The organism is Bacillus sp. CGMCC 1.16607, from assembly GCF_042683745.1.
GTDB lineage: Bacteria > Bacillota > Bacilli > Bacillales > Cytobacillaceae > Pseudoneobacillus.
On the sequence record NZ_JBHUJX010000022.1, the window covers coordinates 57,672 to 169,281 of the forward strand.

At 36.0% G+C, this 111,610-nt stretch carries 118 protein-coding genes and 2 riboswitches (1 of these 120 running past the window's edge); of the genes, 79 read left to right on the forward strand and 39 right to left on the reverse strand.

Going from position 1 to position 111,610, the window contains the following annotated elements; all coding sequences use genetic code 11:
- The 7 genes from ACFSO7_RS15290 to ACFSO7_RS15320 form a co-directional block, all read left to right on the forward strand.
- A protein-coding gene (locus ACFSO7_RS15290; RefSeq protein WP_377878195.1) for an ABC transporter ATP-binding protein crosses the window boundary here: on the forward strand, positions 1-350 show its 3' end. The gene continues 424 nt to the left of window position 1, outside the view; 350 of the gene's 774 nt are visible here — the last part of the coding sequence; its start codon lies off the left edge, out of view; its stop codon occupies positions 348-350.
- The gene (locus ACFSO7_RS15295; RefSeq protein ID WP_377878196.1) at positions 347-2,869 is read left to right on the forward strand and encodes an FtsX-like permease family protein; all 2,523 of its coding nucleotides are present in this window, start codon (positions 347-349) and stop codon (positions 2,867-2,869) included. Before ACFSO7_RS15290 ends, ACFSO7_RS15295 begins: the two co-directional genes overlap by 4 nt.
- A 24-nt stretch (positions 2,870-2,893) precedes the next feature.
- Positions 2,894-3,307 (forward strand): GntR family transcriptional regulator, encoded by a 414-nt coding sequence (locus ACFSO7_RS15300; protein ID WP_377878197.1) that lies wholly within the window; start codon positions 2,894-2,896, stop codon positions 3,305-3,307.
- Entirely contained in the window at positions 3,291-4,208 is a 918-nt protein-coding gene (locus tag ACFSO7_RS15305; RefSeq protein WP_377878198.1) for an ABC transporter ATP-binding protein, read from the forward strand. Before ACFSO7_RS15300 ends, ACFSO7_RS15305 begins: the two co-directional genes overlap by 17 nt.
- Positions 4,186-5,199 carry a hypothetical protein gene (locus tag ACFSO7_RS15310; RefSeq protein WP_377878199.1) on the forward strand — a complete coding sequence of 338 codons (1,014 nt, stop codon included), beginning with the start codon at positions 4,186-4,188 and terminating at the stop codon, positions 5,197-5,199. The genes ACFSO7_RS15305 and ACFSO7_RS15310 overlap by 23 nt, the downstream gene beginning before the upstream one ends.
- A gap of 80 nt (positions 5,200-5,279) precedes the next feature.
- Positions 5,280-5,768: a Cys-tRNA(Pro) deacylase gene (ybaK, locus tag ACFSO7_RS15315; RefSeq protein ID WP_377878200.1), complete on the forward strand. Its 489-nt coding sequence runs from the start codon at positions 5,280-5,282 to the stop codon at positions 5,766-5,768.
- Between the two features lie 104 nt (positions 5,769-5,872).
- Complete coding sequence (locus ACFSO7_RS15320) at positions 5,873-6,289, forward strand: VOC family protein (RefSeq protein WP_377878201.1); 417 nt, start codon at positions 5,873-5,875, stop codon at positions 6,287-6,289.
- Between the two features lie 85 nt (positions 6,290-6,374).
- Here ACFSO7_RS15320 and ACFSO7_RS15325 read toward each other — a convergent pair whose 3' ends face one another.
- Complete coding sequence (locus ACFSO7_RS15325) at positions 6,375-7,640, reverse strand: GGDEF domain-containing protein (RefSeq protein WP_377878202.1); 1,266 nt, start codon at positions 7,638-7,640, stop codon at positions 6,375-6,377.
- Positions 7,641-7,777: 137 nt separating this feature from the next.
- On the reverse strand, positions 7,778-9,487 hold the full coding sequence (locus tag ACFSO7_RS15330) for a putative bifunctional diguanylate cyclase/phosphodiesterase (RefSeq protein ID WP_377878203.1): 1,710 nt from the start codon (positions 9,485-9,487) through the stop codon (positions 7,778-7,780).
- 243 nt (positions 9,488-9,730) lie between these two features.
- Between ACFSO7_RS15330 and ACFSO7_RS15335 the strand changes: the two genes are divergently transcribed.
- Positions 9,731-11,422: a methyl-accepting chemotaxis protein gene (locus ACFSO7_RS15335; RefSeq protein ID WP_377878204.1), complete on the forward strand. Its 1,692-nt coding sequence runs from the start codon at positions 9,731-9,733 to the stop codon at positions 11,420-11,422.
- A 53-nt stretch (positions 11,423-11,475) separates the two neighbouring features.
- Here ACFSO7_RS15335 and ACFSO7_RS15340 read toward each other — a convergent pair whose 3' ends face one another.
- Entirely contained in the window at positions 11,476-12,321 is an 846-nt protein-coding gene (locus ACFSO7_RS15340; protein ID WP_377878205.1) for a hypothetical protein, read from the reverse strand.
- A 203-nt stretch (positions 12,322-12,524) separates the two neighbouring features.
- Here ACFSO7_RS15340 and ACFSO7_RS15345 point away from each other — a divergent pair, with 203 nt between their 5' ends.
- The 3 genes from ACFSO7_RS15345 (at position 12,525) to ACFSO7_RS15355 (ending at position 18,521) form a co-directional block, all read left to right on the forward strand.
- A complete protein-coding gene (locus ACFSO7_RS15345) occupies positions 12,525-13,592 on the forward strand; it encodes a DUF2157 domain-containing protein (RefSeq protein ID WP_377878206.1) in 1,068 nt (355 codons plus the stop codon).
- The gene (locus ACFSO7_RS15350; protein ID WP_377878207.1) at positions 13,589-14,119 is read left to right on the forward strand and encodes a GDYXXLXY domain-containing protein; all 531 of its coding nucleotides are present in this window, start codon (positions 13,589-13,591) and stop codon (positions 14,117-14,119) included. The genes ACFSO7_RS15345 and ACFSO7_RS15350 overlap by 4 nt, the downstream gene beginning before the upstream one ends.
- 268 nt (positions 14,120-14,387) lie before the next feature.
- On the forward strand, positions 14,388-18,521 hold the full coding sequence (locus ACFSO7_RS15355; protein ID WP_377878208.1) for a 5'-nucleotidase C-terminal domain-containing protein: 4,134 nt from the start codon (positions 14,388-14,390) through the stop codon (positions 18,519-18,521).
- A gap of 122 nt (positions 18,522-18,643) precedes the next feature.
- Here the strand turns inward: ACFSO7_RS15355 and ACFSO7_RS15360 are convergent, their stop codons facing one another.
- Positions 18,644-19,432 (reverse strand): CPBP family intramembrane glutamic endopeptidase, encoded by a 789-nt coding sequence (locus tag ACFSO7_RS15360; protein ID WP_377878209.1) that lies wholly within the window; start codon positions 19,430-19,432, stop codon positions 18,644-18,646.
- Positions 19,433-19,604: 172 nt separating this feature from the next.
- Here ACFSO7_RS15360 and ACFSO7_RS15365 point away from each other — a divergent pair, with 172 nt between their 5' ends.
- The 4 genes from ACFSO7_RS15365 to ACFSO7_RS15380 all read left to right on the forward strand — a co-directional run bounded on the left by ACFSO7_RS15365 (position 19,605) and on the right by ACFSO7_RS15380 (position 23,541).
- On the forward strand, positions 19,605-20,798 hold the full coding sequence (locus ACFSO7_RS15365; RefSeq protein ID WP_377878210.1) for a sensor histidine kinase: 1,194 nt from the start codon (positions 19,605-19,607) through the stop codon (positions 20,796-20,798).
- Entirely contained in the window at positions 20,795-21,457 is a 663-nt protein-coding gene (locus ACFSO7_RS15370; RefSeq protein ID WP_377878211.1) for a response regulator transcription factor, read from the forward strand. The genes ACFSO7_RS15365 and ACFSO7_RS15370 overlap by 4 nt, the downstream gene beginning before the upstream one ends.
- Before the next feature lie 133 nt (positions 21,458-21,590).
- Entirely contained in the window at positions 21,591-23,084 is a 1,494-nt protein-coding gene (locus tag ACFSO7_RS15375; protein WP_377878212.1) for a serine hydrolase domain-containing protein, read from the forward strand.
- Between the two features lie 19 nt (positions 23,085-23,103).
- Positions 23,104-23,541: a hypothetical protein gene (locus tag ACFSO7_RS15380; protein ID WP_377878213.1), complete on the forward strand. Its 438-nt coding sequence runs from the start codon at positions 23,104-23,106 to the stop codon at positions 23,539-23,541.
- A 190-nt stretch (positions 23,542-23,731) separates the two neighbouring features.
- Here the strand turns inward: ACFSO7_RS15380 and ACFSO7_RS15385 are convergent, their stop codons facing one another.
- On the reverse strand, positions 23,732-24,172 hold the full coding sequence (locus tag ACFSO7_RS15385) for a hypothetical protein (RefSeq protein WP_377878214.1): 441 nt from the start codon (positions 24,170-24,172) through the stop codon (positions 23,732-23,734).
- Between the two features lie 11 nt (positions 24,173-24,183).
- Entirely contained in the window at positions 24,184-24,534 is a 351-nt protein-coding gene (locus ACFSO7_RS15390; protein ID WP_377878215.1) for an ASCH domain-containing protein, read from the reverse strand.
- A gap of 176 nt (positions 24,535-24,710) precedes the next feature.
- Here ACFSO7_RS15390 and ACFSO7_RS15395 point away from each other — a divergent pair, with 176 nt between their 5' ends.
- The 5 genes from ACFSO7_RS15395 (at position 24,711) to ACFSO7_RS15415 (ending at position 28,724) form a co-directional block, all read left to right on the forward strand.
- Positions 24,711-25,217, forward strand: coding sequence for an NUDIX hydrolase (locus ACFSO7_RS15395; protein ID WP_377878216.1), 507 nt, complete (start codon positions 24,711-24,713; stop codon positions 25,215-25,217).
- A 66-nt stretch (positions 25,218-25,283) separates the two neighbouring features.
- Complete coding sequence (locus ACFSO7_RS15400) at positions 25,284-25,997, forward strand: response regulator transcription factor (RefSeq protein WP_377878217.1); 714 nt, start codon at positions 25,284-25,286, stop codon at positions 25,995-25,997.
- Positions 25,987-27,000: a sensor histidine kinase gene (locus tag ACFSO7_RS15405; protein ID WP_377878218.1), complete on the forward strand. Its 1,014-nt coding sequence runs from the start codon at positions 25,987-25,989 to the stop codon at positions 26,998-27,000. Before ACFSO7_RS15400 ends, ACFSO7_RS15405 begins: the two co-directional genes overlap by 11 nt.
- 85 nt (positions 27,001-27,085) lie before the next feature.
- Positions 27,086-28,006 (forward strand): ABC transporter ATP-binding protein, encoded by a 921-nt coding sequence (locus tag ACFSO7_RS15410; protein WP_377878219.1) that lies wholly within the window; start codon positions 27,086-27,088, stop codon positions 28,004-28,006.
- The gene (locus ACFSO7_RS15415; RefSeq protein WP_377878220.1) at positions 27,999-28,724 is read left to right on the forward strand and encodes an ABC transporter permease; all 726 of its coding nucleotides are present in this window, start codon (positions 27,999-28,001) and stop codon (positions 28,722-28,724) included. The genes ACFSO7_RS15410 and ACFSO7_RS15415 overlap by 8 nt, the downstream gene beginning before the upstream one ends.
- Positions 28,725-28,765: 41 nt before the next feature.
- Here the strand turns inward: ACFSO7_RS15415 and ACFSO7_RS15420 are convergent, their stop codons facing one another.
- On the reverse strand, positions 28,766-28,990 hold the full coding sequence (locus tag ACFSO7_RS15420) for a hypothetical protein (protein ID WP_377878221.1): 225 nt from the start codon (positions 28,988-28,990) through the stop codon (positions 28,766-28,768).
- 53 nt (positions 28,991-29,043) lie between these two features.
- A complete protein-coding gene (gene pdxR, locus ACFSO7_RS15425) occupies positions 29,044-30,504 on the reverse strand; it encodes a MocR-like pyridoxine biosynthesis transcription factor PdxR (protein WP_377878222.1) in 1,461 nt (486 codons plus the stop codon).
- Between the two features lie 146 nt (positions 30,505-30,650).
- On the opposite strand from pdxR, the gene ACFSO7_RS15430 reads away from it, so the two are divergent.
- The gene (locus ACFSO7_RS15430; protein ID WP_377878223.1) at positions 30,651-31,580 is read left to right on the forward strand and encodes a GNAT family N-acetyltransferase; all 930 of its coding nucleotides are present in this window, start codon (positions 30,651-30,653) and stop codon (positions 31,578-31,580) included.
- A 136-nt stretch (positions 31,581-31,716) separates the two neighbouring features.
- Here ACFSO7_RS15430 and ACFSO7_RS15435 read toward each other — a convergent pair whose 3' ends face one another.
- The 3 genes from ACFSO7_RS15435 to ACFSO7_RS15445 all read right to left on the reverse strand — a co-directional run bounded on the left by ACFSO7_RS15435 (position 31,717) and on the right by ACFSO7_RS15445 (position 35,164).
- Positions 31,717-32,976 (reverse strand): MFS transporter, encoded by a 1,260-nt coding sequence (locus ACFSO7_RS15435; RefSeq protein ID WP_377878224.1) that lies wholly within the window; start codon positions 32,974-32,976, stop codon positions 31,717-31,719.
- Positions 32,977-33,117: 141 nt separating this feature from the next.
- A complete protein-coding gene (locus tag ACFSO7_RS15440) occupies positions 33,118-33,633 on the reverse strand; it encodes a hypothetical protein (RefSeq protein ID WP_377878225.1) in 516 nt (171 codons plus the stop codon).
- Between the two features lie 13 nt (positions 33,634-33,646).
- Entirely contained in the window at positions 33,647-35,164 is a 1,518-nt protein-coding gene (locus ACFSO7_RS15445) for an ATP-binding protein (RefSeq protein WP_377878226.1), read from the reverse strand.
- 255 nt (positions 35,165-35,419) lie between these two features.
- Here ACFSO7_RS15445 and ACFSO7_RS15450 point away from each other — a divergent pair, with 255 nt between their 5' ends.
- The 5 genes from ACFSO7_RS15450 (at position 35,420) to ACFSO7_RS15470 (ending at position 39,469) form a co-directional block, all read left to right on the forward strand.
- A complete protein-coding gene (locus ACFSO7_RS15450) occupies positions 35,420-36,370 on the forward strand; it encodes an ABC transporter permease (RefSeq protein WP_377878227.1) in 951 nt (316 codons plus the stop codon).
- A complete protein-coding gene (locus ACFSO7_RS15455) occupies positions 36,363-37,313 on the forward strand; it encodes an iron chelate uptake ABC transporter family permease subunit (protein WP_377878228.1) in 951 nt (316 codons plus the stop codon). The genes ACFSO7_RS15450 and ACFSO7_RS15455 overlap by 8 nt, the downstream gene beginning before the upstream one ends.
- On the forward strand, positions 37,310-38,071 hold the full coding sequence (locus ACFSO7_RS15460; protein ID WP_377878229.1) for an iron ABC transporter ATP-binding protein: 762 nt from the start codon (positions 37,310-37,312) through the stop codon (positions 38,069-38,071). The genes ACFSO7_RS15455 and ACFSO7_RS15460 overlap by 4 nt, the downstream gene beginning before the upstream one ends.
- A gap of 87 nt (positions 38,072-38,158) precedes the next feature.
- Positions 38,159-39,115, forward strand: coding sequence for a siderophore ABC transporter substrate-binding protein (locus ACFSO7_RS15465; protein ID WP_377878230.1), 957 nt, complete (start codon positions 38,159-38,161; stop codon positions 39,113-39,115).
- A gap of 48 nt (positions 39,116-39,163) precedes the next feature.
- The gene (locus ACFSO7_RS15470; protein WP_377878231.1) at positions 39,164-39,469 is read left to right on the forward strand and encodes an antibiotic biosynthesis monooxygenase family protein; all 306 of its coding nucleotides are present in this window, start codon (positions 39,164-39,166) and stop codon (positions 39,467-39,469) included.
- Positions 39,470-39,529: 60 nt separating this feature from the next.
- On the opposite strand, the gene ACFSO7_RS15475 is transcribed toward ACFSO7_RS15470, so the two are convergent.
- The 8 genes from ACFSO7_RS15475 to ACFSO7_RS15510 all read right to left on the reverse strand — a co-directional run bounded on the left by ACFSO7_RS15475 (position 39,530) and on the right by ACFSO7_RS15510 (position 48,171).
- Positions 39,530-41,725, reverse strand: coding sequence for a sensor domain-containing protein (locus ACFSO7_RS15475; protein ID WP_377878232.1), 2,196 nt, complete (start codon positions 41,723-41,725; stop codon positions 39,530-39,532).
- Positions 41,726-41,908: 183 nt separating this feature from the next.
- Complete coding sequence (locus tag ACFSO7_RS15480; RefSeq protein WP_377878233.1) at positions 41,909-42,067, reverse strand: hypothetical protein; 159 nt, start codon at positions 42,065-42,067, stop codon at positions 41,909-41,911.
- A complete protein-coding gene (locus ACFSO7_RS15485; RefSeq protein WP_377878234.1) occupies positions 42,068-43,318 on the reverse strand; it encodes a Ger(x)C family spore germination protein in 1,251 nt (416 codons plus the stop codon).
- On the reverse strand, positions 43,299-44,402 hold the full coding sequence (locus ACFSO7_RS15490; protein WP_377878235.1) for a GerAB/ArcD/ProY family transporter: 1,104 nt from the start codon (positions 44,400-44,402) through the stop codon (positions 43,299-43,301). Before ACFSO7_RS15490 ends, ACFSO7_RS15485 begins: the two co-directional genes overlap by 20 nt.
- Before the next feature lie 5 nt (positions 44,403-44,407).
- The gene (locus ACFSO7_RS15495; protein WP_377878236.1) at positions 44,408-45,949 is read right to left on the reverse strand and encodes a spore germination protein; all 1,542 of its coding nucleotides are present in this window, start codon (positions 45,947-45,949) and stop codon (positions 44,408-44,410) included.
- 143 nt (positions 45,950-46,092) lie between these two features.
- Entirely contained in the window at positions 46,093-46,803 is a 711-nt protein-coding gene (locus tag ACFSO7_RS15500; RefSeq protein ID WP_377878237.1) for a cytoplasmic protein, read from the reverse strand.
- Positions 46,804-46,819: 16 nt separating this feature from the next.
- Entirely contained in the window at positions 46,820-47,533 is a 714-nt protein-coding gene (locus ACFSO7_RS15505) for a polymer-forming cytoskeletal protein (protein WP_377878238.1), read from the reverse strand.
- A gap of 14 nt (positions 47,534-47,547) precedes the next feature.
- On the reverse strand, positions 47,548-48,171 hold the full coding sequence (locus tag ACFSO7_RS15510; protein WP_377878239.1) for a YhbD family protein: 624 nt from the start codon (positions 48,169-48,171) through the stop codon (positions 47,548-47,550).
- A gap of 638 nt (positions 48,172-48,809) precedes the next feature.
- On the opposite strand from ACFSO7_RS15510, the gene ACFSO7_RS15515 reads away from it, so the two are divergent.
- From ACFSO7_RS15515 to lepB, 7 genes are all read left to right on the forward strand, one after another.
- Positions 48,810-49,892 carry a sugar ABC transporter substrate-binding protein gene (locus ACFSO7_RS15515; protein WP_377878315.1) on the forward strand — a complete coding sequence of 361 codons (1,083 nt, stop codon included), beginning with the start codon at positions 48,810-48,812 and terminating at the stop codon, positions 49,890-49,892.
- Positions 49,893-50,093: 201 nt separating this feature from the next.
- The gene (locus ACFSO7_RS15520; RefSeq protein WP_377878316.1) at positions 50,094-51,578 is read left to right on the forward strand and encodes a sugar ABC transporter ATP-binding protein; all 1,485 of its coding nucleotides are present in this window, start codon (positions 50,094-50,096) and stop codon (positions 51,576-51,578) included.
- Positions 51,579-52,580: an ABC transporter permease gene (locus ACFSO7_RS15525; RefSeq protein WP_377878240.1), complete on the forward strand. Its 1,002-nt coding sequence runs from the start codon at positions 51,579-51,581 to the stop codon at positions 52,578-52,580.
- A 17-nt stretch (positions 52,581-52,597) separates the two neighbouring features.
- Positions 52,598-53,821: an S-methyl-5-thioribose kinase gene (mtnK, locus tag ACFSO7_RS15530; protein ID WP_377878241.1), complete on the forward strand. Its 1,224-nt coding sequence runs from the start codon at positions 52,598-52,600 to the stop codon at positions 53,819-53,821.
- Between the two features lie 13 nt (positions 53,822-53,834).
- A complete protein-coding gene (gene mtnA / locus ACFSO7_RS15535; RefSeq protein WP_377878242.1) occupies positions 53,835-54,905 on the forward strand; it encodes an S-methyl-5-thioribose-1-phosphate isomerase in 1,071 nt (356 codons plus the stop codon).
- Positions 54,906-55,025: 120 nt separating this feature from the next.
- Positions 55,026-55,700, forward strand: coding sequence for a GNAT family N-acetyltransferase (locus tag ACFSO7_RS15540; RefSeq protein ID WP_377878243.1), 675 nt, complete (start codon positions 55,026-55,028; stop codon positions 55,698-55,700).
- A gap of 82 nt (positions 55,701-55,782) precedes the next feature.
- Positions 55,783-56,313: a signal peptidase I gene (lepB, locus tag ACFSO7_RS15545; RefSeq protein WP_377878244.1), complete on the forward strand. Its 531-nt coding sequence runs from the start codon at positions 55,783-55,785 to the stop codon at positions 56,311-56,313.
- A 335-nt stretch (positions 56,314-56,648) separates the two neighbouring features.
- On the opposite strand, the gene ACFSO7_RS15550 is transcribed toward lepB, so the two are convergent.
- Positions 56,649-57,410, reverse strand: coding sequence for a DeoR/GlpR family DNA-binding transcription regulator (locus tag ACFSO7_RS15550; protein WP_377878245.1), 762 nt, complete (start codon positions 57,408-57,410; stop codon positions 56,649-56,651).
- Between the two features lie 276 nt (positions 57,411-57,686).
- Between ACFSO7_RS15550 and ACFSO7_RS15555 the strand changes: the two genes are divergently transcribed.
- The 14 genes from ACFSO7_RS15555 (at position 57,687) to ACFSO7_RS15620 (ending at position 66,469) form a co-directional block, all read left to right on the forward strand.
- Positions 57,687-58,487, forward strand: a complete 801-nt coding sequence (locus ACFSO7_RS15555) for a class II aldolase/adducin family protein (RefSeq protein ID WP_377878246.1) — start codon at positions 57,687-57,689, stop codon at positions 58,485-58,487.
- Positions 58,488-58,498: 11 nt separating this feature from the next.
- Positions 58,499-60,034: an aldehyde dehydrogenase family protein gene (locus tag ACFSO7_RS15560; RefSeq protein WP_377878247.1), complete on the forward strand. Its 1,536-nt coding sequence runs from the start codon at positions 58,499-58,501 to the stop codon at positions 60,032-60,034.
- A gap of 9 nt (positions 60,035-60,043) precedes the next feature.
- Positions 60,044-60,367 (forward strand): BMC domain-containing protein, encoded by a 324-nt coding sequence (locus ACFSO7_RS15565; RefSeq protein ID WP_377878248.1) that lies wholly within the window; start codon positions 60,044-60,046, stop codon positions 60,365-60,367.
- Positions 60,361-60,654 carry a BMC domain-containing protein gene (locus tag ACFSO7_RS15570; RefSeq protein ID WP_377878249.1) on the forward strand — a complete coding sequence of 98 codons (294 nt, stop codon included), beginning with the start codon at positions 60,361-60,363 and terminating at the stop codon, positions 60,652-60,654. The genes ACFSO7_RS15565 and ACFSO7_RS15570 overlap by 7 nt, the downstream gene beginning before the upstream one ends.
- Entirely contained in the window at positions 60,651-61,001 is a 351-nt protein-coding gene (locus ACFSO7_RS15575; RefSeq protein ID WP_377878250.1) for a BMC domain-containing protein, read from the forward strand. The genes ACFSO7_RS15570 and ACFSO7_RS15575 overlap by 4 nt, the downstream gene beginning before the upstream one ends.
- A gap of 15 nt (positions 61,002-61,016) precedes the next feature.
- Positions 61,017-61,292, forward strand: a complete 276-nt coding sequence (locus ACFSO7_RS15580) for a BMC domain-containing protein (protein ID WP_053476391.1) — start codon at positions 61,017-61,019, stop codon at positions 61,290-61,292.
- Positions 61,293-61,336: 44 nt separating this feature from the next.
- On the forward strand, positions 61,337-61,612 hold the full coding sequence (locus tag ACFSO7_RS15585) for a BMC domain-containing protein (protein ID WP_377878251.1): 276 nt from the start codon (positions 61,337-61,339) through the stop codon (positions 61,610-61,612).
- A 14-nt stretch (positions 61,613-61,626) separates the two neighbouring features.
- Positions 61,627-62,283 carry a phosphate propanoyltransferase gene (gene pduL / locus ACFSO7_RS15590; RefSeq protein ID WP_377878252.1) on the forward strand — a complete coding sequence of 219 codons (657 nt, stop codon included), beginning with the start codon at positions 61,627-61,629 and terminating at the stop codon, positions 62,281-62,283.
- A 14-nt stretch (positions 62,284-62,297) separates the two neighbouring features.
- Positions 62,298-62,555, forward strand: coding sequence for a EutN/CcmL family microcompartment protein (locus ACFSO7_RS15595; protein WP_377878253.1), 258 nt, complete (start codon positions 62,298-62,300; stop codon positions 62,553-62,555).
- Between the two features lie 16 nt (positions 62,556-62,571).
- On the forward strand, positions 62,572-63,903 hold the full coding sequence (locus tag ACFSO7_RS15600) for a CoA-disulfide reductase (protein WP_377878254.1): 1,332 nt from the start codon (positions 62,572-62,574) through the stop codon (positions 63,901-63,903).
- Between the two features lie 37 nt (positions 63,904-63,940).
- Entirely contained in the window at positions 63,941-64,774 is an 834-nt protein-coding gene (locus ACFSO7_RS15605; protein WP_377878255.1) for a CoA transferase subunit A, read from the forward strand.
- Positions 64,771-65,496 (forward strand): CoA-transferase subunit beta, encoded by a 726-nt coding sequence (locus ACFSO7_RS15610; RefSeq protein WP_377878256.1) that lies wholly within the window; start codon positions 64,771-64,773, stop codon positions 65,494-65,496. Before ACFSO7_RS15605 ends, ACFSO7_RS15610 begins: the two co-directional genes overlap by 4 nt.
- Positions 65,497-65,602: 106 nt before the next feature.
- A complete protein-coding gene (locus tag ACFSO7_RS15615) occupies positions 65,603-65,917 on the forward strand; it encodes a Clp protease N-terminal domain-containing protein (RefSeq protein WP_483861712.1) in 315 nt (104 codons plus the stop codon).
- Positions 65,918-66,025: 108 nt separating this feature from the next.
- A complete protein-coding gene (locus ACFSO7_RS15620; protein WP_377878258.1) occupies positions 66,026-66,469 on the forward strand; it encodes a GNAT family N-acetyltransferase in 444 nt (147 codons plus the stop codon).
- Between the two features lie 73 nt (positions 66,470-66,542).
- On the opposite strand, the gene ACFSO7_RS15625 is transcribed toward ACFSO7_RS15620, so the two are convergent.
- A complete protein-coding gene (locus ACFSO7_RS15625) occupies positions 66,543-67,052 on the reverse strand; it encodes a hypothetical protein (RefSeq protein ID WP_377878259.1) in 510 nt (169 codons plus the stop codon).
- On the reverse strand, positions 67,049-67,519 hold the full coding sequence (locus tag ACFSO7_RS15630; RefSeq protein ID WP_377878260.1) for a hypothetical protein: 471 nt from the start codon (positions 67,517-67,519) through the stop codon (positions 67,049-67,051). Before ACFSO7_RS15630 ends, ACFSO7_RS15625 begins: the two co-directional genes overlap by 4 nt.
- 550 nt (positions 67,520-68,069) lie before the next feature.
- On the opposite strand from ACFSO7_RS15630, the gene ACFSO7_RS15635 reads away from it, so the two are divergent.
- The 3 genes from ACFSO7_RS15635 to ACFSO7_RS15645 all read left to right on the forward strand — a co-directional run bounded on the left by ACFSO7_RS15635 (position 68,070) and on the right by ACFSO7_RS15645 (position 72,218).
- On the forward strand, positions 68,070-68,933 hold the full coding sequence (locus tag ACFSO7_RS15635) for an AraC family transcriptional regulator (RefSeq protein ID WP_377878261.1): 864 nt from the start codon (positions 68,070-68,072) through the stop codon (positions 68,931-68,933).
- 173 nt (positions 68,934-69,106) lie between these two features.
- Entirely contained in the window at positions 69,107-70,819 is a 1,713-nt protein-coding gene (locus ACFSO7_RS15640) for a methyl-accepting chemotaxis protein (RefSeq protein ID WP_377878262.1), read from the forward strand.
- Between the two features lie 175 nt (positions 70,820-70,994).
- Positions 70,995-72,218, forward strand: a complete 1,224-nt coding sequence (locus ACFSO7_RS15645; protein ID WP_377878263.1) for an MFS transporter — start codon at positions 70,995-70,997, stop codon at positions 72,216-72,218.
- A gap of 70 nt (positions 72,219-72,288) precedes the next feature.
- On the opposite strand, the gene ACFSO7_RS15650 is transcribed toward ACFSO7_RS15645, so the two are convergent.
- A complete protein-coding gene (locus ACFSO7_RS15650) occupies positions 72,289-72,783 on the reverse strand; it encodes an Lrp/AsnC family transcriptional regulator (protein WP_377878264.1) in 495 nt (164 codons plus the stop codon).
- 224 nt (positions 72,784-73,007) lie between these two features.
- On the opposite strand from ACFSO7_RS15650, the gene ACFSO7_RS15655 reads away from it, so the two are divergent.
- The gene (locus tag ACFSO7_RS15655; protein ID WP_377878265.1) at positions 73,008-73,949 is read left to right on the forward strand and encodes a DMT family transporter; all 942 of its coding nucleotides are present in this window, start codon (positions 73,008-73,010) and stop codon (positions 73,947-73,949) included.
- Between the two features lie 12 nt (positions 73,950-73,961).
- On the opposite strand, the gene ACFSO7_RS15660 is transcribed toward ACFSO7_RS15655, so the two are convergent.
- From ACFSO7_RS15660 to trhA, 3 genes are all read right to left on the reverse strand, one after another.
- Entirely contained in the window at positions 73,962-74,369 is a 408-nt protein-coding gene (locus tag ACFSO7_RS15660) for an SET domain-containing protein (protein ID WP_377878266.1), read from the reverse strand.
- A gap of 101 nt (positions 74,370-74,470) precedes the next feature.
- Entirely contained in the window at positions 74,471-74,923 is a 453-nt protein-coding gene (locus tag ACFSO7_RS15665) for an OsmC family protein (protein ID WP_377878267.1), read from the reverse strand.
- Positions 74,924-74,934: 11 nt separating this feature from the next.
- A complete protein-coding gene (gene trhA, locus ACFSO7_RS15670; protein ID WP_377878268.1) occupies positions 74,935-75,582 on the reverse strand; it encodes a PAQR family membrane homeostasis protein TrhA in 648 nt (215 codons plus the stop codon).
- A gap of 124 nt (positions 75,583-75,706) precedes the next feature.
- Here trhA and ACFSO7_RS15675 point away from each other — a divergent pair, with 124 nt between their 5' ends.
- Positions 75,707-76,285 carry a DUF1836 domain-containing protein gene (locus ACFSO7_RS15675; RefSeq protein ID WP_377878270.1) on the forward strand — a complete coding sequence of 193 codons (579 nt, stop codon included), beginning with the start codon at positions 75,707-75,709 and terminating at the stop codon, positions 76,283-76,285.
- A 93-nt stretch (positions 76,286-76,378) separates the two neighbouring features.
- Here ACFSO7_RS15675 and ACFSO7_RS15680 read toward each other — a convergent pair whose 3' ends face one another.
- The 3 genes from ACFSO7_RS15680 to ACFSO7_RS15690 all read right to left on the reverse strand — a co-directional run bounded on the left by ACFSO7_RS15680 (position 76,379) and on the right by ACFSO7_RS15690 (position 78,518).
- On the reverse strand, positions 76,379-76,762 hold the full coding sequence (locus ACFSO7_RS15680; protein WP_377878271.1) for a YkvA family protein: 384 nt from the start codon (positions 76,760-76,762) through the stop codon (positions 76,379-76,381).
- 24 nt (positions 76,763-76,786) lie between these two features.
- Positions 76,787-77,863 carry a serine hydrolase domain-containing protein gene (locus ACFSO7_RS15685; protein WP_377878272.1) on the reverse strand — a complete coding sequence of 359 codons (1,077 nt, stop codon included), beginning with the start codon at positions 77,861-77,863 and terminating at the stop codon, positions 76,787-76,789.
- A gap of 100 nt (positions 77,864-77,963) precedes the next feature.
- Entirely contained in the window at positions 77,964-78,518 is a 555-nt protein-coding gene (locus ACFSO7_RS15690) for a hypothetical protein (protein WP_377878317.1), read from the reverse strand.
- A gap of 210 nt (positions 78,519-78,728) precedes the next feature.
- On the opposite strand from ACFSO7_RS15690, the gene ACFSO7_RS15695 reads away from it, so the two are divergent.
- The 4 genes from ACFSO7_RS15695 to ACFSO7_RS15710 all read left to right on the forward strand — a co-directional run bounded on the left by ACFSO7_RS15695 (position 78,729) and on the right by ACFSO7_RS15710 (position 82,060).
- Positions 78,729-79,253: a sigma-70 family RNA polymerase sigma factor gene (locus tag ACFSO7_RS15695; RefSeq protein ID WP_377878273.1), complete on the forward strand. Its 525-nt coding sequence runs from the start codon at positions 78,729-78,731 to the stop codon at positions 79,251-79,253.
- On the forward strand, positions 79,246-80,565 hold the full coding sequence (locus tag ACFSO7_RS15700) for a DUF4179 domain-containing protein (protein WP_377878274.1): 1,320 nt from the start codon (positions 79,246-79,248) through the stop codon (positions 80,563-80,565). Before ACFSO7_RS15695 ends, ACFSO7_RS15700 begins: the two co-directional genes overlap by 8 nt.
- Before the next feature lie 134 nt (positions 80,566-80,699).
- Entirely contained in the window at positions 80,700-81,239 is a 540-nt protein-coding gene (locus ACFSO7_RS15705; RefSeq protein WP_377878275.1) for a DUF1697 domain-containing protein, read from the forward strand.
- Positions 81,240-81,358: 119 nt separating this feature from the next.
- Positions 81,359-82,060, forward strand: a complete 702-nt coding sequence (locus tag ACFSO7_RS15710) for a Type 1 glutamine amidotransferase-like domain-containing protein (RefSeq protein ID WP_377878276.1) — start codon at positions 81,359-81,361, stop codon at positions 82,058-82,060.
- 61 nt (positions 82,061-82,121) lie between these two features.
- Here the strand turns inward: ACFSO7_RS15710 and ACFSO7_RS15715 are convergent, their stop codons facing one another.
- From ACFSO7_RS15715 to ACFSO7_RS15730, 4 genes are all read right to left on the reverse strand, one after another.
- Positions 82,122-82,448, reverse strand: coding sequence for an SCP2 sterol-binding domain-containing protein (locus ACFSO7_RS15715; protein WP_377878277.1), 327 nt, complete (start codon positions 82,446-82,448; stop codon positions 82,122-82,124).
- A gap of 435 nt (positions 82,449-82,883) precedes the next feature.
- A complete protein-coding gene (locus ACFSO7_RS15720; protein ID WP_377878278.1) occupies positions 82,884-83,720 on the reverse strand; it encodes a DUF4097 family beta strand repeat-containing protein in 837 nt (278 codons plus the stop codon).
- Positions 83,717-84,277 carry a DUF1700 domain-containing protein gene (locus ACFSO7_RS15725; RefSeq protein ID WP_377878279.1) on the reverse strand — a complete coding sequence of 187 codons (561 nt, stop codon included), beginning with the start codon at positions 84,275-84,277 and terminating at the stop codon, positions 83,717-83,719. The genes ACFSO7_RS15720 and ACFSO7_RS15725 overlap by 4 nt, the downstream gene beginning before the upstream one ends.
- A complete protein-coding gene (locus tag ACFSO7_RS15730; protein WP_377878280.1) occupies positions 84,267-84,593 on the reverse strand; it encodes a PadR family transcriptional regulator in 327 nt (108 codons plus the stop codon). The genes ACFSO7_RS15725 and ACFSO7_RS15730 overlap by 11 nt, the downstream gene beginning before the upstream one ends.
- Before the next feature lie 289 nt (positions 84,594-84,882).
- On the opposite strand from ACFSO7_RS15730, the gene ACFSO7_RS15735 reads away from it, so the two are divergent.
- Entirely contained in the window at positions 84,883-85,563 is a 681-nt protein-coding gene (locus tag ACFSO7_RS15735; RefSeq protein WP_377878281.1) for a DUF975 family protein, read from the forward strand.
- A 194-nt stretch (positions 85,564-85,757) separates the two neighbouring features.
- Here the strand turns inward: ACFSO7_RS15735 and pepT are convergent, their stop codons facing one another.
- Entirely contained in the window at positions 85,758-86,990 is a 1,233-nt protein-coding gene (gene pepT, locus ACFSO7_RS15740) for a peptidase T (RefSeq protein WP_377878282.1), read from the reverse strand.
- A gap of 96 nt (positions 86,991-87,086) precedes the next feature.
- On the opposite strand from pepT, the gene ACFSO7_RS15745 reads away from it, so the two are divergent.
- From ACFSO7_RS15745 to ACFSO7_RS15810, 14 genes are all read left to right on the forward strand, one after another.
- Positions 87,087-87,416, forward strand: coding sequence for a rhodanese-like domain-containing protein (locus ACFSO7_RS15745; RefSeq protein ID WP_377878283.1), 330 nt, complete (start codon positions 87,087-87,089; stop codon positions 87,414-87,416).
- A 30-nt stretch (positions 87,417-87,446) separates the two neighbouring features.
- Positions 87,447-88,412, forward strand: coding sequence for a bile acid:sodium symporter family protein (locus ACFSO7_RS15750; protein WP_377878284.1), 966 nt, complete (start codon positions 87,447-87,449; stop codon positions 88,410-88,412).
- Between the two features lie 106 nt (positions 88,413-88,518).
- Positions 88,519-89,232, forward strand: coding sequence for an ABC transporter ATP-binding protein (locus tag ACFSO7_RS15755; RefSeq protein WP_377878285.1), 714 nt, complete (start codon positions 88,519-88,521; stop codon positions 89,230-89,232).
- Positions 89,225-90,376, forward strand: coding sequence for an ABC transporter permease (locus ACFSO7_RS15760; protein ID WP_377878286.1), 1,152 nt, complete (start codon positions 89,225-89,227; stop codon positions 90,374-90,376). The genes ACFSO7_RS15755 and ACFSO7_RS15760 overlap by 8 nt, the downstream gene beginning before the upstream one ends.
- Positions 90,377-90,510: 134 nt before the next feature.
- A riboswitch (SAM riboswitch) is annotated at positions 90,511-90,616 on the forward strand.
- Between the two features lie 81 nt (positions 90,617-90,697).
- Positions 90,698-90,803: riboswitch (SAM riboswitch) on the forward strand.
- 64 nt (positions 90,804-90,867) lie between these two features.
- The gene (locus ACFSO7_RS15765; RefSeq protein WP_377878287.1) at positions 90,868-91,020 is read left to right on the forward strand and encodes a YezD family protein; all 153 of its coding nucleotides are present in this window, start codon (positions 90,868-90,870) and stop codon (positions 91,018-91,020) included.
- 192 nt (positions 91,021-91,212) lie between these two features.
- The gene (locus ACFSO7_RS15770) at positions 91,213-91,722 is read left to right on the forward strand and encodes a PPC domain-containing DNA-binding protein (protein WP_377878318.1); all 510 of its coding nucleotides are present in this window, start codon (positions 91,213-91,215) and stop codon (positions 91,720-91,722) included.
- Positions 91,719-92,537 carry a MetQ/NlpA family ABC transporter substrate-binding protein gene (locus ACFSO7_RS15775; protein ID WP_377878288.1) on the forward strand — a complete coding sequence of 273 codons (819 nt, stop codon included), beginning with the start codon at positions 91,719-91,721 and terminating at the stop codon, positions 92,535-92,537. The genes ACFSO7_RS15770 and ACFSO7_RS15775 overlap by 4 nt, the downstream gene beginning before the upstream one ends.
- A gap of 47 nt (positions 92,538-92,584) precedes the next feature.
- On the forward strand, positions 92,585-93,598 hold the full coding sequence (locus tag ACFSO7_RS15780; protein ID WP_377878289.1) for a methionine ABC transporter ATP-binding protein: 1,014 nt from the start codon (positions 92,585-92,587) through the stop codon (positions 93,596-93,598).
- Between the two features lie 3 nt (positions 93,599-93,601).
- On the forward strand, positions 93,602-94,273 hold the full coding sequence (locus tag ACFSO7_RS15785) for a methionine ABC transporter permease (RefSeq protein WP_377878290.1): 672 nt from the start codon (positions 93,602-93,604) through the stop codon (positions 94,271-94,273).
- An 11-nt stretch (positions 94,274-94,284) separates the two neighbouring features.
- On the forward strand, positions 94,285-95,061 hold the full coding sequence (locus tag ACFSO7_RS15790) for an enoyl-CoA hydratase/isomerase family protein (protein WP_377878291.1): 777 nt from the start codon (positions 94,285-94,287) through the stop codon (positions 95,059-95,061).
- Positions 95,062-95,079: 18 nt separating this feature from the next.
- A complete protein-coding gene (locus ACFSO7_RS15795; RefSeq protein WP_377878292.1) occupies positions 95,080-96,228 on the forward strand; it encodes an alpha-hydroxy-acid oxidizing protein in 1,149 nt (382 codons plus the stop codon).
- 36 nt (positions 96,229-96,264) lie between these two features.
- Entirely contained in the window at positions 96,265-97,440 is a 1,176-nt protein-coding gene (locus ACFSO7_RS15800; protein ID WP_377878293.1) for a CaiB/BaiF CoA transferase family protein, read from the forward strand.
- Positions 97,441-97,570: 130 nt separating this feature from the next.
- Entirely contained in the window at positions 97,571-98,104 is a 534-nt protein-coding gene (locus tag ACFSO7_RS15805; RefSeq protein ID WP_377878294.1) for an RNA polymerase sigma factor, read from the forward strand.
- A complete protein-coding gene (locus ACFSO7_RS15810; protein ID WP_377878295.1) occupies positions 98,088-99,008 on the forward strand; it encodes a hypothetical protein in 921 nt (306 codons plus the stop codon). Before ACFSO7_RS15805 ends, ACFSO7_RS15810 begins: the two co-directional genes overlap by 17 nt.
- A 121-nt stretch (positions 99,009-99,129) precedes the next feature.
- Here the strand turns inward: ACFSO7_RS15810 and ACFSO7_RS15815 are convergent, their stop codons facing one another.
- Positions 99,130-99,288, reverse strand: coding sequence for a hypothetical protein (locus tag ACFSO7_RS15815; RefSeq protein WP_377878296.1), 159 nt, complete (start codon positions 99,286-99,288; stop codon positions 99,130-99,132).
- 94 nt (positions 99,289-99,382) lie between these two features.
- Here ACFSO7_RS15815 and ACFSO7_RS15820 point away from each other — a divergent pair, with 94 nt between their 5' ends.
- Entirely contained in the window at positions 99,383-100,156 is a 774-nt protein-coding gene (locus ACFSO7_RS15820) for a GNAT family N-acetyltransferase (protein WP_377878297.1), read from the forward strand.
- A gap of 29 nt (positions 100,157-100,185) precedes the next feature.
- Complete coding sequence (locus ACFSO7_RS15825; protein ID WP_377878298.1) at positions 100,186-100,959, forward strand: class I SAM-dependent methyltransferase; 774 nt, start codon at positions 100,186-100,188, stop codon at positions 100,957-100,959.
- A 132-nt stretch (positions 100,960-101,091) separates the two neighbouring features.
- Here the strand turns inward: ACFSO7_RS15825 and ACFSO7_RS15830 are convergent, their stop codons facing one another.
- The 4 genes from ACFSO7_RS15830 to ACFSO7_RS15845 all read right to left on the reverse strand — a co-directional run bounded on the left by ACFSO7_RS15830 (position 101,092) and on the right by ACFSO7_RS15845 (position 106,823).
- A complete protein-coding gene (locus ACFSO7_RS15830) occupies positions 101,092-101,697 on the reverse strand; it encodes a hypothetical protein (RefSeq protein ID WP_377878299.1) in 606 nt (201 codons plus the stop codon).
- 57 nt (positions 101,698-101,754) lie between these two features.
- Positions 101,755-103,452, reverse strand: a complete 1,698-nt coding sequence (locus ACFSO7_RS15835) for a putative ABC transporter permease subunit (RefSeq protein WP_377878300.1) — start codon at positions 103,450-103,452, stop codon at positions 101,755-101,757.
- Positions 103,449-104,243, reverse strand: a complete 795-nt coding sequence (locus ACFSO7_RS15840; protein ID WP_377878301.1) for an ABC transporter ATP-binding protein — start codon at positions 104,241-104,243, stop codon at positions 103,449-103,451. The genes ACFSO7_RS15835 and ACFSO7_RS15840 overlap by 4 nt, the downstream gene beginning before the upstream one ends.
- A 111-nt stretch (positions 104,244-104,354) precedes the next feature.
- Positions 104,355-106,823: a YhgE/Pip family protein gene (locus ACFSO7_RS15845; protein WP_377878302.1), complete on the reverse strand. Its 2,469-nt coding sequence runs from the start codon at positions 106,821-106,823 to the stop codon at positions 104,355-104,357.
- Positions 106,824-107,041: 218 nt separating this feature from the next.
- On the opposite strand from ACFSO7_RS15845, the gene ACFSO7_RS15850 reads away from it, so the two are divergent.
- The 6 genes from ACFSO7_RS15850 (at position 107,042) to ACFSO7_RS15875 (ending at position 111,419) form a co-directional block, all read left to right on the forward strand.
- Positions 107,042-107,425, forward strand: a complete 384-nt coding sequence (locus ACFSO7_RS15850) for a VOC family protein (protein WP_377878303.1) — start codon at positions 107,042-107,044, stop codon at positions 107,423-107,425.
- A 465-nt stretch (positions 107,426-107,890) separates the two neighbouring features.
- Entirely contained in the window at positions 107,891-108,016 is a 126-nt protein-coding gene (locus ACFSO7_RS15855; RefSeq protein WP_377878304.1) for an FbpB family small basic protein, read from the forward strand.
- A 12-nt stretch (positions 108,017-108,028) separates the two neighbouring features.
- Positions 108,029-108,427 (forward strand): sporulation protein, encoded by a 399-nt coding sequence (locus ACFSO7_RS15860; protein WP_377878305.1) that lies wholly within the window; start codon positions 108,029-108,031, stop codon positions 108,425-108,427.
- Positions 108,428-108,517: 90 nt separating this feature from the next.
- Positions 108,518-109,306: a TerC family protein gene (locus ACFSO7_RS15865; RefSeq protein WP_377878306.1), complete on the forward strand. Its 789-nt coding sequence runs from the start codon at positions 108,518-108,520 to the stop codon at positions 109,304-109,306.
- A gap of 61 nt (positions 109,307-109,367) precedes the next feature.
- Positions 109,368-109,982: a protein kinase family protein gene (locus tag ACFSO7_RS15870; protein WP_377878307.1), complete on the forward strand. Its 615-nt coding sequence runs from the start codon at positions 109,368-109,370 to the stop codon at positions 109,980-109,982.
- Positions 109,983-110,093: 111 nt separating this feature from the next.
- A complete protein-coding gene (locus ACFSO7_RS15875) occupies positions 110,094-111,419 on the forward strand; it encodes a hemolysin family protein (RefSeq protein WP_377878308.1) in 1,326 nt (441 codons plus the stop codon).
- Positions 111,420-111,610 lie beyond the last annotated feature (191 nt).

A 111,610-nucleotide genomic window follows, 5' to 3' on the forward strand; every position in this document is an offset into this window, starting at 1 on the left:
GCATCGGTGAATTATCAGGTGGTCAGCAACAAAGAGTGGCGATTGCACGAGCATTAATTAACCAGCCACCGATTTTATTAGCGGATGAACCGACAGGAAATTTGGATTCAAAGACTTCTGCTGAAATGTTACAACTGCTTGTTTCGATGAAGGAAAATATGAACCAATCGATTTTACTTGTCACACATGATCCAATGGTGGCAACATATGCCGATCGAGTAATCTTTTTTTCGGATGGAAAAATCGTGAAAGAAATGATAAATAATCAACCATCCGTCAATCAGGAAACGGTTTCAGCTATTTTGGAAATTCTTCATAGTCTTTCGAACCAAGAGGTAACATCATCATGATTTACAATACATTTCATTTAGGCTGGAAGCAGACTTGGGCGAAAAGGAAAAGATCCCTATTTTCCTTCATTGGAGTGACATTTGCCGTCGCATTATTGATTGGTATTTATGTTTTAAAAGGACAAATGAATGAGGCATTAGACCGTCAAATTACAGACCTCTATGGAAAGACGGATATGATGGTAGGTTACCGTTATGATAAAAAACTGTTAAGTGAAAAACAAGTAGAAGAAATTGAAGACGAAGCAAATGTTCTTGACTCGGGAAGAACGCTAGTGAATCCCCATCAATATCTCGAGCAATATCAAGGGAAATCTACTGGGTTATTTTATTTTGGAGTAGACAATAGTCAGCTTGTGAAGTCTTTATACAAATTTAATCAAGACTTAAAGGCAGGTGAAGCGGTTATTCCAGCAAATCTGGCTGAGACGCTTCAGGTTGGATTGGGTGATTTAGCAGAAATACCGTTTCATGGTGGTCGCACACAGACTTGGAAAGTAGCGGAAGTATTACCAGAAAATAATGGTGGAGCTGAAATCATATTTTTTCATTTGGAGTCCCTTCAAAAAGCTTTCGGATTAGATCATCAATTTACAATGCTGCTGCTAGATTTACCAACTGGGGTGGATAAGTACGAAATCGCATCTTCATTGAAAACTTCAGTAGTATCAGATTTAGATGTTGATTATTTGGATTCACTTGATGAGGCTAAACAAAATATTAACAACATGAAATTTTTGAGCTATGGGTTAGGTGTTTTGGTTCTGCTGGCAAGTTTGCTACTCGTTTTGAGTAATTATCATATATCATTACGGGAACGAGTACGCGAACTAGCTGTACTAAGAGCAATCGGATTTTCCCAAAGCAAATTATTAAAGGTTGCTGTTACCGAAACAATGATCATTCATACTGCAGGTGTGCTCATTGGGACGGTATTCGGATGCATACTGCCAATCGTCCTTAGAAAAATCCTATCTAAATGGCTTAACGTTGAAATGATAAATGGTCAGCTTCATTTTTCCGGTATCGTTTTCATCGCAATTCTCTGTTGGCTTGTATTCTCTATTGTTGCTCTTATTCCGGCTTATCGTTCGACTAAAATTCTTCCGATTACAGCGATACGTCTGCTTGATTGGAACGATCATCATACGAAGCGATTTCCGTTCTCGGGAATTGGATTTTCACTAATCGGAGTTGTCCTTTTCACTACTACTTCATTGATCAACGTTTCTAATGGTTACCAAGTTCTTTTTCAAGTCATAGGTGGAGTCGTACTTGTTCTAGGAATGTTCATGTGCACACCACAAATCATGAATATTTGTTTCAGCTGCTGTCGATATCTTTTGGAAAAAATATTTGGACCGGATGCACAAATTTCGGTTAAACAGGCTGTTGAACAACGCAGGCAAAGTGCCGTTACTGTAATGGTTATTGCCTTGTCAATCACTCTTGCATTTGCCGTTTTGTCTTTCATTTTCGCATTGAAATCAGAAATGGTCCGAAATATTGATCAAGAATACGTAGGAGATCTGATAGTAAAAAGCAATCGTTTGATGAGGTCATCGATTCCTTATGAGATTGGAAAAGATATTGAAAAAATCAAAGGTATAGAATACGCCTTCCCAATCGGTACGAATCATTATGCTGGGTATTTAGAAAAAGAAGGTAATAGGCGGGATACAAGTTTTGTGATGGGAGATTTGGAGCAACTTTCGGAAAATGGCTTTATTCCAAAATTCTCAGTTGCCATAGAAAATGCTATTTTTCTTCCACGTCATGAAGCTGAAAAATGGAATCTTCAACTAGGAGATCAGATTCAACTAACACCAGACAGTTTTAGTGGGAAAGTTGGCACATTTATAGTTGCAGGAATAATTGAGAAGGTGCCAGGGTATGAAACAGACATCAAGGGTCATGAACCTTTACTCGTCGATTGGAATAATCCATTTTTTCGTGAATATTTAACGAAGAATAATGAGAATTCTGTCTATAAAGTCATTATAAAGACAGATGGATCCGAGCTATCTACAATAAAGGATGAACTAAGTTCGTTGGAAAGAAAGTATCCTGAAATGCGAATCTCTGATAAACAAACAGCTTTAGCGGAAGTGAAAGAACAGCTAGGACAGCGAATGGTAATTTTTTGGTCAATCATTAGTATTATTCTATTCATCGGTATGATGGGCATGATGAATACGATGAGTGCGATCATACATGGAAAACGTCGTGAATTCGCGATTCTGAGGGCAGTCTTTATTACACCTAAACGTTTAATGAAAATCATCGCATTACAAAGTTTCCTATTCGTTATTGCAGCCATTTTCATTGGGCTCTTCACTGGTTTAATACTGTCCTATTCCTTTGTTACTGCCCTTGATGGTACAATGATGATACCATATCGGGAGTTACTTTTCGTAATAGTGATGATCTTATTTTTCATAAGTATCGTCGTATTACCTTTGGCAAAACGAGTTAGCAGCCGATCAGTAGCATCCGAGTTAAGTCAGACAATGGATTAATGTTTTGTGGAAGGGGAAAATTCTGTGTGGTTTCAAGTGGATCCAAGGTCAAACACGCCGTTATATCAGCAATTAATTGACGGCGTCAAGGAGGCAGTGGCCAAACAAATTCTTACCCCTGGTGAGAGGCTTCCGCCAGTTAGAGAAGTAGCTAGTCTAATTGCGATTAATCCGAATACGATAGCCAAAGCTTATCAAGAGTTGGAGCGGGAAGGTATTATTGAAACCTTTCGTGGCCGAGGTACCTTTATCGCCGAAAGGCAAAACAATGCCATGAATTTGGATAAAGAAGTTGCATTACAAGACTTGATTGAAAAGTTACTAGTGGAAGCCTATTATTTAGAAATTGAGCAGGATGAATTGCTTCAAATCATAGAAAAACAGGTGAAAAATTGGTATCGAATGGGGAGGGAAACTAAAAATGAATTTGGCAATTGAAACGATAGGCCTTACGAAACATTTTCATAAAGTAGAGGCGGTTCGTGACGTAAGTATTCAAGTGCCAGAAGGGTCTGTTTTTGGTTTACTTGGACCCAATGGTGCCGGGAAAAGTGCTTTAATCAATATGTTAATGGGAATCTATCAACCTACTTCTGGGCAAGGTTATGTATTGGGGCAGTCGATTATCGATCCTTCTGGAAAAGCACGTGATCGAATTGGATTTATCTCGTCTGGAATGTCAGCGATTGCCCCATCTTTTTCTGTTAAGGAAACGATCTTACTCTATTCAAAGCTATATTCCCAGTGGGATTGGAAGCGAAGTCAATTATTGATGGACACCTTTGGACTTCCAAAGAGTCGCTTAGTCAAGCATCTTTCCAAAGGGATGATGCTTCAGCTTTCATTACTGCTATGTCTTTCAATTAGACCGAAGTTGCTAATATTAGATGAGCCGACAGATGGGTTAGATCCTGTTATGAAGCAATTATTTATGCAGCTCATCATGCAGGAAGCTGCCTCTGGAGATTCCACGGTTTTATTCTCAACACATCAGAGTCAGGATCTTGAGAGAATGGCTGATTATGTTGCTATCATGAAGGAAGGGGCAATTTTATTACAGCAATCGATAGACGATATGAAACAGCATACAAAAAAAATTCAAGCCGTTTTTCCTGAAGAAATACCAGCAGCTTTAATAGATTCAAAGCTATTTTTACGTACATACAAACAAGGGAAAATCTATACGTTTATTACGAATAATCAGCCCGAAAAAGCAATAGAATTCGTCCGTTCGGCAAATCCTCTCTTTTTAGAGGTATTGGATATTGACTTAGAAGAAATTGTTATCCAAACATTTAAAAAGGAGGGGTATGGTTTTGAACCATTGGTACTCGATTAAAGGACCATTATGGAGGGAGTGGCGAGTTAACAGACGTATCATCCTCCTATTCTTAGTAGTATTACATTTTGACATCCTATTTAATGTTCTTTTTCAACAGCTGTTTAAAGCAATTGCGTTACTCTTTCGCTATCGATATGATATGGAGCCTTTCGACGAATGGCATCAAAATGTTTTAAATTTTTATACTGGACAAGGAAGCAATTATTCCAGTTTTATTGTAGTGGCAGTTATTGCCGCAATCGGGTTCGGAACTTTTCTCATAAGTAGGGATCGTTTAGGAGTTTTACCAGCCTATTGTGCGGTTCCCATTAGTCGATCGCAAATATTTTTGTCAAAATATGTAACAGGAATAGGGGCGATATTAGGCGGTGTGGCACTTTATTATGTGGTAACAGTCATTTTAGGACTCTTAACGGGTGCGGATTGGTCTTATACGGAGTTAACTTTTCGGTTTATTTTAATCATGTGTGTGCTGATAGGGATTTTTAGCTTGTGCATCCTGGCAGCAACTGTTACAGGTCATCCGCTTGCAAGTTCAATCGTTGCTACCGTACTGCTTCTTGCACCAAATTATCTTTCAAGTTGGACAAAGCTTATGATGGGGAAGAGTCTTTCCAACTTAATGGATCATTTGAATTTATTTTATTATCTAAGTGATCGATTTCATTTAGAGACAGGATATTCATTGTTTCTTATTTGCGGTAGTATCCTTCTAATGAGTCTGATCACAATTTATCTATCACTTAACCTGTTCAGGCATAATCAAATGGAGATGAACGGTGAGGTATTCGTCCTGTCCAGTGGAATGGCTATGATTCGATGGATCGTTTCTATTTTTCTTGCACTTCAACTGACTGGAATGATACTACATGGATCTAGCTCATCATGGGGATTAATCCTGTTCATCGATATAATTCTAACGCTCATTCTGTGGTTTCTATTCCCAGGTGTTACGACTTTTATTAAAATTAAAATGAAAAAGGCATAGATTTTTAGAAGCCTCTACACATTTGTAGAGGTTTTTGGCTATATAATGTAAGGAAAAGTTAGTTGTAAGGAGTTATAAAAATGGCACAAGGAAAAACAAATGCAATGAGAATATTGGACACGAAGAAAGTATCCTATCAAATTCTTACATATGATAACAAAGATGGAAAAATTGATGGCGTCTCTGTAGCACAAAAAATCAATAAGGAACCAAGGCTTGTTTACAAAACATTAGTAGCACAAGGGAGTAATAAAGAAATCTTTGTATTCATCATTCCAGTTGAATTGGAGCTTGATTTAAAAAAGGCAGCAAAAGCGGCTGGCGAAAAGAAAGTGGAAATGATTCCAGTAAAGGATATTCAAAAGTGGACAGGTTATATAAGAGGCGGTTGTTCACCAATTGGAATGAAAAAAGCATATGCAACATTTATTGATGAAAGTGCGAGTGAGCTAGAAACGATTGTAGTGAGTGCGGGGAAAATCGGTCTTCAGCTTCAAATGGGCATTCAGGATTTACAAACCGTAACTGATGCAAGTTTTGAGGAAATTACGAAGAGTATGAACGAATAAGACAGTTTTGAACCAATGTTTCGAAAAAATAAAGGAGGAAACCAATAACGAGTAGGTGCCAAATGTGTCTGTAAAATCTAAAAAAATAAAAGGAGACTTAATGAATGACAAAACAATTTTGGATCAATTTGCCGGTAAAAGATATGAAAAAAGCGATAGAGTTTTTTACAAAACTAGGATTTGCTATAAATACAAGACATGGTAATAGCGACCAAGCGCAATTAATTATCGGGGATAATAATGCTACAGTAATGCTATTTCCAGATGCTACGTTCGGAAATTTTACTCGAAATGAAATTGCCAATACTAAACTAGCTACGGAGGTATTACTGTCCATTGATGCTGAGAGCAGAGAAGAAGTCGATGAAATGGCAAAAAAAGTATTGAATGCCGGTGGGACAATATTTGCTGAGCCAGGAGAAAACCAAGGCTGGATGTATGGTTTCGGTTTTGCTGATTTAGACGGACATCGATGGAATATGTTGTATATGGATATGAGTAAGATGCCGAAGGAAGAATAGAAGCCATTTGTGTTAATAGTTAGAGCAATTGTTTTCTATATTTTAAGCAGGGGGCATCATCCACTCACATGATGCCCACGGCCCATTAAACCCTAGCCATTTCATATTGAACAATCTTCCCATTTGCTAATCCATTTTTCACAGTTACTCGGTTTTTTCCGAGTTGTTTAGATTGTAGAAGCAAATGGTCTGCATGGACATAGCCTTTTTCAATAGATATTTCTTCATTGAGCATACAGTAATATAGACCAAAGGAAGCTGTATAGGATATGGAAATTTCCTTTTTCTTAAAATGGACATTTACGGAGCTGTTCTTAATACCATGAAGAATCTTCTCTACTAACTCCTCACATTGTTCGTAATTTCTATTTCTTAGAAAAATAGTAAACTCTTCGCCACCGCTTCGGAATAAAAAGTCATCCTTATTTAAGTAGCCTTTGAGAGTAGTAGAAAAATGTTGAATGACACGGTCTCCAACAGCATGATTATAATTGTCATTAATGCTTTTAAATTTATCAATGTCGGCAACGATGATCCCGATTATTTCACTAGTTTCATTTAACTCAGACATCTTTTTATCCATAAATGCCCGATTATGAACACCCGTTAAAAAATCTGTATAAGCCATTTGTTCAAATTTGTCTCGTTCAATTTTATTTTGAATGTTTTGTGATTTCGAAATAAAAGATCGACTAACAATATAGTTGAGGACAAATAAACAAAATATAGTTTCCCATTTTTCTTCCTGTAGAAAAAGCAAGAGAAGTCCGTTTGTTAAGGCTAGTTTTCCCATATCCATAACACTTCTAGTTTTAATAAAATCAATAACCTCTCTAAAAGTTTTGATTTCTCCCTCAATAATGAAAAATGTGGTAAGGTATATGTCTGAAAGAAGGGAAATTACGCAAACTAATAAAATCATGATCATCCAAAAACCAAAAGGAATATTTTGGAAGTGAGGATATAAATACTCATACAAATAATAGGCAATGGAACAATTTAAAGTAAAGGCACCAATATTGTAAAACGTATCGATAAATTCGGTGGGATCGGCTGTATTCGTTCTTTTTTTATTAAAATAGACAATAAACCGATAAATAGTTTCGAATAGAAATAGCCCTAATGGACCAGTAAATATTCCAAAAGACAAACTGTAAACAATACCATACTCTATTGAAGTGTTTCCACTTTTATTCGTAATACGAAGATGAGAATAGATGCAAGAAAAGAGCAAATAGATGAGCAAAGCTTTAACATACACATCGGTTTCATTGATCAAACTTCCTGAACCAAAGGCTACGATTGCAGAAATAATAAATAATGTAAAAATAAAAATCTTTACTTTAAGCATAGATTTTCCATTTCCCTTCAAGAGCATATCCTTAATTTTACATTAAAACAACTCACAATTATAGGAATATTTTCAAAATTATATAAAAAGATGAAATCGGTTATACCGATTTCATCTTTGGAATTTTAAAATATTGATCAAAAACAATTCTTCATTTCATTACTTTTTATGGGAGGACTAAATAAATATCCTTGACCCTGTGTGCATTGATGTTTTGATAAGAAGGCTAGCTGCTCTTTTGTTTCAATACCTTCTGCCACAACGTTGAGGTTTAAATTATTGGCCATGTCGATAATCGTTTTTACCATAGCATCATCTTCATACGAATACCCAATTTCACATATAAAAGAACGATCAATTTTTAACGTATCAATCGGAAATCTTTTTAAATGACTTAGGGATGAATATCCCGTACCGAAGTCATCAATTGAAATGTGAAGTCCTAAAGATTTTAATTCCTTTAAAGTAGTCAGGGCTCGTTCTGGGTCCTTCATTACGCTTTCGGTTATTTCTATTTCTAGATATGTAGGATTTACTTCAGTTTCTTCAAGAATGTTTTGAATCAAAGAGGCTAAATGGATTTCTTCAAATAATATAGGAGAAATGTTAACTGCTACACGAATAGGTGGAATGCCCACTTGATTCCACTTTATGATTTGCTTACAAACCATTCTTATAGTCCATTCACTAATGGGTACAATAAGTCCCGTTTTTTCAGCGAAAGGGATGAATTCAGCAGGGGAAATAATACCTAATTCATCGTGTTTCCAGCGAATTAAAGCTTCCACCCCTACGATTTTTTGATTTGCAAGATCAACTTTTGGTTGATAAACGAGATATAATTCCTCGTTCTCCATTGCCTTTCTAAGTTCGTGCTCTAATTCCATTTCTTTTTTAATATCGTCTATCATATCATTTGTATAATATTCAATCCGATTTCCACCCAATTCTTTTGCTCGATACATGGCTGCGTCAGCATATTTTACAAGTGAGTCCATATCCTCACCATGATAAGGGAAAATACTAATGCCCATACTTAATGAAAGAAAATAATGTTCGCCTTTAATCGTAAACGGAGTGTGAAATAATTCTAAAAGTCGGTTTGCAAGTTGATCGACTGCTTTATAGGATGAGCTATCCAAAATAATGGTAAACTCATCTCCACCTAAGCGGTACATTTGTCCGATATCATCTAATTGATCATTCATTCGTTTAACAATTGTTTTAAGAACGTAGTCACCAAAGGAATGTCCCTTAGTATCATTAATATATTTAAAACGGTCTAAATCTAAAAAAATGACAGAGAGACCTAAATCAGTTTCTTTAAGAGCTTTCATTTTTTCTTCTAAATCCACTTTGAATTTTCTTCTATTAGGCAAACAGGTCAATTCATCATAATATGCAAAAAAAGCTACCTGCTCTTCATATATTTTACGTTCAGTAATATCATTCCTAATGGAAATATATCGATCTGGAACTCCGTATCGATTTAATAAGGGAATAATGGTGCTATGAACCCAATAGATGGAACCATCCTTCGCCTTATTTCGAATATCCCCCCGCCAAATTTGTCCAGAACGAATCGTATCCCACATTTTATTGAAAAATTGCTTCGTATGAAACTTTGAGTTTACTATTCTATGGGTATTACCAACTAATTCTTCTCTACTATATTTTGATATTTTACAAAATTGATCGTTCACATCAAGTATTTTTCCCGACGTATCTGTAATAGCGACAATAGCTGATTGATCTAATGCAAATTTTAGATCCTCTAACTCTTGAAAAACCTTTGTTATATCCTGATTTATCTCCTTCTTCGGAAGTAGCTGCAATACTTTATTCATGTATTTCTCCCCCCATTTAAACTGTTTTATGTCAATTATGTAAATTATATTAAAATACTTTTATAATATGTGATAAACTTCACGAACTTAATGTTGGAAAATCTTTAAAATAGTAAATAGGATCTATATTCATTTTACAATTAATTGTTCGATGATTAATGCTTTAATTATGAATTCTTTATGTATTTTTACTGGGTTTATCAATAGTTTTTATAAACAACATCAAAAAGGGTGACATCTAAGATGAAAATGACGATTCGAAAAAAACTATTTGGTGGATTTTTGGCTGTATTACTTAAATTAGTAGTATTAGCGACTGTTTCATTTTTTCAGATCACAGCTGTTGATAATAATTATTCGAATTTGATTGATGATAAAGCTAAAAAGTTAAATATGATTAAAGACCTTGAAATAGCGGCTAAAGAAGAACAAACAAGCTTAAGGGGATATTTAATCATTGGTGATGATAAAGCTTTGCAAAATTATAACAATGCACGTGAAGAATATAAAAATACCAGTAATCGTTTAGAGGAAATGATTAAAATTTCCAAAGCGAAAGAATTATTAAATGAACTAAATAATATTGAAAAGGAATATCGCGAATTTGCGAATAATGTAATTCAATTAAAACAAGCTAACAAACCAGAAGAATATACCCAAATGGTTGTTAATCAAGGTCGTGAAATAGTTAACCGATTTAGTGAAAAGGCTAGTGAGTTTAGTGATTTTCAACAAGTCGTATTAGATGATGGAAACAGCTCGACTTCCAAAGATGTTGATTCTATCAAACAAGTTGTTTTACTATTAAGCATTCTTTCCATCTTAATTGGAATGGTTATTGCTTATTTCATTGGTCAAATGATATCGAAACCGATTATTTTAATCACGAACGCAGCTGGAAAAATTGCACAAGGGAATTTTACGAATGAGGAAATAAAAGTGAAAAATAAAGATGAACTTGGCAATCTAGCAATATCTTTTAATCAAATGTCTTCCAATTTACGCGATTTAATTGGGCAAGTACAAATTAATTCAGACTATGTAGCCTCAACTGCAGAGGAATTATCTATGAGTGCTGAGCAAACAAGTAAAGCTTCTGAGCAAATCACTTTTACAGTTCAAGAAATTGCTGTTGGGGTAGATAAAGAATTTAAAAGTTTAGAAGAAACTTCACAAACCATTAGTGAAATGGCAGCTGGAGTGCATCAAATTGCAAGTAACTCCAAAATGGTTTCGACTACAGCATTAGAAGCTTCTGAGAAAGCAGAAGAAGGAGGAGAAGCCCTTAAAACAGCCGTGAAGCAGATGAATTCGATTCATCAAACAGTTGAAGGACTGGCTAAAGTCATTGAAGGGCTAGGTAATCGTTCGAAAGAAATTAGTCAAATCATTGATGCGATTACGGGGATTTCTGCCCAGACAAACCTATTAGCACTAAATGCAGCGATCGAAGCGGCTAGAGCAGGGGAACATGGACGTGGCTTTGCCGTAGTGGCAGATGAGGTTAGGAAGTTGGCAGAACAATCCGCATTCTCAGCCCAACAAATTTCGCATTTAATAACGAGTATTCAGGTGGAAACGGATATAGCTGTAAAGTCCATGAATGTTGCAACGAATGAAGTACTTGCAGGAATTGAGGTTATTAATATAGCCGGTGATTCATTCACTCAAATTGAATGTTCAGTAAGTAAAGTCGCTGGACAAATACAAGAAGTTTCATCAGCTGTACAGCAAATGGCTGCTGGTTCGGAGCAATTGGTTCAATCGATGAAATATATTACCCAAATTGGAGAAATGACCGCATCCAGCACTCAGGAAGTTTCAGCAGCAACTGAGGAACAATTAGCAACAATGGAGGAAATCACTTCTTCGTCCATCTCTCTATCAAAAATGGCTGAAGATTTACAGCAGATAATTGGGAAATTTAAGATCTAGGTTGAATGGGAAAGGGTGTCCAGTATATTTTTGGACACCCCTAAAATCTATATTTAACATGATCTAAAAGACAACCTCCTACTTATAAAAATAGTAATCTTTAAGATGACAATTGAAAGTAGAAGGTAATACCATATATCCCACCAAACCAGGCTGTGCAGTATATCCAACTTTTTAAGCAAATGGTTAGCGGAATAAATGCAAACCACTGAAATGACGTATTTTAACCAACTATATCTCCAGTTCGTTTTGGCTAATACAATGTATAAAAGGCAAGCAGCTAAATAGTAAATGGCAGAAAAAGCAGTCGTATCTAAGTATATATTATCGAACCAACCAAGCTGGTAGTATCGATTCGAGAAAAGCATAATAGGAGTAAAATTAAAACTCGCTGCAATAGGACCGATAATTAGAAATAGTATGATAAAATGCTTAACATCTTTAAGAGGCTGTAAAATCTTTTGATAAATCCATTTAGCTGTCATGAAATAAAATGGAAGTCCTAGTGCTGTATATTCCGTCCTCCACCAATTATGCGAATAGATTTGAAGCTTTAAAAATAGCCACTCAATCCCTGCAAAAAGTCCGATAAGGGCAAAAATCCAAAACCAATTTTTCCGAAGAGCGGCAATGAAAGTAGCTGCAACGGGTAATGCTAAAGCATTTGAAGCGATTGCTCCAACCGCGCTATCATAGACAAGATTAGATTTAATTATTTTCGGAAAGTATTGGTAACTATGGAGAAAATTATAAATCACACCCTCGATAATGTACCCAACACCGACCATAGCAAGGAAAAGCAGAATGACAGGTTTATTTCTTTTTTTATAGAGAACATAAAATAGAAGAAAAAGACTTATGCTCCCCAATCCTAAATACCAATAAGAATTGAAATTCATGAATCTTACTCCTTCCATTTCATTCCTTTCGGATAGTATCAAACTGATTGGGAAAATTATTCAAAGTAATGTCGAATTGATTCATAAAAATTTAAGTAATAGCAGCATATTATTCATAATTATGGAGAATAGAGAATCATGTAGCATATAATAATTGAAAAGCTTTTAAATTTGGAAAAATATACGTGGAAGGAGCGTGGATGATGACTAAGCGTGTGGTAAAGGAAAAGGAATATCAATTCTTAAAAAGAGAGCTTCAATTTTTAGAAGAATCTGAAGTTCTTCCGAGTGGTCGGGCAAATGAAATTCAAGACCTTTATGAAGTGGAAGAAGGTCTTTCTTTTACGAGAACATTATTATATGTTGGTGCGATTTTAATCGGAGCTGGAATTCTAAGCTTTATTGCGAGTAATTGGGGGGAAATAGGAAAATTAACTAAATTTCTATTTATTCTAGGTATGTTTATTAGCTCTAATCTGGCTGGATATAAGATGGAATCCAATTATCCGAAAACATCCAAAAGTTTTTATTATTTAGGTACCCTTGTCTATGGAGCAGGAATCTTTTTAATTGGACAAATGTTTCACTTTGGCGGTGATTTTCAAGATGCTTTTTTATGGTGGTCGCTTGGAATTTTACCCTTAGCATGGGTACTAAAAGATAAATGGATTTTGATGGCTGCATCCTTTTTTGTCCTTATTTATATGAGCAATGGAATATTCTGGGCCAGTAACAGTATTCCTTATTGGATACTTCTTTGGATGATAGCTATCCATCTATTAAATGAAAAAATTGGTTTTTCAAAGATAACTGGATTTATAACAGGTGTGATATCACTTGTTTTCATCGGAACCATACTGAACTTTTTTATCCAAGGTCAAGATGGAATGTTTTATATTTACGGTCTAATTTACCTAACGATCGGTATAGCACTTGTTTTAACAAAAGTAAAATTAAGAAATGTTTACGTCATTTTAGGTTATCTCGTTCATGGAGCAGCAGCCTTTGCTTTATCCTTTGGGGAAATTTGGCCAGCAGATTGGATGTATATTCCGTTTTCAATCGTGTATATAATGTTTCTTTTTTACTTGATTCATAAAGGCAGCCTATTCAGTATCATCCTTTTATGTGTTATGATTTTCCGCTTCTATCTTGATATTTCATTTGCGTTTTTACCAAAATCATTTGTGTTTATTATCGGTGGTCTTCTCTTACTTGGATTTGGCTTTTATTTTGAAAACAAAAGAAAAAAAGGAGGGGGCATGTCATGAACAAGCATTTAAAACAGCTAATCATTGCCTGTACATTTCCCGTCCTAATTCTTTTGGGTATGACCTTGACTCCTTTAATCACATTAGTGAATGGAGAAGAAATTATTCTTCAAACCGTTCCTGTTGATCCATCTGATTTATTTCGTGGCGATTATGTGACTTTACGATATGAAGCAGAAGAAGTACGTAAGGAATTGGTCGAGCCTGAAGTTGTATCAGAATTAGAAAAAGGTGCGAATGCTTTAAAAGTATATGTTCTTTTGGAACAAAAGAATGGGGTCTACACCCCGACAAAAGTTAGTCTTAATAAGCCAAAGAATGGTATTTACTTAAAGGGAAGACTGGAATACATTGGTCAAAATGTTGATCAGATTGAGGTTGCCTATATCCAATACAGCTTAGATAAGTATTTTGTTGAAGATAACACAGGATTGGATTGGGAAAAGGCTTCTGCTAAAGGTGAAATTTTAGCCAAAGTAAAGGTGAATCATGGCTATGCTTATTTGGTAGATATTATAAAGAAATAACGGGAGTAGGGAGTCGTTCTCATTTGGATGACTTCCTTTATTTTTATTTGCTAAAAAAGAATGGTTAAAAGTCATTTTCGAAGCGTTAGTTATAGAAAATTAGGATGAGTATTTAAAGTACATGTTCATCTAGTCTTTTTATGACTATCTGACTATCAAGAGGTAGTAATAAATAACTGTTTTTCAAAAAATTACAAAAATATATTATTTAATTCATATTCTCCGCTTATGATTATCTTGATAATGAAAAAATAAAAGGAGGATATGCATGAGAGGCAAAAATAAGTTTCTTCGTTTACTAACCATTGCAATATTCGTTCTATCTCATTTTTTTAGTGCCTTTTCGATTCGTGGACAAGCAGAAGAATCATTAGTAGTTTCAGAGGATTTATTCATTTCTGAGTATTTAGAGGGTAGCTCAAATAACAAAGCCATTGAAATATTCAATGGGACTGGGCAAGAGGTTGATTTAGCTCGGTATAGTGTAGAGTTATATTCAAATGGTGCGACAACTCCTACAAACAAGCAAACTCTCACAGGAAGTCTAGCAAGCGGTAGTGTTTATGTAATAGCAAATAGCCAAGCGAATGCAGAAATTTTAGCGAAGACTAATTTAAAATCTGTTGTGGCCAATTTCAATGGCGATGATGCCATCGTCTTAAAAAAGAATGACACCATTATTGATGTTTTCGGACAAGTAGGCATGGATCCAGGTACAGGTTGGGGAACTGGTGAGTTTTTAACGGTAGACCATACTCTTATTAGAAAAGATTCTATAATAACAGGCGATAAAAATTCAACGGATTCTTTTGATCCTTCTATAGAATGGAATACTAATCCAAAGGATTTCATTGCAAATCTAGGAGTACATGGTAAAGATTCTGGAACAAACCCTGATCCAGACCCAGGGACAGGCATTATTAAAATTGCCGATGCAAAAACAAAGATTGGGAAAATGGTCATCATTGAAGGTGTTGTAACGGCTGACAATTCGGCAATCGGCGGTGGCAAGCTATCCACCTATATCCAAGATGAAACAGCAGGGATCAATGTCTTTGAAATGGACCCTTCTGCTTTTCCTGAATTAAAAGAAGGCACGAAAGTCAGAATGACAGGTTCGATTACTTCCTATAAAAGCTTAACGGAAATTCAACCGATCGCAAATGGAATTGAAATATTAGCCACCAATGTTGAGATTCCACATCCGAAACCAATAACCATTGCAGACCTTCAAGAAGTTTCTAAATCAGAACCAATTGAAGGGCAACTCGTGAAAGTAACAGGGTTTGTTAGTAGCATTCCAACCGTTTCAGCAGGTGGTGGCTATAACATTAGTTTTATTAATGAAAACTTCCAATCTACTATTCTACGTGTCATGGAAGGATCATTAGATATTACTGGTTTGCAGCAAGGTAAATGGTACGAAGTAACGGCGATATTAAGCCAATATGATCAATATCAACTTATCCCTCGTAAAGCAGCTGACTTTACGATCCTAGATCCACAACTACCAGAACCTGTTGCTTCTGGTTTATATGATTCTACGGTTGCGAGTGTAGTAGATGGTGATACAGTACACTTAACAACACCAGTTCTTGGTACGACCAAAGTTCGTTTTGTCAATATTGATACACCTGAAACGTATCACAAAGTTGTAACAGAAGCCGATCGCAGTCAAAAAGAACACGGTGAAGCAGCAAAAGCATACTTAAACACGTTGTTGAAAGCTGGAGATTCAATCAGTCTTAAAATTGGTGAAGAGCCAATGGACGCTTATGGACGACTTTTAGCACAAATCATCCGCAAGTCTGATAACGTTAACGTTAATATTGAAATGGTCGAAAAAGGTTATGCATCCACTTATTTTATATGGCCAATTGGAGAAGACTATGAAGTTTTCTCTAAATCTGTCAAAAAAGCGAAGGATGCTGGTTTAGGGATTTGGAACCCAGCAAATCCTCTAATGGAACTACCATTTGAATTTAGAGCTAGAGAGCAAGGTAAAGGGTTTACTAGACAGGTAGGTAACTATTTTACGAAAAAATACGTTGCCCCAGCTGAATGGGAAACGGTTCCAGTGGAAGCACGTGTATTCTTTAATTCAGAAGAAGAAGCTAAACAAAATGGATATACTCAAGAAGGTACAACACCAACAGAAAACATTCAACTTCAGCTTTTAGGCGTTAATGACTGGCATGGAAAAATTGATGTCACTTCAACGGTGACTGGTGTTCAATATGGTCGTGCTGATTATTTGGCCGCTTATTTACGTGAAAGGGAAGCGTCCAATCCGAACACATTAATGATTCATTCTGGTGATATGTTTGGTGGAAGTTCACCCGTATCAGCTTTACTACAAGATGAGCCAACCATCGAAATTATGGAATCAATTGGATTTGATGTTGGAACAGTAGGTAACCATGAATTTGACGAAGGGGTATCGGAGCTACTTCGCATGATTAATGGCGGTGACCATCCAAATGGTACAAAAGGCTATGATGGAATTAACTTCCCAACAGTAGCTGCTAATATCGAATATAAAGATACTGGAAAGTTTGTTCTTGAACCTTACACAGTTAAAGAAATTAGTGGAGTGAAGGTAGGCTTCATTGGGGTTGTAACAACGGAAACGCCGAAAATTGTCATTCCATCTGGAGTAGATAGCATTCAATTTACAGACGAAGCTACGGCTATCAACAAATACGTACCAGTGCTTCAGGAACAAGGAGTAGAAGCAATAGTAGTACTTGCTCACGTACCTGGGGATCAGTCTGGCACTTCAGCTTCCGGTGAAATTGCGGACTTAGCTAACAATGTAAATGATGCAGTTGATATCATTTTTGCTGCACACAATCATAAAAAAGTAAATGCTGTAGTCGATAATAAACTAATCGTTCAAGCTTGGGAATATGGGAATGCTTTTGTTGATATTGATGTGGAAATCGATCCTGTCACAAAGGATATTGTAAAAAAATCAGCTGAAATCGTAGACGTTATTCAAGAAAACAGACAATTAGATGCAACTGTGTCAGCTATATTACAAAAATACGAACAGCTTGTTTCCGGTAAGGTAAATGCTGTCGTTGGAATCAACCAAGAAGAAATGCTTAAAGGTTATCCTACGAAAGAAATTTTAGGTGACAATGCACTAGGTAATTTTATTGCTGACGGAATGAAATTTGCGATGAACGCAGATTTTGCTTTAATGAATGGCGGAGGAGTTCGCGATAACTTGAATGCAGGCGAAATTACATGGGGTGAATTGTTTAATATCCAACCATTTGGAAATACACTCGTAAAAGTAGATGTAACCGGTAAGCAATTCGAAGAAATCTTAAATGCCATGATTAATCCCGCATATGGTCCAGACTCTTTTATAGGAGGAGCACGCTACAATTGGGATACAAAAACAAATAAAATCGTAGATCTTTACCTAGAAAATGGTGAAAAAGTAGATCCAGCAAAAACGTATTCACTTGTTGTAAACAATTATATGTATAACCAAACTTCTGCAAAATACAAGCTAATTAGTCAGTATGGACAAAATGTAATCCAAGGTCCAGAGGATATTGAAGCATCCGTTCAATTTGCTAAGAGCTTTGTAACATCGATCTCGTATAAGGCAGAAGGACGAATTAGTACAGATGTCGAAGCACCAGTGACGTTAGTTGATACAAATGGTGTCGTTGGCGAATTTTTTAACAATAAAGATGTAAAAATCAACTTTACCGCTGTGGACAAAGGTATTGGTGTGAAAAATACTTTTTACCGAATAAACAATAGTACTTGGACTACTGGAAACGAGGTTATTATCACAGCAGATGGTAGGAATGTAGTTGAGTTTTACTCCTTGGATAAAGTAGGAAATGCGGAAGCGATTCAGTCCGTTACAATCGCTATCGACAAAACAGCTCCTATAATCACAGCGCCAGATTCAATTTCTATTTATCCATATGAGGAATTGTCGGCGAGCATTAAGATAGAAGATGTATTGAGTGGTGTAAAAGAGATTACAATCACATTAGATGGCGATGTCGTGTCAACAGATATTAAAGTAGAGCCATTCAAATTATCTGTAGGGACACACAAAGTCGAAATCACCGCAGAAGACCATGCTGGAAATATTTCTAACAAAGTAATCAAGATTGAAGTGAAAATGGATCTTGGACATTTAGATGAATTCATACAATCAGGAGTTAATAGTAAGGCAATCGATAGAAAAATAGCTGATAGCCTCCTGTCCAAAGTTGAAGCCGCACAAAATGCTAACCAAGTGCAAACGAAAAAGAACATTTTAAAAGCATTGATCAACGAAACGAAAGCACAATCTGGCAAGAAGATTGATAAAGAGTTTGCGGATCAATTGATCGAAACAGCAACAGCAATTCAGAATTCACTATGATTCTAAAACTAATGATCATTTTAGTTATCAAAAAAGTATAAAGAAAGGGAAGATGTGAAATGATTTCATATCTTCCCTTTTATATGGAGGTCTAATGAAAAACCTTAGTGCTTTCACTGGGGTTATTTGTTATTAACTTTTCTCCCATAAATAGTTCTTGTCAAAACAATTTGTACAATCATATAAACAACGATGATGATTAAATTAAAAACGCCAGGATCCTCATTAAATGTAAGGATTGAAATATCACTTGAACCAACAAGATGACCACTCGTAAAATTAAAGATTAAATGAGCGAAGGTGCTAGGAAACAAGGAGCCACTTTGTAAATAAATATATAAAAAGACGCAGCTCATCAGCATTAAAATAACAATATTAATCGGGTCTAGCCCTCTGAAAATATGAAAAATCATAAAAATGATACTAGTAGCTACATATAATTTTTTCGGACTCAATTTTTTTAGATTAGCAACAAAATATCCTCTGAACAAAATCTCCTCGTAAAAAGCCGCAACAAACCAAGAAAGAAAGATTAATAAAAATAGACCATAAAAACTCCCTTTCGTAAATACTTCTGTATTCCATTGGGCATGGATGACACCGCTGTTTGACAATACCATAATATAGATGAAATACAGAATCACTGTTAAAGCGATAGAAAGGAAGGAAAATAATAAATCCTTTCTATTTAGATGAAACCCTAATGTACGTAATGACTTTTTATCTATAAATTTATAAAAAAGTAAAGTTCCAATTACAGGTACGGCACTTATCAAAATTCCAAATAATCCAAATGCGGATAAGTCCTTTGTCTCTAAATACTTATATAATCCTAGGGGGAACAACAATAAATAATTTAATAAAAAGTTAATCAAACAAATTGTAAAGATACGGGTTAAACTAATTTTCATCCTAACCATCCTTTTATGTGTTTTATTGAATTGCTTAGCCTAACTATATTTTTTTAAAGTCATAACATTAAGTTACTTCTAGCTATAAATAAGTCATATCTAAAATTTGATATTGAAGTAATATTTTGGTAGTAGGATAATAGTGGATAGAAATATTATAAGGATGATGGATATGGAATTTATATACGAGAACCGAAAGTGGAATTGGCTAGATACCTTTTTATTTTTTGTACGGACTTTTTGGATTTACTATAATGCTAGTACGATTATTGATCTTTTCCCGACTAATTCAAAATGGTTCTTATTTATATGGGTGATTTCGATTTATTTAGTACCATATTTATTTTACCGGCCTGGATATATTAAGTTTCATTATTATCTAGCGGCGGAAACTATTTTAACAGGCAGTATGTTTTTACTTTTAATGTATCAATTTCATTACGCAGATATTTATGATTTTTTATACCTACCATTAATCACCATAGCTTATATCTGTCAAAGAAAGCCTTTAGTATGGATCGGACCTTTCATCGGTGTTGGACTTTTCCTCATTGGGACATGGCTAGGTAGCTTATTCAATCAAGAGAATAATATTTTAGGTGAAATGATCAATATTTCTTTTTTTTATGGATTTGGCTTTGCTTTGGGTAAAGTTACTTTGATGTACAATAAACAGAAAGAATTAATAGAATCCATTCAGGAGAAAAATAGAACACTAGAACAATATTCTAAAAGAATCGAAGAATTAACGATTATGGAGGAAAGGAATCGAGTTTCTCAAGATTTACATGATACGGTTGGTCATATTTTTACCTCTGTCATCACAAGTTTGGATGCCCTCCCATTTCTTTTAAAAGCAAATAAAGAAGAAGGAGAATTATATATAAAGGAGATTTCCGATCTTGCTCGAAAAGGATTAAATGATGTAAGAAATACAATACATCAATTATCACCTTTAGAAGAACATCAAACTCTTTCTGAATCATTCTATAGTGTGGTCAATGATTTTATGAAACACACTGGGACGAATGTTCTCTTTAAACTGGAAGGGGTCGAAAGCGAACTAGGCGAGAGAATGAAATTCACGCTAATCCGATGCTTACAAGAATCACTAACAAATGCAAAAAGACATGGTCATGCAGGGGAAGTTTCGATAACATTGGTTTTTGATAAAGAAGTTGTTACCCTTCAAATACAGGATAATGGTATAGGAACAACTAAATTAATTCCAGGGTTTGGGTTGAATTCTATGAAAGACAGATTATCCGTTTTACAAGGTAATATGGAAATTCACTCCAATCCGGAGCAAGGAACCAAATTATTTTTTACCATTCCATTGGCAAAGGAGAAATTGATTACCGTATGATCCGTACAATGATTGTGGAAGACCAGGAACTCATTCGAAAAAGTTTAAGGATTGTATTGGAGAGCATTTCAGATATCGAAGTGATTGGGTTAGCGGAAAATGGAGAAGAAGCTATTCGCTTCTGTGAAAACGATATTCCGGATATTATCTTAATGGATATTCAAATGCCTATCATGGATGGCGTTCGTGCGACTCAGGAAATTAAGGAGCGCTGGCCAGAAATAAAGGTTATCATTCTTACGACTTTCCAAGATATCACTCATGTCCGGAATGCGCTACATGCTGGTGCAGAGGGCTATATCCTTAAAGCAGTTGATCCAGATTTTCTCATTAAAGGAATAGAATTAGTGTTTCACGGAGGCTCTCTTGTACCACAGCATTTAGCAAAGGAAGTTTTTCAAGCAATGAGCTCGGAAGTCTATGATAAAGATGGACAAAATTCTTCCATAAACAACCCTTATCAATTAAATGAACAGGAACTTAAGGTTTTGAAATATTTAGCTCAAGGATTACCAAATAAGGCAATATCAGAAATGATGTTTCTATCTTTAGGAACGGTAAAAAACTATATATCTAATATATACTCTAAGTTAAACGTAAAAAACCGATCATCCGCCATCATGAAAGCTATGGAAGAAAGCCTAATTTCTAAAAAATAAACCTCACCATGGGGTTTATTTTTTTATGACTTATTTTATCCTTTTTATGACCTCTGGCAACTACTTTTAATGACTTTTCAACAGTAAAGTTAGACTTGAACGAAACATTAAAAGTTCAGAAGGGGTTAGTAAGATGATATTTAAAAAGATTAGAGTTCTAGTTTCACTGATTATCTTCCTTGTTCCAGTCCTAACTCAAAGAGTATATGCGAATGATAACCAACTATCTCAAGTAAAGTTGGAAAAGGTTGAAGCATACGTAAAAGAGCAATATGAGAAGGCAGGAATACCGGGAGGGTCTTATGCAATTGTTTATCAAGATCAAATAATTGCTGTAAAAGGAATTGGTTATAGCGATTTAAAATTGAAGAAAAAAGCCTCTTCAGAGACCATTTATTCCATCGCATCTGTTACTAAGCCCTTTACGGCAACAGCGATTCTCCAGCTGATGGAACAAGGTAAATTGAAGATCGATGATCCAGTGCAAAAATATTTACCATGGTTTAGCTATAAGGATAAAGAAAAATCAAAATCTGTAACGATCAAACATTTACTCACCCATTCAGCTGGAATCAATCGTTTTGACGCGGATGGGTCCATGTTTAAAAACGAAAAAGTGAACAGAAATTCACTTGAAGACTCGATAAGATCATTAAAAACGGTGAAAATGACCGACTCACCGGGAGTGAAGGGACAATATTGCAATACTTGTTTCAATATACTTGGATTAATTATTGAGAAGGTTTCAGGAGAAAGTTATTACGATTATATGAAGAATCATGTCTTTCAACCTTTGAATCTTCAACACACGGTTTACGGTCATAACCTGAAAAATCAAACGAATTGGGATATTGCAAAGGAATATAGTTGGTTTTTTGGATTTAGAAACAATAGGCTGCTAAATTTTGAAACCTTTGGAAAAAGCCAAGATCCTGAGGGGGGAATTTATACAAATGCTGAAGATTTAGCCAGTTATGTTCAATCAATGTTAGGGCATGGAAAAACACAGATATTAGATCCAAGCACGTTGAATCGCTCTTTTGAAGGGGTAGTTACTTCGGAGGAAGAGGATTGGGAATATACGTATGGCGGTTTTACCGTAGGTAAGATAGCTAATGAAACAGCTTTATATAAAGGTGGGGATGCGATTGGTTCTGGTGCCTCCATTTTATTTTTGCCAGAGCAAGAATTAGGAGTTGCTCTAATAAGCGGAGAATCCAATTCTGAAGTGAAGTTTACAATTACTAAAGGGATATTGCAGATATTACTAGGAGAAGAACCGGCTTCAAAGGACTACCCCATTCCTTTATTTAAACTATCAGGTACCATTATGTTGGTAGTGACTATTTTAAGTGCTTTATCAATTATTTGGTTATCATGGTCTATTTACCAAAGGATGAGGACGAATAGTAAAACTGTAAAATTCCGCTTTATTTCAATTTGTCTAAGTATATTATTTTTCATCATGGCTTCAGGACTGGGCTATCTTCTTTTAACAGTGAGGCTCTCCCAAATAGGCTTTTACGGATTTCCTATAGATTGGGCAGTGGGCTTAAATAGTTTACTAATTACGTTTACCTTATGGGCGATTTATCACACATATTTAAGTATTAGTTCAAAAAAGTAAATAAAGGGTGGATGGATAAATGAAAAAAATGATGATGTATTTATCAATGGTGGTACTAGCTTTCATGTTAACAGGATGTTCTGTTGACCTTGATTTTTCAGCTTCCAAATCAGATCAATTTACAGAAACAGCAGAGACTCTTGGAGATCAATTTACTGAAACAAAGAATAAAATGGAAAGGCTTGAACAAAAGGAATCTTTAACTTCAAACGATCAGAAACTAATCGTTAATGAAATTAATGAACTATCTAAAGTGATGAATGAATTTGAAACAGAAGACGCTCCCTTTCTAGTAAAACAGGCTAAGAAAATAGCTGTGAAAAAGCTTAAGGAAAGAAAAAAAGTTATTATGACTATACAAAAAAAAGCTAAAAAAGGTTCTGCCAATCATGAAGATGTCAAAGAGATCATAAATGCACTTTCAGATGATATTGAAATCAATTTATTTAAAAAATAAGTTTAAAAAAGTCAGCGGAAGCTGACTTTTTTTAGGAAAGTATAACTTTTTTGGAATTCGAAAAATGTCCAGCTCCAGCGCCTAGCCCCTCGAGGTCAAATGTTCGCCACCCAAAAAGTCAAAGAACGACTTTCCGGGTGGCGAAGCATTTGCTTGTCGGGGCTAATCAAGGCGCTTGCGCTTTTCTTTCTTACCACAAAGTTGGTTTCGCGACCATGAACCAAAGCATGATCATAAGAATAAAAAGATAGATCCAAACAGATCGTGATAATTTTTCAATTAGATGTAGTTTATCTACATCAGGATCGTTAAATTTACGCAATACCGGTGAAAAGGCGCGTGCAAGAAAAAATACGGAACCGAACATTACAGCAAGTGTTGCGATAACCCAAGAAGTAGCCCATGTCCAAGGACCATAGGCAATCAATAAGACTCCTGATCCAACTAGAACATGACCCGCATGTTTAACAAGTCTGATGGAAATCCCAAAAATATCTATGTAAGCCTGTTGAACCTGATATTCAGCTGATTTCAACTTTTTTACAATGGGAATCAGAATGAAAAATGGCCCAACAGAAAGGATAACGCTACTAACGTGAAGATAAATAAGAATTCGATAAAATATATCCATTTCTCAACATACTATTTCTGAACGGGGCTAAATTCATGTACCCAAACTCTCATTTGTGGTAACCACGGCATTCCAGGATGGTAGGAAAGAATGGATTGTTTATAGTCTTCTACAGTTTCGTAACCTTCTTGTTTAGCATGCTCATCTGTTAGCTCACCAAGTGCTTGAGAATATACTTTATCCACAACAAAGTCATGTCCTTCAAGAGTCATGATCTCGCCTACATCTGCATATCTACCGTTACGACGAGTAGCCGTTTTTTTGCCTTCAAGGACTAGTTTAATATCCGCAGGAAGGGTAATAAGGCGCTCAATTGTACATGTTTTTGGTGGTAATGTTTGGTTTTCATGTTGGTTTGTCATAATAAAAATTCCTCCTTTATTTAGTTTCCTATAAACATTATCATAATTTTGCTTAAGATAAAAATTTAGTGACCTGATTTTCTTTGTTTTCGCAACTTATAGAATGAAATTAGCAGGAAAAAAGAATAAATTAGAGAAGTAATCAATACTTGAACAGTTATATGAGGAGGACAACAATGGAAATTTGGGATATATATAATAAGATGAGAGAAAAAACAGGTAAGACAATTGTTAGAGGAGAAAAACTGGAAGAAAATGAATACCATCTTGTCGTTCATGTCTGGATTGTAAATCGTAAAGGAGATTTTTTGATTCAAAAGCGATCAAGTAAGGTAAAATCCAATCCAAATATATGGGCGGTAACTGGTGGAGCAGCCATTGCAGGAGATGATAGTTACAAAGCCTGTGAGCGCGAAGTAATTGAGGAAATCGGAATTAAAGCAGATATGACAAACGCACAAGTGGTTTTTACTATAATGAAGAATGACAGTATAAGTGACGTGTGGTTAATTAAACAAGATTTTGAAATAGCAGATTGTAAACTGCAGCTAGAAGAAGTAAGCGATGCAAAATGGGCAACCCGTCAAGAAATCGTGGAAATGATCGAACATGGAAAATTCCACAGCTATCAGTATATTAAAGACATATTTCAAGTGGCTGAAGAGAAATATCAATTAAAATAGTTTGATTGAGTTATATACCAAGAAGATAAAATAGATTTTTTAAGATAGAAAGAAGTAGGGAGAAAAATGGATAAAATTAGTGTGTTAATTGCTGATGACGATAAAGAAATTAGGGACTTAGTAAAGAGATATTTAGAAAGAGAGCTATACATAGTAGACATCGCGGTAAATGGGGAAGAGGCTCTTCGGCTATTTAACGAAAATAAATACAATCTCATCATACTAGATTTGATGATGCCTAAAGTAGATGGAATAGAGGTTTGCCGAAGGCTTAGAGAGAAAACGAATATTCCCATCCTTATGCTTACAGCAAAGGATCATGAGATTGATAAAATCATAGGATTAAGTATCGGTGCCGACGATTATATTACAAAGCCTTTTAGTATCAATGAAGTAGTTGCTAGGGTGAAGGCGTTAATGAGGCGTTATATGATTTTAGGAAGCGACGGGATTTCAAATGAAAAAACAATCATTAAATATAAAGGTCTATCTATTGATTTAAAAAAATACACAGTTCTAGTAAGAGGCGAGGAAATCTCCTTAACAGCTAAAGAATTGGAACTGTTAAAATTTTTCGCATCACAGCCTGAACAGGTCTTTACGAAGACACAGCTTTTCCGTAATGTTTGGGACAGTCAGTACATAGAAGATGATAATACTGTCATGGTCCATATTAGAAAGCTTAGAAAGAAAATCGAGGTAGATCCCTCGAATCCACAATTCATTCAAACAGTATGGGGGATAGGATATAAGTTCTCAGGTGAGAAGGATGAGGATTGATAAGGTTTCGATATTAATAATCCTACAACTCGTGTGTATGACATTACTTGTCATTTACAACCTGCCTTTAGGGATGTACGAAAGTATTTTATTCATCATTCTTTTTATCCTATCAATTATTTTATTAATGAAAAGATTTCAGTTGATTAATCGTCTTAAATCTATGGATGTTGAAATCAAACGATCCATCAATGGAAACTTAAAGACGAGAATATTTGCCAACCATGACAGTGCTTTAAATGAAGTGATTTTTTCACTTAATGACTTAATTGAAAAATATGAACAAGTTTATATTGAGGCAATTAAATCCCAGGAAGCTAGAAAAAGCCTTCTTTCTAGTATTTCACATGATATTCGAACACCGCTTACATCGATTATTGGATATGTCGATGCTCTCGTAGATGGGATTGCTACCTCAGAAGCTGAAAGGCATGAATTCCTTGAAATTATTTCTAAAAAATCAAATGGCTTAAAGGAATTGATTGATCAAATCTTTAATATGGCCAAATTAGATGCGGATGAAATTCCGATGAAACTAGAAATTATAGATCTAGCTGAAATGACAAGAGGGTTATTAATTGAGTTTCTACCTGAATTAAAACGAAATCAAATAGAGTTCAAAGTGAATATTCCTGATGAAAGATACACTGTTCTAGCTGATCGCATAAGCATTTTACGAATTATAAGCAATATAGTAAAGAATGCGTTGCAATATGGAAAACAAGGGAAGGTTTTAGGGATAGACTTGAGTGTAACAAGGGCTGAATATCAAATACATATTTGGGATCGAGGTCCTGGGATTCCTAAAGCTGATTTAGAGAATGTATTTGAAAGAATGTATCGGGTAGACCCATCAAGAAATTCACAAATAGCTGGTAGCGGGTTGGGATTAGCCATTTCAAAAGTGTTAGTCGAAAAAAATGGTGGATCCATATGGGTAGAAAGCATTCCATGGGAAAAAACAACATTTATCGTATCATTCCCTAAATCTAAACGCAATTAAGGAACTATTAAGAAATAGTTCAGAGGCAGTTAAAACCTTCTGATTATTATATGTACATAAGCTTTATTGAAAGAAGGTATCCGCATTGAGTGCTATTATAAAAACAACCAATTTAACGAAAATATATGGAACCCAAAAATCTGTTGATCATCTTAATATTACAGTCAATCAAGGAGAAATTTACGGTTTTCTTGGACGAAATGGAGCAGGAAAAACTACCACTATTCGAATGCTTTTAGGTTTAATTAAACCAACGCATGGACAAATTGAAATTTTTGGAGAAAATTTATTTAAGAATCAGAAGGAGATTCTTAGTCGAATTGGGTCGATTGTAGAAGTCCCTGGATTCTATGAAAATCTTACAGCACGAGAAAATCTTCAGATTAATGCGAAAATCATGGGAGTTAAAAAGAAAAACGCGATAGAAGAGGCTTTAGAGATTGTCGGACTCCAAAATGAAACAAAAAAGCTTGTAGGGAAGTATTCATTAGGTATGAAGCAAAGATTAGGAATCGCAAGAGCCCTTCTTCACTATCCTGAACTGTTAATTTTAGATGAGCCGGTAAATGGCTTAGATCCAATAGGAATAAAAGAAATGAGAAGAATGATAAAATCTCTTGCAAAAGAAAGAAATATTACTATCCTCATTTCAAGCCATATTCTTTCTGAAATTGAATTGCTTGTAGATCATATGGGAATTATTCATGAAGGAAAGCTCCTTGAAGAGATTGCTTTTGATAATCTGAGAAAAATAAATCGAAAATATTTAGAGTTTCAAGTGTCTAATGACAATAGAGCGACGATGCTTTTAGAGAATCACTTTGATATTTTTGATTATGAAGTACATGACGAGGGAAATATCCGAGTATATTCACACTTAGGACAGCAAGGGAAAATTAATAAAGTATTTGTTCAAAATGATATAGAAGTGTTAAAGATTAAAATGAGTGAAGACCGATTAGAGGACTACTTTACTAGATTAGTAGGGGGTGGGACGATTGGTTAATTTGCTTTTTACAGAGTTCCTAAAGTTAAAACGTTCAACCATGTTATTAATTAGTGTAATTGGTGCAGCAGTCGTTCCATTTATGGTAGTAGTCGCAAGCTATTTCCATAAACCAACGCCACCTATAAAATTTGAGGAGCTTTTTTTTCAAGCGAATTTGTATACGGTATTAGTTATTGGGGTTGCCCTTTATGGGGTGGTAACAGCTTATCTATTTAATCGTGAATATATAGAAAACACGTTGAAAAATCTTCTTACGATTCCTGTTTCACGATTCAATTTTATTATAAGTAAGTTATTACTCCTATTTATTTGGATTATGTTACTAACGTTTGTTGCTTGGGGTCTGACATTCCTATTAGGAATATTATTTCAGTTCGATGGATTAAGCCGTTCATTAATCTTCAAATCAATCAAACAATTTAGTATCGGTGGAGGTTTGTTATTTATCCTTTCTCCACCTGTCATTCTAATCACACTTGTTATGAAAAATTATGTTCCACCGATCATTTTTACGATTCTCATTACTTTAATCAATGTCATGTCAGGTTATTCCGAACATAGAGGTCTATTTCCATGGGCCGCAGCGGGGGATATTGCAAACAATACCCTTCTTCCAACGTACCCACCAGAATATTCCTATATCGCTATTGCTGGAACCTCGGTCATTGGACTGATCGCGACCATTGTCTATTTTAAAAAGGTGGATATTCATTAAGGTACCATAAAGCACTGGTTATGGGACCAGTGCTTTTTTATTTAAGAAGTTTTTTTCTCTTGGTCATTAATATGAACTAACGCACTTTTCTTAATCCAATACTGAAAGCTATCTAAAGGAAAGACTCCTCGACAATTGGAGTTGTGCATTTGAATAACAACACTACCGCCTTCTGTAATCTCTAGTACCTTTAATGTCTCCGATTTACTAATATTCGGCATAAAATCGCTCTTAATCTCAAATTCCATATTGTTATATAAATCCAAAATAAACAATCCTCCTAAAATTTATCCATACATCATAAAGCTTCCCCATTCTTTTATTTATTATCCAGTAGTTTCCGTATAATTTCGGCAAGTTTCTTCAAGCCTGTTTTCAGTTGTGTTATAGAAGCGTATGCATAGGATAGCCTTAGATGATTCATAGATTGCGGATCGTATAAATTCCCAGGATTCAACAAAATACCTTCATTTAGTGCCGATTCAAAGAGTTCTCTTGGTGATACAGAAGTAGGAAGGCTTAGCCAAATATAAAAACCTCCGGACGGCATAGTCCAATCTGCGATTCCAACAAATTCTCTTTCTAAGACCTGGATTGCTACATCTCTTCGAATTCGCAAAGCTTCACGCATTTTATCAAGGTGTATATAATACATCCCGCTAGAGATCCATTCGGTTACTGCCAATTGCGACAGGGAACTTGCTCCATAATCTGTCTGCATTTTTATGTCGGCTAACCGATTAATAACGGGCTCAGGCCCAATAACCCAACCGATTCTAAGCCCAGGGCTTAAGGCTTTTGACATACTTCCTATATATAAGACAGATCCATTATTATCGAAAGCTTTTAATGGCTGTGGTGGAGGAGTGTCCAGCCATAGTTCTCGATAAACATCATCCTCAATAATAGGAAGTTCAGCATCTGCACAGACCTGAAGCAATTTTTTTCTGCGTTCTAAAGACATAACATTACCGGTAGGGTTGTGGAAAGTAGGGTTAGTATAAAGTAATGAAGCATTTTGTTGCTTTTTTAACTGTTTCAAATTAGCGATTTGAAGTCCAGAAGCATCCATCGGTATTCCATGCAGTTTGATTCCTGAAGATTGAAACACATTAAGGGAACTTAAATAGGATGGTTTTTCTAAAAATACGCAAGAGCCTCTTCTTAATAATCCAATGGAAACGAGTTGTAGTGCTTGTATCGCACCCGAAACAATTAAGATTGATGATGGTGAAGCTTTGATCCCGAACGATTTTAAATAAATACTTAGTTGTTCACGTAATGCATATAAACCTTTTTCTTCTTCATATCCAAGAGACTGAATACTTTTAGACATCCGCTGAAGAATCTCAGTCATCATGGCCTTAGGAAACAATTCGGGAGAAGGCTCACCTGTACCTAATCGGATTATATCGGGAAGTGGCTCCACTTTGTGAATATCCTGGATTGTAGGTAAATTTGCTTGAAAGGTACCCTTTCTAACATATTGGTTCCAATCAGTCGGGGGGACATTTGATAAATGAGACCATACATTGTTTTTGACTTGTGTTCCCTTGCCGCTTTGTCCCTCCAACAATCCATCCGCTATCAGTTCTTCTAATGCGAGTACAATTGTGCTTCTATTTACTTCAAATAAATGGGCAAGCTTACGCTGAGAAGGGATCCTTGTTCCGACTGTCCATTCTCCCATCTCAATTTTTGTTTTAATAAATTCCTTGATTTGTATATATATTGGAGTAACTGATGCTTTATCAGGTTTCCAATCAATTTGGATAGTCATAATATTCCTCACAATTTCTACTATACGTCTATCATAATAATACATGATTGGTTGGTAAAGAATTTTTCAAATGGTTGGTCCAAAACGATAAAAATAAGATTATGATTAAATTAAATCAATCGTCCTATAGAAAAGGAGTCATTAAAATGAATACAGAACTTCAAAAATTTAGTATACAAAACCCGAAAATGGAGGATGCACAAGAAATCATGGATTTAATTGCACTATGTGATATAGAAGAAATTGGAGTACCGGATATCACACTTTCCGACATAATAGATATGTGGAATTCTATTAAAATTGAAACAGATGCATGGGTTGTGCTTACAACCAATAATAAGATTGTAGGGTATGCGTTTTTAGAAATGACGGGTGAAGACCGAATGGACACCTGTATTTTTGTACACCCCGATAATAAAAATCTAGGGATTGGTTCTTTATTGCTGACAAAAGTGGAGGAAAGAGCAGTCATGCTTGCTAAAGGAAGAAAAGGTGATCAAAAGCTGATGAACCAAATTCCTTTTACAAATGCCAAAGCTAGGAAACTAGTTGAAGAAAGGGGGTACCAATTTAGCCGTCTTTACAAGCGGATGGTAATCAAATTGGATGAGCAACCTATAATGCCAAACCTTGTAGCAGGATTGACAATCAGTTCCTTTCAACCTGATAAGGATGAAGAAACGCTTTTTGAAATATACGATGAAACATTTCGAGATTCTTGGGGATATTCTAAAAAGAATTTTTCTGAATGGATTATTCAGAAAAAGGGAGAATATTATGATCCTAATTTATGGTATATCGTTTGGAACAATTCGCAACCTGTTGCCTTCCTAATGAGTAGGATGCAGGATGATGGCTTATTTATTGATCTATTAGGTGTCAAACGAACATGGAGAAGACAAGGAATCGGGGAGGTTATGCTGTTACATGTGTTTCACGAAGCGTACCAGGCTGGTCAAAGAACGATCCTATTGTATGTAGATTCAGATAGTTTAACGAATGCTCACAGTCTATATAAACGAGTAGGAATGACTCCTGATTCACAAACTGCTGTTTATCTAAAAGAACTTTCATAAACAATACATTCCTATTGATATCCAAAGAGCTTCGTTAAAGAATTCGACAGTTAGTGATAAGATTGTAAAAAATGGTCACCCATCCTTCGTGAATAGGACGGGTGACTATTTTTTTACTTAAAAAGGTACATTGAGCTCAGGTGTTAACACTCATTTTTGGTTCAGGTACTCTAGAGAGAATAATTAGTCCAATAATAAATAGTATGACAAGGCTAAATACACCACTGCTCGAGTTCCCAGTTAATTGAGCGGTTCCACCTACTAATAGCGGTCCTAAAATCGAAGCGAATTTCCCAAAAATATTGTAGAAACCAAAAAATTCATTCGCCTTCTCTTTCGGAATGAGCTTGGCGAAATATGCGCGGCTTAACGCTTGAATTCCGCCTTGCGACGTAGCAACAAGCATGGCTAAAATCCAGAAATCTAAAGTTGTCTTTAAAAAATAAGCATAAATACAAACAATAATATAAACAATTATGCCAACATAAAGCATCTTCTTCCCAGTAAATCTTTCAGACAGTTTACCATATAAAATAGCAAACGGTGCAGCAACCACTTGAGTAACAAATAATATGATTAGAAGATTGGTTGAACTAATCCCTAAATCGCTTCCATAAGCTGTAGACATTGAAATGATCGTACCAACTCCGTCAATATAAAAGAAATAAGCTAGTAAGAATAAAAAGAGTGCACGATATTGACGGATTTCTATTAACGTTTTCCCGAGACGTTTAAAGCTATTGGCTACAGGATTCGGTTCACGTTCGATATAATATCGTTGATGAACATGCTTAAATAATGGGATAGTGAATAATCCCCACCAAGCTGCTGTAATGAGAAACGCTATTTTACTAGCTATTGTAACAGTAATAGGGATTGTTTCGCTTTGTGCTAAAATGATTATGACAATACTAATAATAAATGGGATTGTGCTACCGATATATCCGAACCCTAAACCACGAGATGATACTCGGTTCATCCGTTCCTCCGTTGTGATATCCACAAGGAAGGCATCGTAGAACACATTTGACCCAGTTGATCCAATCGCCGCAACCGTATAGCATATTAATAATAGCAGCCAATGTTCACTTGGAATAAAGGCAAGTAAAGCTGTCGCTGATACCCCAAGTGCAAAGAAGAACTTGAAAAAACGTTTCTTATTTCCTTCATAATCAGCAATTGTTCCTAATATGGGTCCAATCATAGCCAAAATAAAAGTTGCAATGGCAATGGTATAGCCTAAATAAGCAGTTGAGTTTGCAGTACTGACTCCAGCATTTGTTGCTGCCGCTTTATAAAAAAGCGGAAAAACAGCTGTCGTAATAATAATGGAATACGCCGAATTGGCCCAATCATAGAATACCCAACTATTTTCTTCTTTTGTAAAACCTTTCATAAGAACTAGCACCCCTTTCTATCTATATTGTACAGGAAAATCCGTTTGGAAAATTAAGAATTTTGTAACTTCACCCTTTTTTTACAAACAAAAAACACCCAATGTACCTATAGGGTATATTGGGTGTTTTCAAAAAGAATTTCAATATTCCAATGGGAAAATTTCTACAATCCCATCTGCCTTTGTCCGATTGGAACAAAGCATTAACACATGATCAAAAAAGTCTTCAACTTGATCAAGTGAACTTGGTAATGGGATTTCTAACAATAATGAGCCAAAAACCTGTTTGAAATAGGCTTTTCGTTGCTCGTTTTTACCGTCTCGTTTTAATGGATTGTATTTCCAGTGAAAATAAGGTTTTCCATCCTTCTCAACAATGTGTTGGATTTCAGCAAGTGTTCTTGATTTATTTCCGGAATAGATGACTAAGTAATAGTTATCGTTCCGATGCCAGTCAATGAGTAGAAAATAATAGTTATTTATCCCAAGTTTTGCTACATGGAAGCCTGCAACTAATGGTTTCCCATTAGACCATTGATGAAATTGATGGAGTTGATCTCTAACCGTTTCTAGTTTGCTCAATTCGTAGGTAATAGAAGGATGTTTTGCCCATTCATCCAATAATTTAGATAAGGTAATTGCTTGTGATTTTTCCACAGAAAGGACTCCTCTAATCTATACTATTTTGCAACATCGGCAGTGTAATCTCGACTTTAGTCCCTACATTTGGGGCACTGTCTATTGTAATGTCACCGTTATATGTGTTAATGATTCGTTTACAAACGGTCAATCCTAAGCCAGAACCATCCTTTTTCATTGTAAAAAAAGGATTAAATACTTGACTTAATAATTCTTTAGGCATCCCAACACCTGTATCTTCTACTTTAATCACGCAAAATTCCAAGTGTTTTTCTACAGTAATCGTTAAATTACCACCATTTGGCATGGCATGTAAAGCATTTTTAGAAAGATTTAAAATGACTTGTTTTAAATGATCTTTCACACATGAAATAAGCAGAATATCTTTCGAAAAATGAATAGTTAGTTTCACATTCATGAAATTGGATTCAGATTGAAGTAGAGGTTCGATCTCAGCTAGAATGTCATTGGCATGATAAGGCATTAACGTATTAGCTGTTGGTTTTCCAAGGACGAGTAATTCACTGACAATCGAGTTTATGCGATCAATTTCCATTTGAATTACTTCGTAATAAGTTTGCGATTTTTTATCGGAATTTTCCTCACTTAAAAGTTTAATTAATCCTTTAATACCCGTTAATGGATTTCGAATTTCATGCGCTGTACTAGCAGCTAAGTTTCCGATTAATTCAAGTTTTTGTAGTTCGGTCTGTTCCTTTTCCTTTTTCACATTACGCTGCAGAAGAATATATTTGGATAATAAATACAATATATTTGATAGTATGAAACCGATTATAAAGTACTGTAGAAAGGCGATCAGAAAAACATCATTTTTTTCAGGGATAACAATAGCCGTAACACTCCATGGTTTTAGAGAGAGAGGGACATGAGTCATGATTGGATGTTTTCCAAGATTACTAGAACCCGTCTCAATTAAGATTTTATTATCTTGATCCGTTACGTTAATCTTTTCCTCTTCTATTAAACTATGAATCGCTTCTTCAATTTCATCTAATCTCAAGCTTGCCAAGAGAACACCTTGTGTTTGTCCTTGATCCACAACAGGTGTGGCGATGGTAATAATAAATCTTCCTGTGACTCGGCCAATATGGGGCTCAGATATACTTGTTTTCCGCGTTCCTATAGCTTGCTGAAAATATTCGCGGTCAAAAACATTAACTAAAGAAGAAGAGGGAACTGAACTAACCAATAAATCTCCTTTTGTGTTAGACCAATAAAAACCGGAAAATCGTGAATCCTTACTTTGAGTTTCTTGAAGAATCATTTCTATTTCGTCTAAGTTTTTGTCCTGAACTTTAATCGAGGTCGCTAACATTTCCAAACGACCAACGGTTTCACTGAGAAAATTCTCAATATTCATCGCATGAAAATTTGCATACCATTCCGCTTTACTATTATATTGTCTCTCAATATCATCAACTTTGCTAAGTCCAAGAATGTAACTAATAGTTAAAGAAGGTAGTAAAGTTATGAATAAATAGATGAGTAAATTCTTCCCACCAGATTTAAATGTTCTCTTAAAAGCCAAAAGGAATCTTCCCCTTAAAATATTGTTAAGACTATTTTACTATATTTTATAGAAAAAAACGTTGCAGTCTAATACAGGACTCAGAGATTTTTTCCTTTACAGCTCTATATTGGTTAATATTGAAAATAAATGAAAAATATTCTCAATTGTAATTGACAATGATTCTCACCGTGCTATAATCAACGTTGTAAGTGATAATGAATTTCAATATCACTTAATGAGAAAGCTAGAATAATAGAAATGTTGGGGACAGCCATGAAGAAACGATATTTACTACTTGCGTTACTAGTCTTTTCAGCGTTTTCTCTTTTTGTAGGAGTTAGCAGCATAACACCTTTAGATCTGTTGGACTTTGGATCAGAGAAAACACAAATCTTCTTAATAAGCAGAGTACCTAGGCTTGTTGCGATCTTACTAGCAGGTGCAGGTATGAGTATTGCTGGCTTGATCATGCAGCAACTCAGTCGGAATAAATTTGTTTCGCCAACAACGGCCGGAACATTGGATGCTACTCGACTTGGGATCTTAGTTTCCATGCTATTGTTTGCTAACGCAACCATGCTCGAGAAGATGGCGGTTGCCTTTATATTTGCGCTTGCCGGCACGTTTTTATTTATGCAAATATTGGACCGAATCAAATTCAAAGATGCGATATTTATTCCACTCGTCGGACTCATGTTCGGTAATATTTTGTCATCTGTTACGACTTTTTTTGCATATCGAGCAGATGTCATCCAAAATATGTCTGCCTGGCTGCAAGGTGATTTTTCGATGATGATGAAGGGCCGCTACGAACTACTATACATAAGTATTCCTGTATTAATCCTTGCTTACTTCTACGCTAATCGATTTACAGTAGCGGGCATGGGGGAAGATTTCTCGAAGAATCTTGGTCTTTCATATCGACGGGTAGTGAATATAGGACTTGTACTCGTTGCTCTTGTTACGGCAACGGTCGTGTTAACTGTAGGAATTATCCCTTTTCTTGGCTTAATTATTCCAAATATCATTTCTATTTTTAAAGGCGATCATTTACAAAAAACTTTACCACATACGGCACTATTAGGTGCAAATTTCCTTCTTGTTTGTGACATCTTAGGGAGGGTCCTTATTTATCCATATGAGATCTCGATCAGTCTCATGGTAGGTGTCATCGGAAGTGGTATATTCCTATATTTACTTTTCCGGAGGAAGGCGTATGCGTAACATTATGAAAATGGTAATCCTCGTATTGATCGCTACAGGATGTATTGCCATCTACTTATTTCATGAATTAAATGGAAGCTTTGATTATGCCTTGCCGAGGCGTGTTATAAAAGTGCTGGCGATGGCATTAACTGGTTTAACTATTGCCTATTCAACTGTCGTTTTCCAGACAATAACCCATAATCGTATATTAACACCAAGTATTATGGGTCTTGATTCGCTTTATTTATTGTTACAAACAGTAATTATCTTCTTTCTTGGGTCAGACCATATGATTATTGTGAATAAACAAGTAAACTTTTTACTTTCCGTTACAGCGATGATTATCTTTGCTTTATTGTTATATCGTTTCTTATTTAAAAATGGCAACCAGCCGATCTATTTTTTATTACTTATTGGAATAATTGTCGGAACCTTTTTTTCAAGTATCTCAACCTTTTTTCAGGTTCTTATTGATCCGAATGAGTTTCAAATTGTTCAAGATCGCATGTTTGCGAGTTTCAACAATATTAACTCGGATTTAGTGTGGATTGCCTTAGGTCTTGTATGTTTACTTATGATTTATGCTTGGCGCTATGTTAAATATTTAGATGTCTTATCTTTAGGTAGAGAGTTGTCGATTAATCTTGGGGTTCCATACGATGCTATTGTTAAAAGAATGCTTATTATCGTCGCCATTTTCATTTCCATTTCAACAGCATTAGTAGGTCCGATTACTTTCTTTGGTTTAATTGTAGCTAATCTTAGCTACCAATTTTTCAAAACATATAAACACAAAGTGTTAATAAGTGGTGCGGTTGTTATGAGCATAATTGCGCTTGTAGGTGGACAATGGGTGGTTGAACGTGTCTTTACTTTCTCGACAACACTTAGCGTCATAATCAACTTTATCGGTGGTGTCTACTTTATCTACTTACTGCTAAGGGAGAGGAAATCTGCATGATTCAAGTTCGGTCATTATCAAAGCTATATGGGAGGAAATCCGTTGTTGAAAATGTAACAGTGGATATCCAGCCAGGGAAAATTACATCCTTTATTGGACCCAATGGGGCAGGGAAGTCTACTTTACTATCGATGGTAAGCCGTCTATTAGATGCGGATACTGGTGAAGTGCTTATCGACAAATCTGATGTTCGAAAAATGAAGTCAAATGATTTCGCGAAAAAAGTATCGATTTTGAAACAGTCCAATTATATGAATGTAAGACTAACCATTCGTGAATTGGTTTCCTTTGGTCGATTTCCTTATTCGAAGGGGCGTTTAACGGATGATGATGAACGAATCGTCGATCAATCTCTCCAATACATGGATTTATCAGAGATGAAGGATCAATTTCTGGATGAATTATCGGGTGGGCAACGCCAAAGAGCATTTATAGCAATGGTAATTGCCCAAGATACGGACTACATTTTACTTGATGAACCATTGAATAATTTGGATATGAAGCATTCTGTTCAGATTATGAAAATATTGCGCCGTCTTGTCGATGAACTTGGCAAAACAGTAGTCATCGTACTCCATGATATTAATTTTGCTTCTGTGTATTCTGATCAAATCGTGGCTATGAAAGATGGGAAAGTTGTAAAAAACGGACCAACAGAAGAAATCATCGAATCGAAAGCATTAAAGGAAATTTATGATATGGATATTCCCATCCAAGAAATGGGTAGTTGTAGAATTTGTGTTTACTTTAATTCATAACTTGAAATGCGGAAGGCACTCAGCTTTAAGCGACAATTTTCAAATTCAAAAAAGTTATAAAATTTTAAAAAAAGGGGAGTTTTAAATATGAAAAAGTGGAGTTTATTCACCCTTGTTTTCACGTTGATATTACTATTAGCAGCGTGTGGTTCAAAGGAAGAAGGTACATCTAAAAAGTCATCTGGTGAAGGTTCAGAGCCGGAAATATCGGAAGAAATGACGATTAAGCACCAATACGGGGAAGCTGTTGTGAAGAAAAATCCTGAAAAAGTAGTCGTGTTCGACTTTGGAATTTTAGACACATTAGATGAATTAGGAATTGAAGTAACAGGAGTACCGCAAGCGACGATTCCAAAGTATCTAGAAAAATATGCAGTAGATACATATACAAACGTCGGTAGTTTAAAAGAGCCAGACTTTGAAGCGATTCATGCGATGCAACCAGATGTGATTTTCATTTCAGCACGTCAAGCAGAATTATATGATCAATTTGCAGAAATTGCTCCAACTGTGTTTGTCGGTATTGACTACTCAAACTATATGGATTCTTTTGAGAAAAACATGAACTTAGTGGGCGAAATTTTTGGTAAAGAAGATGAAGTAGCATCTAAAGTAGATGAAATTTATGCAAGTATTGAAGAGTTATCAAGTAAAGTTTCAGAGGCAAATAAAAAAGGCTTAATCGTGTTAGCAAACGAAGGAAAAGTAAGTGCATATGGCCCAAGTTCTCGTTTCGGAATCATTCATGATGTATTGGGCTTTGGGGCAGTTGATCAGAATATTGAAGTTTCAACCCACGGTCAAAGCATTACATTTGAATACATTATGGAGAAAAACCCTGAAGTATTATTTGTTATTGACCGCAATGTCGCAGTAGGTAGCGAAGCAGGTGCAAAAGATACGATTGAAAACGAACTTGTTCAAAAAACCACAGCCTATAAAGACGGAAAAATCATCTATCTAGATCCAGACTACTGGTATCTAAGTGGTGGAGGATTAAAATCAGTACAAGAAATGATGAAAGAAGTCGAAGCAGCTATCTAATATGCTAAAGCCAGGCAATGCCTGGCTTTACTAAACGGAGGGATGACAATGTTTTATCAAATTAAAAAAATTGTCGTAAAAGAAGGTTTCTCTGATCAAATCGTCGATCGTTTTTCAAAAAAAGGTGGCTTGCAAGGGCAGATGCCTGGTTTCATAGATAAACAAGTATTAGTAAAAAAGGCACGTCGCGGTGATGAAGAAGTATTAGTTATTGTCCGTTGGGAGTCAGAAGAGGCTTGGAAAAATTGGGAGAAGAGTCCAGAGCATATTGCTGGTCACAAGGCAAATCGCGGAGTTGCAAAACCTGAATTTGTTATTGAAACCAGTCAGGATGTTTATGAAGTTAAAGTTTGAGGCAGAATTCGAATGATTAAAAAGGACCATCCAGTTTAATCTGAATGGTCCTCTTTGAATTTAGATTAATGTCATACATCCATGATTCATTCTTTGGAAAAAATCCTCAAATGCTTTTACAGGTAATGGTTTACTAATAAAATAACCTTGAATTTCATCACAGCCCAATTCTTCTAATAGATGAATGACTTCCTCTGTTTCAATTCCTTCAGCTACAACCTTTAAGTTTAATTCATGAGCAAGATAGATAATGGCCCGCACGATAGCGATATTATCCCTATTTTCTGATACTTCCTGAATAAAGGATCGATCAATTTTTAAGCATTGAATTGGAAATTTTCTTAAATAGTTTAACGAGGAATAGCCTATTCCAAAGTCATCAATGGCAATTGAAACGCCCATTTCACTCAACCTCTTTAGGCATATGATACATTCCTCAATATTTTCAACAAAACTATGTTCAGTAATTTCGATTTCTAATAGTCTTGGATTTAATCCCGTTTTATCAAGTACTCTTTTCACGATATTTTCGAAATTTGGCAGTCGAAAATGCTGTGGTGAGATATTAACAGAAACTTTAGTAGGCTGAGTAAATAGGGTATCATTCCAAACTTTATTTTGGTAGCAAGCTTTTTCTAATACCCACTCATCCAATTTAATTATAAATCCAGTTTCTTCGGCTATTGGAATAAATTTTGCTGGTGGAATTTGACCAAGTTTTGGGTTATTCCAACGTAATAAAGCCTCAATACCATTCATTTTCTTTGAAGGTAAATCTATTTTTGGTTGAAAATATAATTCTAGCTCATGATAATCAATCGCATTTTTCAAATAATGTTCAATGAGCATTGCTTCTTCAAACTGTTGGTTCATTTCTGGTTGATAGATTTTGAAGGTATTTTTTTTATCATCCTTTGCCTGATACATGGCAATATCGGCATTCTTGAGCAAAGTATCAGGGTCATGCCCATGATTTGGATAAATGCTGATGCCAATACTTGCAGAAGTATGGATTTCCATTTGATTAGAAAGAGTAAATGCTGTCTCAAACAAGGAAAGAATTTGTGACGCATAAAAAGAAACGACAGCACAATCCTCAATGTTTGGATAAATAATCATGAACTCATCACCAGCTAGTCGGTATACGTTACCATTTCTAGCAACTACTTCTTTTAATCTTAAAGCGACTTCTTTTATTAATAAATCTCCAGTTGTATGTCCAAATGTGTCATTAATCTGTTTAAAACGGTCCAAGTCAAGAAAAAAGACAGCCAATTGATATTCTGCTTGGTCCATACTCTTAATAAATTCCACGAGATCGTCACTAAATTTTCTTCGGTTCGGTAAATCTGTCGTATTATCCTGAAATGCCATTAACTTGATTTTCTCTTGTGCTTCGTGAAGCTCAGTAATTTCATTTATGCATCCGATTAATTCAATCACTTCACCATCCCGATAAATCGGAGATAAATATGTAAGTAATTGTTTTCCTTTAAATGAATATTGATAGGAAATATCCATACCAGTAAATGCTTGCGTATATCTTTGTTTTAATAAAGAAGAAATATCTTCTGGAAAAATTTCTTCCGGGCTTTTAAGGAACATTTTTTCCTTTTCTAATCCGAGCTCGTAAGCTAATTTTCCTTCATTTAATATATATTTAAACCCATCAGCTGTTTTCACTACTTTAAATATGAGATTATGCATCGAATTTACAACAAAGCGAAAATCATTTTCTAAAGCTTTAACTAATCTCTCTTGGGCAAGCCTTCCCTCTGTAATGTCAGTCCTTAATGTCATATACATAAAAGGTATACCATGTTCATCTTTTAATGGGACAATGGTCGTTTTAACCCAATAAATAGAGCCATCCTTTGCTTTATTTCTAATTTCGCCTTCCCAAATTTGACCACTTTTTATTTGTGCCCACATTTGTCTAAAGAAGGATGGGTCATGATAGCCAGAATTAAGAAGTCTATGGTTTTTACCAATTAGTTCTTCCCGTGTATATTTTGAAATCTTGCAAAATTTATCATTTGCATAAATAATAATCCCATCAGTATCCGTTATAGCGACAATTACAGATGAGTCTAATGCATGTTTTAAATTGTTAAAATCATGTAAGAAGTGGAGTGTATCTTGAATACAGGTTTCAATTTTATGGTTATTTGCATTGTTTGTTTGAAGGAGCTTTTGAAATGTATTCAGTACACATTGTATATGAGTGGTTTCAAACATTTCGTCCATTTTTCTCATTCAGCCACCTCCCAATTTAATACTAATAAGTTCATTATATAGTTATTTTTGCCTATATTCGTGCAAAAATTTGTATATTTTCGGACAATATTTCATTTTTATCACATGGTGTCGAATATTGCAATACTTTGTATATTTCCACTATTGACAAGCTTTAAAATGGTTTTGTTATTTTTCAATCGCTTAACGTATTACTGTAAAGAATGGAGTGATGATGACTGACAAAGCTAACAGAAGGACAGCTAAAGAACCCATTTTGTTTTTTTCTTTCCAAAGGGTGATCGAGTATCCCAATGTATAGAAAAAGACTAGAAGGGCTATTAAAAAAATAAATATATTCATTTAATCCCTCACCTTTTTTAAATTAGGTAATTCTGTTTGTCTGCCAAATTCACCATACTTTACGTCTAAATGGATGTTCACTTTCATATTTGGATAAGATTTCATCCAATCAAATTTTTCATATTCCGGTATTGTTTGAAATTTATTTCTTGCAATCAATGACCAGCCAAATGGCTCGCCTTTAAATTCTTCCTGTGTCTTTTTGACGAAGTTTTCTAATTTCTTCGATAATCGTTCCTCTATGGATTTTTTCAATTTAGCTCGTTTTTTTGCATCCTTTGCATAATTGACCATACTGTGGTCAGATAATATTTCTACATGAAGTGGAATCGTCACATCGATGACTCCTGGACCATTTTTTAAGTCCATTTTGATCTTGTTATCCCTTATTTTTGTAAATCTAGCAGCTAACTGATACTTCTCATTAAATGGGTCTGGAACGGTTGTTATGACATCTGACATATGTAATGTGTTATTAAGCATAATGGACAGTCGTGTTTCTTCACCAGTTAATTTACCGATCATTTTGCCTTCCTTAAATACAGCAGACCCGAGAAACTGGGTTACATTTGTTTCTCCTCTTGCATTAAATTGGCCAGCGAACACTTGGTCCTCTTCTTGATTCGAATCTTTTTTATCTTTTTCCGTGGTACCATAAATAGCTAAATAGAGTTCGGCATCTGCTTCGGTAACTCGAAAAAATCGATTTACTTCCGAATCAGGAATCATTCCCGTTTCGATGCCGCGTTTTAAAATTAATTCATAATATTTATGCACTCTCGTCTCAAGCTTTGGTTTATTCTTTAAGAAGAATTCACTCACATTTTCTTTTGTCACAATAAAATAATCATCCCGGCGAATTTCCCGATCCTTTGTGACATCGTAAAACAACCGAATAAATTGTTTTTCTCTGGCTAAGTCTTCAGAAACGATGATGACCCTCAGAAGATCATACGTAATTTCCTTTGCTACGACCGAGTTAGCTAAGTTCCGAGCAGAAATTAAATCATTTGCCTCGAAAGTAATTGCCTCGTAGGGAGGTTCATCTGATCCACCACCACCTTGAACTTGTGATCCATATTCAGGATTGACAATCATTAACGTAATGGTAAATTTACCTTTATCCTTCGATTTATCCATGCCAAGAGCATAGACATACGCTCTTTTCTCGATTTCTCTTTGATCCCAACAACCACTTAAGGATAAGGCTAGAAGCATGACACATAACCATTTATTCACTATTTTGATCATGATTGAAGACTCCTTTAAACTTCGCTATCGTCCAAAACAAGATTGGAAGGAAAAAAAAGATGGGAGTGATAATATTTAAAACTGTTTTCCGCAAGTGATAGACCGTGAAGGTCGGTGTTTCCGGGATCATTCCAAGAAAAATAAATAAGGTAGCAAAAGTAGGAATAATGTATTCGAAATTCTTCACTTTAAAAAGCCACCCAAAAAACATTCCAGATAAATATAAGTAAAAAGAAAATCGGACAAAAGAAGTAATAATCCAAAACGGAAAGAAAAAGGTCTCTAAGTTGATAATAAAGCCAATCGAAATATAACGTATCGCTTCATGAAAAGGATAATTCAACATTTTGACGGATTCAAAATCAAATAAAAATAAATAAGCGATTAACGCCATCGTTAGATCGATAATAACGATAATAAGGGCAATCCAAGTTCCTTTTTTATAATCCTTTGCAGATGCAACAAATGGGGCAATGGCACCGATAAATAATAAATCGGCAAAAATTGAAATTTTAAATGAACTTTGCTTTACGATTTCCCATTTTCCCGGACCGAAAATCGGTGCGAGAAAGCTGATTTGTCCATGAGACATTGTCAAAATAAGGGCAATAAATAAAGAAACTTTAATATAAGGCAGTACAGACCAGGCAACCGAACCAATGCTTTCAAGCCCTCTTTTGGCTCCATAAGCACTGATGGCCATGAGGACTAAATAAACGATGAACGTAGGAGTTTTTGAAAAATACATCGTCCCAATAATATCTGTATAAATAGATGTATCGATAACAATGGTAAAAGTGCCTATCACCCAAAGAAACAGAATAAGGATATAGCCAATCGCTTTACCAAAGATGATTTGCGTAACATCCATAAAGGTATTATTAGGAAAGGCAGATAATACCTTTAATAATAAAAAGACGGGGAGGATAGCAAGTATTCCAATAAGGATTGGAGCCATCCAAGCAGCCGTATCTAGTTTTTCAAATAGCATAGCTGGGGTATCATCCGCCACTTTAGCACCTAAAGCAAGGATGACAATCGCTACATATTCTCTTATACCAATCTTTTCTCTTTTTTGTTCCATTTTTGTTAATCTCCTGATTTTTTCTGGATGTCTTTCGGTTTCAGATAGCCCGGTCGAAAGAATTCATTTTTGGAAAGACGTCGGAAAATCGTATCATTAGATGAAATATATTTAGGTGTATATGGTGCTAAATATGGAACTCCAAATGATTTAAGTGACACAATATAATACAAGCCAATCATAAATAATGCTGTCATTCCATAAAAGCCGAACATACCCGCTGATAATATAAACAAAAATCGACTTAATCTAATGGTGTAGTTTAAACTTAGGTCGCCGATTGCAAAGGAGCTTAACCCTCCTAAAGCAACGACGATGACAACAATAGGACTCACAATATTGGCGGAAACAGCAGCTTGTCCTAGGATGAGTGCTCCAACAATTCCAATCGTAGGCCCAATTGGACTCGGTACTCTTAAACCTGCTTCTCGGATTAATTCGAAAGCGATTTCCATCATAATCACTTCAATAAAAGCAGGAAATGGGACTTTCTCTCTTGTTGACGCTATGGCGAGCAATAGGTCAGGTGGTACCATTTCGGCATGGAAATTTGTAACTGAGACGTAAATTGCTGATGTAAATAAGGTAATAAATAAAGCAGCGATTCGAAGGGCTCTTGTAAAATTTGCAAATAAAAATCGGAAATATCGATCATCTGCAGTATGATAAAAGGACCAAAAGGTAGCTGGCATCACTAATGAGGAAGGAGAGTTCTCCATTAGAAGGACAACATAGCCCTCCTCAAGAAAGTGGGCGACACGATCGGGTCTTTCTGTGTGTAAAATGGTTGGAAAAAGGGATAATTTCCTTTCCTCGATTAACGTTTCTAGTTCTGAGATATTTTGCACCGAATCAACATCAAGTGCATTTACTTTTTCTTTTACTCTTTTGAGTAAATCATCATTGGCGATATCCTTTATATAGGCGATGAATACCTCATTTTTAGAACGTTTCGCTATAACGAAGGATTCGACAACTAAATTTTCGCTTTTGATTTTCTTTCGGATTAGCGAAATATTCGTCATCGCTTTTTCATTGAATGCTTCCTTCGGTCCTTTAAGGGAAACTTCATTCTCAGGTTTTTCTATATTTCTTCCTTGGAAGTTAGCGGCATTGATCATGTAGGCGATATTTTCGCCCTCTACAAAAAGCGCAGTATTTCCTTTTGTGACACCTTCTAATACGTCCTTAATCTTATGTTCGGTTGTAAAGTATTCGGCAGAAATAAGATCCCTTATTTTTTTTGAGGAATCCACATTTTTTTGAAAAGGTTTGATGACATTATCTTCAATAATTTTCGTATCCGAAATGGAACTAATATAAAGTAATGCAGCCTTTTTTTGGATTCCATTAATTTCTACATTCCGAATTTTGGCATCAACATTTTCTGGAATCGAAAAAATAGCTGAGAATGTTTGAATATTCTTATCCAAATTTATATGAATGGGTTGTTCTTTTAGCTTTATTTCATCGCTGGAAGATTGTTCAGGATAAGATATCTTTCGTATTTCTTTTTGAACGATCATAGATAAAAGTTTTTTTAACATGTTAAACATCTCCGTACCTTTTTCTACATTTTTCCTCTATAGCCGGTAATTATGTATGAATAGGAGGATTAATTAAAATAGTAGAATTAAAAAGTGAACCTTCATTCGAATGGGAGTCTTCGACCCACGAATGAAGGTTCACTTTAATTTATTTTATGATTTTCTTTTATTATTGTATTAGAATCTGTTGTCAACCGTTCTTGATATTCGACTAAAGCGATATTGCAGCCAGTTCCGATGTGAACTTTTTTTCCTCTAACTACTTCAGCTTTAGTATTCTCTAAATAAATTTCGTCGCCTTCAATGACACGCGCTTCGAGGGTGCCCTCGCCTTTCATAAAGGGGAATAAACCTGATTTTTTCTTGACAACAATTTTTTCTCCGCCGATTTCATTCGCCGTGCTTTTTCCGAAGCGAAGGCTAATTTCGATAGTACCAGCATTTAAAAGCCCTTTTACTTCAAATGCCCCCGTTGAACGAAAATTTTCGAATTCAGTATCACCATTAACGGAAAGACTGCCTTTAATATTTGCTTCTTCTCCCGTAAATCGATTGCCAACTTCAAGTGTTCCGAATATCTTAGCTATTTTTACCTTAGCTGTACCGCCTACTTCCGCTGTCCCAAAGATTTTCATCTTATTGACATCAAGATCGCCACGGATTTCTGTTTCTCCGAAAATATCAAACTGTTCTGCTTTTCCGTTTTTCAGTAGATCACTTGTACCAAAGGTTTTAAAACTATGACATTCAAAATCAGTCGTAATCGTACCTTCGCCACGGATATTGATTTTATTATAAATCCCACCTCCGTAACTACCAGATCCATTAATCGATAAGTTTTGATTTTCGCTCATCTCTCTCCCTCATTTCTTAAATTTGAATGCTTTCTTTTACACTTCCATTTTTCTCTAATTTATACGTATCTTTATATTCGACCAAACCAATTTCACAATTTTCTCCAATGACAATATGATTTCCACGAACCACTTTTGCCTTCGTATTCTCTAAAATAATATGATCTCCCTCAATCACGTCAGCCTCTAGTTTCGTAGAGATGACTGTTTTAAGAATCCCGAGAAGAAAGTTTGATCTTTGAGTAACTGTAATGGTTTGCCCACCAATTTCTTTCGCTTTACTTTCACCGTAAGTATGAATTTCAATCGTTTCAGCACTTAACAAACCACCAACATTAAATTGACCCTCAGCCTTAAAAGTTTCTACTTCACAGTTACCACCGATAAAGATTTTCCCTTGAACTTTCAACTCTTCGCCCTTTACGTTTCCACCAACTGAAGATTTACCTGCAACAGTCATTCTATTCATATAGGTATCCCCAGAGATGGAGGCGTTGCCTTCAATAGATAAAGTAGTCGCATACATGTTGCCGCTTATTTTTCCACTGCCACTGATTTTTACTTTTTCGCTTTTCACGTCTCCATTCACAGAACCCAATCCTTCACATTCAAACAGCCCGCAATGAAGATTCCCATGTACTTTCCCTTTACCATTAATTATGGCACGGTCAAATTCACCGCCATTTGAACTGCCGACACCGTTAATAATTAAATCTCCCAATTTCTCCATTTATATTTTCCCCCTTAAATTAACTTCGTTTTAAGTTCTTCTGCACAAGCAGCTAAAGAAAGTCGAACAATTACTTTTGTCCCTTTTTCAAATTGAATACTTTCGGCACCATTCGTGATAAGACAGGATGAAATCCCAAGCTTACGAATAAATATTAATTCACTATTCTTTTGTTGCACTTGATCATGATAATCACTCAAGATTTGGGACAGCATTTTCCCTTCATCTAAGCTGATGTCTCCTGCTTGCAGAAGTTTTTCAATAATATAAAGCTGCAAAATCGTATCAAAAGTAAATACCTGACCATTAGTATTTTCATTTATATAAAAATCAAGGACTAATTTCGAAACAATGTTTCGTTGAATTAGCTCCTCTGCAGAAAGACGAAAATCTCCAACAGATGGGGAGAACATATCTGCTAGTTCGTCTAAAGACAAGTTTTCTTTCATCGTTTGGATTTTTTTAATACGTTCTAGAATTTTTTCCTTCGGAAAAAACGTCTCCTGTCCTGTAAATGTTGATTTACGGATGAACCATTCCTCAGGAATCAAATCTTTGCGTTTCCATCTATAAAGCTGGCCGTAGGAGATCCCAGTCAAATCTAATAAATCTTTTTTAGAAATTAGCTCCATGCTCATAAAACAGCACCTTCCTTTGAAAATAATGTAACATAACACTGTTACGTTGTAAAGAGGGGTGTTTTGCTAGAAAAAGAAATTTTTTTATTTAATGTGTTGGTTTCTTATAATTTTTAATGTTTAGAGAAAGTAGAAATCTATCTTCTTGTATACTGAAATTTATTGATTTTTGTAGTTAACCAAATAATTCCACAACATGTAAGTGAGTAGGTGCTTCGAAAGTGCTTAAAATTCCATATAAACTATGTAAAATACAAAATAATCATTGTAGAAATATTAGTTAGCATGTTAAAATTTAGATAATTTAAAATGTAAGCGTTATATCAAGAAAAGCGGAAGCGTCTTGATCAGCCCGACAAGCAAATGCTTCGTAGGGTCGGAAAGTCGTTCTTTGACTTTTTGGGCCCTTGAACATATGACCTCGAGGTAGACAAAGGCGCGACGTCCTATCGCATTCTCGAAACTAGTAAATCCTGTAGGTTGGGGCTAGGACGCTTGCGGTGGACACTTTTAGAATCCAAAAAAATTTCTGCTTTCTTATCTATGAACCAAAAAACCTATTAAGGTTTTCTGATTTACATAGAAAAAAAGAAAAAAAAGGGGAGTGTATTCAGGTGAAGAGTTTTTTCAAAAAAGCAATGGTTTTCGTTCTTGCTTTAACCCTTCTTTTAACGGGATGTTCTTCAGAAGAGAGTTCTAAGCCGAAAGGCAATAAGGATGTTTCTTTAGAAGGAGTACCTAAACGATTTACTGAAGGAAAAGAAGTGAAAATTAAAGTTATTCGTAAAATTGGCGGAGATGATCATACTGCTCAATTTTTAGCTGGGGCTAAAGAAGAAGGCGAAGCGATGGGCTTCAAAGTCGACGTATTTACTGCAAACGGTGACACTGCGAAATTCCATGATGCAATTGCACAAGCACTATCTGAGAACTATGATGGCTTCATTATCTCTCACGGTGATGACGCAGCAACAGTAGATGATGTGAAGAAAATTGTCGATGCTGGAAAAAGCGTTGTAACATTTGACTCAAACGGTGACATCGCTACGATTAATGGTGTAACTATGACTTCTCAAGATGATGAAGAATTAGCGACACTTTCATTGGAACAATTAGTAAAAGATACAAATGGTAAAGCAAACATCGTTTACTTATGGGTAGATGGTTTCCCACCAATGGTAAGACGTAATAATGTCTATAAAGAAGTACTTGGTTTCAGCCCAGGTATTAAAGAGATTGAAAGATTTGGTGTTGCGGCTGCTGATACTTCTGTACAAACACAAAATGCTGTTGCGGCTATGTTAAATAAGCATCCAAAAGGAAAAATTGATGCGATTTTCGCTACTTGGGATGCATTTGCTATCGGTGCAGCACGTGCAATTAAGGAAGCAGGTCGCGATGAAATTAAAATTTACGGTATTGATGTATCTAACGCAGATCTTCAATTAATGCAAGAAGAAAATAGCCCATGGAAATACTCTGCTGCAGTTGATCCAAAGCTTATCGGTTCTGTGAATATGAGAATTCTAGCGAAGAAATTAGCAGGTGAAGAAACTCCAGCTACTTTCGATTTAGAAGCGTCATTAATTTCACAAGAAGCGTTACAAAGCTCGAGCTCTCCTGTCAACATGGTGAACCTATCTGAAATAGTAGAAGGCTGGGGCGTCACATCTGAATTTGAAGAAGACTGGATGAAAACATTAAAAAAATACTATAAATAATCCACAAAAATACCCTATCGGCCGGAAACCCCACTGATAGGGTATTCCCACTAAATATCACATCAACACTTTAAAGCACCGGGGGACTGACCCCCACCACATTAACGCTTTAAAGTATTGGGGGTCAGTCCCCCGGTGCGGTAGTGCGTTAAAGAGGTTTGGAAGGAGGTTATGGGTTTGACAGGGACAACTTTATTGGAAATGAAGAATATTTCGATTGAATTTCCAGGTGTGAAGGCTTTAAATGAAGTCTATTTTTCTACGAAGACAGGTACCTCACATGCCCTAATTGGAGCAAATGGTGCAGGGAAATCTACTTTAATGAAGGTTCTTTCAGGGGCTTATACTCATTATACAGGTGAAATTTTCCTTGATGGGAAACCCGTGAACATTAGATCTCCAAAGGACGCTCAAGACTATGGTATTCAAATCGTTTATCAAGAAGTAGATACTGCTCTTATCCCTTATTTAACGGTCGGGGAAAATATTATGTTAAATGTAACCGTTCATGAAATGGGAAAAAGTCAATTTGTCAGTTGGAAACAAATCCATGAAAAAGCAACAGAAATATTAAAAAGCATGAATGTAAACGTATCTTCGAAGAAACTCGTAAGTGAATTAACATTAGCAGAAAAACAAATGGTTCTTATTGCAAGATCGATATCAAAACAATGTAAATTTCTAATATTAGATGAGCCAACCGCTCCACTAAGCCATTCTGAAACTTCGGAACTTTTTAGAATCGTTCGTGATTTAAAAAAGAAAAACGTCGGAATTATTTTTATTTCTCATCGATTGCCTGAGCTATTCGAAATTTGCGATGATATTACTGTCATGAAAAATGGTGAGTTTGTGATTGCAGAAAAAATTGCAGAAACTTCACCAAACCAAATTGTCGAGTATATGTTAGGGGAAAAGTTGGAAGAGCAATTTCCAAAATATAATGTTGAAATTGGTGATACCGTCCTTCAAGTGAATGGACTTCATGATACAGGATTAATAAAGAATTTTAATATGCATGTAAAAGCAGGCGAAATTGTCGGATTGGCCGGTCTAGTCGGTGCCGGTAAAACAGAACTATGTAAGGCGCTATTCGGTGCTGCAAAAATAACCTCAGGTGAAATCATGATTCGTGGAAAAAAAGTGAAAATAAGAAATCCTCATGACGCCGTAAAAAAAGGAATCGCACTTGTTCCCGAAGAGAGAAGAAAAGAAGGGGTGCTTGTGCAAGAATCAGTTGCTGCAAACCTTACTGCTGCTAGTTTAAATAAATTTTCGAAGCTTTTAAGTTTTGTAGATGTTAAGGGTGAGAAAAAGAAGTCCCTTGAAATGATTCAAAATCTCGGAATTAAGACGCCTTCTGAAGAAACCAAAGTGCAAAATTTATCCGGGGGAAATCAGCAAAAAGTGGCCATTGGAAAATGGTTAATTGCTGATGCGGAAGTGTATATTTTTGACGAACCGACAAAAGGTGTCGATGTTGGCGCGAAAAAGGATATATTTGAACTTATTTCCGGATTGGCAAAAAGAGGGAAATCTATCATATACGCATCGTGTGAACTATCTGAAATCATAGGAATAACCGATCGTGTTTACGTTGTCTATGATGGTGAAGTCGCAAAAGAGCTAGAAACAAAGACTACCAATGAAGAAGAACTGTTATTTTATTCAACAGGAGGGAAATAGATGAACGCAGCGAATCCTCTTCAAAAAGCGCCTCAAACTAAAAAGGGTTTTGAACTATTTGATTTCTTATATAAGTATGGGACGATTATTACGATTTTTGCGCTTGTCATCGTTTTTGCAGCCACGAATCCTAATTTTATCCAGGGTAACAATATCATTAACATTTTAAGATCAATCTCAATCGTTACAATCATCGCCATTGGAATCACGATTTCTCTATCAGTAGATGGCTTCGATTTATCTGTTGGATCGACGGTATCATTATCAAATGCTATAGTTATATCAATGTTTGTTTGGTTTTCACAAAACATTTTTATTGCCATACTAGCGGCAATTGGAGCGGCATTAGTTGTTGGTGCCTTCAACTCGTTTATGATTGTAAAAGTAAGAATTCCTGATATGCTAATGACATTAGCTACGATGTTCATTATTCAAGGGATTGCCTTGACCTATACGAAAGGGGCAACCATCTCACAGAATATGGTTATGCCAGATGGAACCTTCTCGACAGGTGTCATCCCAGCCTCTTTTGGAAAAATTGGCCAAGTGCCGTGGATTATTATCATCATGGTCGTAGTGGTCGTTTTAGTTCATATTTTCCTAAATTACACAAAACATGGTCGTTATATGTATGTGATTGGAGGAAACAAAGAGGCTGCTAGATTGTCTGGGATTCCAGTTAACAAATACAAAGTGTTAGCTTATCTTCTTTCAGCAACCTTTGCAGCTATCGGTGGGATCGTCCTTGCTTCACGTGTAATGACATCTGAAATAAACTCAGGTGCCCCTTACTTAATGGATGCGGTCGCAGCAGCATTTATTGGTTCATCCGTACTAGGCGCGGGTAAACCAAATGCATTTGGAACGTTTGTTGGAGCTGTATTAATTGGTATTTTACAAAACGGATTAGTCATGATGTCTGTCCCTTATTATGCTATGGATATCGTAAAAGGAACCGTTTTGGCCCTTGCACTTGCATTAACCTATTACAAACAGAAATAAGATGGGGGGAACCCGAGATGAAAGACTTTACGACAGAATATTTCACAATGACTGAACAAGATGCAATTGACTATGCAAAAACGAGATTAACGATTTTTGATCCAGAAGCACAGTTATCTTGTAAGGAAATTGGCGACGGCAACCTAAACTATGTTTTTAAAGTAGTAGATGAGAAAAGCAAACAATCTATTATTATTAAACAAGCAGGACCAGTCGCTCGAATTTCCGATGAATTCAAGCTTTCGCCAGATCGAAATCGTATTGAAAGTGAAATTTTAGAACTACAATATGATCTTGCACCAGGTTTCGTTCCGAAAGTATATAAATACGATCCAATCATGAACTGCTGTGTAATGGAAGATCTTTCAGACCATGAAATTATGCGAACAGCTCTATTAAAATATAAGAAATTCCCTTTATTTGCTGACCATATTTCTACGTTTCTAGTAAATACATTATTATTAACATCAGATGTTGTACTAGGTCATAAAGAAAAGAAGGAGCTAGTAAAAACGTTCATCAATCCAGAGTTATGCGAAATCACGGAGGACCTTGTTTATACAGAACCGTTTTACGACTGTCCTCGTAATGATGTTTTTGAAGGAACGAGGGAATTTGTTCAAGAACATATATGGAACGATTCCGAATTAGCACTTGAAACTGCCAAACTTAAATTTGAATTCATGACAAATGCACAAAGTTTACTTCATGGTGATTTACACACAGGGTCTATTTTTATAAAAGAAGACTCAACAAAAGTAATCGATCCAGAATTCGCTTTCTATGGTCCAGCTGGATACGACATTGGAAATGTGATCGCCAACTTAACTTTTGCGTTCGTTCATGCAAAAATGACGATGACAGACGAAAATTCGAAAGTAGATTACTTAGGTTATTTAGCGGAAACGATTAAAGAAACGGTTGATTTATTCAATAAGAAGTTTCTAAAAGCTTGGGATCAAAAGGCAACGGAATCAGTTGCGAAATACGATGGCTTTAAGGAATTTTATTTACACTCGATTTTAAAAGATACTTCAGCTGTTACGGGTCTTGAGCTAATCAGACGAACTGTCGGACTTGCACATGTAAAGGATTTAACTTCGATTTCAGATGCTAACTCGAGAGTTCGAGCAGAAAAAATTTGCTTAACGGCAGGGAAAGCTTTTATTTTAAATCGAGAAACAATGAAGTCTGGAGAAGATTTTGTAAGAGTGATTCAAACGGCTGAACAACAATATTAGAGGAGGCATCATCGTGACGAATCCAGTAACAGTCATTCAATCCGTCAAACTAGACGACGCAAACGATACATTAATTTTGTTGGACCAAACGTTATTGCCAAATGAAACGGTCTTTTTAGAATTGAAAGAAATGAAGGATATTTGGGAAGCGATTTACGAATTGAAGGTTCGAGGTGCGCCAGCGATTGGGATTGCAGCTGCATATGGCGTGTATTTAGGAACAAAGATGTCAACAGCTACAACGTATGAAGAACTTTACGAAAACTTTAAAAAAGTGAAGGATTATCTTGCATCTTCTCGTCCAACTGCAGTAAACCTGTTCTGGGCGTTAAATCGAATGGAAGAACGATTGAAACAAGAAGCTGGAAAGAATGTAACAGAAGTGAAGGCTGCTTTGAAAGATGAATCTGAAATCATTCGAAAAGAAGATGAAGAGGTCTGTGAATCAATCGGTCAATATGCCCTTTCTTTACTCGAGCCAGGTTGGGGAATATTAACGCATTGTAATGCTGGAACGATTGCGACGGCGAAATATGGGACAGCTTTAGCACCGATCTATTTAGGACAAGAAAAAGGCTATGATTTCAAAGTATATGCTGATGAAACAAGACCACTGCTTCAGGGAGCACGGCTAACAGCATGGGAGCTTCAGCAAGCAGGCGTTGACGTCACATTAATTTGTGATAATATGTCATCGATTGTAATGAAGGAAGGAAAGATTCAAGCAGTTCTTGTCGGCTGTGATAGAGTAGCTGCAAATGGGGATACAGCGAACAAAATTGGTACATCGGGTGTGGCGATTTTAGCCAAACACTACGGAATTCCTTTTTATGTGTGTGCACCTCTTTCAACTGTTGATTTAGAATGTGCAACAGGTGAAGATATTCACATTGAATTAAGACCATCAGAGGAAATCACTTCGAAATGGTACGAAAAATCAATGGCACCTAAAGACGTGAAAACCTACAACCCATGCTTTGATGTAACGGATCATTCATTAATTACAGGGATCATCACTCAAAATGGAATTGCTTATGCTCCATTTGAAGAGAGCCTGCCGAAAATGTTTAAAAAAGAGAATTAGAATTGATGGGCTGTCACACTTTGATGAGTGTGGCAGCTTTTTTTGTAGATGATTTTGGTTAGGTCTTTTCAAAGGTAATGTTATAATTGAGGGAATTTGAATTGAAAAGGTGGTCTAATAATGACAATCAAATGGGAAGAAATCACTCAGGAGAATATGATTCATTTAGAAAGTGTATTAAGACTGTATGATCATTCTTTTCCAATTGAAGTAAGAGAGCCACATGAAATGTTCTTTCGAAGTCTGCGATATGCTAAAGTTGGATTTCCGAATCATTTTCGGTTACTAGTAGGGTTTGAAGGCGACGAGCTTGTTTCATTTGCTACTGGACATTATTTGGCAAAGGTAAATACAGGGTTTATCGTGTATATAGCAATAAATCCTCTTATACGTAATAAGGGATTAGGTACATTGACCTTATTAAAATTAGAAGAAATATTAAACGAGGATGCCCGATTAGCAGATGAAAATTCACTGAAGGCAATCGTTTTGGAAACCGAAATGGAAGAACTAGCACTTACGGAGATAGAAAAAGAAGATTGTAGGAAGAGGGGAAGGTTTTTTCAAAAAAATGGTTATAACCAATATGGAGGGATTGAGTACGTCCAGCCTCCACTACATAAAGATGGAATCAGCATACCTTTAAATCTTTATATTAAAAATTGCCAAATGGATAGAGTAAGTAATTCATTGGTAAAAGAAATTATTCAGGAGATGTACAAGGAAAAGTATGATGAAGTAAATGGAATTGATAAATCAATCCTTAATCGATGTTTAAGTGAAATGGGAATATAAATATGTATTTATCATCCTACTTCTTGAAAGTGAGTTGTCTCTTTATGGTACAATAAAGGAAATGACTTGTAGGGGGATGACTATGAAGGAAAATACAAAAAAAGAACTGTATTCATGGGCGAAATCAATTTTATTTGCCGCAGTGATTACGTTTATTTGCCGTCAATTCATCTTTACACCCGTAACAGTTCTAGGCCAATCGATGGAACCAACATTTGAGGAAAATAACAAAGTTGTCGTGAGCAAAATCAGTAAAATAGAGCATTTTGATATGATCGTATTCCACTCGCCTTTTACTGATGATGAGTATTTGATTAAAAGAGTAATCGGTCTCCCAGGGGATTCATTAGAAGTGAAAAATGATGTTTTATATATTAATGGTAAAAAATACAGTGAGCCTTATTTACAATCAAATAAAGAAGCAATTTTACCAGAAGAAAAGCTTACAGAAGATTTTAAAGCAAAGGTACCAAAAAACTCCTTGTTTGTGATGGGAGATAATCGATTAAAAAGTGGAGATAGTAGAAGGTTTGGCTTTATTTCAAAAGACTCTATTATTGGGGAAGTGAAAATGCGTATTTTTCCGTTGGAGGAGATTGGAATTCCAAAATAAACAAAGGAGCTTGGTCAACCAAGCTCCTTTTGTGTTTTCTACAAGTTAAGAAAGTATAGTTTTTTTGGACTTCGAAAATTGTCCAGCGCAAGCGTCCTAGCCCCGACGTACAGGATGTACTAGTGTCGACAAGCGACAGGACGTCACGCCTTTGTCGACCTCGAGGTCAAATGTTCGCCACTCAAAAAGTCAAAGAATGATTTTCCGAGTGGCAAAGCTTTGCTTGGCAAAACAAAGAACGGTTTGCATAAGTGCGACTAGGTCTCTGGCTCGCTACTCTCGCCAATAATCGACCAGTCTTCTTTATCGGGGCTTACAAGTGCGCTTTCGCCTTCCTATTCACACTCAAACAACGATATATTTTGTTCCTCAAGAAATTGGCGCCAATCTGAGGATAGAGTTTTATCTACAACCACATTGTTAATTTTATCGAACCCACATATTCTAGCAAATGAGGTTTTGTCAAATTTAGTATAATCAGCAATTAAGTATACATTATTCGCATGTTCTGTTGCTAATTTTCGGATCCCTGCCTGCTGTTCATTTGAATCAGTCACCCCGTGTTGCATACTGACTGATCGGCATGAGATGAAAGCGGTATCAAAAAAATAATGAGACATATTGGATTCTGCATTTCTCCCAAGATTTGATAGTGAGGAGCTTGCTAGAGTACCGCCAATGACGACAATATTGATATTAGGCTTTTCAATTAGGGTGTTTACGACCTTGATGGAATTTGTTACGACGGTAAGCTTTTTATCTTCGAGTTGGCTTGCAATGACTAATGAAGTCGTAGAAGCATCTAAAAAAATAGAATCGCCACTTTTAATCATCGAGATGCATTTTGATGCAATTTTCTTCTTCCCCTCGACATGAATGAACTCCCTTAAATTCACATTTACATCGTTTTGTACGCCATCGGATATATATGCTCCTCCATATGTACGGTTTAAAAGACCTTCATCTTCGAGTTGTTTTAAATCTCGTCTAATGGTTTCTTCTGTCACCTTAAAAAGATTTGTAAGCTCCGAAACGGTTACACTCTTTTTCTCTATAATTAATTCTTTAATTTTATTCTTACGGGCGATCGGCAGCATATATAACTCCTTGTTTTTTAAAAATATTATACCATATTATGTGGATTGTAAAAATGTTTCAAACTACTGATATAAAGCGATTTCTCAAAAAAAACATGTTTCATTTGGTTTTTTGTGAGTTTCGATAGATATATTCAACAAAACTTACGATAAAAACAAAATAAAAATTGACAAAACCCTAATATCATAAGAAAATTATGAGTATATAGAAAAAGTATGAAACGGTAAATTTCATTAGTGAAATACAAGATGTTTTAAAGTAAGGAGTAGTCATTCATGCATAAACAACAAAAATATTTATCAGATTTTGAAGCAAAAAAGTTAATTTGTGAGATCGGTAGAAGGATATATAATAAAAACTTTGTCGCAGCCAATGATGGGAATATTTCCGTAAAGGTTGGACCTAATACCATTTGGACGACACCAACAGGGGTAAGTAAGGGATTTATGACCCCTGATATGATGGTGAAGATGGATCTTTCTGGTAAAGTCATATCAGGAAAAATGAAACCATCCTCTGAAGTGAAGATGCATCTTCGCGTTTATAATGAAAATCCGGATGTGAATGCTGTTGTACATGCACATCCGCCTGTTGCAACATCATTTGCGATTGCAGGAATTAATTTAGATAAGCCAGTTTCACCTGAAGCTGTTGTTATTTTAGGAACAGTACCTGTTGCTCCATATGCAACACCGGGCACACAAGAAGTTCCAGATTCGATTGCTCCGTATTGTAAGGATTACAATGCCGTTCTTTTAGCGAACCACGGAGCTCTTACATGGGGAAGAGATATTATTGAGGCGTATTATCGAATGGAGTCTCTTGAACACTATGCACTTATGCTCATGTACTCTAACAATATTATTAATAAAGCCAATGAACTTAACTGTTCCCAAATATCTGATCTAATTAACATTAGAGAAAAGATGGGGATCAAAACTGGTGGGATTCCAACTTGTGAGGTAGGAGAAGAGAGCAGTGTTCAGCCAATGTCGACCTCTGGGAAAGATGCTGTTATTGAAAGCATTGTTCAAAAAGTTACCCAAGAAGTATTAAAAAACATCATGAATAAGTAAGGAGGTTGTTTATGAGTATATCAGAGCAAGATATCCAAAAAATTATTCAATCGGTCTTGCAAAATATTGAAACGGTAATTGAACAAACTCCTTCCATGCCAGTTTCAGTAAAAGAAGAAATCAAACCGATTCAAATGAAACAAGTTTCTCATTTCTCATCATTAGTGAAAGAAGCAAATCACTCCTCCAATGGAATTTTTGAAAATATGGTAGATGCGATTGAAGCCGGCTATTTGGCGCAAGCGGACTATGTCAAGCAATTCCAATTAAAGGATCGAGAAAGAATCATTTCAAGCATTCGTGAGTCCGTTTTACAACAAAAAGAAAATTTAGCTAAAATGGTTTTGGAAGAAACGAGGCTGGGACGTTACGAAGATAAAGTAGCAAAGCATGAGTTAGCCGCTGCAAAAACTCCTGGGACAGAAGATTTAAAAACTGATGCATTTTCCGGTGATGCAGGTCTTACAATTGTTGAGCAAGCTCCATTTGGTTTAATTGGAGCGGTTACACCGGTAACGAATCCAACAGAAACGATTATTAATAATTCCATAGGCATGTTAGCAGCTGGAAATGCAGTTGTCTTTAATGTTCATCCATCATCGAAGAATTCCTGTGCTTATGTGATCGAACTTCTTAACAAAGCCATTAAAGAAGCCGGTGGTCCAGCCAATTTAGTCACTATGGTGAAAAATCCAACGCTTGAAACGATGCAGATTTTAATCGACAGTCCAAAAGTGAAACTGCTTGTCGGTACAGGCGGACCTGGCTTAGTTCGAACTCTTTTAAAATCAGGGAAAAAGGCAATTGGAGCGGGAGCAGGAAATCCACCTGTTATTGTCGATGAAACGGCTGATCTTGAAAACGCAGCTAAATCGATTATTGCGGGTGCATCCTTTGACAATAACCTTCTTTGTATCGCTGAAAAAGAGGTTTTTGTGTTGGACGCGGTCACAGATGACTTCATTTTTAACATGCTACAAAATGGAGCATATATGCTCGATCAAAATGAGCTAGCTAAAGTAATGAGCTTTGCCCTTGAAGAAAATGTGAACGAAGAAGCTCGAGGATGTTCGTTGAATAATAAGCGTGAGTACCATGTAGCTAAACAATGGGTAGGCAAAGATGCGAATCTATTTCTACAACAACTTGGCATAAATTCGTCTGCTGATATAAAGCTATTAATCTGTGAAGTAGATTTCGATCATCCATTTGTCCAATTAGAGCAAATGATGCCAGTTCTTCCGATCGTTCGAGTGAAAGATTTGGATGAGGCAATCCGATTAGCTGTTGCTGCTGAGCATGGAAACCGTCATACCGCCTTAATGCACTCCAAAAATGTCGATAATCTTACAAAGTTTGCTAGAGCCGTTGAGACGACTATTTTTGTGAAAAATGCATCGTCCTTAGCTGGTGTTGGATTTGGGGGAGAAGGTCATTCAACGATGACTATTGCTGGTCCAACCGGAGAAGGAATCACTTCAGCAAGAACGTTTACTCGACAACGGAGATGTGTCCTTGCCGAAGGTGGATTTAGGATCATAGGGTAGGTGAAAAGGATGACAAAAGCAGTTGGCTTATTAGAGGTTCAAGGGTATAGTGTGGCACTAGCTGCAATGGACAAAGCTTGTAAGGCTGCCAATATCACCATTGATGGAATGGATGTAAATAATCCAACACAAGGAGATCATGCTCCTATTCCAGTTGTCGTACAAGTGAAATTTAGCGGGAGCATTTCTGATGTCGAGGTAGCACTAGAAGTTGCTAGACATGAGGCGAGCAAATACATCGCTGAAAATGAGATATTAACCCGTCTAATCCCTTCTGCCATGAAGGAATTGGAAAAATTACTTGTGGCAGGCAAGGTGAAGCCGAAATGGTAAACCAATCTATTGGAATATTAGAAGTAGTAGGTTTTGTTACAGCGACAGCCTGTATTGATGCAATGGTGAAATCAGCGTATATCGAGGTTTTTAATGTCGAGCGTGTGGGTTCAGGTTTGGTCACCATTATGATTCAAGGAGATCTCGCTTCTATTAAGGAAGCTTTAGAAGTTGGAGCTGAGGTGGCTGGACGATTTGGGGAGCTTATTGCGGTTCGTGCGATTGCTAGACCATATGAAGGTCTTGAAAAATTAATCGCTCCAAAAGAAGTAGGTGGCAAAGAATGAAAAAATACGAGGCAATTGGCGTGGTTGAAACACAATATTTTTCTATTGCGATGGAATTATTAGATCAAATGTGTAAATCGGCTGATGTTGAATTTTTAACAAGTGAAAAATATTTAGGTGGAAGATTAGTATCTTTAGTCATTGGAGGAAGTGTTTCCGATGTAACGGTTGCAGTAGATGTTGCGAAGCAATTGGCTGAGCAAAAGTCGGGAAACCCCTTGAAAATGGCTTTAGTGATCACCAATCCCCACATGGAAATATTGAGATATATTGTACCTGCTGCACCAGCAGTAGATACAAAAATAGATGAAAAACCATTGAAACGCGAAAAAAAGAATAAAAAATAATTGGAGGAAGATAACATGAACGGATCATTAGGAATTATTGAAACTAGAGGTTTAACAGCAGCAATCGAAGCAGCAGACGCAATGCTAAAAGCAGCGAATGTTGAAATCGTTGGAAGTGAAAAAATCGGCTCTGGATTAGTGTCAGTCATTATTCAAGGTGATGTAGGAGCAGTTAAAGCCGCTACTGAAGTTGGGGCAGAAGCGGCTGGGCGAGTAGGCGAATTAGTAGCCGTACATGTCATTCCAAGACCACATGGTGATGTTAGCAAACTATTACCTAGTTTAAAATAATTTTTTTAAGAAAATATAAAGTGAAAACTTAGGAGGAATATGAAATGAGCCAATCATTAGGAATTATCGAAACAAGAGGATTAACAGCAGCAATCGAAGCAGCAGACGCAATGTTAAAAGCAGCAAATGTTGAAATCGTTGGAAGTGAGAAAATAGGGTCAGGCTTAGTTTCAGTTATCGTTCAAGGTGAAGTGGGTGCAGTAAAAGCGGCAACAGAAGTAGGTGCAGAGGCTGCTCAGCGAGTAGGCGAGCTAGTTGCTGTTCATGTTATTCCAAGACCACATGCGGATGTCGAAAAATTATTACCTTTTCTTAAGTAAGACGGTGATGATCAGTGACCATCAACCAAAAGGAATTAATTGAAAATATTACAAGATTAGTTGTCGAAGAGTTACAAAGTCACAACTTTATTGAAACGAAAACACATGTCCCTGTAAGCATTTCAGCTAGACATCTTCATCTACAACCGGAGCATGTGGAAATCCTTTTTGGTAAAGGCTATGAATTAACAAAATTTAAAGAGATTTCCCAGCCCGGCCAATTTGCCTGTAATGAAAAAGTAATGTTACAAGGCCCAAAGGGCACAATAGAAAATGTTAGGATTCTTGGTCCATTGCGTAAACAAACACAAGTTGAAATTGCGCGTACGGATGCAAGGAAATTAGGTTTAAACCCACCGGTTAGAAACTCTGGAAATATTGCAGGATCAGCTCCCATCACTCTAATCGGGCCACATGGGAGTCTAACATTAGGTGAGGGCTGCATTATTGCCGACCGCCATATTCATATGACACCACTAGATGCTAGGAACTTTGGTGTGCGGGATCAACAAAAAGTTTCTGTTCTCGTTGAAGGTGAAAAAGGCGGAATAATGGGTCAAGTTACCATTCGGGTTCGGGACAATTACGCCCTTGATATGCATATTGACACAGATGATGCCAATGCATTCAACTTAGCAGGAAACGAACAATTAAAATTAATCGTTGATTAACGGAGGATCACCACATGATTATGGGTAAGGTGATAAGTAAAGTAGTATCCACAAGAAAACACGATGGTTTGCAAGGTGTTAAACTGCTCGTCATACAGCCAAGCTATGGAAATAAGGACGAATACTTTATCGCAGCGGATGAACTTGGCGCAGGTGAAGGTGAACTTGTCCTTGTAACAAAAGGCGCCCCAGCCCAACATGCCTTACAAAAGTTAGCACCAGTCGATGCCGTTGTCGTCGGGATTATCGATAACGAACCAACCATTGGATAAGGGTTAGGTGATACGAATGAAACTAATCGTAATCGGAGGGGTAGCAGCTGGGATGTCTGCTGCCTCTAAATTAAAAAGAATGAACAAAGATGCCGAAATCGTTGTATATGAAAAGGGAAAATTTTTATCGTATGGGGCATGTGGGCTTCCTTACTATGTCTCTGGAGAAAATGACGATTATACAAAAATGATTGCCAGAACTAAAGAACAGTTCGAACAAATGGGAATGAAGATTTTTCCCCAGCATGAAGTCGTAAAAGTGGTCCCAGATAAAAAACAAGTGATGATCAAAGATCTCGTAAACAATAAAATGTTCATCGAAACATACGATAAGTTAATGGTTTCGACTGGAACGATTCCACTTATCCCACCATTTCCGGGTGTGGAGCTTGCAAATATCCATGTCTTAAAAACATTAGAAGATGGAATCCGCCTAAAAGAAATTGCCGACAGTCCTGAGGTAAAAGATGTTGTCATCGTAGGTGGAGGTTACATAGGAATTGAAGTAGTTGAAGCCATGCTTCGTCTAGGAAAAAATGTAAGAGTCGTTGAGCTTTCGGAGCGAATTCTAAAAACTTTTGATCATGAATTAACCGAACTTGCTGAAAAAGAACTAATCGGTCATGGAGTCCAATTAAATTTAGAGGAAAAAGTCGAAGGTTTTGTCGGTAACGATCGTGTTGAAGCTGTGAAAACGGATAAAGGCACTTATCGAGCTGACTTAGTGCTTCTTTCTATAGGTGTAAAGCCAGCAACAAAATTCCTTGAAGGATCCGGGATTTTACTTGCCAAAAATGGAGCTGTCATCATCGATAGAGAGATGAGAACGAATATAATGGACGTGTACTCTGCAGGTGATTGTGCACAGGTTTATCATAAAGTAATGGAAGAAAATACGTTTATCCCCCTTGGTACAAACGCTAATAAATGCGGCAGAATAGCTGGTGCAAATATTGCGGGTCAACATAATAAATATGTAGGCACACTAGGAAGTGCAGCGATTAAAGTTTGTGACCTTGAGATGGGGCGAACAGGATTATCGGAAGAAGAAGCGCAGAACTTAGCTTTTGATTACACAACTGTTTTTGTCAAAAGTGCCGATCATCCAGGCTATTATCCTAATCAAACGCCGATCTGGATCAAACTTATTTGTGAAAAAAGAACAAGGAGAATCCTTGGGGCACAGGCAATTGGACAAAAAGGAGCCGTCCTCCGCATTGATATCTTTGCTGTCGCCATCCACAACAATATGACCGCAGACGAATTAGGAATGACCGATTTGGTCTATGCACCACCTTTTGCAGGTGTCTGGGATGCTGTACATATTGCTTGTAATGCAGTGAAATGATTATTTTTAAATTTATAAATGAACGGAGGTGGCATAAATGAAAAAGGTGATGAATTTAAAAGACGCCATTCAATTGGTGCAGGATGGGGACATGGTTGTGTTTGGGGGAAATGTGCTTCACCGGGCACCGATGGCTGCTGTCCGTGAAATCGCTAGGCAACAAAAGAAAAACTTAAAGCTTGTTAAAACAGCTGGTGCTCATGATATCGACTTATTATGCGCACTTGATTGTGTACAATCAGTCGATGCTGGTTTTGTCAGCTACGAAACGAAATACGGTCTTGCTGCTCATTATCGTAAAGGTGTTCAAACGGGTACAATCAAAGGAAACGAACATGCTTGTTATACAGTGATTTGTGCACTTCGCGCCGCAACAATGAATGTTCCATTTATGCCAGTTCGGGGACTAAATGCTGGTGATTTGCTTCTCAAAAATGACTATTTTGTCGTTGTCGAAGATCCTTTCGGAGGGGAACCCGTTACTTTAGTAAAGTCACTCACTCCGGATGTGGCCATTATTCATGTTCAAGAATGTGATGCAAAAGGAAATGCCATTATCTATGGGCCAAAATTTGAAGATATCTTAATCAGCCGTGCAGCCCAAAAGGTTATTATAACAACGGAACAAATTGTTCCAGAAAGTAAAACAAAACTCCAAGCTGACCGTATTGATATCCCTGGATTTTTAGTCCATGCCGTCGTTCATACACCAAAAGGAGCAAGTCCAACGGCTTGCTTTAAAAAGTATGACATTGATGACAAATCATTATCTTCCTTTATCGAAATGAAAACGAAAGCAGAAATGGAAAGCTATATAAAAAGCTATGAAGCGAAGGATTATGCAGGTGAAAGGACAGGTCTACGATTATGATAAACACAGAATACAGAATCAGCGACATCATGACTTGTGCGATTTCAAACATGCTTAAAGACGAAGAAACGGTATTTCACGGAGTGTCGTCCCATCTCCCAATGGTGGCTATGAAACTAGCGAAATCGTTGCATGCCCCTGACTTAGTCCATTTAAATATCCCTGGTGGAGTTAATCCAGCAAACATCCAAAACGCATCCTATTCTTCTGCTGGATCGGATTTACTCGCTACTGCAGAAGCCTACTTTCCATTAGAACAAGTCTTTGACTTATCCATGCGTGGGAGGCTAGATGTGGCATTCCTTGGCGGTATTCAATTCGATATCAACGGGAATATCAATGCCTCAGTAATCGGGGATTATCACAAACCAAAGGTTCGCCTTCCTGGTGGAGCAGGAAGTGCTGTCCTTATCCCAACAGCAAAAAAGGCGATCATTTGGAGAACAAAACATGATATTCGAACCTTTGTGGAGAAAGTGGACTTCATCACAACTCGCGGAAACCTCTGGAAAATTGTGACACCACTATGTGTTTTTGAATTCCGTAACGGCAAACTTCATTTAGATAGCATCCACCCAACATCAAGTTTTGAAGAAGTGAAAGAGAATACAGGCTTCGAACTACTATATGATGAAATCAAATACACAATCCTACCTTCAAAACAAGAACTAGCCATGTTGAAAAAAATCGATCCACATGATCATCGGTCGATTGAATTTTAATAGAAACCCGATTCTATTTATTGGAATCGGGTTTAACCGTATTCCTTATGTTACGAATTTAATTATACAAGGGCTGTGAAATATCAGGGTGGGGGCGATTAATTTGGTGAAATTATCAAACCGAGTGGCAAGAGTCTTCCGTTTAGCGGAAGAAGAAATTCTTTTTAAAAAAGTAAAAGTTGTTATGCCAATTCATTTGCTTATTGCTTGTTTAGTAGAAAGAACAGGCGTATTAGGAGAAATTTTGTTTAAAGGAAAATTCGACGTAGATGCTTTAAGGGCTGAAGGGGAACGGATGTATGAAACTCAAACTCCACAGGCATATAATAATCCTTACTTCAGCATCCCTATAAGTAAAGAGGTGGAGATGGTGCTAGAAGTAGCGCAGGACTATATGCATCGTTACAAACAAATTTTTTAAAATGAAGGACATATTCTGAAAGCACTCACAACTACAAGTGTACTAGACCATTTTTTAACAGAAGAAAACAAGAAAATAATCGTAACCCTCGGAACAACCTCAAGAGATATGATTACTCATCTAGGTAATTATACATTCCCAGAAATCCATTCGCCACAGATTCGAAAAGCTGAAAAAGGAGATTCTGAGCAATTAATTCATTTTGTCAAACATCAATTTTCGCAAGAATGGGCAGAGACGATTAAAAATGGTTTTCTAATAGATAATCCTTCGATTTATTTTGCATTAAGTGAAGATAGTCAAATCATTGGCTTTGCTGCTTTTGATGTGTTTAAAAATAGAAAAGGCTATTTTGGTCCTATGGGTGTTTCACTAAATAGTAGAGCAAAAGGAATCGGATATATGTTACTCCATTATTGTCTAAAGGATATGAAAGAAATAGGGTATGAGTATGCGATATTTGGTGGTGCCGGACCGATAGAGTTTTATGAGAAATCATGTAATGCGGTTGTCATCCCTTTATTTACTGACCGAAAATCATATTCTTTATAAAAAGGTTTAGATAATAGCCATGGGGATATTTCCCTATGGCTATCTTATTCCTAATTTATTTACGAGATTAAAATTAATTATAAAAGTTTACACTTCTTTCATGTGCCTTTTTTATATACTCATAAAAAAGCAGCGTTAATGGCTGAACCAGTAAATAAACAGTAAGGGAATATGGAAGCTGCCATTCTTTATAGTTAAAAACGTTAAAGTAATGTGAAAGCCATTCGTAAGCTGTTCCTCCAATGGAAGAAGCTATGATATAAAGTAAAATTTTATAGCCTTTGATGTGCCATTTTTCATAAAAATACACAAAAAAATAGGAAAAAGGTGCGTATAGAAGATACGTGAGTATATCGAAAGCTTCAAACTTCCCTTTATCCATTAAATTATAGAAGTCTAAGGGTGGACCAGCTAATAGATGATCAAATAGCCTTGCGACTACCGCAGCATAAATCATCATTAAAATCATTATAGTTGATGGTATCCGCTTCGGCAGGACAAAAACGGGAAAAATAGATATTAAAAAAGAAATAATAAGGAACCACTCATTTTGGTCAAATGATTTCGGTAGCGGTATAATCACTGAATTCCCTCCTTTCTTAGCATATATCTAAATACTTTATGAAGTGTTGTGGAAATCAAAAGAATGATAGGTATTGCCAAGAAAGAATTCCATATTCCCCAATCATGGTAGATAATGACTTTCCAATAAACGAGTAATAATTCCAAAGAATACATTAGAGCGATAAATAGGATGGAAAAAGAGATTCGATAGAATGGAGTTTTTATAACTGATAAGAGATTATGGAACCACAGCATCAATAAAGGCGTCGTAATAATTTCACTTATTCGAAATATAATGAGATGATCATTTTCCTGTGAAACATCAGCCACATTCGTATTGATAATCAATATCCCATAGTAACTTGAAATTAAAAATTCGGTAATGATAAAAATGAAAATATTTTCTAACACTAGCAACGGCTTTTTACTAAGACAAAAGGCAAGTATTAAAATAAAGGTGAAGTCTAAATAAAGACTTAGGTTCATACAAAGTCAACTCACTTGTACTTAAGATTTATATGTCCCTTTTTTATTTTTCCAATTGTCGTGTAATATATACAAGGTTGCCTTTATTTGATCAAGATAATATGGAGAGAGGATATCAGACCTAGAACTAAATAAAAATCCTTAATACCTTATTACAATGCGGTTCATATTCCATCCAAATTAGAATGGACGTATAATAGTGTGGATATAGATGTCGAGTAAAGTGGAGCCTATGCTGAATTAAATACACTTCTTGAAAGCCTATTTTTTTAGAGATTACGCTTTTAATTCTGGATGATTAAATTCAATGCTCGAGCTGAACAGAAGCCAAGATAGGTGGTATCCTATCTTGGCTATTTTCATATATTTATAAGCTTAGAAAACTCTAAAATCAAATTAGAAATAATTATATATTAAAATTGGTTTAACTAAAATAAAGGTTCATAAAGGATTCTAGAAAGAATGCATAAGAGCTACTGTCATTATAAAGCACAAACTGACAGGATTCCGTTTTATAATATTGTTAGTATGTAATCAGGGAGTGAGTATCATGGCATGGGTGGAATCATTACAAAAGGCGATCGAATATATGGAAGATAATTTATTAGAAGATATCTCTATTGAAAGTATAGCGAATCAAGCGAACTCTTCGGCATTTCATTTTCAACGAACATTTGCCATTTTGACTGATCTATCAGTTGGTGAATATATTCGGCGCCGACGTTTGACATTAGCTGCACAAGAATTATCGAAAACAGACAGAAAAATCATTGATCTCGCCTATAAATATGGCTATGAAACTCCTGAGGCTTTCACAAAAGCTTTTCGTAAATTGCATGGGGTTACCCCAAGTGAAGCACGAAACTATACTGGGAAGCTGAAATCTTATAACCGCCTGGTCATCCAGGTGAGTCTTCAGGGAGCAGAACCGATGCAATATAAGATGATTGAAAGAGATGGTTTTCAGGTTGTTGGGATTAAGAGGGAGTTTTCATGTGTTAATGATGAAAATCTTGTTGGGATTCCGAAAATGTGGGATGAAGTAAACACAGAAGGAACTGATGATGTATTATTTAAGCTAAACAATGGACAAATTAATGGTGTTTTAGGTGTATGTGTCGTGGACGAAGAGGCAAAAGTTAAACAAGTAATGGACTACTGGATAGCCACTGAATACGAAGGTGAAGTACCTGAGGGGTTATTACAATTAAATATACCTGCATCTAAATGGGCTGTGTTTGAAGTTCATGGTCCAATGCCAGATGCAATGCCAAAGGTATGGAAACAAATTTTTTCTGAATGGTTTCCTTCCAGTGGCTATGAACATGCGGGTACACCAGATTTAGAGGTATATACTGACGAGGATCCTTCAAGTCCTGATTTAGTTTCTGAAATTTGGATTCCTGTTAAATAAGTAAGAAAAACAAAAGAGAAAATACATGAAAAAGCAATGTGATCACCCAAGGTGAATCATCTTGCTTTTTTTTTTCTGAAAAAAATCATAAAACTAAATATTATAATTTGATCATTTTCTCCGATAAATAAATTAGCACAATTATTTTATACATCTAAGGGAGAATGGGACAGATGGGAATATTACGTAATCTTAAAGTTTCGCGCAAATTGTTATTTTTATTAATTATTAGTATTCTAGCATCATTCATTGTTGGTATGGTAGGGATCAGCTATACAAGGAACATAGCAAAAGAATCTGAATTTATGTATAAAGAATTATTAATGCCCAATCAATGGTTGGGGCAAGTTAGGATAAATAATCAAGCAATAGATGCGTATACATTACGAATGATGATAACAACTGATCAAGTAGAAAAAGATGAATTAAATAAATTGATTAAAGAAAATATCGATGAAATCAACACAATGATTGAAAAATACGAGAAAATAGAATTATTACCAGAAGAAATAAAGACTGTTGAATTATATCATCAACAAACTCGCAAGTTACGTGAAGCTAGAGGAAACGCCGTTGAACTTGCAATAGGAAATAATAATGATGAGGCATATGAAGTTTATGTCAATGAAGTCGTAAAAGATCGTAATGAAGTAAATAACTTACTCGAACAATTACAACAATCGAATTTAGATTACGCTAATAAACAAAATCAAAAAAATAAAGAAAATATCAGAAATGCAACAGTCATATTATTTGGGGTCATATTATTGACTGTAGTCATTATTTTTACACTCGGTGCTTTGATCTCAAGAATTATTGTTAAACCAATAAATGACATTAAAATCTTATTCTCTCAAGCAGAAGAAGGGGATTTCACGGTCAAAGGTACCTACGAATCCAAGGATGAGATCGGAGATTTAACAGTATCATTTAATAATATGATGAATGGATTAAGCAGTATTGTTGAAAATGTAAGATTAACTTCACAACAAGTAGCTGCTGCATCAGAAGAATTAACTGCTAGTGCAAACCAAACGATGTCAGCAACAGAACATGTTGCTACTGCCATCCAAGAAATTGCATCGGGAGCAGAAACTTCATCTGTAAAATTAGACAATACTTCAAAAGAATTAAGAGAAGTATTAGAAGGAATCTTACGAATCTCGGATCGTTCAACGATAGTATCGGATTTATCGAAATCAACTGCAGACGAATCAGAAGAAGGAAGTAGTATTGTTGACAATAATTTAACCCAAATGAGATTTATCCATGAATCCGTAAGTAAATCTAATAAAGTAATTGAATCACTTGCTCATCGATCACAAGAAATTGGTAAAATACTTGATGTTATTGGTGACATTGCTGCACAAACCAATTTATTATCCCTAAATGCTGCTATTGAAGCGGCAAGAGCCGGTGAGCATGGGAAAGGATTTGCAGTCGTGGCCGATGAAGTAAGGAAATTAGCCGAACAATCTTTAGCTTCAACAAAAACGATCGGAGATTTAATCACAAGTATTCAAAGAGATACAGACAATTCTGTAATGATTATGAAAGATGTAATGGAAAAGGCAGAACGTGGTATGATTATTTCAACGGATACTTCTAACAAATTTACAAGTATTCTAGAAAAAACACGTGATATCACACCTCAAATAGAGGACATTACCTTAACCGTTCAGCAAATTTCAAAGAGCTTAGAATTAATATCATCCTCTTCAAATGAAATGACTTTATTAGCAAAAAGCAATGCAGAAAGTTCAGAAGAAGTGGCAGCTTCAGCAGAAGAACAACTTGCTTCTATGGAGGAAATAAATTCTTCATCGAAATCCCTATCTTTTATGGCAGAAGAATTGGATGAGTTAGTTAAAAAATTTAAAATATAATACAAGTGTAGTAAATTGAAAATATTTAAAGGGAAAAGCAAGCTCAGGCTAGTAGCCAGCTTGCTTTTTATTATAATTTATAACTTTTTGGAAAAAGGGTTTTCTACTTTATTTGGTGGAAATATAAGGATACAATAATAATATTAAGAATCTTTTAAATATAAGAGGTGAATCAATGAATAATTGGAAAAATCCCATTCTATTAATAACTGGAGTAGGGGTATCGTATTTGGGGAATTGGATTTACTTAATTGCGCTAAATCTCGCAATTTTAAATCTAACAGGTTCTGCTGCGGCGGTTGCTGGGCTTTTTATCATTAGACCGATTGCCGTTTTACTTACGAATATGTGGTCAGGAAGCGTGATTGATCGGGTAAATAAACGTAAATTGATGATCATGGTTGATGTGATTAGAGGAATTCTTATATTTACTATTCCCTTCATATCGTCATTATGGGCCATTTATTCCGTTATGCTATTGGTAAATATAGCTGGTTCCTTTTTCGGGCCAAGTTCTCAAGTATACATAACGAAACTAGTACCCTCTGAAAATAGGAAACGCTTTAATTCGATAATGAGCATGACGAGCTCAGGTGCCTTTTTACTTGGTCCAGCAATTGCAGGTGTCTTAATTATGAAATTTAGTACGGATCTATGTATTATCATTAATGCAATTACTTTTTTCATTTGTGCCTTTTTTATTTTCCTTTTACCTAATGTTGATGAGCAAATGGGCAAAGGACGGGATCCGGTGAAATGGAAAACACTTGTTAGTGATTGGAAAATAGTTACTGATTTTTCAAAGTCAGCAAAATATTTTATGTCTGTTTACCTACTGTTCCAGAGTGCAATGCTCATCGGCTTTGCTCTTGATTCGCAAGAGGTTACTTTCATTAAAAGGCATTTAGATTTGACGGATCGTGATTATGGTTTAATTGTCAGTATTACTGGTATCGGAGCGATTGTAGGGGCTTCGGTTTCCGCAATGACAGCTAAAAGATTATCATTACGTCTATATTTAGGTGCAGGGATGCTATTAACTTCTATTGGGTATGTACTCTTTTATGCATCCATTAACTTCATTACTGCCACCGTAGCATTTGTATTCCTAGGCTTTTTTATGGCATTTGCAAACTCTGGATACGCGACTTTTTTTCAAAAAAATGTGCCATTGGAAATCATGGGTAGGTTCGGAAGTATGGCAGACATGGCTCAAGGCTTCATTCAAATAGGATTAACCTTAATCCTTGGATTCTTTGCAGAATTATATTCTTTGCAAATGGTTTGCCTACTCTTTTCTGGTTTAGGAGTCTTTATTGCTGTGGTCTTATTGTTAACTATTTTCAAACCAAATAAATTAGAATATTATGAAGAAAAGACCGAACATTTGGCAGGTTGATAAAAGACAAGAGCATCTATTCTCGATGCTCTCCGTTACCCCATTTTCATTCAGTGAACTTTGCTATTCTTTAGAAATCATTCCTTTTCACTTCCCCAATCGGTAATACAGTAGAATATTTCACTTCTCTTAAGGCCAAGCTTGTTTGAATTCGTGTAATTCCAAGCTGATTTAATTTTCGAATGAAGTTCTCTAACTCTTTACGGTCTCTATTGGCTACTTTCAATAAATAATCATACTCACCGGTTAATAGGTGACATTCTAATACCTCTGACATGGATTCTAATGATTTCTCCAGAACCTCCAGCTTTTCGGCTTGGTGAATATTTGTGCTGATGAAAATAAAGCATAATAAATTAAACCCAAGCTTCTCCTGATTTAAAATAGCTACCTGTCGATCAATAAATCCTTCATTTTCCAATCGTTTGACTCTTGTATGAGTAGCGGGAGGAGATAAATTAACACGCTTTGCTAGTTCGATATTACTCAGCCCGGCTTCATTTTGAATAATATTTAAAATTTGCAAATCTAATTCATCTAACATTTTGTTTGTTACTGACTCCATTATGAGATAACCCCTTTCAATTCTTCGGAAAATAGTGCATTTCCTGTATGTAAAATAAATTATATTTCCTTAAATGGTATATTTACTTTCGATTATTTCGTTTTTTATTAAGTATACAAAATAAATTATTGTATACGTAGATGAAATGCTAAAATTATTAATAGTTATCACACCTTACATATTGGCCCTAAGCTAAATACGAATACGAAAAAGGAGTTAAATACATGCCATTTATTTATGTTTTGTTACTTCTTCTAACTAGTCTTTTATGGGGAGGAAATTTTGTTGTAGGAAAAGGATTAGTTGGTCATGCTTCACCGATGACATTAACGAGTTTAAGATGGATTATTGCAATTATTTGCCTCATACCAATGGTTTGGTGGAAAGAGAAACGACTTTTCCCGCCCCGAAAAGCGCTCCTTCCTTTAGTGCTAATGGGAATAACCGGAGTTGTTCTATTTAATCTCTTTCAATTTATGGCCTTAGAGCAGACAACAGCAACAAATGTTGGATTAATCTCTACCTTAAACGTGCTATCCATTGCGATATTTTCGTTTATCTTATTAAAAGAAAGAATGAATGTACTACAGCTGCTTTCTATGATTCTTTCTTTATTTGGTGTCATTCTTGTTCTATCAAAAGGAAAACTTGATTCATTTCTTATATTGGAGTTTAATAGGGGTGATCTGTGGATGATCATCGCGGTATGTATTTGGGGAATATACTCAGTTTGTAGTAGATGGGCAACGAAAGTGACATCGCCGTTGATGTCAACCTTATATTCGGGGATATTTGGGCTGCTTATTTTACTTCCGTTTAATCTCACTCATTTTTCCGTAACCAGGATTGATTCTTCGTTTATCGTATCCATTCTATATACTGGTGTTGTTTCAACCGTATTGTGTATGGTTTTTTGGAATATCGGTGTTCAGAAACTAGGTGCAATGGCATCAGGTATATTCTTGAATTTCAATCCGATATTTACAGCGATTTTGGCTTTTTTGATTTTGGGTGAAAAAATGACATGGTTACAAGGCATTGGTAGTGGAATTGTCATAATCGGGTGTTATCTGTTCTCCTATTTTAAAATGAGTGGAAAATCTACTTTATCTGCTATTCCTTTTGCCAGACTCATACAAAACAGACCTACTCCCGAAAAGGAATAGGTCTGTTTTACTTTACTCATTTTCTTTCTTAATCGCTTCTTCATAATCCTCGTTGAACCATAATGGATCATTGTCATCGACATCCCCGTTATAGTTGATGAGGATTTCTTCTCCGGCTTTGATATCTTTATAAGCAAAAAAGTCAAAGGTATGGTTATCAAAGTTAATATCATAAGTAGCATTTGGTTGATACGAATGGTTAAACAGCATTCCATATCCTAAAAGAATAGCTGTGTGATTCTTTCCATACTCAAATGCATAATCAGCAAGTAGTGTTTTCTCAATGTGAACATGCTCTGCATTCGGATATGAAATGACAGGTGCTTCATGAATTAGCTCACCTTTGGCAATATCACGTGTGGCAAATACCCCTCTATTGAACTCTCCATCACTAAGTGTGGAAGTTTTGATTTCTATCATCTTCTCATCTACTTTCTGTTCTATGAAGTCTTTACCTATTTTATAGCTTGCCAATAAATGAAGAGGAATGCAACTTTTTTACTTGAAGATTTTAAAAAAAATTACTCAGTAGCCAATTCAATCCTAGAATCCAATTCGATTTGGACGTTTCCTTGAATCGCACGACTAATCATGCAGGAGGTTTCTGCTTTTTTGGCAAGTTTTTCTGCTAACTGTAGATCACGCTCGGATGCATTCGGTTTTAAAATAATATGTGGTCGATGGATAATTTTTTTATAAGTGATTATTCCCTTCGTGACGTCAACAATTCCTTCAGATTCCATCGTTAAATTCATCTTTTCTAATTGACTACGTTCCATCATAGCCGCAAGTGTAATGATATAGCAAGTAGCAGCTGCTCCAAGTAACATTTCATCTGGATTTGTACCAATACCTGGACCATCCATTTCAGGTGGGATGGAGACTTTTGTAATTAAGTTTCCAGTCTCAATCTCCCCAACATCATTTCGTAGCCCAGGCCAATTCGCTTTTAAATGAAATCGGTGTTCGGTCATCGTTTCACTCCCTAAATGACATATAAAAATACGGAGAAGAAGTGGGCTAAGGTACCTAACATAATAAATATATGAAAAATTTCGTGGTAGCCCATATACTTTGATTTTAAAAATTTCGGCTTAGCCCCATAAATCACTCCGCCAATAGTATAAAGGATTCCACCAAGAATCAAAAGGAAGAGCCCATTAGAGTTTAGTTGATCCGACAGTGGGGAAGCAAAGAAAATAATCATCCAACCCATTGCAATATAAAGAGCAGTAGACAACCATCTCGGACAGTGGAACCAGACAAGTTTAAAAATTACCCCGAATATGGCTATCGCTGTCACAATAGAAAATAATACCCAACCCGTCACGCCTTTTAAACTAATAAGACAAAAAGGAGTATATGTTCCAGCGATTAAAACAAAAATCATCGAATGGTCAAGTCGTCTTAGGAAAGCAATTACTTTATCCTTTGCGATTACCATATGATAGGTGGCTGAGGCTGAATAAAGCAGTATCATACTGATACCAAAAATAATAACCGCTGCAATGGAAAGTGGTGATCCGGTTGTCATCGAAGATTTTATGACCATCGCAATCAAAGCGACGAAAGATAATAAAGCTCCAGCAAGATGGGTAAGTCCGTTGATTGGTTCGCGCATATAGGTATTCATGCTAACACTCCTTTATGTAGTTTTTAATACTACTTAGAATAATACATATATGTTATGATGTAGTCAATTACTATTTTTTTAGGTATAATAGGTTTTATTAATGAAAGATTGAGGGAAGTTATTTATGAAAAATATGAATGAACAAATAAATGAACTTGGTTTAGAAAGCAATCTTCGAATAGATGAAATACCAAAGCTTGATTTATACATGGACCAAGTCATCCAGCTTTTTGAGAATAAATTTGCTGAATCGAAAAGAAATGAAGATGAAAAAATCCTGACGAAAACAATGATTAACAACTATGCAAAAGGAAAGCTCTTTTTCCCAATAAAAAATAAGAAATATTCAAAGGATCATCTCCTCCTCATTAGTTTAATTTATCAAATGAAAGGGGCTTTATCGATAGGGGATATCAAGGTAACTCTTGATGGAATAAATGAAAAAGTGGTAGAGGACGATCTTGATTTAGAAGCCTTTTATCAAGGCTATTTAAATCTCCACAAAAAAAATGTGGTTCGTTTTTATGAGGAAATAAATCTTCACGCTAAAGAGGTAAATGAAGAAGTAGGGGACATCGGAGATGATAATCCGGAGTATCTTGAGCAAATTTTAATGATCTCCTCTCTTGCAAACATTAGTAATATGTATCGCAGGGCAGCTGAGAAACTTATTGATGAACTAGCTGTTGAAGGAAAGAAATAGCAGGAAAAGGAATGAAGGGTCAAATAAAAAATGCTCAAAGCTTTTATGCTTTGAGCATTTTTTAATAATTGTCTTATACTACAAATACCCTTGTCAGTTGATTAACTTATATAATTTGATAGAAACCCATATAAAAATTAATAGCCATACTAGGATGATAAGTGAGCCAACTACCCAATTTTTAGGTTTCCCTACTTTCATCAGCTCATCTGCCTTTTCCGTACAGTCATCTATTACATTTCGAGGTAACATTTTTAAAGCGAACATAATCCCCAAAGGAACAATAATAATATCATCAAGGTACCCTAAAATTGGAATGAAATCAGGGATTAAATCAATTGGACTAAAAGCATAGGCAACAACACATGCAGTAAATAACTTTACATACCAAACTACACGATCATCTTTATAGGCTAAATAAAGGATAAAGATTTGTTTTTTTAGTTTTTTTGCCCAAGCTTTTATTTGGATAAACATTTTTGAATTTTTCATAGCTTTGCGCTAAAATCGGTCTAAAATACTTAACTTTTTATTAAACAAAATGGCGGAAATATCCATTGCCGCACTATCAACATTCTCCATTACATTATTACTAAGAACGATGATTGTGTATCCTTGATCAGGAAAGTAGCTCATAATGGAGCGGAACCCATTGATGCCGCCATTATGCCAATGGACTTTTTCTCCAAACATCTCCGTATTGATCCAGCCATAGGCATAATCATCTTTTTCGGGAGTGAATAGTTTTTTTAGCGATTCTTCATTTACTATTTTCCTTTCATAAAGGGCTTTATCATATTTTAGTAGATCGTTAGCTGTCGAAATAACCATCCCAGCAGCATACGGTACACTGTTATCAATAAATTTGTCTTTCTTATATCCTTTGTATCCAATTGCTAAATTCTTCGCATCGTCTCGGTTTGTCGTTGTTTCATTCAATCCTGCAGGTTTAAGAATATTCTCGGCCAAAAATTGCTCATAAGACATTCCAGAAACTTTCTCGATAATCATCCCTAGCAATATATAATTTGAGTTGCTATACTGAAATTTTTCGCCAGGCTCAAACTCTAGTTTTTCTTTATCAAACCATTTTACGATTTTTTCAGGAGTTACCTTCTTATTCTGCACAAATTTCCCAGCTGTATAATTGTAAATACCTGAAGTATGAGTTAGTAAATGGTGTAACGTAATATCCTTACCCCTTGGAAAATCAGGTAGATAATCCGCAATGGGGTCACTTGTTTTTAATTTTCCTTCTTCTTCAAGCTTCAAAATTGCTGCTGCTGTAAATGATTTTGTAAGCGAGCCAATTTGATATTGAGTGTGCTCATCGTTTTTTATTTTTTTCTTATCATTGGCGAAGCCGTAGCTCTTATCAAATATGATTTCATCTCCCTTTGTCACAAGTACGGTTCCACGAAAATCCTCTTTATCCTTTATATACTGTGAAATTTTTTCTTCGGTATTCCCTTCATATTTATTTGGGTTAAATGACATGACCACAGATAGCGTGATGATAAACCCGACAATAATAAGGACAATAGCAATTCCCAAACCTATTAATATTTTTTTTGCCATACTATGTATCTCCTCTCTTTATAGACAAATGGTTTACGTTTGAATGAACAACAAGGTTTCAATTTCATAAAAAAACGACCGTATACACGATCGATTCTTATTATATACTACTTTTCTCAGCCATTCCTTTCTTAGGCCATATAAAGTTGCTAATACCTATGACGAAATCCACCCCAAGAACAAGAGACCATATTTTTAAAATTCCACTTAAAGCTTCTGTCCTAAAGGGATCATTGATGAAATAAACAGTTCCAGCCAGCAACCCGGCTCCAATTAAATAGGCGATGAGATGGCGACCCCAACCTTTCATATAATGAATCGCATACTCCATTCCAAATCGTTTTGTTGGTTTTGGACCTTGCTTTGTAACGTAATATTGAAACCGTTCATCAGCCCAATCAATCATGCTTTTTCCAAACGCAATCGACACCCCAATATACACCGCAGCAATCGCATGAGCTTGTGTAGCTGTTGACCCACGGTAAAGGTCGATACTAGTAATAGCTAATAAAATAAGGTCAATGACTGGTGTTAACGCTAAGAAAATGATTCCTAATTTATTTAATTTGAAAATATATCGCAGGACTAAACCAAGTATAATGACAATCCAAAACGCAATTTCACAGGCAACAATCATCCAAGCAATCGTACTCAGGTGGAACACCTCTTTTCAAATCCAATTTTACCATCATTTGTAATCTTGAGAAATAGATTTTTAGCAATAATGGAGGAGTTATAGAAAGGTTGATAAACTGATAGGATGATTGATAAATAAATTTCTTGATTTTTCGAATAAAAAAGTTAAAACTTTTTCCTAACTCAAAAGTCTAATACATAGTACAACGGGTAGTAAGGGGGCGATAATGTGAATGTAGATGACCACTTAGTCCAAAAAGCCATCGATGGAAATGATGAGGCTTTTTTGGAGTTGATGCAAGCATACAAACTTGATTTATTTCGTACGGCGCTCTCTTTTTTTCGAAAAAAGGAAGACGCACTTGAAGCGATACAGGAGGTAACTTACCGCGCATACAAAAGTATCCATACGATTCGAGAGACATCTTACTTTAAAACATGGCTTATTCGAATCATGATTAATTATTGTAATGACCAGCTGAAGAAGAATAAAAGAGTAGTTCTAAGTGATGAAATTTTTAATATCCAGGGAACAAGCGAGAACCATGAAGGAATGGAACTTAAGGAAGCAATGCTAGACTTGGATGATCGTTCGCGTGAAATTTTAACACTAAAATATTTTCATGATTTAAAAATAAAGGAAATTGCGAGTTCGATGCAATGTCCTGAGGGAACAGTTAAGACTTGGCTGAACAAAGCCTTGAAATCGCTTCGTGGCAAGCTGGAAGAGAAAGGTGGAAATCTCCATGTATAAAAAAGAAGAAGAACAGCTAAATGAGTATAAAAAAATCTATGACCAAATACCTGTTTCGCTTCAATCAATAGATGACGCCATCCTAGCTGGTTACCAAAGAGCGAAATTTGAAGGCAAACAAAAGCCTAAACGAAAAAAATGGTTATTTAGTTTGGCAGCTACTGCTCTTTTACTTATTGGATTCTTTACCACGATTCGGCTTTCTCCAGCGTTTGCTAATTATATTACGGTCATTCCTGGTATGGAAAGAGTAGTGGAACTCATCCGACATGATAAAGGGATAATGCTAGCAATCGAAAATGATTATTATCAGAAGCTCGGGGCTTCGGAGGAAAAGAGTGGTATACAGGTTACCATTGATGGTGCGATTGCAGATGAGGATGGAATGGTTCTATTTTATAACGTGAGGTCAAAGGAGAAATATAAAAATATTTATGTAGATAATGCCTTTGTGAATAGTATAAATGGAGAAAAATTAAATCTGTCTTCTGCATCCTTTGGTTCAACTTATTTTTCTTTTGCGGAAAAATCCTCATATAATGGAACGCTAGAATACTATTATCAAACACCTTTTAAGACGAAAGAGCTAGAGCTATCTTTAGAAATAAAAGGCGATATTTCAGAAAAGTATAAGATCCCATTTACACTTGTTAAGGATATTAAACAGAAAAAAACGTACGAATTGAATAAAACGGTTGAAATTGCAGGGCAAAAAGTCACATTTATTAGTGCAATCGTCCAGCCATTAAGGGTAGCCGTTCATGTGAAAAAGGATCCTAATAATACAAAAAAACTGCTTAATTTTGATGACTTACGGCTTGTAGATGAAAATGGCGAGTCATGGAACAAGATTACCAATGGTACAACGGCAAGCAAAATTTCCGATGATGAGGAGATCATTTACTTACAAAGTAACTATTTTCGTCAACCAAAAGAATTATACCTTGCTTTAAATAAGGTTCAAGCCGTTGATAAAGGGGAGGAATACGTAGTAGTCGATGTGGAACAAGGGGAAATCTTGAAACAGCCTAAAGGAAATCTTTTAAAAAGTGTAAAAGTGAGTGGAAGCTATATCGATTTTACGATGGCTGCTAAAAAAGATTTCCCTTACTTTCTGTTTAGTGAGATAAAGGACGGTAAAGGAAATGAAATACAATCAGAGTCCTCCTTTTCTCGCGGTCTAGGGGATGAAGAAGAAAAATCGTTCGGAGTCAATATACCGGGATTGAAAAACCAAGAAGGGCCAATATCCTTAAAGTTATCCTTTTTTCCTTCATGGATTGAGGATGATGTGAAAATTAAAATTAATTGAATTTGAGAGTGTTAGGAAACTTGAAATTACCTAACACTCTTTTTTTGATGGTAAAGGAGGTTTTGATCTAGAACAGATCGAACATAATAGAAAAGCTGAAATTTAAAAGAGAATTTGATAAGCGAGGTAAATAGATGACAGCGTACATTGCATTGCTTAGAGGGATTAATGTGGGTGGACATAATATCATTAAAATGGCAGATTTGAAGAATCTATTGGAAAAAAACGGGCTACATCATGTGAAAACCTATATTCAGAGTGGGAATGTTTTATTTCATTCGGAGGAAGCTACCGAAGTTTTGAATCGAAGATTGGAGGCTGAAATTGAATCCGTTTTCGGGTTTCGAGTCCCTGTTATATTAAGAACGGCAAGTGAATGGGAACAAATCATTGCGAGTTGCCCTTTTTCATTTGATACTTTGTTAGAAGGAGAGAGTATTCATGTTTCTTTTTTAGAAGGAGTGCCATCCCAGGAAGGCTTGAACCAATTACACATTTTCAAAAGTGACATAGACGAGTTCAAGATTGAAGGGAAAAATATCTATTTATATTTCCGTCAAAGTATTCGGAAATCCAAGCTTGCCGTTCATCTTCAAAAAATAGGGGTTCAAGGAACAGTTCGGAATTGGAAAACTGTCATGAAGCTAGCTGCAATGGCAGAAGAAGTGAGATAATAGCAAGATTCGTGTGAAGATTGGTTTACTTGCAGTTACGGCAGAAAACTTGACCTTAAAGATAATTAATTTGCAAGTAGAGCAGTTTTATAGATGAAATGAGAAGGGAGGCGGAGGAGTTGCGGCAAATTATTGCTCTTGGTGGTGGCGGCTTTTCGATGGAGCCTGATAACCCTTTGCTAGATTTATACATTCTTGGACAATCAAATAAATCTAAGCCAAAGATTTGTTTCATCCCAACAGCAAGTGGAGATTCAGACAATTATATTTCAAGATTTTATCACAGCTTTGAAAAACAAAACTGTCATTCTTCCCATTTATCTTTATTCAAACCTCCAACTAGGGATTTGGAAGGATATATTTTAGATAAAGATATTGTATATGTTGGTGGGGGAAATACAAAAAATTTATTGGCATTATGGAAGGAATGGGGGCTTGATTCCATAATGAGAAAAGCTTGGGATCAAGGAATAATCTTAGCCGGTATTAGCGCAGGATCCATTTGTTGGTTTGAGGAAGGTGTGACAGATTCCTATGGTGAAGGACTTGAACCACTAAGGTGCCTAGGTTTTTTAAAAGGAAGCAATTGTCCACATTATGATGGGGAAGCAGAGAGACGGCCATCCTATCATAAACTCATTCAATCAGAAATGATAAAAGCGGGTGTGGCTGCGGATGATGGGGTCGCAGTCCATTATATTGAACAAGAATTAAGTCATATTGTTAGTTCAAGACCACGAGCAAAAGCTTATAAAATAATACATTCTGATCATGGAATAATTGAGGAAGAGATTCCAACTCGATATTTAGGATCCATTTAAGTAAGGATTTTTGCAATCAAAAAAAGCAGCAATCTCAACTAGGTAGCTGCCTTTTCTACTATTACTGATACTTTTTCACAATTTCCTGAAGTTTTAATGCAAGTCCAATTTTTCCTTCCACTTTCAAACCACCTGTCATAAAGGCCATTGTTGTGTTCAAATCATCCTTTAATAGTTTAGAAAAATTAGTTTCTGGTAGTATGAGAGTGACCTCTGGTTCATGAGGAGCTCCTTCTTCCACTTGAACTTTTCCATCCTTCAATACAATCTGAAGCGAACCGCTCTCCTTCAAGTCTATTTGAAAGACTCGATCCTTTTCATTTTGAATATGCTCTGGATTCGCATTCATTTTATCGACTAATTGCTGAAGTTCTGATTTAACGGTCATTTATTAAGTCCCCCAGTAGAATAAAAGTACTATTATACTACTTCCACTTAAATAGAAGAAATCCTGCAAATATCCTGAATTGTGATTCATTTTTTTGTGTAATGGTTTTCAGATATTTTCGAAAAATATCAAAGCCATATACTGAATATGGTAATATAAACATATAATTACAAAGTTATAGGGGGCTGAAAGGAATGTTAAATGAAATAGTATGGGGATCGCCAGGTAGTTTATTATGTTTAGGTGTTTTCTTTGCGGGATTAGGAGTATTTATTAGGTTATCAAGATTCACAGGTAAATAGACTAAGAACTCTAGTAAAAAAAGGGATCAGCCCTCTAACAAAACAGGGACTGATCCTTTTTATTGGTTAATGTGTCATTATTAATGTTAAAGCACTTTATCCTTACCATAGAGCTGTCTAAGATTTATGTTATTTATCGTAATACAAAATCCCCTGATGTAATATCAACGATCAATTTGTATTCACCAGTGCCAATTTTTCCTCTGATTTCGTCTTCAGTTTTTTCTTCATAAGAAACTCCGTCTAATGAGACTTTACCATCTCCAGAAGTTGCATTAAAATCAATTGCTAAAGATTCAGGTTGTTTATCAAATTCTACCGTTACATCCCCACTAGTAGCTTTCGTTTCAATATTTCCGAACACTTCTTTATTATGAATGTTGATATCACCAGAAGTAGATACGATTGAAATATCCCCTTTGACGTTTTTGAGATCAATGTCCCCGGATGTAGCATTAATATTGGATTGTACACCATCTATGTCTTTGGCACTTATATCACCAGAGCTTGTTTCTAAAGAATATTCTTTCGCCTTTAATTCCTTCAAATCAATATCACCTGATGATATATCGACATTAATAGAATCATAAAGCTTTTCTGGTAGGTAAATATCGATATTTGTATCTATAATTAGGACTCCAATATTAAATTTAATTTGATCTTCACCATCTAAACTTATTTTTAGAGTGTCACCTTTCTCTTTTACATCTAAATTCAACTTTTTCTTTAGTTTTTTACTAATTTTTCCGTTTAGTTCAACTGTAATCTCTTTATCTGAAGTGGAATGGACAGTCACATCTGTTGATGAAAGTTCCACCTCGATATCGGAAATATTCTTATTATTAACCACAACTTGATCACCTACATTATAGGTATCTAATGAAAAGCCACCTGATGCACTCACTGAGATGAGTGTTCCAGCTACTCCAACAGAAAATAAAAATAACATACTATAAACTATTTTCTTCATGCCGCTTTATCTCCTTTTACCATTTTGACATTGAATTTTATATAACGAAGTACTACTTTATAGAAAAACTTTCCTACATGAATCATTCCAATACTCATGAGCACCCCTAAACTAAATGAAGTTAGGGAAACAAAGAAGTTTACTGAAAAGGATTCGTAGCTATATCCTAAGAAATAGGAACCTAGGATTGCGATTGGGAAAACGGTTAATCCAAAAGCAGCGGCACAAAGTCCAACATATGCACCAAAAAGTCCAGCAACAGGTCCAAGAATAAAAACTAAGTTAAAAAAACTAAGACTGATTGTCGCCACTATCGCACGGAACATATTAGTTGGTGTTTGATCTTGCTCCGCCTTGCCGATTCGGTAATCCGCTAGTAAGTCTCGTGCAATCATATATGGATCTCCAAGCTCTGCGATGAGCTCAGCCTCACTTTTGCCATTTGCCAGGCCAATTTCAAAATGTTCTTCGTAATCATAAAGCATTTCTTTTCGATCATGTTCAGGTACTTTTCCTAATAAATACTCTAATTTTGCTAAAAATGCATTAGATGCCATGATTCATTCCCTCCTCGATAAATTGATTCACCGCAAACGAAAACTGCTGCCACTCGTCAACTAAAATATTCATGTATTCTTTTCCTTTACCTGTTAACGAATAATATTTTCTGGGAGGTCCTTCTGTCGATTCTGCTAAATAAGTTGTTAAAAAGTCTTCTTTCGTTAATCTTCTTAGCAAAGGATAAAGGGTCCCTTCTGCCACTTCAATCTTATTGGATATATTTTGAGCTAATTCATACCCATATTGATCTTTTTTCGAAATGAGTATGAGCACACATAATTCCAAGACACCTTTTTTAAATTGAACATTCAAGGAATAATCCTCCTTCTGCTTAGATAGCTACAACACTCACTACTGAGCGATGTATAATAGCTGGTGAAAAAAAATAACATTTGCTTCCACATTTAATATGATAATACACAGTACTGAATAATGCAAGGTACTAAATATAATTTTTTTTAGGATAAAAGTAATAGTCAATTATCACTATATTCAGAAAAGTGGAAAAACCCAATGCTAACCTTTGAATTAGTACATATAATAGCAAGAGGTTGTATTGTTCTCTAATGGGAAAAAAGTTACATATTGAGGGGATGTGTGGATGAATATGTCAATTTCTGAGATTAAAGGAAAGGCTTTAAAATCCCTACGAGGGAAGTGGGGGTTAGCTGTAGGGCTAACGCTTCTAATATTCATAATTAATTCGATTTTCCCATTAATAATCGAAGCAATCATTAGTGGAGGATTTACAAACTGGGTAAATCAGGAAGGGACTTCCGTGGGTGGGTCGTTTTTTAGCATGATCCTTTCCATTGCTTTAATCCCATTTACCATTGCTGTTTCTTGGTTTTTTCTGGGTGTCGCCAGGTTTGAAGAGGTGCAGATCACGGATGTCTTTATGATCTACAAAGATGGAAAAAGAGCATTGAAACTAATAGGCACGTCTATTCTTGTAGGGATTTTTACCTTTTTATGGTCCTTATTATTGATTATTCCTGGTATCATTAAAAGTCTCTCGTATTCTCAAACCTTCTTATTATTGAAGGACCACCCTGAATTGACTGCTCTTGATGCGATTTCGGAAAGTAGAAGACGAATGAATGGTTACAAATGGAAATACTTTCTCTTAAACTTAAGCTTTATAGGCTGGGGAATTCTATGTATTTTTACTTTGGGAATCGGGTTATTATGGCTTTCTCCTTATGTCTCAACGTCTGTTGCTACTTTTTATAATGAATTAATCAAGCCACAGGGGAACGTTACTAAGATTATAGAGGAATAAAAAATGAGCCTCCACTTTAGTGGGGGCTCTATTTAAAAGATAAGTATAACATTTACGGACTTCGAAAATTGTCCAGCGCAAGCGTCCTTGCCCCTCGAGGTCAAAAGCCACTCCATGAATGAAGGCAAAGAGCGCCTTCTTTCATGGATCGACTTTTGCTTGTCGGGCAGAACGAGCTGCTTCCGCTTTTCTTGTTAAGCTCTTTGTTCAAACAACTGGACAACTTCTATAATCACTTTGGTAGCTTTCACCATATTGTCCACAGAGATAAATTCATATTTACCATGATAGTTTTCGCCACCTGTGAAAATGTTAGGAGTCGGAAGTCCCATATAGGAAAGCTGTGAACCGTCTGTACCGCCGCGAATTGGCTTGAAAATCGGTTCGATGTCTAACTTTTCCATTGCTAGCTGAACGATGTCGACAATTTCTTTTACTGGCTCAATTTTTTCACGCATGTTATAGTATTGGTCCTTTATTTCTAATAAAATATTGCCTTCACCGTACTTGCTTCGGAGTTCCTTCGCAATGGTTTCGAATTTATTTTTCCGAGCTTGGAAGTTATCTTTGTCAAAGTCGCGGATGATGTAAGAAAGTGTTGTTTTTTCTACATCACCTTGAAATGAATTTAAATGGTAAAAACCTTCGTAACCTTCAGTAGATTCTGGTGCTTCTTCCACAGGTAGATGACTATTAAATTCCATGGCAATTTTCGTGGAATTAACCATTTTCCCTTTTGCCGTTCCAGGATGAATATTTGTTCCTTTAATTGTAATCTTGGCAGCAGCTGCATTGAAGCTCTCGTACTCTAATTCTCCTAGTGGCCCACCATCCATCGTATAAGCGTATTTCGCCCCGAAAGAAGCGACATCGAATTTATGAGGTCCTCTTCCAATTTCTTCATCAGGAGTAAAGGCGACTCTAATTTTTCCATGCTTAATTTCAGGATGTTGAATAAGATAATCCATGGCTGTCATGATTTCCGCAATGCCTGCTTTATTATCTGCACCAAGAAGGGTCGTACCATCCGTAGTAATTAGAGTGTGGTCATGATAATTGGACATTTGTGGGAAATCCTTTGTTGAAAGAACGATATGTAGATCTTTATTTAAAACAATATCCTCGCCATCGTAGTTCTCAACGATTTGTGGCTTTACATTTTTGCCGGTAAAATCAGTTGCTGTATCCACATGTGCCAAAAATCCGATGGTTGGCACATCTTTTTCTGTATTGGATGGAAGGGTTGCCATCACATAACCATTTTCATCCATTGTCACATCAACCATACCAATCGCTTTCAACTCATCTACGAGCATTTGTGCAAGAGTGAGTTGTCCAGGTGTGGAAGGACAAGTTTCACTATCATCATTAGACTGTGTATCGACAACAACGTAGGAAGTTAATCTCCTAATTAGATCTTGTTTCAATTTGCATTCATCTCCTATTCATAATCTTTATTTAAGTTTATCATAAGTGTAATGAGTTATTAATTTTAACTATCGAAACTTAAGGAGCTGATTGTAGTGAATGTAAATAAAATATCACCAAAAGAACTGTATGAAAAGATGAAGAAGGATAATCCTGTTTTTCTACTTGATGTGAGAGCCTCGGAAAAATTCGATGCCGACCATATTGAAGGAACAACACGAAATATCCCGAAAAATATCATTTTTGAAATGGATGAAAAAAGTGCCCAAGCTGTTGAATTGCCAAAAGATGAAGAAATTGTTGTCACATGTACTACTGGAAATTCTGCGGCTAAATGTGCTGCCATTTTAGCAGAAAAGGACTATAATGTTTTAGTGTTAGAGGGTGGAGTAACCGCTTGGAAGGAATACGTAAAATCCCTTTAAAATTATATACTGATTGGAAGTTATGATTTCATGCTGCACAGAATAAACAAACAAATTGAAAAAATTATGCCACTGGTCACCCCGGCAAGTGTCGTTCTAGGGGTGTTACTCTCGGCTTATATTAAGGATTTCTCCTATTTAATTCCATGGATCTTTGCATTTATGACTTTTTCAGGAAGTTTAGGCTCTAACTTTCGTTCCTTGAAGGATGCGGTTTTACATCCATTACCGATTCTAATTGCATTAGGCTTGTTGCACATCATCATGCCAATTTGGGCTTGGGGAATCGGACATATTGTTTTTAATGAAGATATTTTTACGATCACGGGAATTATACTCGGAATGGCTATTCCAACTGGAATTACTAGTCTTATTTGGGTTTCTATTTACAAAGGGAATATTCCTTTTACTCTATCACTCATTCTAATCGACACTTTACTTTCGCCTATTATCGTACCTTTTACGATCTCACTCATGGTTGGGCAAAAAATTGAGATGGATGTACCTAGCATTATGACTGGTTTGTTAGGAATGATCGTTCTCCCTTCCTTAGCTGGTATGACGATCAATCAATGGACAAAGGGCAAAGTGAAAGAGATTTGGAGTCCGAGACTAGCGCCAATTTCTAAAATTGGTCTTGCAGTTGTCGTTATGTTAAATGGTGCCGTTGTGGCACCTCATTTACGAGTGATTAGCGTAAAACTCATTGTCATCGCGATTGTTGTATTCGTCATTGCTATGTCTGGATATTTTCTTGCTTTTGTTTTAGGAAGAGTGTTTAAACAAGATCAAGGAACAGTGATTGCATTGATATTTACAGGCGGAATGAGAAACATCAGTGCAGGAGCGGTTTTAGCCGTTTCTTACTTTCCACCTGCAGTTTCGGTTCCAGTTGTTGTGGGGATGCTATTTCAACAAATACTCGCATCACTTAGTGGATATTTATCGGATCGGTACTATCATCAAAGAGTCTCAAAACAACAACTCAATATGTAAAATATGTATGATACTTGGGAGGAGTGTTTTTATAGCACTTCTTTTTCTTTTAAATTAAGAAACCTTTTCAAATTTTTTCCGTATAAAAAAGCGGAGGGGAATGCAGATGTCACTAATCTCAATAAATATTAAACAAGCAGGCTATGAAAAAGATGAAGCAATGATTCAGGATATACAGTTTTCAGTAGAAAAAGGTGAACTCATCGGTTTAATTGGGGCAAATGGTGCGGGGAAGAGTACAACGATAAAAAGTATTCTCGGATTAATTCCTTTTATAGAGGGGGAAATTATAAAGAAGGAGGAGACCATTACCTCTTATCTTCCTGAGAGACCAGTATTTTATGATGACTTAACCTTACAAGAACATATCGATTTTATTGCAGCTGTTGAGCAAATTACAGATGAAGAAGTAACTGACCGTGTCATGCCATTATTAAAAAAATTTAAAATGGCCGAACATATTCATGAATTGCCTGCCACCTATTCAAAAGGAATGCAGCAAAAAGCAATGATTATATTAGCCTTGATGACTCAACCTGAGATACTTATTATCGACGAGCCGTTTATTGGGCTAGATCCAATCGCCACAAAAACTTTATTAGAAATCATTCAAAAGGAAAGAGATCGTGGCGTTGGTATATTAATGTGTACCCATGTATTGGACACAGCTGAAAAAATTTGTGATCGTTTTGTGTTAATAAATGCAGGTCACTTAATTGCAAATGGGAAGCTAGAAGAATTCCGTACAAGCTGTAAAATGCCAGAAGCTTCTCTTTTCGATTGCTATCATCATTTAATAGATGGTGATAGTGATGAATAGTTTTCTAGTATTTATTGACCGAGTGAAACGAGATTATTTATATCAATATCGTATCATTAAAATCGTTTTAGACTGGACAATTATGTTATATTTAGTAGTTCCAAGTTCAATTATTGCTATTTTTATTTATCGTTCTTGGTGGTTGGAACTTCCAACATGGAGTGAATACTTGTCTATTTACATACTTATTTCCATTGCTTTTTTAGTCAGTTGGGCTGGGAGTTTTCGTACTTTTGTTAAAGAAGCAGATGGGATCTATTTTTTAAAACATATAAAGAAATTTTTGAATATGAAGAAATGGGCATTTGCCTTTTCGTTAGGGAAAGCGGCTTTTCAAATTATTTTGTTTGTCATCGTTGCTCTGCCCTTTTTATTTCATCGTTTTTCATACGATACTTTAGAAATCGTAGGATTTTCGTTATTTTACATCGGCCTAACTTTTTTGATTATTTGTATCAAAACGGTATTCATTTCTAGATTTACGGGTTGGATAGAAAAATTTATCTTGTGGTTGATTGTGATTACCTTATTTTTATGTAATATGTTCTTTTTCTCACCCCTAGTATTTCAGCCAGTATATTCATTCGCTTTAGCCATTCTATTTATAGGTATATCACTGGCACTTACGCTCCCAAAGGTGTCTACAACGAGAAATTTCCAAGAAGAAGTAAGAAAAGAAAATGAAGAACGATTACGTTACTTGAATATTATATTCAGAGCATCTCCAGAAATTGAAAAGACAAAAACATCAAATAGGAAAAAGCCATTACTATTTCGTCAGTCTAAGAGAGTCTTCAAGAAACGCACAGCACAGAACGGTTTTATCGAGCTATTTTTAAAAATGATTGGCAGGAATTTCGCGTATTTAAAGGGGTACTTTCAAATGATCGGGACAACTGGCGTGGCCATAGTCGTATTACCCCCTGTTCTTTTTAAGATCATTATCTTAATTGGATTCTCTCTTTTTATTTTGTATTGGATAAGCAATTTATGGGATAAACTCATTTTAGCGCATCCTAATAGTAAACAGTATGTGAGCCATGAATCATATTATCAGGCTAGATTAAAAGCGAATCTATTTTTTTCGATTCCAGCGATTTGTTGTGTCTCGATTATTTTTCTCGTAACCATGTTAATCAAATAATCCCGATAATGGAAAAGATCCACGTAAAGTTGGTCAACTTTACAAACAGAGTTGGCATATTCTTTTTAAAAAAATCAAATTTGTTGTTGACAATTTTTAAATAGGTATTATAGAATCAACAGTATCATAATTAAATCTTATCCAGAGAGGTGGAGGGAACTGGCCCTTTGAAGCCTCGGCAGCAGACTCCTTTTGAGAACTGTGCCAATTCCAACAAGCGTAAAGCTTGGTAGATAAGTTAAGAGATGTCATCTTCCGTCCCTTCTTATGTTATCAAGTTAACATAGGAGGGATTTTTAATTTATATAAAAAAATAAAATTTTCTTATCAAGAGAGGTATAGGGACTGGCCCGATGACACCTCGGCAACAACTCATTCGTGAGAACTGTGCCAATTCCAGCAAGCATTTAAGCTTGATAGATAAGAAGAGTTAGATCACTTTGACCTCTTCTTGCCGTTGCCAAGAAGAGGTTTTTTATATGGAGGGTAATATGAAAGAGATTAATCAAAAAACTTTAGATCATATCATTGATACATTAAAAAAATTAGAATTCGGATCGGTAGTCGTTACTGTACATGATGGAAAAATCACTCAAGTTGAATCGACTGAGAAAAGACGGTTTACAGATAAAAAGATTGATTGAAGTAGGTAAAATGATAATGGAAAGTGAGTAAACACGTTCCAATTTAAGAACTAAATATTCCCGGGCTGACTGGACGACCAGAGGCCCCAATAAGACTTACATAAAGTATGTAAGCCTTATTGGGGCCTTTTTCGTTCAAAAAAGAAGGGGTTCTATTACATTTTTGGAGGTGACATAAATAATGGGGTAAGAATTCATTGTGCTGTTGGAGACACTGGAAAAACAGTAGCGGCCCGACTGCTACCTGGCACTGACCTGATAACAGGAATTGAACAGGTATGCAAAGAAAATGGGATAAAATACGCCTCTATCTTAAATTGTTTTGGCAGTTTATTGCGATCGGGATATTTTTATTTAGTCCCGAAGGTAAATTCGAAGATTGGTGCTGGATATGGTGAACTTAATGAAGTGGAAGGTCCAATTGAATTTTTGAATGGAACGGGTGTGGTTTGTCAGCGTGACAACCAATATGAAGTTCATATTCATGGCACGATGTGTGACCATAAAGGAAATGTTTTTGGTGGACATCTTGTAAAAGGGAAAAATCAAGTTCTGACAGTCGATCTTGTCCTGGTCGAAATAGAAGAAATGGCCCTTCTGCGCCAATTTGATGATGAGACAGAAGGCAACCAATTCTATCCAGTCAAATTGGGTGAAAGTGAAACGACATATTTAAAAAACAAACAGGAGGAAAGCAAATGAAAAAGCTAGCAATCATTTTATCTTTAATACTATTAGTAGGAGTTCTTGGAGCATGTGGAAAAACGGCTTCTGGGGATGGGAAACATTTAAATGACAAGAAATTAAAAATCGGAGTGACTTCAGGGCCACATGAACAAATTGTTGAAAAAGTAAAAGAGGTTGCTGCAAAAGAAGGCTTGGAACTCGAGCTAGTCGTCTTTTCGGATTACATTATGCCAAATACTGCATTAGCTGAAGGTGAATTAGATGTAAACAGTTATCAACACAAACCGTTCTTAGAGAAATTTAACGAAGACCATGATACCGAATTAGTAGAAGTAGCTAAAACCATTCTAAACCCAATGGGAGTGTATTCTGACAAGTTTGCTAGCATTGAAGACCTACCAAAAGGAGCGAAAGTAGGTTTACCTAATGATCCTACAAACGGAGCACGTGCTTTATATATTCTTGAAGAAGCAGGAATCATAAAAATTAAAGAAGATAAAAGAGAAACAGCTTCGATCTATGATTTAGAAGAAAACAAGCTTGATTTAGAATATATTGAATTAGACGCCGCTCAAATTCCGAAGCAATTAAGTGAACTAGATGCAGCTGCCATTAACACGAATTTTGCTTTAGAGGCTGGACTAAACCCGAAGAAGGATTCCATCCTTTTAGAGTCAACGAATTCACCATATGTTAATTACCTTGTAGTGCGTGAAGAAAACAAAAATGACCCAGTACTAAAAAAGCTTAAAAAGGCTTATCAGTCTGAAGAAGTAAAGCAATTCATCGAGAAGACATTTGGTGGTTCCGTCATTCCGAGCTGGGATTAATAAGAAGAGGTGATTCATCACCTCTTTTAAAAAGGGGGAACAACAACATGATTATATTAAAGAATATTTCCAAGAAATTTGAAACGAAAAAAGGGATTGTAGAAGCCGTAAAAGATGTTAATATCCACGTCCATAAGGCAGAAATTCATGGTGTGATTGGCTATAGTGGTGCAGGAAAAAGTACCTTGATTCGCTGTGTTAATTTACTTGAAAAACCAACGAGTGGTCAAGTTTTTATAAATGGAGAGGAAATTACCACTATATCTGCTAGTCATCTACAAGAAAAAAGAAAGAAAATAGGGATGATCTTTCAACATTTTAATTTATTAAAAACAGCAACAGTCTTTGATAATATTGCTATTCCATTAAAGCTAATGGGAGTGAACAGGGAAGAAATTCAAAGTCGGGTAAATAAATATTTAGAAATAGTAGGATTATCAGATAAACATAATGCCTACCCCGCCCAGCTGTCAGGGGGGCAAAAACAACGTGTCGCCATTGCAAGAGCCCTTGCTGGGGAGCCAGAAATTTTATTAAGCGATGAGGCTACAAGTGCTTTGGATCCTGAAACAACGGATTCCATTTTGGACTTATTATTGAAAATTAATCAAGAATTAGGAATTACAATCCTCCTAATCACACATGAAATGAATGTCATTCAAAAGATTTGTGACTACGTATATGTTATGGAGAACGGTGAAGTAATTGAACAAAACTCTGCTATTAACTTGTTTACAAAGCCCAAAAAAGAGACGACGACGAAGTTTTTAAATACGATCTCGCAACGAAAGTTATCCCCTTCATTAATCAAACAATTGAAAGTGAAAGGTTCGGTGCTACGACTTACTTTTGTCGGGGAATCAACAGGGCAGCCGTTACTAGCTTTAGTAAGCAAACAGTTTAACGTCAAACCCAATATTTTAACAGCTAATATTATTGAATTAAAAAATGGGATTGTCGGTAATTTAGTGGTTCACTTAATTGGAGATCAAAATGAAATCGACCAATCTATACAATTTTTAAAAGAACATGGTGTCGGTGTCGAAGAGTTGGAGGGATAATCAATGGACAGATTTGAGACATTTACTGAGCAGTGGATCCCGATTATTGGTAAGTCATTAGGAGAAACGTTTCAAATGGTTTCGATTTCTCTTGTGTTGTCTGTTTTAGTCGGAACTGGGCTTGGTATTCTTTTAGTGTTAACAAGATCTGGTCAACCGCTTGAAAATAAATGGACCTATCATGGATTAAACCTATTGATTAATATTATTCGGTCCGTCCCCTTTATCATTTTATTATTCTTTATCTTACCTTTTACAAAATGGGTTGCTGGAACAACGATAGGGGTAAAAGGAGTCATTGTTCCTCTAGTTATTTATACAGCTCCCTATATTTCTAGATTAGTAGAAACAGCCTTATTAGAAATGGACCATGGTGTCATTGAAGCGTATCAAGCGATGGGGATTAAGAAGAGACATATCATTTGGAACGTTATGTTAAGGGAATCAAGGTCATCGCTTGTTCTAGGACTTACGATTGCAACAGTAAGTTTAATTGGAGCAACCGCGATGGCAGGTTTAGTTGGCGCGGGAGGACTTGGAGATTTAGCGTATCGCTTCGGGCATTTACGATATGAGGTTGACGTGATGTATGCCACCGTGTTTATTTTGATTGTGATCGTACAAAGCATTCAAACAATAGGAAATAAATTAGCTACACAGTTGAAAAAGGACTAGAGGGTGAGATTTTGCCAAAAGAGCTTTATATTGAAAAAACTGGATCGATCGCTACGTTGATTATCAATCGACCAGATAAAAAGAATGCGTTCACTTTAGCCATGTTTGAAAAATTGCCCATTTTAATAGAAGAAGTTGAACAGGATTCTTCTATTAAAGTGCTTATCATTAAAGGAATTGATCAAACGGCTTTTTCAGCTGGTGCTGATATTACAGAGTTTTTGGAAAATCGCTTCTCAGAAAAGAAGGCGAAAGAATACAATGATAAAGCTCTTTATGCCGTTGATAGGCTATATCGATTTTCTAAACCAACCATTGCTGTGATCCAACGTCTTGCTGTTGGTGGAGGGCTAGAATTATCACTTGCCTGTGATTTTCGCTTTGCCTCCGATGATAGTCTACTGGGAATTCAAGCTGCTAAACTCGGATTTATTTATAACTTAACGAGCACGAAAAGATTACTAGATACGGTAGGACCATCAAAAACAAAAGAGCTACTTTTCTCTGCAAATTTAGTTGATGCAAAGGAAGCTTTGCGAATCGGATTAATAGACTATGTACAGAGCAGCGATGAAATACAAGGGCAAGCATTGCAATTGGCCGAGCAATTAGCAGAAAGGTCAACCGTATCGACTACTGGAATGAAAAAGGTGATCCAATCCATTTTAGATGGAGCTATCGAAGAGGATGAGGCGATTTCTTCACTCATATTGAAATCATTCCATTCAGAAGATTATAAGGATGGGATTCAAGCATTTTTGGAAGAAAGAAAACCACAGTTTAAATAGAATGGTAGGGAATAAATAATGAGTACGAAAACAAAAGAGAATGATGCCTTTCTACAAAGTATTAACTCATCAGAATATTTTCCGATTTCGTTTGAAGAGTTGGAGCAGGAAGCAAGAAAGAAAATGTCGGTAGGCGGTTTTGGTTATGTTCGATCGGGGGCTGGTGGAGAAGAGACGTTAAGGAAGAATAGCGATTCCTTTTCAAAGCTTTCGGTCATTCCTAGAGTATTGTCTAATGTATCCAATGTGGATACGAGTATTACTTTATTTGGTCGAACATACCCGTATCCGTTTTTATTAGCTCCAGTAGGAATGCTTAAGCTTGCACATGAAGATGCTGATTTGGCTGCAGTAAAAGGGGCATCCACTCACAACATTCCTTTTGTGTTAAGCACAGTTTCGAGTTATTCCATAGAAGATGTGGCTGCGGTTGCTGAAGAAAGTTCAAAATGGTTTCAACTTTATTGGTCAAATAATGAAGAAATTGCTTATCATATGGTCGAACGGGCAGAAGAATCAGGTTATGAAGCCATTGTATTAACCGTTGATACGGTTATGATGGGCTGGCGCGAAGAAGATATGAAAAATCGGTTTTCTCCATTAAAACAGGGAATCGGGAAAGCGAATTACGAGACAGATTCAGTTTTTCTAAATTCCTTAGAAAATCAAGATTCTGATGCAATCATCGAAGGAATTCTTAATAATATTCATCATCCTACACTTAATTGGAAGCATGTCGCCGCTCTAAAAGAGAAAACATCTTTACCTATTTTATTAAAAGGAATCCTTCATCCGGAAGATGCCAAATTGGCAATCGAAAATGGCGTGGATGGTATTATCGTCTCGAACCACGGTGGCAGACAGCTTGATGGAGTTATTTCAGCCATCGATGCCCTTCCTCAAATTGTAGAAGTAGTTAAAGGAAAGATTCCTGTTCTTTTAGACAGTGGAATTCGTCGAGGAGCTGATGTAGTAAAAGCACTTGCCTTAGGTGCAGATGCCGTTCTTATTGGCAGACCATTCGTATATGGTCTAGCTATAGCTGGTCAAAAAGGTGTAGAGAAAGTGCTCGAACATTTTATACAAGAAACAAAAGTTTCTATCGCTTTGGCTGGTGTTTCAAAAGTTTCAGATCTTCCATCAGTTAAAGTTATTAAAGAAAGTTGATCAGGGGGGGATTTTTAAGAAAGAGGAGTGAGACCAATGAAGCAAGCGTTAAATGGCCTCCGAGTCATTGATTTATCTCAAGTATTGGCGGGTCCTTATTGCACGATGGTTCTTGGGGATATGGGAGCAGATGTGATTAAAATTGAAAAGTTCCCAAACGGAGATGACACTCGTTCAATGGGGCCATATACAAAAGATGAAAGTTTTATGTATATGATGGTGAACCGCAATAAAAGAGGAATATGTATCGATTTGAAAAGTGATGAGGGTAGAGAGGTTCTCTATGAACTTGTTAAAACAGCAGATGTTCTGGTAGAAAATTTCCGACCAGGTATTACCACTAAATTACATATCGATTATGAAACATTAAGAAATATAAATCCCGAACTTATTTACTGTTCCATATCTGGCTATGGGCAAACAGGACCCTACAGCCAAAAGGGTGGATTTGATATTATAGCACAAGGAATGTCTGGTTTAATGGATATGACCGGCGAGAAAGGCGGAAAACCTGTTAAAGTAGGAATCGCCATTCATGATATCGCAGCGGCAGAAAATGCGATTCGCTCTATTTTGATGGCTTATATTCATAAGCTAAAAACAGGTGAAGGTCAATATATCGATATATCACTCGTTGAATCTGGACTTGCCTGGACAGTATGGGAAGCAGCAAGTTATTTTGGAAATGGTGAATTACCTAAACGAAATGGAACAGCCCATAGGGTTTCTGCCCCTTACCAAGGATATAAAACAAAGGATGGATTGATATTAATTGGTGCAGCCAATCAAAAGCTATGGGAAAAGCTTTGCCTCAACGTTATTCATACACCTGAATGGATTACAGACCCTCGTTACTTTACGAATAGTCTGCGTAATGATCATGTCGACGAGTTAGAAGAAGAGTTAGAAGAGATATTAATCCAACAAACTTCAGAATATTGGCTTGACTTATTAGAGAGAAATGGAATCCCATCAGGTCCCATTTATTCATATGATCAAACATTAAATGACCCCCATATTAAAGAGCGGAAGATGATTCTTGAATACGAGCATCCAGAAGCTGGATTAATGAAAACATTAGGTTTCCCAGCTAAATTTTCAAAAACTCCAGGACAATTGACAAAGCCAGCCCCCACACTAGGCCAACATAATGAGGAAATATTACAGGAATCAGGACTTTTCAGTGGAAAAATAAATTATAATAGAAGATAGTATAATTCCTTTAAAATAACTCACAAGCAGTGAGTTATTTTTTTTTACTTAAAATCTTTTTTCTAGTGTCACAATTATTCATTTCGTACGACTGATTAGTAATAAAGAGGAAAAGTAGGTGAAAACTGGTTTGAAAAAAAATAGAGAGCAGCTCGTTATGGAGTGGTATGAATTATTTTATGATGATCTGTATCGATTTATTTTGTTTATGCTAGCAGATAAGCAGTGCTGTGAGGATTTAGTTCACGATACATTTGTACGCGCATATTCAGCATCGGAACGATTTGAAAATCGATCCAATGTGAAAACGTGGTTATTCAGTATAGCTAAGCATGTTGTAATTGATGAAATTAGAAAACGTAAGCGAAGAAGGTTATTTTCAATCATTGGATTGGAAAAAGAAATACCATCTACAACAAATATCGAACAACATATTGAAAACAAAGAAGCGGTATTAGAACTTATGAATTCTATTTATCAATTAAAATCTAATTATAGACTAGTAATTATATTGAAAAAGATTGAAGAATGTTCCACTAAAGAAATTTCTGAGATTTTGAACTGGTCAGAGGTCAAAGTTCGTAAAACACTCTCAAGAGCAATGCAAGCACTGATGAAAATGGAGAATATTGAAGGAGGTGGCCAAGTTGAACAATCAATTTGAAGATCGATGGAAGCAACTCCAACAAATTGAACCAACAAGGAATCAAAAGGACGCTCTGAGAGCTAGAATTCGAATATCTATTCAAGAACACCCTTCATCTACGATCTCGAAAAGAATGATTCAATGGAAAAGCATCGTATCTGTTTGTCTACTTCTTCTAGTATGTGGGGGATTACTCTGGGCATTATTACAAGATGGAAAGCAACCACAGCCTCATTTAGCCGTTCAACCGGAGAATGAAGATGTCTATTTTAGTTGGAAGTTAGATGATGTATATGCTGAGAAGAAAGAAGAAGGATGGGCAATTTTGAGGAAAAATAAACCACTGCAAGTTGGGTCTGTTAATGAAGTAACAGAGGAAGAGATGAAAAGAATTATTAGCAGTTCGCCTATGTTTGTGGACGAAAAACTTGAACATTTCCCTTACCCCACTGAAATGTATATCGAACACATGAAAAGGATGAATGTGGCATTAAGATACCATTTTTTTATACCAATAAATGAGGGGAACTGGGTTCATTTTACCTTTGATTATCATCAACTTGAATTTGCTGAAATTTTTCAAGCCATGGCATCGCTACAAATTAAGGGGATGGAACCCTATATTCATAATGAACAGCTCTATGTTAAGCATGGTTATGGTAGGATGATTTACCCTGTCGGTATTCAACCAATTTCTATCTTACCGAATAAGGAAACATATACTTGGGAAAATGCATCTTTAAGGGCGTATAATGAATATTTAGAAAAAGTTCTAAGTTCGGGTATTTGGCAGAAGAAGTCCATAGGAAATGATTTGCTTCCTAATACTTTTGTGTCAATTGATGGTAATCAAGAAATCACAATTATATTAGAAGGAAATAAGCTAACCTATGAGTTTGTCTACTATAATCAAGAAGAGTGAATGAATTGAATTTTGCAAAGGAGAACGCCTTAATCTGGAAAGTTGCTTACTAACTAAAGAATGCCGTCCATCAAGTTTTCACATATGATGGATGGCATCTTTTTTCTTTTGTATTCCCTAATCATTGTTTCGCCTCTGGATGTACTGGAGACGAAATTTCTGCAATTTTCTCTACAAATGTACCCCATAATGGTCCAATTTTGTATAGATCGCTGTACGGACCAGAAAGCTCTATGCCAACTGTTTTAAATTCTTGTTTCTCAATTATTGTAAACTCCATTCATATATCCTTCTTCAAAGTATGGAAGTTTCTAACTATTATATAGTAAGCTATTATTAGAATTTTTCTAATTGTTTAGGAAGAAGGGATTATCATGATCTATGAAGTAGATATCCATATAAGAAAAAGATTATTTTCGATGTTCAAAAATATGCGAAGCACTATCATTCTATCTTGTCTTCAAGGACATATGGGGAAGGCGTGGGTTGATGACCTAGAAAATCCTTCAGTCGCTCAAATACAAGTAGGGGATTTTGTTTACTATGCGGGAGATCCTCATCGTAAAGAAGCGCTGGAGCTACTACATAATCTTCCAGAAAATACTCATGTCATTGTTCATACGGATGACTGGAAGAACATGATCGAGATGGTTCATAAAGGTTCAATTGAAAAATTCCATCGCTATCAATTTAAAAAAAATCCCAAAGACCTAAACCGAAATCATATACAGACCTTTATAGCCACTTTACCAGATGGGTATGTCCTTAAAAAAATTGATTCATATTTAGCGAATGAACCATCTTTACATCGTGTTTCAAGAGATTTCACAGGCCAATTTGAGTCAATCGATGATTATATGAATAGGGGAATAGGATTTGCTATTTTATATGAAGGAGAAGTCGTTTGTGGGGCATCGTCATACAGCATTTATGATGATGGAATTGAAATTGAAGTAGCAACAGACCCAAAACATCGAAGAAAAGGATTAGCAGCAATAGCAGCAGCTGCATTAATTTTAGAATGTCTTGATAGAGGGATATATCCTAGCTGGGACGCAGCTAATAGTGAATCTGCACATTTAGCTCAAAGGCTTGGTTACATTTTAGAAGAAGCGTACGATACGTACTTTATTAATTATAAAAAATAGAAGTTATGAAATATGAGAGGTAGTTAATAATGACAGAAAATGTATTTGAAAATAATTTAGAAAAGTATATAAACCCCGAATTATATGACCATATGTATGAGAAGTATCAAAAAGACTTAGATTTAATTTTAGAGTATACTCATTTAGTAGAACAGGAGATTATAGAGCTTGCTTGTGGAACGGGGCGGCTAACAATTCCAATGGCAAGACGAGGTTATTCTATGATAGGTGTTGATATACATGAGGGAATGCTTCAGCGAGCAAAGACAAAAGCGGAGGATGAAAAGCTGAATATCAAGTTTTTCCAACAAGATTGTTCAAAACTAGATGTACCTTCAAAGGCATCGCTTATTTTCATGACAGGCAATTCATTTCAGCATTTTTTAACAAATGATGTACAGAATCAATTGTTCGAATCGATAAAGCGTCATTTAGTGCCAGGTGGGTATTTTATTTTTGATACACGTAATCCATTATTATCTGAATTGGCGATTGTAGATGAATATGAAACGCGCTATAAAGATAAAAATAATTATGAAGTGATTGAACAGCATCGAGAGATATATGAAGCAACTACACAAATTCAGCACTGTTATACTAATCGACAAATCTTTGATGGCAATGTACTTGTTAAAACAGAGCAAGATCGTATTCTACTTCGTTATACTTATCCTTTAGAGCTAGAACGATTACTTCAGCAACATAGCTTTGAATTAGTAGAGTGCTACGGCGATTGGAATAAAAATAATTATGCAGCAAACAGTGTTCAAATGGTTATTATTTGTAGATTAGTAGAGAAGTAATAGGTCAGGAAAAAAACCATTCGGACAAAGAAAGGAGAAAACCAGTCTGAGTTGTTCCGAATAAGCCCATCATTCGGACAACAATATGAGATTCCTTGTAGGTGCTGTCCGAATTTGAGCTCTTCAACTTTTTTAAAACATAACCGCTTGATCCAATATTACTTCCTTTGGAGGATTTTCCATTGGCGGTGCATACGGAATTAACGCGAACCTGATTTCCTCCATATGATCCGGTAAGCGGGGGCTGACCATGAAACTGATTTTTGTCTCCCCCCCACCACCATGAGAGCCATTTCTAAAAATGTGGTAATCAGTATTTCCCTTCACCTCAAGCATTAATTGGGGTCTTAAGTGACCAATATTTTCATCCATTTTTAAATGCCTAATTTCAATATGAACAATGCTACTGTTTTGATGCTGCATTGAGTGGGTAAGTGTATACTCGAATTCTCCAACCACTGATTTTCTCATAATCCCAACTACATTGATGAGCTCATCTGCCTCTTTTATCATAGGCGGACGGCTACCATCATTAATGCTGTGCATAAGCCAGCTTATTTGTGGGACTTCCATCTGATACTGTGTTGCCCATTCTTCCATTAATTCCATTGGTGGAAATAAGCGCTTGCCATTTGCGGCTGCTTTTCTTTCATTAAATAACTTAAGAATATTTTCATCTATTTCCTTTAATTGATCGTTATACTCATTCGGTATTGATTTAAACTCTGTCCATGGCATTTATTTTTCCCTCCAAAACTAGTTAATCCCATTCAAGGAATACCCATAAGCACCTACCTATTTTTTCCCCAAAACAAAATGTATCTTAATTCCACTATCCATTTTCTTAGCACTTAAAAATAACATCAAAATGGCCGTACCAATCGAAATACAGAGAGTTAAGACAATACTAATGACAGTCAAAATGGTATGATGTGCAGCTTTCCATTTAAGCATTGAAACGAGAATATTAAAAATTCCCGGTAGCTCAGCACCTTTCTGGAAAAAATCCAATGCATCGGTTGGAATTAGAATAAGAGCAGAAGGCAACGCAGCGACAAATAAGTAAGCGAAAGACAAGCCCATTAATAAAAACGATACACCTGTTTCAAGACGATTTTGTGGATTATTCGGGTTGTACTTAGCCCCGATAGAACCTATCCATAGTCCAATACCCGTTATCCCGAGTGACATGATCGCCACAACGACGATTCCAAATACGATATTTAGGAATCCCCATTTTAAAAAGATACCACCAACCATTTGTAAAATAGTTAGAAAAATAACGGGGATAAGCCAGTTGATCCAAAACTTTCCAAGAGCAATTCGAAAGCCGCTAATCGGAAGCACTTGCAATAAATGAATCGAATAAGCCTCTCTAGCGATTGAAGACGAAGCAAAGCCTCCTGTTAAAAATGTGAACATAAACAGGAACGTTCCTTGTGCAACCATCCAAGAAATTTTAGGATTACTTAAAATAAATTCTAAGCTGCCTTCTTGATTGAAAATCGAAATAAAAGGAAAAACCATAAAAAAGAGAAATGGTAGAAATGCTAACCACTCACGCATATCTCGTTGAATTGTCCGCCATTCTTTCATTCCCATGGCAATAATAGGATGATAAAGCATAACGTTAACTTTACTGCCTTTACGTTTTTTCTTTGGCCTACTTCCTTCGTTCATTTTAATCCAGCCAGTTCTAAATCCTCTTTCAACTAACATCGACGATAGCCAAAGCATTAAAATAGTAACAAGAAAAAGTAAAAAAGCAGGTAAGAAGAAATCAAATGTTCCAGAAAATGCTTCTGCTAAACTTCTGCCGCCCCATTCCATCGGTAACCATTTTGGCATAGGAGGCATTTCACTCATAACCTTTTTATCGACATTTTTCTGCAACATATTTGGCAGCTGAAAAAGAATATAGACAATTACCCCAGCCAATGCACTCATCACAGTCATTAATTCCTTTGCCCGATGAACAGGGATCATTTGAATCAGCAATAAATTTAACAAATAAGCTACACTCATTCCCAGTAACGTGATCAATAATGTAACTAAATAGGTAATTGGGAAAAATAGAAAACTAGCCTTACCAGCAACTCCGAAAACAGTTAATAGAATAATAGAAAAAAGCCATAAGAAAAAAGGCACACCAATAAAACTTTGCAGAAATTTCACCCAATAAATACTTCTTGTTTTAATTGGCAAAGTAAACAAAAACGCTAAATCATTCGTCCCGTACAAGTTTTTAAAGACTTGAGGTACACCAAATAAAATATTAAAAGCTAGCATGCCCGAAAAAGCATAGGAAAAGAATGGGGCATAGGACTCCTTTGGAAAAACGATCGCCATCGCTCCAGCACCCATACTAAGTAGAACAGTGACAATGAGTCCACCAATACTCGCAAACACAACGGCCACCTTCGTACTATCTGGTGCTGTCCGAAATTGATTTTTCCCCATTTGCCAGAATAGAAGTAGAAGAGCCTTTGTCATTTCTCCACCTTCTCTTCATCATCTGCCAATTCCTGAATGAGAGATTTCATATCCAGATCTCCTGTCAGTTCTAAAAATAAATCCTCAAGTGAAGATTGATCGTTGCCATCTTGCTTTCTTAATTCATCCATAGTTCCAATTGCAATGATTTCCCCATTTTTAATAATCCCTACTCTATCGCACATTTGCTCAGCAATTTCTAAAATATGTGTCGACATAAATACGGTCATACCTTGGCGGCACAATGCCTGCAATAAATTCTTTAAGGTCTTTGCTCCTTTTGGATCAAGGCCTACTGTAGGTTCATCAAGAAACAGCACATCTGGTTGATGAATAAAAGCAGCACATAAATTAATCTTTTGCTTCATCCCATGGGAATAGGATTCGATTAATTCATCGGCCCGGCTATCTAATTGAAACAAGGATAAATATTTTTCCATTCTTTCTTCAAATACACTTTGGTCAATTTGAAAAACACTGCCTATAAATCTTAGAAACTCTCTTCCAGTTAGCTTAGGATATAGGATAGGATGATCAGGCACATAAGCCATCTTCCTTTTCGCTTCAATTGGTGACTTCCAAATATTTGTTCCGTCGATTTCTACTAATCCATTACTTGGTTCTAGTAAGCCTGTCATCATTTTGATCGTCGTTGTTTTTCCGGCTCCATTCGGTCCTAAGAAACAAAATAATTCTCCTTTTTTAATATCTAAATTTACATCTTTCACCGCATGGAATGATCCATAACTCTTCGAAAGATTCATCACCTTTATGGAAAGTGGTTTTTCCATTGAAAACACCTCACAAATTTCTATCTGTAATCATCATATCAATAAATACGGATGAATTGGTAAAAGGTTCCTAGAAAATAAGACCTTCCTAAAATAGGAAGGTCCCATCGTTTAAGCATTCAAGTCAAATTGACTGGACTTACTCTTGAAATGAACGATAAAGGTTGCGAAAGCAAGGATCAGGAATACGGCTAAATATCCTAATAAGATTCCAGCGTTGCCATAGGCCATCGTAAAATCTCCAAGAGAGATGATCGATTTAAATCCTTCAATCGAATACGTAAGTGGTAGGTAAGGGCTAATGGCTCTTAAAGATTCCGGTAGCATTTCGATTGGTAGGTTGGCTCCTGTAATGGATAATTGTAAGACAAGTAACGCAAATGATATAAAACGTCCTAGATTTCCTCCGAGTGCGATTAAGAACCAAACAATCATCATGAATGAGATGCTTACCAAAATACCAAACAGCATAAACAAGAAACCGCTTTCAACTTTTAACTTCAGGAATACTAAAGTAAATAAAGTAACAATGACTCCTTGAGATATAGCTAGTAAGGATAGACTCATAAACTTACTGATAAACCAAGCTCCAGCTGAAACTGGTGCACCAATAGGCTTCTTAAAGTCTACAAAAAATGACATAATGATTGTCCCAACAAATAAAGCCAAAGAAATAATGTATGGAGCGGTAGAATCGCGGTAACGTTCATATTCATTTACTGTGCTGCCTGCAAGTTCTACTGGTGAGGCAAACATAGCGATATTTTTATCACCTGCATGAATACTTGAAGTTTTCTCAGAACCATCTTTTAATCCAGTTGCTAATTCTTTGCTTCCATTGTTTAACTGACCGAGTCCATCGTTCACTTTTGTTACTCCGTCTGTTAAAGCAACCCAACCATTCATGACGCTTTCATTTCCGTCACTGACTTGACCCATACCAGAGTTAAGCTTTGCAGCACCAGTTGATAATGCTTTCCAACCTGATTCAACGGCTTGGTTCCCGTTGTAAATCTGATTCGTACCAGCATTTAGTTTCGATACACCAGCCGTCATTGTGCTCCAACCTGATTCAACGGATAAGTTTCCTTCTTTTATCTTTGCTGTACCTGAGTGAATCGTTGCAACACTGCTAGTAATCGTTTTCCATCCTGCATCTACTGTAGCTGTTCCAGCAGCTACTTGCTTCGTTCCACCTGCTAATTGCTTCGCTCCATCACTTACTAATTGCTGTCCCTTCACTAGTTCATCTAGACCAGAAGATAGAGCTTTCGAACCAGGTGCAACCTTTTCTAAACCACCAGCAACAAGATTGGCCCCTTCTTTTAAAGGTTCTGTTTTCGATGCTAAGCCTGTTAATCCATCCGAAACCACCTTGCTTGTTCCGACAAGAGTTAAGAATTCTTTATTCGTTTGCAGTTGTGGATTTTTTTTCAAAAAGGCTTCAAGACCTGCAGTTAGCTGACTCGAACCTGCTGCAAGCTGAGCAGCTCCTTTTTGAACCTCTTCTACTCCAGTTGCCACCTGTTTGCTTCCAGGTTGTAATTGACCTAGTGCTGTTGCCACTTGGTTGCTGCCTGCTTGTGATTGTTGTAATCCTACAAGTACTTTTCCTGTTCCATCCTGTAGATCATTTGCCCCTGTTTCAAGAGCCTTTGCTCCAACTGCCAAGGTAGAAATATCTTTTGACTTTTCCTGTAATGATTTTAATAGTAAGGATGTACCCGCTTCTAGCTCTTTTGTACCAGCAGCTAATTTAGAGATATCAGCAGATTTTGCTTGTAATGATTGTAAGAGTTGCCCAGTCCCATCCTTAAGTTCTTTAGAACCAGCGGCAAGCTTTGAAATATCACCTTGTTTAGAAGTTAAGTTTTCTAATAACTGACCTGTCCCCGCTTTAAGCTCCTTTGCTCCAGTAGCAAGTTTATTGATATCAGCTGATTTTTCCGTTAATGATTGTAAAATTTGGTCTGTCCCATTTTTAAGCTCAGTAGATCCGTCATAAATTTTACCTGATCCTTCAGCAGCAGATTTAAAACCATCGGCAATATCACCTAAATTGGAAAAAATCGTTTTCGCATAGTTTTCCGTTATTTTGTTGGCCAGTTGTTCGCGAATGCGTTCTGTGGCACTTTTTGTTACCTGTGCAGCCATGAAATTTAATCCTTCATTTTGTATATAACGTAGCTCCAACTGTTTTGGATCAGGCTCTAGCACAGTGGCTACTCGTTCAGAGAAGTCTTCAGGAATTTCAATGACCATATAATAGCGATTTTCTTTTAATCCCTTGTCTGCTTCTACTGAATCAACAAATTTCCATCCTAGTGTATTGCTCTTTTTTAAATCCGCAACAAGATCTTTACCCACATTAATCGTCTCGTCACCAGACTTTCCACCTCTGTCCAAATTAACAACCGCTACAGGTAAATTGGACAAATTGTCATAGGGCCCCCATGTGGGGGAGAGTTGAATAGCCGCATAAACTATCGGAATGAGTAAGACCGCAAGAAGTGAGAAAAGAAGACCTTTGTTACTCCTGATTTTGGCCCATTCAGCCAAAAACAATTTCATTCCATTCATAAAAAAATTCCCCCAATATATATTTCTGTTTATATAAAAAGTGATTGAATATTCATTCATTTTCATAAGCAACCACTTATTAATTCTTTATATTCTGAATATTAAAGCAAAATTCCTTCCTAGTTTTTAAGTCCTAAAAAATATTTTGTAAATATTTTCATTTCAATGTAAAAAAAGGTAAAATAGGTGAAATAAATATTTTGAAATGGGGAAAAAGAATGATATTAACAATGAAATATGTGATCTTATATGTAAATGATTTTGAAAAAACGATGGAATTTTACAAGGATATTCTTGGGCTTCCATTGAAAATGCAAGCAGATACATATGTGGAATTTGATACTGGTGCAACCGTTTTGTCCATTAACACTCGTGAATCTGTAAAGGAAATTACCGGTTTATCAGTGTCAGAAGGCGTCAGTTCTTCACAATCATTTGAAGTTGGCTTTGTTGTAAAAAATGTAGAAGCGACAATCGAAGATCTTCGTCAAAAAGGTGTATCAATCATCAAAGAACCCGTCACAAAGCCATGGGGACAAACAGTTGCATATGTAGCTGATCCAGATGGTCATTTTATTGAAATTTGTAGTTCGCTTGACTAATAAGACAATTCCATTGACAAAATCATAAGTTTAATACTATACTAAATTTAATTAATTGAATAATCTTTCTCCTAAAGGGGAGTAGCTTTTACAATAAAGTCGTCATTTCGGAGTATCTATACTCTCGGCTTTATTGGCAACCTATCGTTGTTAGCAAGACCTTTACCTATGGGTAAAGGTCTTTATTTATTTTTTAAAACCTTTACCAATTATGGTAGAGGTTTTTTCTTTGTTAAGGAAACTATAAATACTCGGATGTGGATAACTTCTTATCTTGTATAGTCCATGTCCAGCTCCAGCGCCTAGCCCCTCGAGGTCAAATGGCGCCCCAAAGATGAGGTTAAAGAGCGAACATCCTCTTTGGGACGGCATTTGCTTGTCGGGGCTGACCAGGCGCTTGCGCTTTTGTTATTTTTAGAGAAAAAAATTCAAGTGGACATAAAAAATTAGAGGAGAGTCGAAAAAATGAAAAAGGCAAAGATTCCTTTTACTGATTTAATTAAACGAAACAAGGAAGAGATTTTAAAAGATCGAAAAAAACTAGAGAAAATTGAAAAGCGCATTGATGAAAAGTATATCAAAATTAACTAAGGGGGGAGTTCATTGATTTTAAGAAAATATATGTCTTTGTTAGGAGTCGGATCAGCTAAAATCGATTTAATCCTTCCGAAAACGACCTATCATCAAGGTGAAATGATTAGTGGTAACTTCTCCATCAAAGGCGGAACGATTGAACAATTAATTAAAAGAATAGATTGTGATCTAGTGATGAAAGATGAAATAACTGGGGAAGAAAAGGTAATAGATACAACGTCTGTATTGACAACAAAACTGATTGAATCAGATGAATTGAACCAATTTCCGTTCCGATTCAAGCTGCCTGATTCGATATCCTATTCATCATCAGAAAGGTCCTATCGATTTAAAACAAGACTTACTTTTACTGAAGGTGTAGAAAGTAAGGATCAAGATTTTATTCAAATCATTCCTTATTTTAGCTAGGTTTGGATGCAATCGAAAACATAGGGAAAAATATTTTTTGTTAGAAACCTTTAAGAAAAGATTAAAGAAGGAAGAGGAGGATAGAAAATTATGGAATTTTCAATGCTTTTAGAATATGGTTGGGTTTTAGTACTATTGGTCGCAATTGAGGGGTTGTTAGCGGCAGATAATGCTCTTGTACTGGCGATCATGGTTAAGCACCTTCCTGACGAAGAAAGAAAGCGAGCATTATTTTATGGACTCGCTGGCGCATTTGTTTTTCGTTTTGGTTCATTATTTGCCATTTCGTATCTCGTGGATATATGGCAGGTTCAAGCAATTGGTGCACTTTATCTCTTATTCATAGCGTTCAATCATATATTTAGAAAACTAGTCGTAAATAAAGGTAAAGATAATGCTAAAGAAAAAGAAAAGAAAAAATCTGGATTTTGGGCAACAGTTATAAAAGTGGAATTAGCGGATATTGCCTTTGCGGTCGACTCAATACTCGCAGCAGTAGCATTAGCCATGACACTTCCAAACACGAAGCTTCCTCAAATTGGTGGACTTGATGGCGGGAAATTTCTAGTTATTTTTGCTGGTGGGATCATTGGCTTAATCATTATGAGATTTGCAGCAAACTTCTTTGTTAAATTGCTTCAAACAAGGCCAGGTCTTGAAATTGCAGCATTCGCGATTGTAGGTTGGGTTGGTGTGAAGCTAGCTGTGTTTACATTGGGACACAAAGATGTAGGAGTGATTCCGTATGAATTTGCCCATTCAACAACTTGGAAAATCATCTTCTATGCTGTACTCATTCTTATTGCTGCTACTGGTTGGTTTTTATCAAAAGATAAAACAGATACGCATTCAGGGGAAGGTACTCCTGAAACTGCATAATCTATTAGTGTGAGCCGTTCGTTCTTAGGACGGCTCATTATATAAGGGAAGGAGGATATCTTTGAAATCATTTAGTGATTTGGCTGAAAGTGTGAAATTTACAGTGAAAGGATCAAAATTTTTACTGAATGACAAGGATTCAAGTTTAGAATTTATCGGTGAAGGAAGAAGTGCTTTTGTATTTAGGATTCAATCTACCAATAAAGTGTTAAAAGTCTTTTTTCCACCATTTGCTAAAATAGCGAAGGAAGAGGCTGAAATATACAGAGTTCTTAAGGATTCGTGGTACTATCCAACCCTTTACGAATCAGGTAAGAACTATTTAGTTATAGATTATATTCAAGGGTATACCCTTTTTAGTTGCTTAGAAAGAGGAATTCCAATAACAATAGAAAATATGTGTGCAATCGATGATGCCTTAAATCTTGCAAAGGATAAAGGATTGAATCCTTCGGACATACATTTAAGGAATATTTTTATTACACCAACAGGTAGTATTAAAATGATTGATGTCGCCAGATTTCGTCAAACTAAAACTTGTTCGCAGTGGAAGGATATTAAAGCTGCCTTCTATAGGCTGTATGTGAAACGATTGTTTCCAAAAAAAATTCCTGCATTATACCTAAATTTGCTTGCCTATTTATATAAGAAAAAACTTTTGCCGTCATTATCTTAATTCTTTTTTATCCCAATAATGTATAATTAAGATGCTCTTTAAAAAAAATACGAAGAATCGACCTAAAAGATGGTCCGATTATTCTTTGAAAACCTCTGGAGGTTGGTCTTTTTGGTAACTGAAATATTGGTACTTTTTGTACTGATAATTATCAATGCGTTCTTCGCTGCTTCTGAAATTGCATTGATATCATTAAATGATAATAAAATTAAAATGCTTGCTGATTCAGGGGATAAGAAAGCTAAAATGCTTCATAATCTTCTTTCAGAGCCGAGTCGTTTTTTAGCGACCATTCAAATTGGTATCACTCTCGCTGGCTTTCTTGCAAGTGCTTTTGCTGCTGGGAGTTTTTCGAAAATATTAGCTGATGCACTTTTGGAATGGGGAGTACCGATACCTAGAAATATGCTTGAAACAATTTCAGTCGTTGTGATCACATTGATATTATCCTATTTTACTTTAGTGTTAGGGGAATTAGTACCTAAGCGGTTGGCTTTGCAAAAGGCAGAAGAGATATCTTATTTTGCTGTAATGCCACTAACGATTTTATCTAAAATAACTTCTCCATTTGTAAAACTATTGACCTTATCAATGAACGTAATTGTCCGTTTATTCGGTGTTGATCCAAATGCCGAGGATGAAAATGTAACAGAAGAAGAAATTCGAATGATGGTCGATGTCGGTAAAGAAAAAGGCACGATACAAGATAGTGAAAAAGTAATGATTAATAATATATTTGAATTTGATAATAAAACTGTTTCAGATATTATGACTCATCGTACCAATATAGTAACAATCCCAATCGATTTTAGCTTAAAGGAAACCGCTCACATCGTAAATGTGGAAAAGTACACTCGTTTTCCTGTATATGAGGACAATATTGATCATATAGTCGGAATTTTACATGTAAAAGATTTGATTCAATTTGTGGAAAATTGTGAAGAAGGTACATTTAACTTAAGAGAATTAATTCGTGAACCTTATTACGTACTTGAATCAATCAGAACAGATCATTTGTTCTATGATATGCAAAAAAATAATGTGCATCTAGCAATCGTTGTCGATGAATATGGTGGAACAGATGGGATTGTGACAATTGAGGATTTAATCGAAGAAATAGTCGGGAATATTTTCGACGAACATGATGAACCAGACACGGATGAAGAAGAGATTATAGAAATTGATTCACATACATTTCTATTTCCAGGTACCACGAATTTGTATGAAGTGGAAGATATCCTGAAGGTTAATTTTCACACAAATGAATATGATACTTTAAGCGGATTTGTCATCGGTCAACTTGGATATATACCGGTTGGTAGTGATCACCCTTCCATTGAATATGAAAACTTAACTTTTGCGGTTGAGGAAATGAATGATTTACGAATTATGAAAGTAAAAGTAACAGTAAACGAAAAAACGAATAATGATGTATAAAAGAAGTCGATAAGAACCCAATTCTTATCGACTTCTTTTTTGTAAATAAAAAATACCCAGCATAATTTGCTAGGTGAACTGCCCCCTGTCAAGTAGACAGTGGAAATAATAAAATGATTTAAGCGGCTTTAGCTCTATATTCCATAGGGCTAAGGCCGTTTAATCGTTTTTGATATCTATCATGATTATAA

Bases quoted from the DNA above. Each gene is read 5' to 3' on its own strand.
- ACFSO7_RS15295 (WP_377878196.1), top strand. From the start codon at position 347: ATGATTTACAATACATTTCATTTAGGCTGGAAGCAGACTTGGGCGAAA.
- ACFSO7_RS15305 (WP_377878198.1), top strand. From the start codon at position 3,291: ATGAATTTGGCAATTGAAACGATAGGCCTTACGAAACATTTTCATAAA.
- ybaK (WP_377878200.1), top strand. From the start codon at position 5,280: ATGGCACAAGGAAAAACAAATGCAATGAGAATATTGGACACGAAGAAA.
- ACFSO7_RS15320 (WP_377878201.1), top strand. From the start codon at position 5,873: ATGACAAAACAATTTTGGATCAATTTGCCGGTAAAAGATATGAAAAAA.
- ACFSO7_RS15325 (WP_377878202.1), bottom strand. From the start codon at position 7,640: ATGCTTAAAGTAAAGATTTTTATTTTTACATTATTTATTATTTCTGCA.
- ACFSO7_RS15330 (WP_377878203.1), bottom strand. From the start codon at position 9,487: ATGAATAAAGTATTGCAGCTACTTCCGAAGAAGGAGATAAATCAGGAT.
- ACFSO7_RS15335 (WP_377878204.1), top strand. From the start codon at position 9,731: ATGAAAATGACGATTCGAAAAAAACTATTTGGTGGATTTTTGGCTGTA.
- ACFSO7_RS15340 (WP_377878205.1), bottom strand. From the start codon at position 12,321: ATGAATTTCAATTCTTATTGGTATTTAGGATTGGGGAGCATAAGTCTT.
- ACFSO7_RS15345 (WP_377878206.1), top strand. From the start codon at position 12,525: ATGACTAAGCGTGTGGTAAAGGAAAAGGAATATCAATTCTTAAAAAGA.
- ACFSO7_RS15350 (WP_377878207.1), top strand. From the start codon at position 13,589: ATGAACAAGCATTTAAAACAGCTAATCATTGCCTGTACATTTCCCGTC.
- ACFSO7_RS15355 (WP_377878208.1), top strand. From the start codon at position 14,388: ATGAGAGGCAAAAATAAGTTTCTTCGTTTACTAACCATTGCAATATTC.
- ACFSO7_RS15360 (WP_377878209.1), bottom strand. From the start codon at position 19,432: ATGAAAATTAGTTTAACCCGTATCTTTACAATTTGTTTGATTAACTTT.
- ACFSO7_RS15365 (WP_377878210.1), top strand. From the start codon at position 19,605: ATGGAATTTATATACGAGAACCGAAAGTGGAATTGGCTAGATACCTTT.
- ACFSO7_RS15370 (WP_377878211.1), top strand. From the start codon at position 20,795: ATGATCCGTACAATGATTGTGGAAGACCAGGAACTCATTCGAAAAAGT.
- ACFSO7_RS15375 (WP_377878212.1), top strand. From the start codon at position 21,591: ATGATATTTAAAAAGATTAGAGTTCTAGTTTCACTGATTATCTTCCTT.
- ACFSO7_RS15380 (WP_377878213.1), top strand. From the start codon at position 23,104: ATGAAAAAAATGATGATGTATTTATCAATGGTGGTACTAGCTTTCATG.
- ACFSO7_RS15385 (WP_377878214.1), bottom strand. From the start codon at position 24,172: ATGGATATATTTTATCGAATTCTTATTTATCTTCACGTTAGTAGCGTT.
- ACFSO7_RS15390 (WP_377878215.1), bottom strand. From the start codon at position 24,534: ATGACAAACCAACATGAAAACCAAACATTACCACCAAAAACATGTACA.
- ACFSO7_RS15395 (WP_377878216.1), top strand. From the start codon at position 24,711: ATGGAAATTTGGGATATATATAATAAGATGAGAGAAAAAACAGGTAAG.
- ACFSO7_RS15400 (WP_377878217.1), top strand. From the start codon at position 25,284: ATGGATAAAATTAGTGTGTTAATTGCTGATGACGATAAAGAAATTAGG.
- ACFSO7_RS15405 (WP_377878218.1), top strand. From the start codon at position 25,987: ATGAGGATTGATAAGGTTTCGATATTAATAATCCTACAACTCGTGTGT.
- pdxR (WP_377878222.1), bottom strand. From the start codon at position 30,504: ATGACTATCCAAATTGATTGGAAACCTGATAAAGCATCAGTTACTCCA.
- ACFSO7_RS15430 (WP_377878223.1), top strand. From the start codon at position 30,651: ATGAATACAGAACTTCAAAAATTTAGTATACAAAACCCGAAAATGGAG.
- ACFSO7_RS15435 (WP_377878224.1), bottom strand. From the start codon at position 32,976: ATGAAAGGTTTTACAAAAGAAGAAAATAGTTGGGTATTCTATGATTGG.
- ACFSO7_RS15450 (WP_377878227.1), top strand. From the start codon at position 35,420: ATGAAGAAACGATATTTACTACTTGCGTTACTAGTCTTTTCAGCGTTT.
- ACFSO7_RS15455 (WP_377878228.1), top strand. From the start codon at position 36,363: ATGCGTAACATTATGAAAATGGTAATCCTCGTATTGATCGCTACAGGA.
- ACFSO7_RS15460 (WP_377878229.1), top strand. From the start codon at position 37,310: ATGATTCAAGTTCGGTCATTATCAAAGCTATATGGGAGGAAATCCGTT.
- ACFSO7_RS15465 (WP_377878230.1), top strand. From the start codon at position 38,159: ATGAAAAAGTGGAGTTTATTCACCCTTGTTTTCACGTTGATATTACTA.
- ACFSO7_RS15470 (WP_377878231.1), top strand. From the start codon at position 39,164: ATGTTTTATCAAATTAAAAAAATTGTCGTAAAAGAAGGTTTCTCTGAT.
- ACFSO7_RS15475 (WP_377878232.1), bottom strand. From the start codon at position 41,725: ATGAGAAAAATGGACGAAATGTTTGAAACCACTCATATACAATGTGTA.
- ACFSO7_RS15480 (WP_377878233.1), bottom strand. From the start codon at position 42,067: ATGAATATATTTATTTTTTTAATAGCCCTTCTAGTCTTTTTCTATACA.
- ACFSO7_RS15485 (WP_377878234.1), bottom strand. From the start codon at position 43,318: ATGATCAAAATAGTGAATAAATGGTTATGTGTCATGCTTCTAGCCTTA.
- ACFSO7_RS15490 (WP_377878235.1), bottom strand. From the start codon at position 44,402: ATGGAACAAAAAAGAGAAAAGATTGGTATAAGAGAATATGTAGCGATT.
- ACFSO7_RS15495 (WP_377878236.1), bottom strand. From the start codon at position 45,949: ATGTTAAAAAAACTTTTATCTATGATCGTTCAAAAAGAAATACGAAAG.
- ACFSO7_RS15500 (WP_377878237.1), bottom strand. From the start codon at position 46,803: ATGAGCGAAAATCAAAACTTATCGATTAATGGATCTGGTAGTTACGGA.
- ACFSO7_RS15505 (WP_377878238.1), bottom strand. From the start codon at position 47,533: ATGGAGAAATTGGGAGATTTAATTATTAACGGTGTCGGCAGTTCAAAT.
- ACFSO7_RS15510 (WP_377878239.1), bottom strand. From the start codon at position 48,171: ATGAGCATGGAGCTAATTTCTAAAAAAGATTTATTAGATTTGACTGGG.
- ACFSO7_RS15515 (WP_377878315.1), top strand. From the start codon at position 48,810: ATGGTTTTCGTTCTTGCTTTAACCCTTCTTTTAACGGGATGTTCTTCA.
- ACFSO7_RS15520 (WP_377878316.1), top strand. From the start codon at position 50,094: ATGAAGAATATTTCGATTGAATTTCCAGGTGTGAAGGCTTTAAATGAA.
- ACFSO7_RS15525 (WP_377878240.1), top strand. From the start codon at position 51,579: ATGAACGCAGCGAATCCTCTTCAAAAAGCGCCTCAAACTAAAAAGGGT.
- mtnK (WP_377878241.1), top strand. From the start codon at position 52,598: ATGAAAGACTTTACGACAGAATATTTCACAATGACTGAACAAGATGCA.
- ACFSO7_RS15540 (WP_377878243.1), top strand. From the start codon at position 55,026: ATGACAATCAAATGGGAAGAAATCACTCAGGAGAATATGATTCATTTA.
- lepB (WP_377878244.1), top strand. From the start codon at position 55,783: ATGAAGGAAAATACAAAAAAAGAACTGTATTCATGGGCGAAATCAATT.
- ACFSO7_RS15550 (WP_377878245.1), bottom strand. From the start codon at position 57,410: ATGCTGCCGATCGCCCGTAAGAATAAAATTAAAGAATTAATTATAGAG.
- ACFSO7_RS15555 (WP_377878246.1), top strand. From the start codon at position 57,687: ATGCATAAACAACAAAAATATTTATCAGATTTTGAAGCAAAAAAGTTA.
- ACFSO7_RS15560 (WP_377878247.1), top strand. From the start codon at position 58,499: ATGAGTATATCAGAGCAAGATATCCAAAAAATTATTCAATCGGTCTTG.
- ACFSO7_RS15565 (WP_377878248.1), top strand. From the start codon at position 60,044: ATGACAAAAGCAGTTGGCTTATTAGAGGTTCAAGGGTATAGTGTGGCA.
- ACFSO7_RS15570 (WP_377878249.1), top strand. From the start codon at position 60,361: ATGGTAAACCAATCTATTGGAATATTAGAAGTAGTAGGTTTTGTTACA.
- ACFSO7_RS15575 (WP_377878250.1), top strand. From the start codon at position 60,651: ATGAAAAAATACGAGGCAATTGGCGTGGTTGAAACACAATATTTTTCT.
- ACFSO7_RS15580 (WP_053476391.1), top strand. From the start codon at position 61,017: ATGAACGGATCATTAGGAATTATTGAAACTAGAGGTTTAACAGCAGCA.
- ACFSO7_RS15585 (WP_377878251.1), top strand. From the start codon at position 61,337: ATGAGCCAATCATTAGGAATTATCGAAACAAGAGGATTAACAGCAGCA.
- ACFSO7_RS15595 (WP_377878253.1), top strand. From the start codon at position 62,298: ATGATTATGGGTAAGGTGATAAGTAAAGTAGTATCCACAAGAAAACAC.
- ACFSO7_RS15600 (WP_377878254.1), top strand. From the start codon at position 62,572: ATGAAACTAATCGTAATCGGAGGGGTAGCAGCTGGGATGTCTGCTGCC.
- ACFSO7_RS15605 (WP_377878255.1), top strand. From the start codon at position 63,941: ATGAAAAAGGTGATGAATTTAAAAGACGCCATTCAATTGGTGCAGGAT.
- ACFSO7_RS15610 (WP_377878256.1), top strand. From the start codon at position 64,771: ATGATAAACACAGAATACAGAATCAGCGACATCATGACTTGTGCGATT.
- ACFSO7_RS15620 (WP_377878258.1), top strand. From the start codon at position 66,026: ATGATTACTCATCTAGGTAATTATACATTCCCAGAAATCCATTCGCCA.
- ACFSO7_RS15630 (WP_377878260.1), bottom strand. From the start codon at position 67,519: ATGAACCTAAGTCTTTATTTAGACTTCACCTTTATTTTAATACTTGCC.
- ACFSO7_RS15635 (WP_377878261.1), top strand. From the start codon at position 68,070: ATGGCATGGGTGGAATCATTACAAAAGGCGATCGAATATATGGAAGAT.
- ACFSO7_RS15640 (WP_377878262.1), top strand. From the start codon at position 69,107: ATGGGAATATTACGTAATCTTAAAGTTTCGCGCAAATTGTTATTTTTA.
- ACFSO7_RS15645 (WP_377878263.1), top strand. From the start codon at position 70,995: ATGAATAATTGGAAAAATCCCATTCTATTAATAACTGGAGTAGGGGTA.
- ACFSO7_RS15650 (WP_377878264.1), bottom strand. From the start codon at position 72,783: ATGGAGTCAGTAACAAACAAAATGTTAGATGAATTAGATTTGCAAATT.
- ACFSO7_RS15655 (WP_377878265.1), top strand. From the start codon at position 73,008: ATGCCATTTATTTATGTTTTGTTACTTCTTCTAACTAGTCTTTTATGG.
- ACFSO7_RS15660 (WP_377878266.1), bottom strand. From the start codon at position 74,369: ATGATAGAAATCAAAACTTCCACACTTAGTGATGGAGAGTTCAATAGA.
- ACFSO7_RS15665 (WP_377878267.1), bottom strand. From the start codon at position 74,923: ATGACCGAACACCGATTTCATTTAAAAGCGAATTGGCCTGGGCTACGA.
- trhA (WP_377878268.1), bottom strand. From the start codon at position 75,582: ATGAATACCTATATGCGCGAACCAATCAACGGACTTACCCATCTTGCT.
- ACFSO7_RS15675 (WP_377878270.1), top strand. From the start codon at position 75,707: ATGAAAAATATGAATGAACAAATAAATGAACTTGGTTTAGAAAGCAAT.
- ACFSO7_RS15680 (WP_377878271.1), bottom strand. From the start codon at position 76,762: ATGTTTATCCAAATAAAAGCTTGGGCAAAAAAACTAAAAAAACAAATC.
- ACFSO7_RS15685 (WP_377878272.1), bottom strand. From the start codon at position 77,863: ATGGCAAAAAAAATATTAATAGGTTTGGGAATTGCTATTGTCCTTATT.
- ACFSO7_RS15700 (WP_377878274.1), top strand. From the start codon at position 79,246: ATGTATAAAAAAGAAGAAGAACAGCTAAATGAGTATAAAAAAATCTAT.
- ACFSO7_RS15705 (WP_377878275.1), top strand. From the start codon at position 80,700: ATGACAGCGTACATTGCATTGCTTAGAGGGATTAATGTGGGTGGACAT.
- ACFSO7_RS15715 (WP_377878277.1), bottom strand. From the start codon at position 82,448: ATGACCGTTAAATCAGAACTTCAGCAATTAGTCGATAAAATGAATGCG.
- ACFSO7_RS15720 (WP_377878278.1), bottom strand. From the start codon at position 83,720: ATGAAGAAAATAGTTTATAGTATGTTATTTTTATTTTCTGTTGGAGTA.
- ACFSO7_RS15725 (WP_377878279.1), bottom strand. From the start codon at position 84,277: ATGGCATCTAATGCATTTTTAGCAAAATTAGAGTATTTATTAGGAAAA.
- ACFSO7_RS15735 (WP_377878281.1), top strand. From the start codon at position 84,883: ATGAATATGTCAATTTCTGAGATTAAAGGAAAGGCTTTAAAATCCCTA.
- ACFSO7_RS15750 (WP_377878284.1), top strand. From the start codon at position 87,447: ATGCTGCACAGAATAAACAAACAAATTGAAAAAATTATGCCACTGGTC.
- ACFSO7_RS15755 (WP_377878285.1), top strand. From the start codon at position 88,519: ATGTCACTAATCTCAATAAATATTAAACAAGCAGGCTATGAAAAAGAT.
- ACFSO7_RS15760 (WP_377878286.1), top strand. From the start codon at position 89,225: ATGAATAGTTTTCTAGTATTTATTGACCGAGTGAAACGAGATTATTTA.
- ACFSO7_RS15765 (WP_377878287.1), top strand. From the start codon at position 90,868: ATGAAAGAGATTAATCAAAAAACTTTAGATCATATCATTGATACATTA.
- ACFSO7_RS15775 (WP_377878288.1), top strand. From the start codon at position 91,719: ATGAAAAAGCTAGCAATCATTTTATCTTTAATACTATTAGTAGGAGTT.
- ACFSO7_RS15780 (WP_377878289.1), top strand. From the start codon at position 92,585: ATGATTATATTAAAGAATATTTCCAAGAAATTTGAAACGAAAAAAGGG.
- ACFSO7_RS15785 (WP_377878290.1), top strand. From the start codon at position 93,602: ATGGACAGATTTGAGACATTTACTGAGCAGTGGATCCCGATTATTGGT.
- ACFSO7_RS15795 (WP_377878292.1), top strand. From the start codon at position 95,080: ATGAGTACGAAAACAAAAGAGAATGATGCCTTTCTACAAAGTATTAAC.
- ACFSO7_RS15800 (WP_377878293.1), top strand. From the start codon at position 96,265: ATGAAGCAAGCGTTAAATGGCCTCCGAGTCATTGATTTATCTCAAGTA.
- ACFSO7_RS15815 (WP_377878296.1), bottom strand. From the start codon at position 99,288: ATGGAGTTTACAATAATTGAGAAACAAGAATTTAAAACAGTTGGCATA.
- ACFSO7_RS15820 (WP_377878297.1), top strand. From the start codon at position 99,383: ATGATCTATGAAGTAGATATCCATATAAGAAAAAGATTATTTTCGATG.
- ACFSO7_RS15825 (WP_377878298.1), top strand. From the start codon at position 100,186: ATGACAGAAAATGTATTTGAAAATAATTTAGAAAAGTATATAAACCCC.
- ACFSO7_RS15830 (WP_377878299.1), bottom strand. From the start codon at position 101,697: ATGCCATGGACAGAGTTTAAATCAATACCGAATGAGTATAACGATCAA.
- ACFSO7_RS15835 (WP_377878300.1), bottom strand. From the start codon at position 103,452: ATGACAAAGGCTCTTCTACTTCTATTCTGGCAAATGGGGAAAAATCAA.
- ACFSO7_RS15840 (WP_377878301.1), bottom strand. From the start codon at position 104,243: ATGGAAAAACCACTTTCCATAAAGGTGATGAATCTTTCGAAGAGTTAT.
- ACFSO7_RS15845 (WP_377878302.1), bottom strand. From the start codon at position 106,823: ATGAATGGAATGAAATTGTTTTTGGCTGAATGGGCCAAAATCAGGAGT.
- ACFSO7_RS15850 (WP_377878303.1), top strand. From the start codon at position 107,042: ATGATATTAACAATGAAATATGTGATCTTATATGTAAATGATTTTGAA.
- ACFSO7_RS15855 (WP_377878304.1), top strand. From the start codon at position 107,891: ATGAAAAAGGCAAAGATTCCTTTTACTGATTTAATTAAACGAAACAAG.
- ACFSO7_RS15865 (WP_377878306.1), top strand. From the start codon at position 108,518: ATGGAATTTTCAATGCTTTTAGAATATGGTTGGGTTTTAGTACTATTG.